115 protein-coding genes and 1 riboswitch (2 of these 116 cut by a window edge) are annotated in these 115343 nt (G+C 58.4%); of the genes, 72 read left to right on the top strand and 43 right to left on the bottom strand.

Going from position 1 to position 115343, the window contains the following annotated elements; translation table 11 throughout:
• The 18 genes from FDM28_RS16085 to FDM28_RS16170 all read left to right on the top strand — a co-directional run.
• Positions 1–2863: the end of an excinuclease ABC subunit UvrA gene (locus FDM28_RS16085; RefSeq protein WP_138516964.1), read on the top strand. Its footprint begins 3638 nt before the window's first position; 2863 of the gene's 6501 nt are visible here — the last part of the coding sequence; the start codon falls outside the window, past its left edge; the stop codon is at positions 2861–2863.
• Positions 2864–2993: 130 nt separating this feature from the next.
• The gene (locus tag FDM28_RS16090) at positions 2994–3767 is read left to right on the top strand and encodes a MipA/OmpV family protein (protein ID WP_170211817.1); all 774 of its coding nucleotides are present in this window, start codon (positions 2994–2996) and stop codon (positions 3765–3767) included.
• 110 nt (positions 3768–3877) lie between these two features.
• Positions 3878–4363: a Spy/CpxP family protein refolding chaperone gene (locus FDM28_RS16095; protein ID WP_138516968.1), complete on the top strand. Its 486-nt coding sequence runs from the start codon at positions 3878–3880 to the stop codon at positions 4361–4363.
• Between the two features lie 5 nt (positions 4364–4368).
• Positions 4369–4668 (top strand): hypothetical protein, encoded by a 300-nt coding sequence (locus FDM28_RS16100; RefSeq protein WP_138516970.1) that lies wholly within the window; start codon positions 4369–4371, stop codon positions 4666–4668.
• A 5-nt stretch (positions 4669–4673) separates the two neighbouring features.
• Positions 4674–5390, top strand: a complete 717-nt coding sequence (locus tag FDM28_RS16105; protein WP_138516972.1) for a response regulator transcription factor — start codon at positions 4674–4676, stop codon at positions 5388–5390.
• Positions 5387–6793, top strand: a complete 1407-nt coding sequence (locus FDM28_RS16110; RefSeq protein WP_138516974.1) for a sensor histidine kinase — start codon at positions 5387–5389, stop codon at positions 6791–6793. Before FDM28_RS16105 ends, FDM28_RS16110 begins: the two co-directional genes overlap by 4 nt.
• A gap of 100 nt (positions 6794–6893) precedes the next feature.
• A complete protein-coding gene (locus tag FDM28_RS16115) occupies positions 6894–7610 on the top strand; it encodes an alpha/beta fold hydrolase (protein ID WP_138516975.1) in 717 nt (238 codons plus the stop codon).
• 124 nt (positions 7611–7734) lie between these two features.
• A complete protein-coding gene (gene murA / locus FDM28_RS16120; protein WP_138516978.1) occupies positions 7735–9015 on the top strand; it encodes a UDP-N-acetylglucosamine 1-carboxyvinyltransferase in 1281 nt (426 codons plus the stop codon).
• A 118-nt stretch (positions 9016–9133) separates the two neighbouring features.
• Positions 9134–11920, top strand: a complete 2787-nt coding sequence (locus FDM28_RS16125) for a type I restriction endonuclease subunit R (protein ID WP_206021995.1) — start codon at positions 9134–9136, stop codon at positions 11918–11920.
• Positions 11917–13218, top strand: coding sequence for a restriction endonuclease subunit S (locus FDM28_RS16130; RefSeq protein WP_138516982.1), 1302 nt, complete (start codon positions 11917–11919; stop codon positions 13216–13218). Before FDM28_RS16125 ends, FDM28_RS16130 begins: the two co-directional genes overlap by 4 nt.
• A 12-nt stretch (positions 13219–13230) precedes the next feature.
• Positions 13231–15114 carry an AAA family ATPase gene (locus tag FDM28_RS16135; protein ID WP_138516984.1) on the top strand — a complete coding sequence of 628 codons (1884 nt, stop codon included), beginning with the start codon at positions 13231–13233 and terminating at the stop codon, positions 15112–15114.
• A gap of 8 nt (positions 15115–15122) precedes the next feature.
• Positions 15123–15389, top strand: coding sequence for a hypothetical protein (locus FDM28_RS16140; protein WP_206021996.1), 267 nt, complete (start codon positions 15123–15125; stop codon positions 15387–15389).
• Positions 15390–15404: 15 nt separating this feature from the next.
• The gene (locus FDM28_RS16145) at positions 15405–15824 is read left to right on the top strand and encodes a PPC domain-containing DNA-binding protein (RefSeq protein ID WP_138516986.1); all 420 of its coding nucleotides are present in this window, start codon (positions 15405–15407) and stop codon (positions 15822–15824) included.
• 65 nt (positions 15825–15889) lie between these two features.
• Positions 15890–16483, top strand: coding sequence for a transcriptional regulator (locus FDM28_RS16150; RefSeq protein WP_240792052.1), 594 nt, complete (start codon positions 15890–15892; stop codon positions 16481–16483).
• A complete protein-coding gene (locus tag FDM28_RS16155) occupies positions 16467–16895 on the top strand; it encodes a hypothetical protein (RefSeq protein ID WP_138516990.1) in 429 nt (142 codons plus the stop codon). Before FDM28_RS16150 ends, FDM28_RS16155 begins: the two co-directional genes overlap by 17 nt.
• Positions 16892–18388 carry a type I restriction-modification system subunit M gene (locus tag FDM28_RS16160; protein WP_138516992.1) on the top strand — a complete coding sequence of 499 codons (1497 nt, stop codon included), beginning with the start codon at positions 16892–16894 and terminating at the stop codon, positions 18386–18388. The genes FDM28_RS16155 and FDM28_RS16160 overlap by 4 nt, the downstream gene beginning before the upstream one ends.
• Positions 18385–19425, top strand: coding sequence for a histone deacetylase family protein (locus FDM28_RS16165; RefSeq protein ID WP_138516994.1), 1041 nt, complete (start codon positions 18385–18387; stop codon positions 19423–19425). Before FDM28_RS16160 ends, FDM28_RS16165 begins: the two co-directional genes overlap by 4 nt.
• Positions 19426–19472: 47 nt before the next feature.
• Positions 19473–20177: a hypothetical protein gene (locus tag FDM28_RS16170; RefSeq protein ID WP_138516996.1), complete on the top strand. Its 705-nt coding sequence runs from the start codon at positions 19473–19475 to the stop codon at positions 20175–20177.
• 33 nt (positions 20178–20210) lie between these two features.
• Here FDM28_RS16170 and FDM28_RS16175 read toward each other — a convergent pair whose 3' ends face one another.
• The 3 genes from FDM28_RS16175 to FDM28_RS16185 are packed head-to-tail and all read right to left on the bottom strand — an operon-like array spanning position 20211 to position 23907.
• Complete coding sequence (locus FDM28_RS16175) at positions 20211–21407, bottom strand: MFS transporter (protein WP_138516998.1); 1197 nt, start codon at positions 21405–21407, stop codon at positions 20211–20213.
• On the bottom strand, positions 21400–22260 hold the full coding sequence (locus FDM28_RS16180) for an HAD family hydrolase (RefSeq protein WP_138517000.1): 861 nt from the start codon (positions 22258–22260) through the stop codon (positions 21400–21402). Before FDM28_RS16180 ends, FDM28_RS16175 begins: the two co-directional genes overlap by 8 nt.
• Before the next feature lie 15 nt (positions 22261–22275).
• Positions 22276–23907 carry a peptide chain release factor 3 gene (locus FDM28_RS16185; RefSeq protein WP_138517002.1) on the bottom strand — a complete coding sequence of 544 codons (1632 nt, stop codon included), beginning with the start codon at positions 23905–23907 and terminating at the stop codon, positions 22276–22278.
• Between the two features lie 145 nt (positions 23908–24052).
• Between FDM28_RS16185 and FDM28_RS16190 the strand changes: the two genes are divergently transcribed.
• From FDM28_RS16190 to metF, 4 genes are all read left to right on the top strand, one after another.
• The gene (locus FDM28_RS16190) at positions 24053–25066 is read left to right on the top strand and encodes a substrate-binding domain-containing protein (protein ID WP_138517004.1); all 1014 of its coding nucleotides are present in this window, start codon (positions 24053–24055) and stop codon (positions 25064–25066) included.
• A gap of 71 nt (positions 25067–25137) precedes the next feature.
• Positions 25138–25245, top strand: a riboswitch (S-adenosyl-L-homocysteine riboswitch).
• Between the two features lie 77 nt (positions 25246–25322).
• The gene (gene ahcY, locus FDM28_RS16195; protein WP_138517006.1) at positions 25323–26843 is read left to right on the top strand and encodes an adenosylhomocysteinase; all 1521 of its coding nucleotides are present in this window, start codon (positions 25323–25325) and stop codon (positions 26841–26843) included.
• 111 nt (positions 26844–26954) lie between these two features.
• A complete protein-coding gene (locus FDM28_RS16200; protein WP_138517008.1) occupies positions 26955–27878 on the top strand; it encodes a TlyA family RNA methyltransferase in 924 nt (307 codons plus the stop codon).
• A gap of 52 nt (positions 27879–27930) precedes the next feature.
• The gene (gene metF, locus FDM28_RS16205) at positions 27931–28776 is read left to right on the top strand and encodes a methylenetetrahydrofolate reductase [NAD(P)H] (protein ID WP_420853033.1); all 846 of its coding nucleotides are present in this window, start codon (positions 27931–27933) and stop codon (positions 28774–28776) included.
• 24 nt (positions 28777–28800) lie between these two features.
• Here the strand turns inward: metF and FDM28_RS16210 are convergent, their stop codons facing one another.
• Complete coding sequence (locus FDM28_RS16210; RefSeq protein ID WP_138517012.1) at positions 28801–29691, bottom strand: 23S rRNA (adenine(2030)-N(6))-methyltransferase RlmJ; 891 nt, start codon at positions 29689–29691, stop codon at positions 28801–28803.
• A gap of 105 nt (positions 29692–29796) precedes the next feature.
• Between FDM28_RS16210 and FDM28_RS16215 the strand changes: the two genes are divergently transcribed.
• The 6 genes from FDM28_RS16215 to erpA all read left to right on the top strand — a co-directional run bounded on the left by FDM28_RS16215 (position 29797) and on the right by erpA (position 34122).
• Positions 29797–31461, top strand: coding sequence for a serine/threonine protein kinase (locus tag FDM28_RS16215; protein ID WP_138517014.1), 1665 nt, complete (start codon positions 29797–29799; stop codon positions 31459–31461).
• A 171-nt stretch (positions 31462–31632) separates the two neighbouring features.
• Positions 31633–32061: a 50S ribosomal protein L13 gene (gene rplM / locus FDM28_RS16220; RefSeq protein ID WP_087495115.1), complete on the top strand. Its 429-nt coding sequence runs from the start codon at positions 31633–31635 to the stop codon at positions 32059–32061.
• Positions 32062–32070: 9 nt separating this feature from the next.
• Entirely contained in the window at positions 32071–32463 is a 393-nt protein-coding gene (gene rpsI, locus FDM28_RS16225; RefSeq protein WP_138517015.1) for a 30S ribosomal protein S9, read from the top strand.
• A gap of 138 nt (positions 32464–32601) precedes the next feature.
• The gene (locus FDM28_RS16230; protein ID WP_338110199.1) at positions 32602–33282 is read left to right on the top strand and encodes a DUF6776 family protein; all 681 of its coding nucleotides are present in this window, start codon (positions 32602–32604) and stop codon (positions 33280–33282) included.
• Positions 33283–33300: 18 nt separating this feature from the next.
• Complete coding sequence (locus FDM28_RS16235) at positions 33301–33696, top strand: bactofilin family protein (protein WP_138517019.1); 396 nt, start codon at positions 33301–33303, stop codon at positions 33694–33696.
• Between the two features lie 60 nt (positions 33697–33756).
• Complete coding sequence (gene erpA, locus FDM28_RS16240; protein WP_138517021.1) at positions 33757–34122, top strand: iron-sulfur cluster insertion protein ErpA; 366 nt, start codon at positions 33757–33759, stop codon at positions 34120–34122.
• 27 nt (positions 34123–34149) lie between these two features.
• Here erpA and FDM28_RS16245 read toward each other — a convergent pair whose 3' ends face one another.
• Positions 34150–35277, bottom strand: a complete 1128-nt coding sequence (locus tag FDM28_RS16245) for an anhydro-N-acetylmuramic acid kinase (RefSeq protein WP_138517024.1) — start codon at positions 35275–35277, stop codon at positions 34150–34152.
• Positions 35278–35289: 12 nt separating this feature from the next.
• Positions 35290–36648 (bottom strand): M23 family metallopeptidase, encoded by a 1359-nt coding sequence (locus FDM28_RS16250; RefSeq protein WP_138517026.1) that lies wholly within the window; start codon positions 36646–36648, stop codon positions 35290–35292.
• Between the two features lie 122 nt (positions 36649–36770).
• On the opposite strand from FDM28_RS16250, the gene tyrS reads away from it, so the two are divergent.
• Positions 36771–38015: a tyrosine--tRNA ligase gene (tyrS, locus tag FDM28_RS16255; protein WP_138517028.1), complete on the top strand. Its 1245-nt coding sequence runs from the start codon at positions 36771–36773 to the stop codon at positions 38013–38015.
• A gap of 60 nt (positions 38016–38075) precedes the next feature.
• Positions 38076–38540, top strand: coding sequence for a D-aminoacyl-tRNA deacylase (gene dtd, locus FDM28_RS16260; RefSeq protein WP_138517030.1), 465 nt, complete (start codon positions 38076–38078; stop codon positions 38538–38540).
• Positions 38541–38942: 402 nt separating this feature from the next.
• On the opposite strand, the gene ybeY is transcribed toward dtd, so the two are convergent.
• Together ybeY and FDM28_RS16270 are read right to left on the bottom strand one after the other, a co-directional pair.
• A complete protein-coding gene (ybeY, locus tag FDM28_RS16265) occupies positions 38943–39386 on the bottom strand; it encodes an rRNA maturation RNase YbeY (protein WP_138517031.1) in 444 nt (147 codons plus the stop codon).
• A gap of 24 nt (positions 39387–39410) precedes the next feature.
• Positions 39411–40421 (bottom strand): PhoH family protein, encoded by a 1011-nt coding sequence (locus FDM28_RS16270; protein WP_138517033.1) that lies wholly within the window; start codon positions 40419–40421, stop codon positions 39411–39413.
• A gap of 142 nt (positions 40422–40563) precedes the next feature.
• Between FDM28_RS16270 and ruvA the strand changes: the two genes are divergently transcribed.
• Positions 40564–41136, top strand: a complete 573-nt coding sequence (gene ruvA, locus FDM28_RS16275) for a Holliday junction branch migration protein RuvA (protein ID WP_138517035.1) — start codon at positions 40564–40566, stop codon at positions 41134–41136.
• A 169-nt stretch (positions 41137–41305) separates the two neighbouring features.
• Positions 41306–41536: a DUF1161 domain-containing protein gene (locus FDM28_RS16280; protein ID WP_138517037.1), complete on the top strand. Its 231-nt coding sequence runs from the start codon at positions 41306–41308 to the stop codon at positions 41534–41536.
• 22 nt (positions 41537–41558) lie between these two features.
• On the opposite strand, the gene FDM28_RS16285 is transcribed toward FDM28_RS16280, so the two are convergent.
• Positions 41559–42692, bottom strand: coding sequence for a carbonic anhydrase (locus FDM28_RS16285; protein ID WP_138517038.1), 1134 nt, complete (start codon positions 42690–42692; stop codon positions 41559–41561).
• 180 nt (positions 42693–42872) lie between these two features.
• Between FDM28_RS16285 and ruvB the strand changes: the two genes are divergently transcribed.
• The gene (ruvB, locus tag FDM28_RS16290) at positions 42873–43940 is read left to right on the top strand and encodes a Holliday junction branch migration DNA helicase RuvB (protein ID WP_138517040.1); all 1068 of its coding nucleotides are present in this window, start codon (positions 42873–42875) and stop codon (positions 43938–43940) included.
• Between the two features lie 8 nt (positions 43941–43948).
• On the opposite strand, the gene FDM28_RS16295 is transcribed toward ruvB, so the two are convergent.
• The 5 genes from FDM28_RS16295 to ttcA all read right to left on the bottom strand — a co-directional run bounded on the left by FDM28_RS16295 (position 43949) and on the right by ttcA (position 48488).
• The gene (locus FDM28_RS16295) at positions 43949–45703 is read right to left on the bottom strand and encodes a lysoplasmalogenase family protein (protein ID WP_138517042.1); all 1755 of its coding nucleotides are present in this window, start codon (positions 45701–45703) and stop codon (positions 43949–43951) included.
• Between the two features lie 69 nt (positions 45704–45772).
• Entirely contained in the window at positions 45773–46234 is a 462-nt protein-coding gene (locus FDM28_RS16300) for a hypothetical protein (protein ID WP_138517044.1), read from the bottom strand.
• Positions 46235–46253: 19 nt separating this feature from the next.
• Positions 46254–46904, bottom strand: coding sequence for a histidine phosphatase family protein (locus tag FDM28_RS16305; protein ID WP_138517046.1), 651 nt, complete (start codon positions 46902–46904; stop codon positions 46254–46256).
• Complete coding sequence (locus tag FDM28_RS16310) at positions 46905–47501, bottom strand: DUF4136 domain-containing protein (protein WP_138517048.1); 597 nt, start codon at positions 47499–47501, stop codon at positions 46905–46907.
• A gap of 18 nt (positions 47502–47519) precedes the next feature.
• Positions 47520–48488, bottom strand: coding sequence for a tRNA 2-thiocytidine(32) synthetase TtcA (gene ttcA, locus FDM28_RS16315; RefSeq protein ID WP_138517050.1), 969 nt, complete (start codon positions 48486–48488; stop codon positions 47520–47522).
• A 560-nt stretch (positions 48489–49048) separates the two neighbouring features.
• On the opposite strand from ttcA, the gene istA reads away from it, so the two are divergent.
• Positions 49049–50572 carry an IS21 family transposase gene (istA, locus tag FDM28_RS16320; protein WP_138517052.1) on the top strand — a complete coding sequence of 508 codons (1524 nt, stop codon included), beginning with the start codon at positions 49049–49051 and terminating at the stop codon, positions 50570–50572.
• A complete protein-coding gene (gene istB, locus FDM28_RS16325; RefSeq protein ID WP_138517054.1) occupies positions 50565–51380 on the top strand; it encodes an IS21-like element helper ATPase IstB in 816 nt (271 codons plus the stop codon). Before istA ends, istB begins: the two co-directional genes overlap by 8 nt.
• Positions 51381–51894: 514 nt before the next feature.
• Here the strand turns inward: istB and FDM28_RS16330 are convergent.
• Positions 51895–52728 carry a MobA/MobL family protein gene (locus tag FDM28_RS16330; RefSeq protein WP_138517056.1) on the bottom strand — a complete coding sequence of 278 codons (834 nt, stop codon included), beginning with the start codon at positions 52726–52728 and terminating at the stop codon, positions 51895–51897.
• 546 nt (positions 52729–53274) lie between these two features.
• Between FDM28_RS16330 and FDM28_RS16335 the strand changes: the two genes are divergently transcribed.
• Entirely contained in the window at positions 53275–53493 is a 219-nt protein-coding gene (locus FDM28_RS16335; RefSeq protein WP_138517058.1) for a hypothetical protein, read from the top strand.
• Between the two features lie 423 nt (positions 53494–53916).
• Complete coding sequence (locus FDM28_RS16340; protein WP_170211819.1) at positions 53917–54570, top strand: hypothetical protein; 654 nt, start codon at positions 53917–53919, stop codon at positions 54568–54570.
• Here FDM28_RS16340 and FDM28_RS16345 read toward each other — a convergent pair.
• The 3 genes from FDM28_RS16345 to FDM28_RS16355 form a co-directional block, all read right to left on the bottom strand.
• Complete coding sequence (locus tag FDM28_RS16345; protein ID WP_206021997.1) at positions 54567–55265, bottom strand: DUF6710 family protein; 699 nt, start codon at positions 55263–55265, stop codon at positions 54567–54569. The genes FDM28_RS16340 and FDM28_RS16345 overlap by 4 nt on opposite strands.
• 231 nt (positions 55266–55496) lie before the next feature.
• Entirely contained in the window at positions 55497–55973 is a 477-nt protein-coding gene (locus FDM28_RS16350; RefSeq protein ID WP_138517064.1) for a transcriptional regulator, read from the bottom strand.
• Positions 55974–55996: 23 nt separating this feature from the next.
• The gene (locus FDM28_RS16355; RefSeq protein WP_138517066.1) at positions 55997–56314 is read right to left on the bottom strand and encodes a DUF4258 domain-containing protein; all 318 of its coding nucleotides are present in this window, start codon (positions 56312–56314) and stop codon (positions 55997–55999) included.
• Positions 56315–56630: 316 nt separating this feature from the next.
• Between FDM28_RS16355 and FDM28_RS16360 the strand changes: the two genes are divergently transcribed.
• From FDM28_RS16360 to FDM28_RS16370, 3 genes are all read left to right on the top strand, one after another.
• Entirely contained in the window at positions 56631–56981 is a 351-nt protein-coding gene (locus tag FDM28_RS16360) for a helix-turn-helix domain-containing protein (RefSeq protein ID WP_138517068.1), read from the top strand.
• A 13-nt stretch (positions 56982–56994) separates the two neighbouring features.
• On the top strand, positions 56995–58320 hold the full coding sequence (locus FDM28_RS16365; RefSeq protein ID WP_206021998.1) for a HipA domain-containing protein: 1326 nt from the start codon (positions 56995–56997) through the stop codon (positions 58318–58320).
• A 165-nt stretch (positions 58321–58485) separates the two neighbouring features.
• Positions 58486–58950 carry a hypothetical protein gene (locus FDM28_RS16370; protein WP_138517072.1) on the top strand — a complete coding sequence of 155 codons (465 nt, stop codon included), beginning with the start codon at positions 58486–58488 and terminating at the stop codon, positions 58948–58950.
• Between the two features lie 635 nt (positions 58951–59585).
• Here the strand turns inward: FDM28_RS16370 and FDM28_RS16380 are convergent.
• The 3 genes from FDM28_RS16380 to FDM28_RS16390 form a co-directional block, all read right to left on the bottom strand.
• On the bottom strand, positions 59586–60083 hold the full coding sequence (locus FDM28_RS16380; protein WP_138517074.1) for an HAD family hydrolase: 498 nt from the start codon (positions 60081–60083) through the stop codon (positions 59586–59588).
• Positions 60084–60274: 191 nt separating this feature from the next.
• Positions 60275–60955: a hypothetical protein gene (locus FDM28_RS16385; RefSeq protein ID WP_138517076.1), complete on the bottom strand. Its 681-nt coding sequence runs from the start codon at positions 60953–60955 to the stop codon at positions 60275–60277.
• A gap of 17 nt (positions 60956–60972) precedes the next feature.
• The gene (locus tag FDM28_RS16390; protein ID WP_138517078.1) at positions 60973–61503 is read right to left on the bottom strand and encodes a hypothetical protein; all 531 of its coding nucleotides are present in this window, start codon (positions 61501–61503) and stop codon (positions 60973–60975) included.
• On the opposite strand from FDM28_RS16390, the gene FDM28_RS16395 reads away from it, so the two are divergent.
• Entirely contained in the window at positions 61487–64054 is a 2568-nt protein-coding gene (locus FDM28_RS16395; RefSeq protein ID WP_170211822.1) for a Tn3 family transposase, read from the top strand. The genes FDM28_RS16390 and FDM28_RS16395 overlap by 17 nt on opposite strands.
• A gap of 656 nt (positions 64055–64710) precedes the next feature.
• Here FDM28_RS16395 and iteS read toward each other — a convergent pair.
• From iteS to cadR (FDM28_RS16415), 4 genes are all read right to left on the bottom strand, one after another.
• Positions 64711–66993, bottom strand: coding sequence for a S8 family anti-phage peptidase IteS (gene iteS / locus FDM28_RS16400; RefSeq protein WP_138517082.1), 2283 nt, complete (start codon positions 66991–66993; stop codon positions 64711–64713).
• Positions 66962–68128 (bottom strand): anti-phage ATPase IteA, encoded by a 1167-nt coding sequence (iteA, locus tag FDM28_RS16405; protein WP_338110200.1) that lies wholly within the window; start codon positions 68126–68128, stop codon positions 66962–66964. The genes iteS and iteA overlap by 32 nt, the downstream gene beginning before the upstream one ends.
• Before the next feature lie 145 nt (positions 68129–68273).
• Entirely contained in the window at positions 68274–69320 is a 1047-nt protein-coding gene (locus FDM28_RS16410) for a DNA-binding protein (protein WP_138517084.1), read from the bottom strand.
• A 227-nt stretch (positions 69321–69547) separates the two neighbouring features.
• On the bottom strand, positions 69548–69964 hold the full coding sequence (gene cadR, locus FDM28_RS16415) for a Cd(II)/Pb(II)-responsive transcriptional regulator (RefSeq protein WP_138517086.1): 417 nt from the start codon (positions 69962–69964) through the stop codon (positions 69548–69550).
• Between the two features lie 92 nt (positions 69965–70056).
• On the opposite strand from cadR (FDM28_RS16415), the gene FDM28_RS16420 reads away from it, so the two are divergent.
• The 6 genes from FDM28_RS16420 (at position 70057) to FDM28_RS18145 (ending at position 76294) form a co-directional block, all read left to right on the top strand.
• On the top strand, positions 70057–72972 hold the full coding sequence (locus tag FDM28_RS16420) for a heavy metal translocating P-type ATPase (protein ID WP_138517088.1): 2916 nt from the start codon (positions 70057–70059) through the stop codon (positions 72970–72972).
• A 6-nt stretch (positions 72973–72978) separates the two neighbouring features.
• Entirely contained in the window at positions 72979–73590 is a 612-nt protein-coding gene (locus tag FDM28_RS16425) for a phosphatase PAP2 family protein (RefSeq protein WP_138517090.1), read from the top strand.
• Positions 73587–74159 (top strand): TRAP transporter small permease subunit, encoded by a 573-nt coding sequence (locus FDM28_RS16430; RefSeq protein WP_206021999.1) that lies wholly within the window; start codon positions 73587–73589, stop codon positions 74157–74159. Before FDM28_RS16425 ends, FDM28_RS16430 begins: the two co-directional genes overlap by 4 nt.
• The gene (locus tag FDM28_RS16435; RefSeq protein ID WP_138517095.1) at positions 74156–75574 is read left to right on the top strand and encodes a TRAP transporter large permease; all 1419 of its coding nucleotides are present in this window, start codon (positions 74156–74158) and stop codon (positions 75572–75574) included. The genes FDM28_RS16430 and FDM28_RS16435 overlap by 4 nt, the downstream gene beginning before the upstream one ends.
• A complete protein-coding gene (gene lspA / locus FDM28_RS16440; RefSeq protein WP_138517097.1) occupies positions 75571–76047 on the top strand; it encodes a signal peptidase II in 477 nt (158 codons plus the stop codon). Before FDM28_RS16435 ends, lspA (FDM28_RS16440) begins: the two co-directional genes overlap by 4 nt.
• 121 nt (positions 76048–76168) lie before the next feature.
• Positions 76169–76294: a GDCCVxC domain-containing (seleno)protein gene (locus tag FDM28_RS18145; protein WP_276612006.1), complete on the top strand. Its 126-nt coding sequence runs from the start codon at positions 76169–76171 to the stop codon at positions 76292–76294.
• A gap of 50 nt (positions 76295–76344) precedes the next feature.
• Here the strand turns inward: FDM28_RS18145 and FDM28_RS16450 are convergent, their stop codons facing one another.
• The gene (locus FDM28_RS16450; RefSeq protein WP_138517099.1) at positions 76345–77397 is read right to left on the bottom strand and encodes an EamA family transporter; all 1053 of its coding nucleotides are present in this window, start codon (positions 77395–77397) and stop codon (positions 76345–76347) included.
• A 46-nt stretch (positions 77398–77443) separates the two neighbouring features.
• The gene (gene cadR / locus FDM28_RS16455; protein WP_138517101.1) at positions 77444–77875 is read right to left on the bottom strand and encodes a Cd(II)/Pb(II)-responsive transcriptional regulator; all 432 of its coding nucleotides are present in this window, start codon (positions 77873–77875) and stop codon (positions 77444–77446) included.
• Positions 77876–77951: 76 nt separating this feature from the next.
• Here cadR (FDM28_RS16455) and FDM28_RS16460 point away from each other — a divergent pair, with 76 nt between their 5' ends.
• On the top strand, positions 77952–80270 hold the full coding sequence (locus tag FDM28_RS16460) for a heavy metal translocating P-type ATPase (RefSeq protein WP_138517103.1): 2319 nt from the start codon (positions 77952–77954) through the stop codon (positions 80268–80270).
• Between the two features lie 71 nt (positions 80271–80341).
• On the opposite strand, the gene FDM28_RS18030 is transcribed toward FDM28_RS16460, so the two are convergent.
• Positions 80342–80551, bottom strand: a complete 210-nt coding sequence (locus FDM28_RS18030; RefSeq protein ID WP_240792060.1) for a hypothetical protein — start codon at positions 80549–80551, stop codon at positions 80342–80344.
• Here FDM28_RS18030 and FDM28_RS18035 point away from each other — a divergent pair.
• Positions 80492–80623: a double zinc ribbon domain-containing protein gene (locus tag FDM28_RS18035; protein ID WP_240792056.1), complete on the top strand. Its 132-nt coding sequence runs from the start codon at positions 80492–80494 to the stop codon at positions 80621–80623. The genes FDM28_RS18030 and FDM28_RS18035 overlap by 60 nt on opposite strands.
• 141 nt (positions 80624–80764) lie before the next feature.
• Complete coding sequence (locus tag FDM28_RS16470) at positions 80765–81559, top strand: tetratricopeptide repeat protein (RefSeq protein WP_206022000.1); 795 nt, start codon at positions 80765–80767, stop codon at positions 81557–81559.
• A 91-nt stretch (positions 81560–81650) separates the two neighbouring features.
• Here FDM28_RS16470 and FDM28_RS16475 read toward each other — a convergent pair whose 3' ends face one another.
• Positions 81651–81905: a hypothetical protein gene (locus FDM28_RS16475; protein ID WP_138517109.1), complete on the bottom strand. Its 255-nt coding sequence runs from the start codon at positions 81903–81905 to the stop codon at positions 81651–81653.
• 277 nt (positions 81906–82182) lie between these two features.
• Here FDM28_RS16475 and motA point away from each other — a divergent pair, with 277 nt between their 5' ends.
• Entirely contained in the window at positions 82183–83040 is an 858-nt protein-coding gene (gene motA, locus FDM28_RS16480; RefSeq protein WP_138517111.1) for a flagellar motor stator protein MotA, read from the top strand.
• A gap of 263 nt (positions 83041–83303) precedes the next feature.
• Here the strand turns inward: motA and FDM28_RS16485 are convergent, their stop codons facing one another.
• The 11 genes from FDM28_RS16485 to FDM28_RS16535 all read right to left on the bottom strand — a co-directional run bounded on the left by FDM28_RS16485 (position 83304) and on the right by FDM28_RS16535 (position 91053).
• Positions 83304–83744 (bottom strand): copper chaperone PCu(A)C, encoded by a 441-nt coding sequence (locus FDM28_RS16485; protein WP_170211824.1) that lies wholly within the window; start codon positions 83742–83744, stop codon positions 83304–83306.
• 40 nt (positions 83745–83784) lie between these two features.
• Positions 83785–84165 carry a DUF3703 domain-containing protein gene (locus FDM28_RS16490; RefSeq protein WP_138517115.1) on the bottom strand — a complete coding sequence of 127 codons (381 nt, stop codon included), beginning with the start codon at positions 84163–84165 and terminating at the stop codon, positions 83785–83787.
• Between the two features lie 84 nt (positions 84166–84249).
• A complete protein-coding gene (locus FDM28_RS16495; RefSeq protein ID WP_170211826.1) occupies positions 84250–85530 on the bottom strand; it encodes a L,D-transpeptidase family protein in 1281 nt (426 codons plus the stop codon).
• A gap of 14 nt (positions 85531–85544) precedes the next feature.
• On the bottom strand, positions 85545–86177 hold the full coding sequence (locus FDM28_RS16500; RefSeq protein WP_138517118.1) for an SCO family protein: 633 nt from the start codon (positions 86175–86177) through the stop codon (positions 85545–85547).
• A gap of 15 nt (positions 86178–86192) precedes the next feature.
• Entirely contained in the window at positions 86193–86849 is a 657-nt protein-coding gene (locus FDM28_RS16505; RefSeq protein WP_138517120.1) for a DsbA family protein, read from the bottom strand.
• A complete protein-coding gene (locus tag FDM28_RS16510) occupies positions 86846–87262 on the bottom strand; it encodes a disulfide bond formation protein B (protein ID WP_138517122.1) in 417 nt (138 codons plus the stop codon). Before FDM28_RS16510 ends, FDM28_RS16505 begins: the two co-directional genes overlap by 4 nt.
• Positions 87259–87783 carry a signal peptidase II gene (lspA, locus tag FDM28_RS16515; protein WP_138517124.1) on the bottom strand — a complete coding sequence of 175 codons (525 nt, stop codon included), beginning with the start codon at positions 87781–87783 and terminating at the stop codon, positions 87259–87261. The genes FDM28_RS16510 and lspA (FDM28_RS16515) overlap by 4 nt, the downstream gene beginning before the upstream one ends.
• A 193-nt stretch (positions 87784–87976) precedes the next feature.
• Positions 87977–88339: a hypothetical protein gene (locus FDM28_RS16520; RefSeq protein ID WP_240792053.1), complete on the bottom strand. Its 363-nt coding sequence runs from the start codon at positions 88337–88339 to the stop codon at positions 87977–87979.
• A gap of 160 nt (positions 88340–88499) precedes the next feature.
• Positions 88500–88787: a CopK family periplasmic copper-binding protein gene (locus FDM28_RS16525; RefSeq protein WP_138517126.1), complete on the bottom strand. Its 288-nt coding sequence runs from the start codon at positions 88785–88787 to the stop codon at positions 88500–88502.
• A gap of 170 nt (positions 88788–88957) precedes the next feature.
• Positions 88958–90370, bottom strand: a complete 1413-nt coding sequence (locus FDM28_RS16530; RefSeq protein WP_138517128.1) for a heavy metal sensor histidine kinase — start codon at positions 90368–90370, stop codon at positions 88958–88960.
• Positions 90367–91053, bottom strand: a complete 687-nt coding sequence (locus FDM28_RS16535) for a heavy metal response regulator transcription factor (protein ID WP_138517129.1) — start codon at positions 91051–91053, stop codon at positions 90367–90369. The genes FDM28_RS16530 and FDM28_RS16535 overlap by 4 nt, the downstream gene beginning before the upstream one ends.
• 140 nt (positions 91054–91193) lie before the next feature.
• Here FDM28_RS16535 and FDM28_RS16540 point away from each other — a divergent pair, with 140 nt between their 5' ends.
• The 5 genes from FDM28_RS16540 to FDM28_RS16560 all read left to right on the top strand — a co-directional run bounded on the left by FDM28_RS16540 (position 91194) and on the right by FDM28_RS16560 (position 95241).
• Entirely contained in the window at positions 91194–92300 is a 1107-nt protein-coding gene (locus tag FDM28_RS16540) for a TolC family protein (RefSeq protein WP_138517131.1), read from the top strand.
• A 12-nt stretch (positions 92301–92312) separates the two neighbouring features.
• A complete protein-coding gene (locus FDM28_RS16545; RefSeq protein ID WP_138517134.1) occupies positions 92313–93725 on the top strand; it encodes a multicopper oxidase family protein in 1413 nt (470 codons plus the stop codon).
• A gap of 38 nt (positions 93726–93763) precedes the next feature.
• The gene (locus tag FDM28_RS16550; protein ID WP_138517136.1) at positions 93764–94249 is read left to right on the top strand and encodes a cupredoxin domain-containing protein; all 486 of its coding nucleotides are present in this window, start codon (positions 93764–93766) and stop codon (positions 94247–94249) included.
• Between the two features lie 53 nt (positions 94250–94302).
• Positions 94303–94644, top strand: a complete 342-nt coding sequence (locus FDM28_RS16555) for a copper-binding protein (RefSeq protein ID WP_138517138.1) — start codon at positions 94303–94305, stop codon at positions 94642–94644.
• A 123-nt stretch (positions 94645–94767) separates the two neighbouring features.
• Positions 94768–95241 carry a DUF411 domain-containing protein gene (locus FDM28_RS16560; protein WP_138517140.1) on the top strand — a complete coding sequence of 158 codons (474 nt, stop codon included), beginning with the start codon at positions 94768–94770 and terminating at the stop codon, positions 95239–95241.
• A gap of 27 nt (positions 95242–95268) precedes the next feature.
• Here the strand turns inward: FDM28_RS16560 and FDM28_RS16565 are convergent, their stop codons facing one another.
• Positions 95269–95751 carry a hypothetical protein gene (locus tag FDM28_RS16565; protein WP_138517142.1) on the bottom strand — a complete coding sequence of 161 codons (483 nt, stop codon included), beginning with the start codon at positions 95749–95751 and terminating at the stop codon, positions 95269–95271.
• Positions 95752–95819: 68 nt separating this feature from the next.
• On the opposite strand from FDM28_RS16565, the gene FDM28_RS16570 reads away from it, so the two are divergent.
• The 15 genes from FDM28_RS16570 (at position 95820) to FDM28_RS16640 (ending at position 112332) form a co-directional block, all read left to right on the top strand.
• Positions 95820–96227, top strand: coding sequence for a hypothetical protein (locus FDM28_RS16570; RefSeq protein WP_138517144.1), 408 nt, complete (start codon positions 95820–95822; stop codon positions 96225–96227).
• A 134-nt stretch (positions 96228–96361) separates the two neighbouring features.
• Positions 96362–96859 carry a hypothetical protein gene (locus tag FDM28_RS16575; RefSeq protein WP_138517146.1) on the top strand — a complete coding sequence of 166 codons (498 nt, stop codon included), beginning with the start codon at positions 96362–96364 and terminating at the stop codon, positions 96857–96859.
• A 69-nt stretch (positions 96860–96928) separates the two neighbouring features.
• Positions 96929–98521: a multicopper oxidase family protein gene (locus FDM28_RS16580; protein WP_138517148.1), complete on the top strand. Its 1593-nt coding sequence runs from the start codon at positions 96929–96931 to the stop codon at positions 98519–98521.
• A 35-nt stretch (positions 98522–98556) separates the two neighbouring features.
• Positions 98557–98850 (top strand): DUF2933 domain-containing protein, encoded by a 294-nt coding sequence (locus FDM28_RS16585; protein WP_206022001.1) that lies wholly within the window; start codon positions 98557–98559, stop codon positions 98848–98850.
• Entirely contained in the window at positions 98847–99497 is a 651-nt protein-coding gene (locus tag FDM28_RS16590; protein ID WP_138517149.1) for a methyltransferase family protein, read from the top strand. The genes FDM28_RS16585 and FDM28_RS16590 overlap by 4 nt, the downstream gene beginning before the upstream one ends.
• A 57-nt stretch (positions 99498–99554) precedes the next feature.
• Positions 99555–99845 carry a heavy-metal-associated domain-containing protein gene (locus FDM28_RS16595; protein WP_138517151.1) on the top strand — a complete coding sequence of 97 codons (291 nt, stop codon included), beginning with the start codon at positions 99555–99557 and terminating at the stop codon, positions 99843–99845.
• Between the two features lie 25 nt (positions 99846–99870).
• Positions 99871–102246, top strand: coding sequence for a heavy metal translocating P-type ATPase (locus FDM28_RS16600; protein WP_138517154.1), 2376 nt, complete (start codon positions 99871–99873; stop codon positions 102244–102246).
• 48 nt (positions 102247–102294) lie between these two features.
• A complete protein-coding gene (locus tag FDM28_RS16605) occupies positions 102295–102663 on the top strand; it encodes a hypothetical protein (protein ID WP_170211827.1) in 369 nt (122 codons plus the stop codon).
• Between the two features lie 82 nt (positions 102664–102745).
• On the top strand, positions 102746–104026 hold the full coding sequence (locus tag FDM28_RS16610; RefSeq protein ID WP_138517157.1) for a TolC family protein: 1281 nt from the start codon (positions 102746–102748) through the stop codon (positions 104024–104026).
• A complete protein-coding gene (locus tag FDM28_RS16615) occupies positions 104023–105519 on the top strand; it encodes an efflux RND transporter periplasmic adaptor subunit (protein WP_138517159.1) in 1497 nt (498 codons plus the stop codon). Before FDM28_RS16610 ends, FDM28_RS16615 begins: the two co-directional genes overlap by 4 nt.
• Positions 105516–108650, top strand: coding sequence for an efflux RND transporter permease subunit (locus FDM28_RS16620; RefSeq protein ID WP_138517161.1), 3135 nt, complete (start codon positions 105516–105518; stop codon positions 108648–108650). The genes FDM28_RS16615 and FDM28_RS16620 overlap by 4 nt, the downstream gene beginning before the upstream one ends.
• 209 nt (positions 108651–108859) lie before the next feature.
• A complete protein-coding gene (locus FDM28_RS16625) occupies positions 108860–109354 on the top strand; it encodes an HAD domain-containing protein (protein ID WP_138517163.1) in 495 nt (164 codons plus the stop codon).
• Positions 109355–109408: 54 nt separating this feature from the next.
• The gene (locus FDM28_RS16630; RefSeq protein WP_138517165.1) at positions 109409–110365 is read left to right on the top strand and encodes a site-specific integrase; all 957 of its coding nucleotides are present in this window, start codon (positions 109409–109411) and stop codon (positions 110363–110365) included.
• Positions 110358–111557 (top strand): hypothetical protein, encoded by a 1200-nt coding sequence (locus tag FDM28_RS16635; RefSeq protein ID WP_138517167.1) that lies wholly within the window; start codon positions 110358–110360, stop codon positions 111555–111557. The genes FDM28_RS16630 and FDM28_RS16635 overlap by 8 nt, the downstream gene beginning before the upstream one ends.
• Positions 111558–111567: 10 nt before the next feature.
• Entirely contained in the window at positions 111568–112332 is a 765-nt protein-coding gene (locus FDM28_RS16640) for a hypothetical protein (protein ID WP_138517170.1), read from the top strand.
• Positions 112333–112528: 196 nt separating this feature from the next.
• Here the strand turns inward: FDM28_RS16640 and FDM28_RS17705 are convergent, their stop codons facing one another.
• The gene (locus FDM28_RS17705) at positions 112529–112687 is read right to left on the bottom strand and encodes a hypothetical protein (RefSeq protein ID WP_170211829.1); all 159 of its coding nucleotides are present in this window, start codon (positions 112685–112687) and stop codon (positions 112529–112531) included.
• 412 nt (positions 112688–113099) lie between these two features.
• On the opposite strand from FDM28_RS17705, the gene FDM28_RS16645 reads away from it, so the two are divergent.
• Positions 113100–115220 carry a phage integrase family protein gene (locus FDM28_RS16645; protein WP_138517171.1) on the top strand — a complete coding sequence of 707 codons (2121 nt, stop codon included), beginning with the start codon at positions 113100–113102 and terminating at the stop codon, positions 115218–115220.
• Positions 115221–115277: 57 nt separating this feature from the next.
• Here the strand turns inward: FDM28_RS16645 and FDM28_RS16650 are convergent, their stop codons facing one another.
• Positions 115278–115343, bottom strand: the 3' portion of a protein-coding gene (locus FDM28_RS16650) for a ParB/RepB/Spo0J family partition protein (protein ID WP_138517173.1). 948 nt of this gene lie beyond the right edge of the window; 66 of the gene's 1014 nt are visible here — the last part of the coding sequence; its start codon lies off the right edge, out of view; it ends in the stop codon at positions 115278–115280.

A 115343-nucleotide genomic window follows, 5' to 3' on the forward strand; every position in this document is an offset into this window, starting at 1 on the left:
GGTGTATGGCATTCCGCCCACGGTGGCCATCGAGCAGCGCCTCTCGCGCGGGGGGCGCAAGTCCACGGTGGGCACCACCACTGAGGTGTGGCACTTTCTGCGCTTGTTGTACGTGAAGCTGGGCACCCAGCATTGTTTTAAGGACGGCGCGGCGGTGGAGCCGCAGTCGGCAGACAGCATTGCGGCCCAGTTGCTTAAGAACTACCGTGGTCAGCACATTGGATTGCTGGCGCCGCTGGTCCAGGGGCGCAAGGGCGTGTACACCGAGCTGGCCGACTGGGCGCGGCCCAAGGGTTTCACGCACCTGCGGGTGGACGGCAACTTCCTGCCCACCAGTGGCTTCCCGCGGATTGATCGTTTCAAGGAGCACAACATCGAGCTGCCCGTGGCCAGCCTCGATGTAACGCCTGCCAACGAGTCCGCGCTGCGCACTGCGCTGGCTGACGCGCTCACCCACGGCAAGGGTGTGGTCTATGTGCTCAGCGATATTGGCAGTTTGCGTGAGGTGATGGCCGCAGGCGAGTCTGCGGCTGGTGTGGGCAAGGTGCAGGTGTTTTCTACCAAGCGCGCTTGCCCGGTGTGCGCGACTTCGTATGCCGAGTTGGACCCGCGTTTGTTCTCGTACAACAGCAAACACGGCTGGTGCCCGGACTGCGTGGGCACGGGCGTGGCGCTCACCAAAGAGCAGCGCAAGGTGTTTGATGACTCGGTCAAGGACGACGACAACAAGGGCCGCGAGCAGACCTTTGCCGAAGCCGACATCGAAGACCTCCACGACAAAGCCTGCCCCACCTGCAGTGGCACGCGCTTGAATGCCACGGCGCGCAACGTGAAGTTTGCGGGTGTGGGCATTACCGACATTGCACGCCTCTCCGTGACCGATGTGCGCCAGTGGGTGCAGACCCTGCAAGTGGCCGGCGGCATGACGACCCGCGAGGCCGACATCGCCCGCGATCTGGTGCCCGAGATCCGTAGCCGCCTCGAGTTCTTGGAGGAGGTGGGCTTGGGCTACCTCACGTTGGACCGTGGCGCGCCCACGCTGAGTGGCGGCGAGGCGCAACGCATCCGTTTGGCTGCGCAGCTGGGTAGCAACCTGCAAGGTGTGTGCTACGTTCTGGACGAGCCGACCATTGGCTTGCACGCACGCGACAACAAAATCCTGTTGGGTGCCTTGCAAAGCCTGAGCGACAAGGGCAATACGCTGGTGGTGGTGGAGCACGACGAAGACACCATCCGCCATGCGGACCACATCATCGACATCGGGCCGAGTGCGGGCAAGCGCGGCGGGCGGCTGGTGGCGCAGGGGTCGATTGCCGATGTGCAGAATGCTGCGGAATCGCAGACCGGGCGGTATCTGTTGCATGCGATGAAGCATCCCTTGGCGCTGCGGCGGGGGATGGTTTCGTTTGCGGAGACATTGGTGCTGGACGCGGCGGAGGCGCTTACGCCGGGCGCCTCATACGCTCGCGCTGCGAGCTCCAAATCGGCTTCCGGCGCAAGCACCTCCACCGCGGGTGCGGGTAAACCTGCGAAGAAACTCAGTGCCAAAGCGCAGAAAGCCGCTGTGGAGGCGGCACGCATTCTGGACAGCGCAGCCGCCAACACGGAGCTAGCAGAACGCACCAAAGTAGCCGCCGAGTACGCCGCGCTGGCAGACCGCCGCACCGCCCAAATGTCCATCGCAGCCACGGGCAGCCCGGCAGGGGGCGACGATTTGGAGCTCGCAAAGCGAGCGTATGAGGAGCCCACTGTCGGGCTGCCTGTGGCGGGCTCAGAAGAAGCGAAGGCATTCAAACCGAAAATCGACTGGCTCACAGTAAGCAACGCCACCATGCACAACCTGCAAAGCGTTACCGCCCATGTGCCGCTCAAGCGCCTGGTCGCCATCACCGGCGTTAGTGGCTCCGGCAAGTCCACCCTGGCGCGCGACGTATTGCTGGCCAACGTGCAAACCGCCGTGCAAAAGCGCAGCACCAAAGCGGGCCGCGATGCCTTGGAGGCCGGTGAAAAAATCGACTGGCTGGGCTGCGAAGGTGTGACGGGTTACGAGTCCATCGACCGCGTGCTCGAAGTGGACCAAACGCCCATCGGCAAAACACCGCGCTCTTGCCCGGCGACCTATATTGGCTTCTGGGACACCATCCGCAAACTGTTTGCCGACACGCTGGAAGCCAAGGCGCGCGGCTATGCGTCCAACCGCTTCAGCTTCAACACCGGCGAAGGCCGCTGCCCCAGCTGCGAAGGGCAGGGCATGCGCACCATCGGCATGAGCTTCCTGCCGGATGTGAAAGTGGTGTGCGAAACCTGCAAGGGCGCCCGCTTCAACCCCGAAACGCTGGCCGTCACCTGGCGGGGCAAAAACATCGGCGATGTGCTGCAAATGGAAGTGGACGAAGCGGTCGACTTCTTCGCGGCCATGCCCGTCATCGCCCATCCATTGCAGTTGCTGAAAGACGTGGGCTTGGGCTACCTCACTTTAGGCCAGCCTTCTCCAACGCTTAGCGGCGGCGAGGCCCAGCGCATCAAGTTGGTCACCGAACTCAGCAAGGTGCGCGACGACGTGGGCAAGCGCGGCAACAAGGTGCCGCACACGCTCTACGTACTGGACGAACCTACCGTGGGCCTGCATATGGCCGATGTGGAAAAGCTCATCCATGTGCTGCACCGCCTGGTGAACGGCGGCCACAGTGTGGTGGTGATTGAGCACGACCTCGATGTGATTGCCGAAGCCGACTGGGTGCTCGACCTTGGGCCTGAGGGCGGCAACGGCGGTGGCCGCGTGGTAGCGGCCACCACGCCGGAAGATGTGGTCAAGTTGGGTACCCACACCGGCAAGGCGCTAGAGGCGGTGCTGGCGCGGTAAGGACGAGAGCCAGGATGCGACGGACTGGCACTAGGCCTGAAATAAAGCGAAACAAAGCGATACGGTCATGACACCTTGGGTTGCGTGCCATCCCGCACCATTGACATTTATTTTTTTGAAAGTTCTTGTGATGTATCTCCGTGTATCTGCTGCGTCTCTTTCTGTGCTGGCTGTTGCCGGCGCCGCATTCATGGGTTCCGCCCACGCCCAACAGGCTTCCAAAGACGGTGGCCGCGTCGGTCTGGTGGCTTTGGGTGGCTATGAATACCAAGGCTCCGATGAAGCCCGCACCCAGGTGCTGCCAGCGCTGGACTACACCTGGGCCAATGGCTGGTTCGCCGGAGTCAGTGGTGTGGGGCGCCAGTGGTCCTCCGGCGAAGGCCTGCAGTACGGCGTCAGACTCGGCGTGGACATGGGGCGGGAAGAGAGCCGCAGCAGTGCATTGCGCGGTTTGGGGAATGTGGATGCCAGTGCGGAAGTCGGAGGCTTTGCCCGGTATGTGCTGGGCAACGGCTTTGCCGCCAAGACCAGCCTGCGGGCAGGCTCCGGCGTGGACAGCAAGGGCGCGCTCTGGGACCTGGGCCTGGAGTACGGCCACGCCCTGGGAGCTAGCTGGCGCCTGGGTAGCGAACTTACGGCGACCTATGCCAATGCCGACTACCTGCAGTCCTACTTTGGCGTAACGGCCAAGCAGGCGCAGGCCAGTGGCTACGCGGTGTACACCCCCTCTGCCGGAATGCGTGATGTGAGCGCACGGGTGTCGCTCACCTATCTGATCAGCCCGCAGTGGTCGTTGACGGGTGGGCTGCGCCATACCCAGTTACTGGGCGATGCCAAGGATGCTCCCATGGTGCGCAAGACCAGCGCCAACACGGCACTGCTGGCGCTCAACTACGCCTTCTGATCGACATAAACCGAAACAAAGCGAAACCGCCCTGACACCCTGTGTCAGGGGCACTTCGGCACCATCACGGTCATCTTCCAACTACCCGCAAAGGGTTCAGAAAGGCCGTGATGACCAACTTCTTCCTTCGCAGCCATGCCAAACGTACGCTCATCGGTGCCGTGACCGCCCTGGTGCTGGTCGGTGGCCTCGCCGCCTGCGGCCACCGCCCGCATGACTTTGGCTCCAGCATGAGCGCCGAGCAATATGCGTCCAAGCGCGATAAGGTGGTGGACAAAGTGGCGGACAAACTCGATCTGAACGCCGACCAGAAGAAGCTGCTGGCCGTTGTGGGTGACAAGATGTTCGAGCAGCGTGCGGCCCTGATAGGCCAGACCCAAGACCCGCGTGCTGAAGTGAAGGCACTGGTGGCAGGCGACAAATTTGACGCCGCCCGCGCCCAGAACCTGATCAACGACAAAACCGCCACCATCCAGACCAAGAGCCCCGAAGTCATTGCTGCCATGGCCAACTTCTACAACAGCCTGAACCCCGCCCAGCAACAGAAGGTGCGCGAGTACCTGGATGGGCGCGGTCGCTGGTTCAGCCGGGGTTGATCGTCATGGCGTCCGCAACCCTGAGCGCCATTACGGCACCCCTGCGCGCCTACGGGGCCGTGGTGCTGGAGGGCTATGAAGAGCCTCACGCCGAAGTCATGGCCCTGGTGTGGGGCCCGCGCTTTGACCGGGAGCACGCCCTGCGCCTGCTGGAACGCCGCCCGGGCTACGTGCCGCAGGTGCTGCACGATGTGCAAAAAGCCGCTGACATGTTTGACCGGCTGGCCGATGCGGAGCGCGACCGCCTGCGGGCTCTGATTCAACGCCACCGCAGCCGGTGGGACAATGTGCCCGCAACCCACTGACGCCCATGCACCGCATTCTGCTCATCGACGACGACACCCAGCTCGGCGGCCCCCTGGCTGCCTACTTTGCGCGCTTCGACATGGCGCTGGAGCACTGCCTGCGCCCCAGCGACGGGCTGGCGCGGCTGGCGCAGGGCGGCATTGATGCGGCCATTCTGGATGTGATGCTGCCCGAGATGGATGGCTTTGCCCTGTGCCGCGCCATTCGCAAAGACAGCGACCTGCCCATCGTCATGCTCACCGCGCGCGGCGAGGTGATGGACCGCGTGGTGGGCCTGGAGCTGGGGGCTGACGACTATGTGCCCAAACCCTTCGAGCCGCGGGAGCTGGTAGCCCGTGTACAGACCGTGCTGCGCCGCCGCGCACCCGCTGCGCCCAAAGCGGCGGCTGCCGACCCCAACCAGCTGCACTTTCAGGGCCTGCGCATCGACGTGGCGACTCGCACCGTGCAGCGCAGTGGCGAGGCGGTGGACCTCACCGGGACCGAGTTCGATTTGCTGCTACTGCTGGCCCGAGCGCCGGGCAAGGTGTTCAGCCGCGACGACATCCTTAACCAGCTGCGCGGCCATGAGGCCGAACTCTACACCCGCGCGGTAGACATTGTGGTCAGCCGCCTGCGCAAGAAGCTGGAGCCGCTGGATTGCATCAAAACCCTGCGCAATGCCGGATACACGTTGGCACTTGCGCCCTTGGTGGCCCCTGCGGCAGGCAGCGCCCCATGAGCGCGGGCACCCAGTGGTTGCGAGCCTGCCAGGGCTGGCCCGCGTTCAAGGCCTGCATTCGCGTGCAGCGCCAGGCCAAGCACGCGCTGGCGCACTCGCTGCGGGTGCGCCTGATGTGCATGTTCGTGTTGCTGGCGTTGGCCATGACCACCACCTTCATGTTCGGCATGCAAGCGGCCCTGGGCATCGGCTGGCGCGATGCAGCCAAGCCGCTGGTAGCGGACTACATCGACAAACTGGCCGCAGAGATCGGCGACCCGCCCGACATTGAGCGCGCCCGCGCCATCACCCAGCGCCTGCCGTTGAGCGTGCGTATCAGTGGCCCGCAGATCAACTGGCGCAGCAACCCCGACCAGCCCGACAACCCCCATGGCTGGATGGACGACAGGCCGGCTGACACCGAGAGCCCCCGTTTTTATGTGCGCACCACGGCGGATGGCCACCGCATCCAGTTCGGGGTGAGCGTGCAGGCCTGGCACGACCGGCCCCGCTTCATCGGCTGGGTCACCTTGTTCAGCTTGCTGGTGCTCACCACGCTGGCGTATGTGCGCGTGCGCCTGCTGCTGCGCCCGTTGGACGATATCCGCGCCGGTGCCCTGCGTTTTGGCGCGGGCGACTTTGCGCAGGCTATTCCCGTGCGCCGCTCGCACCACCCGGACGAGCTGGGTGAGCTGGCCGCCACCATCAACACCATGGGCGCCGACATTCACCAGATGCTGGAGGCCAAACGCACGCTGCTGCTGGCCATCAGCCACGAGCTGCGCAGCCCGCTCACCCGCGCCCGCCTGAACACCGAGCTGCTGCCCGAGACAGCGGATGTGCAGCCCGGCCGTGATGCCCTTTTGCGTGACTTGGCCCTCATGCGCGACCTGGTCACCGATCTGCTGGAAAGCGAGCGCCTCGCCAGCCCGCACGCCGCATTGCACCGCGAGGCGGTGGATGTGCGCGCGCTGGTGGAAGACGTGGTGTGCGAACTGCAAACCGCGCATGCCACGGCAGAGTCTGAGTTTGGCCCCGCTATCGACATGCAGTTGCCCCCGGCCTTGCCCCGCCTGCAACTGGATCCGATCCGCATCCGCCTGCTGGTGCGCAACCTGCTCGACAACGCCTTGCGCCACAGCGCAGGTGCGGCTGCGGCACCGCAAATCACGGTGCAGTGGGACCAAAGGCAGTTGCTGATCGCCGTGCGCGACTTCGGCCGCGGTGTCGAAGAAAACCAGCTGCCGAACTTGGGCCAGTCTTTCTTCCGGCCCGATGCCGCCCGCACCCGCGAGGGCGGCGGCGTAGGGCTGGGCCTGTACCTGTGCCGCCTGGTGGCGCAGGCGCATGGCGGCAGCTTTGCTGTACGCAATGCCCAGCCGGGCTTGGCGATTGAAATCCACCTGCCAGCCGCTACAGTGTGAGCTGCATCGCCGGGCAGGCAAGTTTTGCTCCGGCGCTCTCATGAATTCACTATATTTTTGATAGCTGCTCGCGCATATTCTGCGAGCGCTGGAGCCTGATTTGACCACCAAAAACCTCGTTTTGCTTCCCGGCCTGATGTGCGACGCCGCTGTCTGGGCGCCGCAGGTGCAGGCCTTGTCCGCCACCCACCACTGCATGGTGATGGACTGGGGCCTGACCGACTCGCTCACCGCCATGGCGCAGCAGGTGCTGGCCGCGGCCCCCGCCACTTTTGCCCTGGCCGGCCACAGCATGGGCGGGCGCGTGGCCCTGGAGGTGATGCGCCTCGCCCCCGAGCGGGTGGAGCGCCTGGCCTTGCTGGACACCGGCGTGCACCCCTTGGCAGAGGGCGAAGCCGGCGCCAAAGAAAAAGCCGGCCGCATGGCCCTGCTGTCGCACGCACAGCGCGCCGGCATGCGGGCCATGGGCGCCATGTGGGCGCGCCCCATGGTGCACCCCGCCGTGGTGGGCGGCCCGGTGTTCGAACAAGTACTGGCCATGCTGGAGCGCAGCAGCCCCGCCCAGTTTGCGGCGCAAATCAACGCGCTGCTCACCCGGCCCGACGCCGCGCCGGTGCTGGCCGGCATCACCTGCCCGACGCTGGTGCTCACCGGCCGGCAAGACGCCTGGAGCCCGCCCGAGCAGCACCAGGCCATGGTGGACGCCATGCACGCAGTGCGCGCCGAGCTGGTGGTGCTGGAGGACTGCGGCCACATGGCCACCCTGGAGCAGCCCGACGCCGTCAACACCGCCTTCGCCCGCTGGCTGGCCGCCTGAAAAGTGCCAACTACGTCGCGGTTCCTGTAACCGTTACAGCACAAAGTTACATGAATGGTGCCCGGAGCGGTAACAATCTCCCCCTCGGCCGGAAAACCCCGGCCTCCCAACACTGAATCTCACCATGTCGACATTTGAAATTGAAGGCGGCGTGCCCCTGCGAGGCACCATTCGCGCTTCCGGCAACAAAAACGCCATCCTGCCCATGATTGCGGCCTGCATCCTGACGGACCAGGAAGTCATCCTCGACAACGTGCCCGACATCATCGACGTGCGCCACATGCTGGACGTGATCGTCGAGATCGGCGGCAAGGTCGAACGCAGCGGCGAGCGCGTCAGCATCCATGTGGCCAGCGTGCGCACCAGCGAAATCGGCCAGGCCCTGTGCAACAAGGTGCGCACCTCCATCCTGTGTGTGGCCGGCCTCTTGCACCGCACCGGCTCTGCGCGCCTGTTCCCGCCGGGGGGCGACGTCATCGGCCGCCGCCGCTTGGACACGCACTTTTACGGCCTGCAAAAGCTGGGCGCCAAGGTGAGCATCAATGGCGTGTACGACTTCACCATGCCCGGCCCGCTGACCGGCGCCGAGCTGTTTTTTGACGAGCCCTCCGTCACCGGCACCGAGCACATCCTGATGGCTGCTGCCGTGAGCCGGGGTCACACCCTGATCCGCAACGCCGCCTGCGAGCCGCACGTACAAGACCTGGCCCACCTGCTCAACGCCATGGGCGCCAAGATCAGTGGCATCGGCACCAACCAGCTCAGCGTGGAAGGCGTGGAGTCGCTGCACGGCACCACTTACACCGTGTGCCACGACCACATCGAGGCCGCGTCCTACCTGGCGCTGGCCGCTGCCACCGGTGGCGAAATCACGGTCGAGGGCACCGACAAGCATGCCTACGGCATGTGCCACCGCGTGTTCGAGACCCTGGGCGTGAAGATTGATTTGCACGACAAGCATATCTTCCTGTCCGGCAACCAGCGCATGCAGGTCACCCGCGACTTTGATGGCGCTATGCCGGTGATTGGCGACGGCCCCTGGCCCCAGTTCGCCACCGACCAGATGAGCTGCATGATTACGCTCGCCACGCAGGTGGAAGGCAATGTGCTGTTCTTCGAGAAGATGTTTGAGTCGCGCTTGTATTTTGTGGACAAGCTCATCGGCATGGGCGCCGCCGCCGTGGTATGCGACCCGCACCGCGTAGTCATCAGCGGCAAGAGCCGCCTGCGCGGCACCACCTTGCCAAGCCCCGACATCCGCGCCGGCATGGCCCTCTTGGGCGCTGCCCTGTGCGCCAGCGGCAAGTCCACGGTGCAGAACGCCAACATGATCCAGCGCGGCTACGAAAAGCTGGACGAAAAGCTGCTCGCCCTGGGCGCACGCATTACCCACAAGCCCAACTGAAGGCAACACGCGAAAGCGTGCTTGCTATCAAATAAAGAGCTGCTCGCGCATATTCCATAAGCGCTGGCGGCTCTTTTTGTTTGTCACCTAGAATGCTGGCAAGGGGAGGAAGATGGGCATGACGCCAGAGCAAAAAGCCAGAGTCAGCATCGACGCGCTACTGCAGCAAGCGGGCTGGCACGTTTGCGACGTCTCAAGCGCCAACATCCATGCCGCTATGGGTGTGGCCATCCGCGAATTCCCCCTCAACTCCGGCTTTGGTTTTGCCGACTACCTGCTCTATGTGAACGGCAAAGCCTGCGGCGTCATCGAAGCCAAGAAAGAAGGGGCGACGCTGACCGGCGTAGAGCTGCAAAGCGGCCGCTACGCCCAAGGCCTGCCCACCGCCTTGCCTGCCTGGCGCCGCCCGCTGCCCTTTGTGTGGGAGAGCACCGGCATAGAAACCCACTTTACCAACGGCCTGGACCCCGAGCCGCGCGCCAGAGCCGTGTTTGCCTTCTTCCGGCCCGAGCTGTTGGTGCAGTGGCTCGCGCTGCTGCCCCCGGCCGCTGCAGGGCAGGGCGTGAGCGAAGCGCCCGGCACCTTTCTGGCCCGCATGCGCAGCATGCCGCAGCTCGTTACCCAGTGGGGCAGCGGTGGCGCCAGCTACCAGCTGTGGCCCGCGCAGATTGGCGCCATCACCAACCTGGAGAAAAGCCTCGCCGCCAACAAGCCCAAGGCCCTCATACAGATGGCCACCGGCAGCGGCAAGACGTTCACCAGCATCGGCTTCATCTACCGCCTCATCAAGTTCGGCGGAGCGCGCCGCGTGCTGTTTTTGGTGGACCGGGGTAACCTGGCCCGCCAGACCAAGAAAGAGTTTGACGCCTACGCATCGCCCTACAACAACTACAAGTTTGGCGAGGAATACATCGTCCAGCATTTGCAAGGCAACCAGCTCGACACCAGCGCCCGCGTGGTCATTTGCACCATCCAGCGCATGTTCAGCATGCTCAAAGGGCGCGAGCTGGCCGAGGAGGCCGACGAAGAATCCACCGAGAAGATTGAGACCCTGTTCAAAGACCCCGAGCCCATTGGCTACAACCCGGCCATCCCCATTGAGAGCTTTGACATTGTGGTCACCGACGAGGCCCACCGCAGCATCTACAACCTGTGGCGCCAGGTGCTGGAGTACTTTGACGCGTACCTCATTGGCCTGACCGCCACGCCCAACAAACAGACCTTTGGCTTCTTCAACCAAAACCTGGTCATGGAATACGGCCACGCCCAGGCTGTGGCCGATGGCGTGAACGTCAACTACGACGTCTACCGCATCAAAACCGAGGTGAGCGAGCAGGGCGCCAAGGTGGACAAAGGCTTCTGGCTGGAAACGCAAGACAAAGCCACCCGCCGCAAAACCGCCTGGCAGCTGGACGACGACTTTGAATACCAGCCCGAAGAGCTGGACCGCGCCGTGCAAACGCCCGACCAGATCCGCACCGTGGTCCGCACCCTGCGCGACCGCTGGCAGGCGGACATGTTCCCCGCCCGCACCGAGTTGCCCAAGACCCTGATCTTTGCCAAAGACGACAACCACGCTGAAAAGATTGTGGAAATCCTGCGCGAAGAGTTTGGCCGTGGCAACGAGTTTGCGCAGAAGATCACCTACCGCAGCGCCCAGGGCGGCGGCACCAGCCCCGAGCAGCTCATCAAAGACTTCCGCACCGGCTACTACCCCCGCGTGGCGGTGACGGTGGACATGATCGCCACCGGCACCGACATCAAGCCGGTGGAAATCGTCGTCTTCATGCGCAGTGTGAAAAGCCGCAGCTTCTTTGAGCAGATGAAAGGCCGTGGCGTGCGCGTGTGCAACCCCACCGACCTGGCCGCCGTGAACCCCGGCGAACACATCAAGAAAGACCACTTCGTCATCGTCGATTGCGTGGGCGTGTGCGAACGCGACAAAACCGACAGCCGCCCCATGGACGCCAAAAAGAGCGTGCCCCTGGACAAACTGCTGCAAGCCGTGAGCCTGGGCAACGTGGAAGACGAAGTGCTGAGCAGCATCGCCGCTAGGTTGGCCCGGCTGGACAAAGACGCCAGCGACGCCGACCGCGCCAAGGTGGTGGAGCTGAGTGGCGGCAAAACCCTGCGCGACCTGGCGCGCGGCATTGTGGAGGCGCTGAACATAGACGCCACCCAAGACATGCCGCCCGCCGAGGCAGACCAGCGCTTGAGGGACGCAACCAAGCCATTTGCCGCACCCGCCCTGCGCGAGCAGCTATTAAAAATGAAGCAAAAGGCAGACTTGGTCATCGACACGGTCACCCAAGACAGCCTGCTGCACGCCGGCTTTAGCGAAGGCAGCGACCGTGCCACCGCGCTGGTGCAAAGCTTTGAAGATTTCATCGCCCAGCACAAAGACGAAATCACCGCCCTGCAAATCTTGTACAGCCGCCCCACACGTGCGCCGCTCAAGTTTGAAGACGTGAAAGCCTTGGCCGACGCACTGCACGCCCCGCCGCTCAACATTGACGAGGGCGCCCTGTGGCAGGCCTATGCCACCCTGCGCAAAGACAAGGTCAAAGGCGCCACGCAGCGCCGCCTGCTCACCGATCTGGTCAGCCTGGTGCGCTTTGCCATGCAGCAGACCAACGAGCTAGTGCCCTACCCCGAGCGCGTGCAGGCCAACTTCAAAGCCTGGCTGGCCCAGCACCAACAGACAGACAACAAACCGTTCACCACTGAACAACAACACTGGCTAGAAATGATCCGCGACCACATCGCCGCCAACCTCGGCATTGAGATAGACGACTTTGAATACGCCCCCTTCAACGCCCAAGGCGGCCTGGGCAAGGTGCACCAGCTCTTTGGCGCGGAACTGCCCAAGGTGATTGAGGAGCTGAATCGGGAGTTGGCGGCGTGAGTGAAGTGACAACTGAAAACCGCATTCGCGGAACACTTGGCGAGTTGCTGCCGCTGAAGTACGGGAAGAGCTTGCCAGCCGCTGCACGGGATGCGACTGGCTCCGTTCCCGTTTTCGGCTCAAGCGGCGTCGTGGGTCAACACTCTGCCGCATTGACCAGCGGTCCCACGATCATTGTTGGCCGAAAAGGAAATGTCGGTGCAGTCCATTTCTCACCTGTTCCTTGCTGGCCCATTGATACGACCTACTTTGTTGAGCCGCCAAATGGACACTCAGCTAACTACTACCGCTATTTGCTCACATCGCTCAACCTCGTCAGGTTGGACAAGTCCACAGCTATTCCTGGATTGAGCCGTGATGATTACAACGCTGTCGAAGTAGCAGTTCACGCGCCGGCGCAGCAACTCGAGATCGTCGCCGAACTCGAAAAACAGTTCTCCGGCCTCGACGAAGCCGTCTCCAACCTCCAACGCGTCAAAGCCAACCTCAAGCGCTACAAAGCCTCCGTCCTCAAAGCCGCCGTCGAAGGCCGCCTCGCAGAAACCGAAGCCTCCCTGGCCCACCGCGAGGGCCGCACCTACGAAACCGGCGAACAGCTTTTGCAGCGGATTCTTGAGGAGCGGCGGGTGAAGTGGGCCGGGCGTGGAAAGTACAAGCTAACAGCCGCGCCATTGAAAGATGGGCTGCCCTCATTGCCGGTGGGGTGGACTTGGGCAAATGCGGATCAATTGACGCACCTCATCACAAGCGGTTCACGCGGCTGGGGCGATTTTTATTCAAACACCGGTGTCCTGTTCATTCGTGCCCAAGACATCAAAACGGATGCGCTGAACTTGCCTGATGCCGCGCGAGTGGACGTACCTGTCGATGCTGAAGGCACGCGGAGTAGTGTGTCGGGAGGAGACATCCTCGTCACCATCACTGGCGCAAACGTAACCAAGTCCGCTTTGGTGCCCGCGTTGGGTGAACTGGCATTTGTGAGTCAGCACGTTGCGCTTATGAAGCTCTCCATGCCTGAGACAGCATCGTTTGTTTTCAATTGGATTGTTTCGCCTGCGAATGGCCGCAAGACATTGGAGTCTTGGGCTTACGGAGCAGGGAAACCCGGATTGAGTCTTGAGCAAGTGCGGGCATTGCCAATTGCCCTGCCGCCGCTCGCAGAGCAAGCCCGAATCGTCGCCGAAGTCGACCGCCACCTATCCATCATCCGCGAAGTCGAAGCCGAGGTCGACGCCAACCTCCAGCGCGCGCAGGTGCTGAGGCAGGCAACACTTCAGCGTGCATTCGTGAATGGCTAGAGGGGAATCTATATGTATTTGAGATCTATTCAGTTGAAGAACACTGGGCCCATTCGAGACCTGAATCTTGTGCTTCCCTTTGAAGGAGAGAATCCGAAGCCATTGCTTTTGGTGGGACGGAATGGCAGTGGCAAGTCAACTGTGATTTCCTTCGTCGTCAATGCGCTCGTCGCGTTGAAGCAGCAAATCTATGAAGACGTTGAAGTTGACAAAGGTAAGGTGTACCGAATTCGGTCGCCACTGGGCATTCATGGCGATGCGCAGTTTTACTTCGCAAAAATCGAATTTGAAAAAGGTGTTTCATTGATTGAGTGGCAACTCAACAATGCTCGCGAAACCATTACAGATTTGACGGAGCTTCAGACCCTAGATACCAGTTGCCACGAGATACCTGTCACTGAAACTAGCCACTTCAAATTGCCACTTGGAGAGCTCGCTGCTCCCCATTTACTTGAAGCAACCTTGCAGAAAACAAGCCTATTGTTTTTCCCTGCTGATCGTTTCGAACCTCCAGACTGGCTCAACACTGAGAGTTTATCGACCGATTTGCAATTGCCAGAGCAAGTCCGGATGAAAGGGAGAACGGCTAGGCGAATTCTTTCAAGGAACAGGCTGAAGCCGACGCTGGAATGGTTGCATGCAGTGATATTTGACATGATGGTTTCTGAGTATCAGCCGGTCGCTGTGCCCTTGGCTGCAGGTGCGCCTCCTGTCAATGCGCGAATTGCAATGCCAGGTAAGGCGCATGCTGTTTTTTTGGCAGTGCAAGCGGTTTTACAAAAAGTACTTTGTCGTGGGCCTGATGAACAATTGCAATTGGGGATAGGGCACAGGAATCAACGAATCATTACGGCAACGATCAGAAAAAATGGCGAAATCGTTCGTGTCGTGAAGGATATGTTGAGTTTGTCCGCAGGCGAAAGTGCATTGTTTTGCCTGTTTGCATCCATCATTCGCGATGCTGATATGTCGGCAATGGATTTTCAAGCAACAGGAGATATTGCTGGGATAGTGCTCATCGATGAGGCGGACTTGCATCTCCACATGGGACTTCAGTTTGAGGTGCTTCCGCAGTTGATGCAGCTTTTCCCTAAGGTGCAGTTCATAGTTAGCGTACATGCCCCTCTTGTTGCGCTAGGTATGGACCGGGTTTTCGGCACTAGCGGTTTCGAACTGCGTGAAATGCCGACTGGCGCAGTAATCACCCCAGAGAGTTACTCTGAGTTTCAAACGGCGCTAAACACTTTCGCTGAGACACGAGCTTTTCAGAATGCTGTTCTGAATCAAGTGAATGCAGGCACTTTGCCAGCTTTGCTTGTTGAGGGAAAGACTGATGCAACCCTAATTTCAGTTGCATGGGGAAAACTGAACCCAGGTATTCCAATGCCTTTTGAAATTATTCCTTGCGGGATTGATCCTGAGCCGGAAAAGCGCGACGGTGGCGCTGAAATGCTGAGGCGCTGTACCGAATTCTTATCCATAGTTTCTGATCGGAAAATCACAGCGATTTTTGATAACGATGCGGCTGGCTGCAATGCGTTTAATTCGTTGCAAGCAAAGGCTGGATTCAACGTCAGTGCAGACCAAGCTCACAAAAAGCATGTCTCTAAGCCCATACAGGCGATTGTTCTTCCAGTTCCGATGCATCGCGCAGATTTCGCTTCATCTGTAAGAGCAGATCGACGGCACTTTTCGATTGAGCACTATTTCTCCGATGCGCTTTTGGCCACTCATGGCCTAAAGGGGGAGCCAGTTGCTGTCGGTTCTATGGTTTTTGACATTGATGCAACAGCAAAACAAAAAGTAGCATTTACAGAAGCGTCAACTGGTTTTGATGGTCTGGAATTTGTGGACTTCAAGACGCTGTTTGAGCGCATTGCTGCATTGCCTTTGTGAGCGGCGTTATGAATCAAACCCCTTTCTCCCTCCGCATCATCGTCGCCGACGGCGACCCCGACGGCCTGCGCATCGTCGACAAGTCCAACTGGATCGGCAAGCCGCTGGTATTCCCGCGTGCGCTGCTGCCGAAGGTGAAGGCCCGGCCCGAGCTGGCGCAAACCGGGGTGTACCTGCTGCTGGGGCCGCGCATCGGCTTCACCACCATGGCTAGGCAAAGATTTGCTTCTGTTTTGATAGCTGCTCGCGCTGTATCCATGGGCGCAAGAACCTGATTTGGCATAGAGACTATGAAGACGCTTCCCATCCGTCTGCCCCCCGGCCAAGACCTGCGCGCAGCGCTGGAAGCCGCTGTCCAGGCCCAGAACTGCCGCGCAGCGTTTGTGTTGTCCGGCATCGGCAGCCTGTCCACGGCGGGCATCCGGCTGGCGGGGGCCGCGCAGCCTACGCGGTTGACCGAGAGCATGGAGATCCTCACCCTCTCGGGTACCGTGGCCGCCGGTGGCGACAAAACGGCTTCGCACATGCACATGGCCATTTCCACCGCCACGGGGCAGGTGCTGGGCGGGCATGTGGCGCCGGGCTGCATCGTGCTCACCACGGCCGAGGTGCTGCTGGCCCTGCTGCCCGACTGGCAGTTCACCCGTGAGCCGGATGCAGCCACCGGCTATGACGAGCTGGTGATACGGGCGCGGAGTGGACTGGAATAGCATAAATACCCATTTTGGGTATTAAAATGCCCAAAATGGGTACTCAGCCTTCCGCCAACACCACCATGCCACGCACCAGCCTTGCCGCCGCCTTGTTTTCTGGCACGCAGCAGCGCGTGCTGGGCTTGCTGTTCGGCCAGCCGGAGCGGAGCTTTTACGCCACCGAGCTGATCAGTCTGGCCGGGGTGGGCTCTGGGGCGGTACAACGCGAATTGGCGCGGCTGGCCCAAAGTGGTTTGGTCACGGTCAAGCCGGTAGGCAACCAAAAGCATTACCAAGCCAACCCGGCTTCGCCCATCTATGCTGAGCTGTGCGGCGTGGTGCGCAAGACGGTGGGCTTGGCGGAGCCTTTGCGCTCAGCGCTGGCTCCGCTGGCAACGCAGATCAAAGCGGCTTTTGTCTATGGCTCGATTGCCAAAAAAGAAGACACGGCCAGCAGTGACATTGACTTGATGCTGCTCAGCGACACATTGACGTTTGCCGACGTTATCCTGGCGCTGCAAGCAGCGACCGAAGAGTTGGGTCGCGAGGTCAACCCCAACATCTACACGCCACAAGACTTTGCCAAAAGGCTGAGCGAAGGTGGATCTTTTGTGTCGCGTGTGATGGCGCAGCCCAAGATCTGGCTGATAGGAGGACCTGATGACCTCGCCCTTTGAAAACCTGGCTGGCCCGGGCAAGGCACTGCGTGCCGAACCGCCGGATGCCAACGAATTTGCCGGCCTGCAGCGCATGGGTTTGGCGCGCTTGCACGATGCGCAGAAGCCGGGCTTGGCGCTGGAAAGCCAGTTTGACCTGGCCTACAACGCCGCCCATGCGCTGTGTCTGGCGGCATTGCGCTGGCACGGCTACCGCTCGGGTAACCGCTTTATCGTTTTCCAACTGTTGCCACACACACTGGGCCTGGGGCCGGAGGTGTGGCGTGTATTGTCCAAATGCCACGACGCGCGCAACCTGGGCGAGTACGAGGGCATGCTCGAGGTGGACTCCCGCCTTGTGGCAGACCTCATTACCGCTTGCGGCCAAGTGGCAGCCAAATTGGGCGCCTTGCCTCCCATCCAAAAACCATGAACACCACGACCAATTCCCTCGTCCAGAAGCTCTGGAACTACTGCAACGTGCTGCGCGACGATGGCATGAGCTATGGCGACTATGTGGAGCAGCTCACCTACCTGCTGTTCCTCAAAATGGCCGACGAGCGCAGCGCGCCGCCTTACAACCAAGCCAGCATCGTGCCCGCCGCCTACGCCTGGCCCACGCTGCTGGCTAAGGACGGCGACGAGCTGTTTGACCACTACCGCCACCTGTTGGAGAAGCTGGGACAAGAGAAAGGCACGCTGGGCCTGATTTTCGGCAAGGCGCAAAACAAGTTCCAGGACCCGGCCAAGCTGCGCCGCGTGATCGTCGATTTGATTGGTGCTGAGACCTGGACGGTGCTGGGCGCAGACGTGAAGGGCGATGCTTATGAGGGCTTGCTGGAAAAGAACGCGCAAGACACCAAGAGTGGCGCAGGCCAGTACTTCACGCCCCGCGCGTTGATTCAGGCCATGGTGGACTGCATGGCCCCGCAACCGGGAGAGCGCATTACCGACCCGGCTTGCGGCACCGGTGGCTTTTTGTTTACAGCGCACAACTACATCACCAGCCACAACAAGAGCCTCACGCGCGAGCAGCTCAAGCACCTGAAGGAAAAAGCCTTCACCGGCTACGAGCTGGTGCAGGGCACGGCCCGTGTGTGCGCCATGAACATGATGCTGCACGGCATTGGTTCTGAGAAGCAGGTGCCCGTGGTGGTGGGTGACGCGCTGGCCGCCGACCCCGGCGAACGCTTTGAGGTGGTGCTGGCCAACCCGCCGTTTGGCAAGAAGAGCAGCACCGTCATCGTGGGCGAAGACGGCCGCACCAGCACCGAAAAAGACACCATCGAGCGCGACGACTTTTGGGCGACCACCAGCAATAAGCAGCTCAACTTTGTGCAGCACATCAAAACCCTGCTTGCCACCCATGGTCGCGCAGCGGTGGTGTTGCCCGACAACGTGCTGTTTGAAGGCGGCGCAGGCGAGACCATTCGCAAAAAGCTGCTGCACGAATGCGATGTGCACACGCTGCTGCGCCTGCCTACCGGCCTGTTCTACGCTCAGGGGGTCAAGGCGAATGTGCTCTTCTTTGAGAAGAAGGGCGCGAGTGAAACGCCGTGGACCAAGCAGCTCTGGATCTACGACCTGCGCACCAACAAACACTTCACCCTCAAGACCAACCCGCTGACTCGTGCGGACCTGGACGAGTTTGTAGACCTGTATCAGGTGGGCAACCGCCACCAACGCGCCGCCACGTGGTCGCCCGAGAACCCGGACGGCCGCTGGCGCGCCTACAGCTATGACGAGCTGGTGGCCCGTGACAAGACCAGCTTGGACATCTTCTGGCTCAAAGATGATTCATTGGCCGACAGCGACAACCTGCCGGCACCCGGCGTGATTGCGCTGGAAATTGTGGAAGATCTACAAGCCGCTCTAGAACAGTTCAAGCTGATTGCGGCAGACATGACAGAGGACGCTATCGAATGAAAACCTTTTACAACCACCTCCACGCCCAACACCAGGGCAAAGTCGAAATGTTCCGCGGCGCGCTGGTGCCGTGCTTTGAGGTGCCGGCCCGTGCCGACCATGTGCTGGCAGAGCTGCAGCGCCGCCAGTTGGGCGCCGTGCTGGAGCCGCAGGCCTTTGACGAGGCGGCGCTCACCGCCATCCACAGCCCGCGCTACCTGAACTTTTTGGCCACCGCCTGGGACCAGTGGGTGGCGCTGGACGCAGCCAATGCGGACAAGGACATCCTGCCCTCCGTCTGGCCCACGCGCACCTTCCGCACCGACATTGAGCCTGACAACTTCGCGGCCAAAGTGGGTCTGTATTCGTACGACGCAGGCACGCCCTTCACCAGCGGCACTTGGGTGGCCGCCCGCGCCGGTGCGAACTGCGCTCTGAGCGCCGCTCAAGTGGTGGTGGCCGGCGACCGCGCCGCCTTCGCCCTGAGCCGCCCGCCCGGGCACCATGCAGGTGCGGACTTTTTTGGTGGCTACTGCTTCCTGAACAACGCAGCGCTGGCCGCCCAGCACCTGCGCCATGCAGGCATGAAAAAGGTGGCGGTGCTGGATGTGGACTACCACCACGGCAACGGCACGCAGGCCATCTTTTTCGACCGGCCCGATGTGTACTTCGCCAGCATTCACGGCGACCCGCGCACCGAGTACCCGTTCTATCTGGGCCATGCGGATGAAACTGGCTCCGGCGCTGGATTGGGTGCCAACCTCAACCTGCCGCTGCCTCGCGGTACCGACTACGCCACCTGGGCCCAGGCCCTGGAGACTGCCTTGGCGGGCATTGCACGCTTTGGTGCGGACGCGCTGGTGGTGTCGCTGGGCATGGATACCTTTGAGGGCGACCCGATTTCCGGCTTCAAGCTCAAGACGGACGACTACCTGCGCATCGGCGAGCGCCTGGCGAAAGCCGGCTTGCCCACCGTGTTCATCTTTGAAGGCGGTTACGCCGTGCAAGAGGTGGGGGTGAATGCGGTGAATGTGTTGCAGGGCTTTACCAATCCGTAACACGCACCGGGGCGGGTAGCCCGCCCGGAGCAGCTAAGCTTGCGTTTATGACTTCGATTTTTCAAATCTGCAGCCCCGTGTGGCTGCGGCGCGGTGTGCGTGCCACCGTTGTGGCCATGGCTTGTGCCGTGGCTACCCCCGCACTGGTGCTGGCCCAGGGCGTGACAGCCACCCTCGACAACGCAGCTTCCACAGAGCGGCTTATCTCCGAGTTCGGCGGCTGGATCGGCAACCGCCACGATGCGGATCAACTGGTCACCACCTTGCGCAGCGGCCGCCCGACGGCTACCGAAGGTGCGGCCAGCAAAGAACCAGCGACAGGACCTTTGGGTTACGGCGAAGTACGCCTGGCGCTCAAGCTCGCGCAAGGCGCACTGGCGCAGCAGGGCGTGGCCTACCCCAATCCGGATCAGCTGCAGGCGGCGTTGCATGGCGGTGTGTTGCGCACTCCGCAGGGCGAACAGGTGATGGATGGGGTCTTGCCCCAAAAGGCAAGGGGCACCGGCTGGGCCAACATGGCCGAGCGCTATGGCCTGACCACTGAAGATTTGCTGCCCCCGCCGGGCAAGGCCGTGACGGTAAAGAGCGTCAAGCAGTCGGCCGCCAAGGGCAAAGCCAAAGCGGGTGCCAAGAGCAAAGCATCTGCAAAAGCATCGGCTAAGGGTAAGGCCAAGGCTTCGGCGAAAAAACCGGTATCCAAGTCTGCCAGGCCAGCGGCCAAAGTCGTCAAAAAATCGACCTCGGGCAAATAAGCGTTTCGGGCCGCAAGGCCGCGTGGCGGTGGATCAGGCCGGGTTACGGCGGGCGCGCAGCAGGGCGGCCAGACCCACGGCCGCCACCAGGATCAACACCGCCGGAAAAGCCACCGTGGCCGACCAGTCAATCAGCGCGCCGCTGATGCCGGAGGCCACCAGCCCGCCCAAGGTGTAGTTCAGCACCAGCACCGCGGTGCAGTTGACCAGGGCAATCCCTTTTTCGCGTGCGCCTATGTCGGTCATGCACAGGGTGTAGAGGCTGCTGCCGGCGGCGCCGAGCAAAAACACCACCGGCCACGCGACCCAGATGGCGTGCTCCACCAAAGGCAGGGCTGCAGCACACGCTAAGGCGACGGCGGCCACGGCCACCATCAGGCTGCGGCGGCCACGCACCGGGTCTGCAAACCGGTCTGCCGCCATGCCCACCGGAATGGCTGCCAGCGTGCTGCCCAGGCCGCTCACAGAAATCAACAACGCAGCTGCACTGGCGCCCAGACCCATGCTCAGGCCGTAGAGCGGCAGGATGGAGGCCAGGCCCAGCTCAAAGAAGCCGCCGATAAATCCGGCCAGCATCAGGATAGGGTGCTGCTGCACCGCCTGCCACAGGCCGCGCGGTCCGACGCTGGTGTTGCCGGCCTCTGCAGGAGTGGGGATGGGCGGTATGAACATGGTCCATACCAGGCCCAGGGTCAGCAGTGCGATCACCAGACCCAGCGCCACATGCCCTGTGCTGCCGGCCCAGGCCAAGAGGCTGGGGCCGATGATGAAGGTCGCGCCCACCATGGTGGCGTACATGCCCATGGTGCGCCCTAGGCGCTCGGGCGGCGAGAACTCGGCAATCAAGGCCTCGGCCAGCACCCAGCGCATGCCGCCTGCAATGCCTGCCAGAAGCTCCAACACAAACCACACCGCTATGGAGTCGGTACTCAAGAAGCCTACTGCCGCTGCCAGCGGCACGCCGGAGGCAAACCACATGGCGCTCCGGCGGCCCCATCGCCGCGTGAGCGCTGATGCAAAGGGCGTCACGATAAATATGCCCAACCAGGTGGTCGCCGCAAACAGGCCGGCGATGGTGGTGGACACCTCCCGCTCTGTGAGCAGCACCAGCATCAGCGGCGACAACATAAAGACGCCCGAGAGCTGAAACAGCGTGGAGCCGAACACGGCCAGCAAGCCTGTGCGGGAGCCGGGGTGCGCAGTGGCGCCGGTGGTGGGGTCGTTATGCAAAAGAACGTGCTTCCAGAATGGCGCGGGCGACCTCGGCAAAACCTGCGCCTCGCGCAGAAGGCGTGAGGTAGGTCGGCAGGTGGCTGAGCTGTGGCACAAAGCGCGCAATGTTGGCCACGCCCGCGCTGTGGGTGAAGTGCTGGAACATGGCCTGGTCATTGCCCGAGTCGCCCACAAACACCCACTGGTCCAACTCGGTGCTCAGGTCACGATCCAACAACTCGCGGACGATCCAACAGGCGCCGGTCCATTTGTTGAAGTCCCCGAAGCAGCCGTGGATGTGGATGCTGCTCACCGTGGTTTGCATGCCGTGGTTTTGCAGCAGGGCCAGCACGCGTTGCACCGTTTCGGCGGAGTGATGGGCGAATTCTGCGTAGTCGAACGCGAGGTCAGTTTCGCGGCCCGCGCTGTCGCGGCTGAGCTCCACGCCCGGCACTTCGGCGCAGACTTGGGCGGCAATGGCGTCCATGCGCAGCCGGTTGGCGGTGCGCACTTCAGCACTTTGTTGATATCGTTTTGATAGCGCCCCGCGCATATCCGACGGGCGCTGGAGGTCAATTTGGCTCGTAATCGCGTAGGCAGGGCCGGGTACAAAAGCCACGGCCCCGTTCTCCGCCACCATGGCATCCACCGGCCAGGCCGGGCCGTTGGTGCCCGCCATGAAGGGCTCGCACCAGCCGATGGGCCGCCCGGTGATGGGAATAACCGTGAGCCCCGCAGCCTTCAAATCGCCCAGCGCTTGCAGCGCCTCAGGGGCGATGTGGCCGTCGTGGGTGAGGGTGTCGTCGATATCGGTGAACACCCCGCGGATGGCACGGCGGCTGTCCACCGGCCATTGCGCCAGGGGTTTCACGTGGGGGCCTTTTGTTTAGCCTGCTGTTTGCAGTGCCAAACCCGCATGTTCGCGCAGCGGGTGGAAGTGGATCTTCGGAAAGCGCTCTTGCGCCAGGCGCACGTCGTAGGGGCTGGTACACAGGTAGGCCAGGGTGTCTGCCGCGTCCTTGGCCATGCGCATGGGGTAGGCGTTCACAAACTCCTGCAGTTCCTTCGGGCTATCGGCCGTAATCCAGCGCGCACCGGTGTATTGGCTGCTTTCCAGGCGGATGTCGGCGTCGTACTCGCCCTTGAGGCGGTGCTGCACCACTTCAAACTGCAGTTGACCCACAGCGCCCAGCAGCATGTTGCCGCCCATTTCGGGCTTGAACACCTGGATGGCGCCTTCCTCGCCCAACTGGGCCAGGCCCTGCTGCAGCTGCTTGGTGCGCAAGGGGTTTTTGAGCACTACGGTCATGAACATTTCGGGTGCGAAGAAGGGCAGGCCGGTGTACATGAGGTTGACGCTGCCATCGGTGATGGTGTCGCCCAGCTGGACGCCGCCGTGGGTGGTAAAGCCCACGATGTCGCCGGCGTAAGCTTCTTCGACCGCTTCACGGCGCTGGCTCATGAAGGTCACCACCGAGGTGGGGCGCAGCTCTTTGGCGGTGCGCATGACTTTGAGCTTCATGCCCGGCGTGTACTTGCCGCTGGCCATGCGCACGAAGGCGATGCGGTCGCGGTGGTTGGCGTCCATATTGGCCTGCACCTTGAAGACCACGCCGCTGAAGGCTTCGTCTTCGGGCTGAATCTCTTTAACCACCGGCTGGCGGTTCACCAGCGTGGTGCTGATGCGCTTCTGGGGTGCGGGGGCCAGGTCCACCAGCGCGTCCAGCACTTCCATCACACCGAAGTTGTTCACCCCGGAGCCGAAGAACACGGGCGTTTGCTTGCCGGCCAAAAAGGCTTCGTGGTCCCAGGCGGGGGAGGCTCCGGTGGCGAGCTCCATGCTCTCCACCGCTGTGTCCCACTCGTGGCCGAAGCGGGCTTGCAACGCCGCCGGGTCGCTCAGGGGCATGGCATCAAAGTCTTGCGGGCGGCGCTCGCTGCCGGACTCAAACACGGTCATGGCCTGGGTGCGCAAATTGATGATGCCGCCGAACAGCTTGCCCTGGCCCACGGGCCATGTCATGGGCACGCAGGGCATGCCCAGCTCGCGCTCGATTTCGTCCAGGATGTCCAGGGGCTCGCGCACTTCGCGGTCCATCTTGTTGACAAACGTGATGATGGGCGTATCGCGCTGGCGGCACACTTCGATCAGGCGGCGGGTCTGGGCTTCCACACCGTTGGCCGCGTCAATCACCATCAGCGCCGAGTCCACGGCGGTCAGCACGCGGTAGGTGTCTTCCGAGAAGTCTTTGTGGCCGGGGGTGTCGAGCAGGTTGACCACATGGTCGCGGTACGACATCTGCATGACCGAGGAGGCCACCGAGATGCCGCGCTGCTTTTCGATTTCCATCCAGTCGGAGGTGGCGTGGCGGCTGGCTTTGCGGGCCTTCACCGAGCCGGCGATCTGGATTGCGCCCGAGAACAGCAAGAGCTTTTCGGTGAGCGTGGTTTTACCGGCGTCCGGGTGGGAAATGATCGCAAAAGTGCGGCGGCGCTTGGTCTCGGGTGCGTAGGTCACAGGGGGGGTCCAGGGTCGGGTGGGCCGCGCATCACAGGCGGGCCGCACGAGAAGAGGGCGTATTTTACAGAGCTGCCCCGACAGCCGCGCGCGGGGCAAGGCTTAAACTTGCCGCCACAACTAACGAGCATTCCCGGAGACACGCGTGAGCATCAAGCAGTTGGCCCAGGCATTGGGTCTGTCCACTTCCACGGTCAGCAGGGCCTTGAACGGGTACACCGACGTCAACGCCCTGACCCGCACCCGTGTGCAAGAAATGGCAGACGCCATGGGCTACCGCCCTGACGCGGGCGCGCGCCGGCTGGTGCGCGGCAATACCGATGCGATCGGCATTGTGTATTCCGCAGCGGTCGAAAACCTGGGGAACCCGCAGTTTCTGGACATGGCCGATGGCCTAGGCGAGCGCCTGGAGCGTGAGCACCAGGACTTGCTGCTGGCGGTGGCCAAGAACGAAACCGAGCTCGAAATTTACGAGCGCCTGTTCCGGGGCGGCCGGGTGGATGCGGTCATCGTGCCCAACACCCGCGTGCAGGACCCGCGCGTGGATTTCTTGCTGGAGAACAACTACCCCTTTGTGGGCTACGGTCGCACCGCAGAGTGCGCGCACTACTCGTGGCTGGACTTTGACAATGACTTGGGCAGCAAACTGGCCGTGGAGCATTTGCTGGTCTTGGGCCACACCCGCATTGCGTATGTGCATGCGCCGCTGGAGTTGAACTTTGCTTTTCAGCGGCACCGTGGCTATGTCAGCACCCTGCAGGCTGCCGGTGTGGAGTGCCCGCCCGGCTATTGCATCGGGGGTGTGAACGACCGGCGTAGCGGGTTGAATGCGGTAGCGCAGGTCTTGGCCTTGTCCCCGCGCCCGACGGCGGTGCTGGTGGATAACAACCTGGGCGGCGTCGGCTTGATCCGGGGGCTGATGGATGCGGGGCTGCGGGTGGGGCAGGACATTTCGGTGGTGGTGCATGGCGATATTCCGCAGGACACTTTGCTTACCGGTTTGGATGTGACTACCGTGACCCAGCCCACGCCGCAAACCACCGGTTTCGCCTTGGCAGAGATGGTGATGAAGGTGCTGCGTGACCCCGAGGGAGGCCCTTACCAGCTGCTGCGCCAGCCGGCATTGCAGGTGGGCACCAGCACCGGCCCGGTAGCCTGAAGTCTGGACTCAGTCGGGTGACTTTGACCTAGTGACTTGATGCGGCAATCGACACGAGGTTAAAATCCGCAGCTTCCGAGGAGCGTTGCAGCCCGCCAAGTGCCCATACCGGCACCGCGAGTGAGGCTCGGAACCCACGATGCGCCCTGCATCGTGTCCCCCAACGGCGCTCACCCACTGGAAATGTGTGCGGTGAGTGGCCTCAAAATCCCCCGTGTGCGCCAGTGGCAATGCAAATCAACGTTTGGAGCACACCATGAGCGCTGTATTGAAACTGGTTAAGAACGCCAAGACCCCTAAAGCTGTGAAGGCCACTAAAGCGGTATCCGCTGCCAAGGCCGTCGTGGCCCAATTTGAAGACTACAAAGTCGCCGACCTGAGCCTGGCCGATTGGGGCCGCAAAGAACTGACCATCGCCGAAACCGAAATGCCCGGCCTGATGGCCATCCGTGAAGAGTTCGCCAAGAGCCAGCCTCTGAAGGGCGCACGCATCACCGGTTCATTGCACATGACCATTCAGACCGGCGTGCTGGTCGAAACTCTGCAAGCCTTGGGCGCAGATGTGCGTTGGGCTTCTTGCAACATCTTCTCCACCCAGGATCACGCAGCCGCTGCTCTGGTGGCCAAGGGCACTCCCGTGTTCGCTCACAAGGGTGAGTCGCTGGAAGAGTACTGGGACTTCACCCACCGCATTTTTGAATTCGGTGGCAAGAAGGGCACTGCGGCCGAAGGCCCCAACATGATTCTGGACGACGGCGGCGATGCCACCTTGCTGATGCACTTGGGCGCTCGCGCTGAGAAAGACATCAAGGTGCTGGCCAAGCCTGGCAGCGAAGAAGAAGTGTGCCTGTTCAATGCCATCAAGGCCAAGCTGAAGGTGGACCCCACCTGGTACAGCCGTCGCTTGAAGAACATCATCGGCGTGACCGAAGAAACCACCACCGGTGTGATGCGTCTGGAAGAAATGTCCGCCAAGGGCACTCTGGCTCTGCGCGCCATCAACGTGAACGACTCGGTGACCAAGAGCAAGTTCGACAACCTGTACGGTTGCCGCGAATCCTTGGTCGACGGTATCAAGCGCGCGACCGACGTGATGATCGCCGGCAAGGTGGCTGTGGTGGCGGGTTACGGTGACGTGGGCAAGGGTTCTGCCCAAGCGCTGCGTGCTTTGTCCGCCCAAGTGTGGGTGACCGAAATCGACCCGATCAACGCCCTGCAAGCCGCCATGGAAGGCTACAAGGTCGTGACCATGGAATACGCTGCTGACAAGGCCGACATTTTCGTGACCACCACCGGCAACAAGAACGTGATCACCTACGCGCACATGGATGCGATGAAGGACCAGGCCATCGTCTGCAACATCGGTCACTTCGACAACGAAATCGATGTGGCTTCCCTGTCCAAGTGCAAGTGGGAAGAGATCAAGCCCCAGGTGGACCACGTGATCTTCCCCGCCAAGGGCAAGAAGGCTTCCAAGCGCATCATCCTGTTGGCCAAGGGCCGCTTGGTGAACCTGGGTTGTGGTACCGGTCACCCCAGCTTTGTGATGTCTTCCAGCTTTGCGAACCAGACGATCGCTCAGATCGAACTGTTCACCAAGCCCAAGGATTACAAGGCCGGCAAGGTCTATGTGTTGCCCAAGCACCTGGACGAAAAAGTGGCACGTTTGCACCTGAAGAAGGTCGGCGCCATGCTGACCGAACTGACCGACGAGCAGGCTTCGTACATCGGCGTGAGCAAAGCCGGTCCGTACAAGAAAGACACCTACCGCTATTAATAGCACCCCCGAGGCGCCTGTGGCGCCTCCCCCTCAAGGGGGCGACACCTGCGGTCCGGCGAAGCCGGTCCCGCGGTGTCCCTGATGAGGGACAGATAACTTTGGATAACGATGCGAATTGATCAACTTTTGGTGCAGCGCGGGCTGGCCAGCACCCGCTCGCAGGCTCAGCGCCTGATTGCGGATGGCGTGGAGTGGCTGAAGATGGAGCTTTCGGGCGAAGTCTGGAAGCGTGTGGCCAAAAATGGTGACGAAGTGCCCGATGGCGCCAAGATCCGTTTGCTCGATGATTCCGAAGCGCGTTATGTGTCCCGCGGTGGCCTCAAGCTCGAGGCGGCCCTGAAGCACGTCGGCTTGACTGTCACCGGACTGCGTTGTCTGGATGTGGGGCAGAGCACCGGGGGCTTCACGGATTGCCTGCTGCAGGCTGGAGCGCAATCGGTGGTGGGTGTGGATGTGGGCAGTGCCCAGCTGCACCCTTCGCTGCGTGACGATACCCGCGTGCTGTGTGTGGAGAGTGTCAATGCCCGCACCTTTTCTGCTGCAGATTTGATAGCTGCTTACGCAGACAGCACGGGCGCTGGCGGCCAATTCGACGTTGATTCCGATGGCGATGACGGCTGGGATGATGGGGACGACTTCGACGACGAAGACGACGCCCGCCCGCCCGTGGATGCGACGGACGATGTTGAAGAAGACGCCGTGGAGTTGCCTCCGGAGTTCGCGCCGCCGTTTGACCTCTTGGTCGCTGACCTGTCCTTCATTTCGCAGACTTTGGTGTTGCCTGCCGCAGTGCCATTGTTGAAAGAGGGCGGCATCATGCTGACCTTGGTGAAGCCGCAGTTTGAGTTGCAGCCGGGTCAGGTGGGCAAGGGCGGTATCGTGAAAGACGTTGCCATGTACCCCATCGTGGAGCAGCGCCTGCGCGATACCTGCGCCGATCTGGGGCTGACCGTGACGCATTGGTTCGACTCCGCCATTGAAGGCGGTGACGGAAACCGCGAATTCTTTATTTGTGCCCGCAAGGCGGGCTGAACCCGGTGCCTGCTCTGCAGGCAAGGGAAGCGGAGAGCATTAGGAGATGACCATGTCTACCAACCCACGGATTCCACTGAGCCTGGAGTTCTTTCCGCCCAAAACGCCGGAAGGCGCCGAAAAGCTGCGCACCGTGCGCCAGCAACTCTATGGACTGAAGCCTGAGTTTTGCTCGGTCACCTTCGGTGCTGGCGGCTCTACCCAGGAAGGCACGTTCAACACTGTGCGTGACATTCTGTCGGAAGGCGTGAGCGCGGCATCCCACTTTTCGTGTGTGGGTGCGACCAAGTCCACCGTGCGCGAGCAGTTGGCGACCTTGAAGGCCATGGGCGTAAAGCGCTTGGTAGCCTTGCGGGGCGACTTGCCCAGCGGCTATGGCATCGGCGGTGAGTTCCATTACGCCAGTGACCTGGTGGCATTTATCCGTGCCGAGACGGGCGATGACTTTCACATTGAGGTGGCGGCGTACCCGGAAGTGCACCCGCAGGCCAAGTCGCCGGCAAGCGATTTGCAGGCGTTTGCCACCAAGGTGAAGGCGGGTGCCAATTCGGCCATCACCCAGTATTTCTACAACTCCGACGCCTACTTTCGCTTCCAGGAAGAGGTGGATGCGCTCGGCATCACCGTGCCCGTGGTGCCCGGCATCATGCCGATCACCAGCTCTACCCAGTTGATGCGCTTCTCGGATGCGTGTGGTGCAGAGATTCCGCGTTGGATCCGTTTGCGTCTGCAGAGCTACGGGGATGATGTGGCCTCCATCAAGGCCTTCGGGCTGGAGGTGGTGACGGACTTGTGCGAACAGCTGCGTGCCGGTGGCGCGCCCGCGCTGCACTTCTACACCATGAACCAGAGTGCTCCCACACTGGCTTTGTGCGAAAACTTGGGCTTGGGCGTCTAAAGCGCCCTAGTCCTTTTCGTTGCTTTAACCGCCGGAATCGAGGGTGGACGTCGCGTTGGTGTCCTGACCCAGCAGTTCCACCATCTGGGGCAGCGCATCTTTGAGCGCAGCCTTGAGGGTGTGGGGTGGGTTGATCAGAAACATGCCGCTGGCGGGCAAGCCTGGGCGAACGACCTCACCCTCGGCATCTTGCGTGAGCTTGCTGGACTTGACGGTCAGCGTAGCATGCAGCCAAGATTTGCCGGCCTTGTTCGCCATAGTCTTGAGCTTTTTAGGGACGTCGTGGGCTTCCGGGCGAGGGATGATGGGGTACCACACCGCATACGTGCCGGTTGCAAAGCGTTGCATGGCATCTGCCACCATGCCGACCACGCGGGCGTAGTCGTTTTTGACTTCGTAGCTCGGGTCGCACAGTACCAGCGCACGGCGTGACGGTGGGGGCAAAAACTTCTTGAGCCCTTCAAACCCGTCTTCCCGCAAAACAGTCACTTGACGACCAGCTTCCAGCTGGGCCACGTTGGCGATCAGTGTTTTGGTGTCGGTGGGGTGCAGCTCGAAAAGCTTGAGCTTGTCGCGACCGCTCAGCAGGCTTTGGATGATGAAGGGCGAGCCGGGGTACACCGACCAGTGGTTGCCGGCGTTAAAGCCCGCCACCATGTCGATGTAATCCTGCAGGGCCGGAGCAAAAGGCTTTTCAGGCTTGGTGGCGACCAGTTTCAAAAAGCCCTCTGCGGCTTCCTCGCTGGTCTTGGCAAAGTCGCCATCCAGTCGGTACAAGCCCGCTCCGGCATGGGTGTCAAAGACGTTGAGGGCGGTTTCTTTTTGCGTCATATGACGCAACACAGCCAGCAAAGTGGTGTGTTTCAAGACGTCGGCATGGTTGCCGGCGTGGAAGGCGTGGCGATAACTAAACATCCCCTATGATACCTAGCGACCCGGGATGCCACGATGCATCCAGATTGGAACAGCGCTTAACGGCAGCGCTTTCGGGCATAAAAAAGATAGATTCCACCTCACACCATGGCTGACACCACGACACCGACCAATGCGCCCCGGCCTGTGGCTGCCGGGCACTTGGACGCCCTGGCGCCGGGAACGCGCTTGGCTGAGTTTGAGGTTGAAGGCTTGTTGGGCGTGGGTGGGTTCGGCATGGTGTACCGCGGATACGACCACTCCCTGCACCGCGCGGTGGCCATCAAGGAGTACATGCCGACCAGCCTGGTCGGGCGGGACAACACGCTGGCAGTCACCGTCAAGTCTGCCGCCGATGTGGGGTCGTTTGAGTCCGGCCTGCGTTCCTTTATGGCAGAAGCGCGCTTGCTGGCACGTTTTGACCATCCTTCCTTGGTGAAGGTGTATCGCTTTTGGGAAGCGAACAATACCGCGTACATGGCCATGCCTTTGTACGAGGGCATTACCCTCAAGGAAGCGCGTCGCCGCATGAGCGGGCCGCCTCCCCAAGCGTGGCTGCAAACGGTGTTGTGGTCGGTCTTGGCCGGCTTGAAGGTGCTGCACGACAACAATACCTTGCACCGGGATGTGTCGCCCGACAACATCTTTTTGCAAAACATCGGGCCGCCCGTGTTGCTGGATCTGGGCGCTGCACGCCGCGCGATTTTGGACACCAGCCACAAGCACACAGCGGTTCTGAAGGTGAATTACGCACCGATCGAGCAATACGCCGACGCCAAAGACATGCAGGAAGGGCCGTGGACGGACTTGTACGCAGTGGCCGCAGTGGTGCATGGCTGTGTTTGCAATGAACCGCCATTGCCCGCCACGTTCCGGGCGGTGCGCGACCGGATGCCGCCCTTTGCGCAAGTGGCCCAAACAGCACGTAACCATTTCAACCAAACCTATACCGATGGCTTCGTCAGGGCGGTGGAGCATGGCTTGACCATCGAACCCACCGCGCGCACGGCCAGTGTGGACGCATTCGCCCAGGAGATGGGGCTGAAAGCGCCGCCTGACCTGGTGCGCTTTGATTGGCGCAAAGCTCTGGGCGATGCGGTCACGCTAACCGAAACGGGCGATGACCCGGAGCCCATCCGCACCAAACTCTTGACCACGCAGTCGCCGCCGGATTTTGCCGATACGGTTTTCCAGCCGACAACCTACGACCAATCCAAAACCGTCAAGGTGGCATCCAAGCCCCACAAAGCTGAAAAAATCCGTGTCGCACAGCCGCCGCGCGCTGCCAAAACACGAGCCCCTGCGTGGGTGTGGTTGTTACCGGTTGCTGCCCTATTGGGCCTGGCCGTCTGGTTTTTGAAGCCGTCGCCAGCGGTGCTGCCAGTGGTTCCTGTTTCCGTTGCACTTCCTGCGGAGGCCTTGATCACGGAGCCTGCTGCGTCCGCATCCGCCGCGGAGGGGACCGTCAGCAAGCCTGTGAGCGTAGATGCGTCGGTGATGCCTCGGGCACCGTCTACTACAAGGGTGGCCCCAGTGCCGGTGCCAGCTGACAAAAATGCAGCGGCCAAACCAGCCCACCGCGGTGAGGGCAAGCCTGTCGAGGAAAAACCGGCAGCCCCAGCCAAAGACCCGACCAGCATCTGCGCGGAAGCATCGGTGTGGACGCGCACCATGTGCGTATTCCGCGAATGCCAGAAGCCGGAGTTTTACAGCCTGCCGGTGTGTGTGGCGGATCGCAAACACTGGGAAGAGCAAAACAAGAGCCGCAACTGACGGTTGCTGCCATCTATTTGGCGAATTCGCCCGCTCTTTGTATAATCGAAGGCTTCGCAGCGCTTTTGTGGCTCCGCGGCGAAGAATTCAACCTACCTAAGAGATTCCCATCAGAGGAACGCCGACCGTGGAAAAGAGCCCTCCCAAACCTTCTTTGTAAAGAGAAATCTCATGTCTACATTCAGCGCAAAACCCGCTGAGGTCGTGCACGAGTGGTTTGTGGTTGACGCGACCGACAAGGTCCTCGGACGAGTAGCCAGCGAAGTTGCTCTCCGTTTGCGCGGCAAACACAAGGCCATTTACACGCCTCACGTCGATACCGGTGACTTCATCGTCGTCATCAACGCAGCCCAACTCAAAGTGACTGGCACCAAGTCCCTGGACAAGGTGTACTACCGCCACTCCGGTTACCCCGGCGGTATCACAGCCACTAACTTCCGAGACATGCAATCCAAGCATCCCGGCCGCGCTTTGGAAAAAGCCGTCAAGGGCATGCTGCCCAAGGGTCCCCTGGGCTACGCCATGATCAAGAAGCTCAAGGTGTACGGTGGTGCTGAGCACCCCCACACTGCCCAGCAACCCAAAGTGTTGGAACTGTAAGGAGCTCTCATGATTGGTGAATGGAACAATGGAACCGGCCGTCGCAAATCCAGCGTCGCCCGCGTTTTCCTGAAAAAAGGCACTGGCAAGATCACCGTGAACGGTAAAGACATCGAAAACTTTTTCGGTCGTCAAACCTCCATCATGATCTGCAAGCAACCCCTGATGCTGACAAACCACGCAGAATCGTTCGACATCATGGTCAACGTTGCTGGCGGCGGTGAGTCTGGCCAAGCGGGTGCTACCCGTCACGGCATCACACGTGCATTGATCGATTACGACGCGAGCCTCAAGCCCGCCCTGAGCCAAGCCGGCTTCGTAACTCGTGACGCACGTGAAGTGGAACGTAAGAAGGTCGGCTTCCACGGCGCACGTCGTCGTAAGCAGTTCTCCAAGCGTTAATCACGCTGCAACATTACGTTGCAAACAAAAAGCCGCCCAAGTGCAAACTCAGGCGGCTTTTTTTATTCTGGCTGCTAGACTCCGCCCTCCATGAGATTCCGACTATTACGCCGCCGCCTCACCATCAGCGCGCCCCGCATGGCGGTGCGCAGTGCATTGCCTTGGCCGTTCCGCTGGGCCATGCTTGCCATCGTGCTGGGGTTTTGTGCCGCCATCGGTCTGTGGGCCTTTGAATTCGGCAAAGACATCGCCGGTCTGGAGAAGGGTTCCAAAGATGAGCTGATGCAGTTGCGTGCCAATGCAGCAGCACTGCAGGCCGAAATGGCAACGCTGAAGGCGGAGCGGGACAAGGCGCAGTCGATTGCGAATACGGCCGATACGCTGGTAACCGCCGAAAAAGCATCACAAGAAAAACTCATCGCACAGGTGAAGCAGCTGGAGGCGGACAACCGCACGCTACGCGATGATCTGGGCTTTTTTGAGAAGCTGATTCCCTCCGGCGGAACTGAAGGCGTGGCGATCCGCGGGCTCCAGGCGGAGTTGATTTCTCCGACCACACTAAAATGGCAGGCGCTGGTCATGCAGGCCGGCCGGAACACCCAAGAGTTTGCAGGTCGTTTGGAAATAACTCTGGTAGGAACGGCCAACGGTAAAGCCTGGACTGCTTCGTTGCCTGATGGGGCTATGTCCATCAAGCTCAAGCAATACGGGCGTTTGGAAGGAGAGTTTCAACTCCCCCCACAAACCGTGGTGAAAAGTGTGTCAGCGCGTGTACTTGAGGGAGCTACGGTCCGTGCGACCCAAACCCTCAAGCTCTAGGTCATCACGAGGTACGCCATGTTTAACAAGAATAAGCAGCCCCCCATCAAGAGCCTGATCGCCGACGGCACCGAAATCCAGGGCAATCTGTCTTTCTCCGACGGCTTGCGTGTGGATGGAAGCATTGTCGGCAACGTGTTGGCGGCAGATGCGGTGGCCAGTATTTTGGTGATTTCCGACTCCGCGAGCATCACCGGTGCCATCACGGCGGATCACATCATCATCAACGGGACGGTCAAGGGGCCTATCCATGCCCGCCGCATGCTGGAGCTGCAGCCCAAGGCGCGTATTGAAGGGGATGTGGAGTACGCCGCTTTGGAGATGCACCAAGGGGCGTTGATCGCGGGCCAACTCCGCCCCATGCTGGCTGGCGAAGAAAAACCCACACTGAAACTAGCGGCAAATAACCAGTAAGAGAATTCCCGAGCGAATTCCTGTAGTATTTGCCTATTCCTGAATTTGAATGGAGTCGCCATGAGCGCCGTCGCCGAAAACATCCAAACTGATATGCCCGCCCCCATCCTGTTTACCGACAGTGCTGCGGCCAAGGTGGCAGACCTGATTGCCGAAGAGGGGAACCCTGATCTGAAACTGCGCGTTTTTGTGCAGGGCGGTGGTTGCTCCGGCTTCCAATATGGTTTCACGTTTGACGAGATCACCAACGAAGACGACACGACCATGACCAAGAACGGTGTGTCTTTGCTGATCGATGCTATGAGCTACCAATACCTGGTGGGTGCAGAAATCGACTACAAAGAAGACTTGCAAGGCGCCCAGTTCGTCATCAAGAACCCCAATGCCACCACGACTTGTGGCTGCGGTTCGTCTTTCTCGACCTGACGTATTAGCCCTGCCGCCCGCACAGGGTCAAGCAGGGTAAATTGCTCCCAGTACGCGGGCGCCTCGGGCGCCCGTTACTTTTGGCAGGTTCCCAGTTTGCCGGAGTACGGTTTGGCGGGCCAGCCATGCAAATGCTGCTGCCTCCACTTGCAGTGGTGGCAAGCCCAGTGCGTCCGAGCTGGTGACCTTGCAGCCCGGTAAAAGTGCTTGCAAGCGTTGCATCAAGTGCTGGTTGTAGGCGCCGCCACCGCAGACTACCAAACGCTCGCAATCCGGCATGTTTTGCAGAAGTGCCTCCGCGCAGGCGCGCGCGGTGAGTTCGGTGAGTGTGGTTTGCACATCTGCAGCATGGGGTGTGCCGTGCGCGCTTTCGTAGGCCTGCAGATACTGGGCAAGCCAAGGGGTATTGAACAGGTCGCGCCCGGTGCTTTTCGGGGGCGTTTTCTGCAAGAAAGGCTCGGCAAGCATCCGGTCAAGCAACGCAGGCAAGACCGTGCCTGTGGCGGCCCAAGCGCCGTCTTCGTCGTAATGTTGGCCGGTGTGTGTGTGGCACCAGGCGTCCATCAAGGCATTGCCGGGACCGCAGTCAAAGCCCAGCACGGGCGTATCGGGGCTGGCATGCAACAGGGTGAGGTTCGAGATGCCGCCGATGTTGAGTACAGCCAGCCGATCCCCCTTCGGGCTGAAAAACGCTTGGTGAAAAGGCGGCACCAATGGGGCACCTTGGCCCCCAGCGGCCACATCGCGACTGCGGAAGTCGGCCACGACATCGATGCCGGTGAGCTCCGCCAGCAATGCGGGTTGGTTCAGCTGGGTGGTGTAGCCTGTGCCATCGAATTCACCTGGCCGGTGGCGCACGGTTTGGCCATGTGCCCCGATGGCGCGGATGGACGCTGCAGCGTTCCCCGTGTCGTGGAGCAGGCGCTCGACCACCTCGGCATACAGGCGCGCCAAACCGTTGGCGGCCAAGGCTCCACGGTGAATTTCATCGGGGCCAGACGTGTTGAGTGCCAAAAACTCGGCGCGCAGCGACTCCGAAAAGCCTGTGGCCCGGTGGGCCACGACGTGCATGGCGCCGTCGGCGAAGTCGGCCAGTACGCCGTCCACGCCATCCAGCGAGGTGCCGGACATTAGCCCGATATAGAGTTCAGACACGCGTTGCGCAGCTTATTCGGCGCTACCGGGGGTGAGTTGGGCTGCGGTGGCCAGCTGTGCCCGCATGGCCTGGGCCGCCTTGTCGAACACTGGTTTGGCGGCCAGGGACACGGGCACGGCCTCGCTCTGCCGCGCGATGGTTGCGGGGTCTTTGTGTGCGCCGTTGACCCGGAACTCAAAATGCAGGTGCGGGCCGGTGGCCCAACCAGTGGCGCCCACGGCGCCAATGTTCTGGCCCTGCGACACGCTTTGGCCTTTTTTCACATTGATGCGGCTCAGGTGGGCGTACACCGTGGTCTGGTTGCTCCGGTGCTTGACGATTACCACGTTGCCGAAGCCGTTTTGCACACCTGCAAAGTCCACGGTGCCATCTCCCACCGAGCGCACGGGGGTGCCGGTAGCGGCGGCATAGTCCAAGCCGAGGTGGGCGCGCCAGGTTTGCAAAATGGGGTGGAAGCGCATTTTGAAACCGCTGGTCACGCGGGAAAACTCCAGCGGAGAAGCCAGAAATGCCCGGCGCAGGCTCTCTCCGGCCAAGGTGTAGTAGCCGCCTTTGCCTGCAGCCACCGGGTCTTTGAACCACATGGCCTGGAATGGCTTGCCCGCATTCACAAACTCGGCGCTCAGTACCCGCCCGGCGCGCAAAGGCTCGCCATCGCCCTCCAAGGTTTCGTAGACCACCGAGAAGCGGTCGCCCTTGCGCAGTGCGCGATGGAAGTCGATATCTCCCGAAAAAATCTCGGCTACCTGGGTCGCGATCGAATCCGGCAGGCGCGCATCGTCCGTGGCAGCAAACAGGGAGCTGTTGATCACGCCGCTGGCCAAGCGGGTGTTGGCGACCAGGGGCAATGTTTCCACGGTGGAGCGGAATCCGCTGACTGTTTTTTCTACGGTCAGGCGCTTGAAGGTGCCGTCGTCATTCGGGCTCCAGCGGGCAACCAGCTTGTCCAGACCCTGGCGCTCATTGACTTCGGCAGTCACATTGCGGCCCGCCCGGCCCAGCAGGGCGGTTTGCACGGAGTTGTCTGCTCGCAAAAATGCGGCGGCTTGAGGGTCTATAACCCCTAAGCGCTTGAGCAGGGTGTCTGCGGTGTCGCTGGAGCGCGTAGCGTCGGATCGGTACAAGCGCATGGCTTGCGCGGCCACATCGTCGCTGCGTGCGGCAAGCAAGTCGCTTTGTACGGTTTCTACGACCGTGCGCACGGGCAAATCCGAGGCGTCGGGTGCCAGATTGGCCACGGCGAAGGTGGCGCCCGTGCCGCCCACCAAGAGGGCAGCAATCGCGGCGGTAATCTGTTTGGGATAGAGCTGAATGAATGCCGTGGCACGCGCCACGCACAACTCAACAGCCTGGTTCAGTCCATGCTTCAAATCAAAGACTCCGGTGTGGGGGATGCGGCCCGACTAAAATCCTGCCGCAGGCAACGAAAGCGTTGCAGAAAGGAGCCGGCAGTATAGCCGTCGCTCCATTCCCGGCCACAAGAAAAACCCTTATGAATCAAGCCTCAAGCCCCCAGTTAGTTGTAAGCGATCGTGTGCGCGAGGCCCTTGCGGTCACCCTGCGCGGTGTGGAAGAGCTTTTGCCCCAGGACGAGTGGATCAAGAAGCTCGTGAAATCCGAAGTCACCGGCAAGCCGCTGCGTATCAAGCTGGGGCTGGACCCGACAGCGCCGGACATCCACATTGGCCACACCGTGGTGCTCAACAAGATGCGGCAGCTGCAAGATTTGGGCCATACGGTGATCTTTTTGATCGGTGACTTCACCAGCATGATTGGCGACCCTTCTGGCCGCAACAGCACCCGTCCGCCGCTGACTGCCGAGCAAATCAAGGTGAACGCCGAGACCTACTACCGCCAGGCCAGCCTGGTGCTGGACCCTGCCAAAACCGAGATCCGCTACAACAGCGAGTGGAGCGACCCGCTGGGCGCGCGCGGCATGATTCAGCTTGCCAGCCGCTACACCGTCGCCCGCATGATGGAGCGCAACGATTTCCATGACCGCTTTAAGGCCGGCACCCCGATTGCGGTGCACGAATTCCTCTACCCGCTGATGCAGGGCTACGACTCTGTGGCGCTGGAATGCGACCTGGAGCTGGGCGGCACCGATCAGAAGTTCAATCTGCTCATGGGCCGCACCCTGCAGGCCGAATACGGCCAGGAGCCCCAGTGCATCTTGACCATGCCGTTGCTCGAAGGGTTGGACGGCGTGGAGAAGATGTCCAAGAGCAAGAACAACTATATCGGCATCTCTGAAGAGCCCAACACCATGTTCGCCAAGGTGCTGTCCATCTCCGACGTGCTGATGTGGAAGTGGTACACCCTGCTCAGCTTCAAGAGCGAGGCAGAGATTGCTGCGCTGAAGGCCGAAGTCGAGGGCGGGCGCAACCCCAAAGATGCCAAGGTGGCGCTTGCCAAAGAAATCACAGCGCGCTTTCACAGCGCTGCTGCGGCCGATGCGGCAGAGCAGGACTTCATCAACCGCAGCAAGGGCGGTATTCCGGACCAGATCGACGAAATCACCTTGCCGCTGGGTGAGGGCGGTGCGGCGGTGGGTATTGCTGCGCTGCTGAAGTCTGCGAACCTGGCCGCCTCCAGTGGTGAAGGCAACCGCCTGATTGACGGTGGCGGTGTGCGGGTGGACAGTAATGTGGTGAGCGACAAGGGCTTGAAGCTCGGCGCGGGCACCTACGTGCTGCAAGTGGGCAAGCGCAAGTTTGCCCGCGTGACGCTGGCGTAATTGCTCCTGTTTTTAAAGCTGCTTGCGCATGTTCCACAAGGGCTAGAGGCCGAAAACACCATGATTTCAGTCGTGCAACGTGTGCGTCAGGCCCGTGTCCGCGTGGCGGGGCAGACGGTTGGGGAGATCGGTCAGGGCCTGCTGGTGCTGGTCTGTGCCGAGCAGGGCGATACCGAAGCGCAGGGCGACAAGCTGCTGGCCAAACTGCTCAAGTTGCGCATCTTTAGCGACGCGGACGGCAAGATGAATCGCAGCGTGCAAGACCTGGATGGTGCGGGGCTGCACGGCGGCTTGCTGATCGTGAGCCAGTTCACGCTGGCGGCGGACACGTCTGGTGGCAACCGGCCCAGCTTCAAAGCGGCTGCTGCGCCCGACGAGGGGCGGCGTTTGTACGACTACTTTGTGGCCCAGGCCCGCACAGTGCACCCCATCGTGCAGACCGGAATCTTTGCGGCAGACATGCAGGTGGAGCTGGTCAATGACGGGCCGGTGACGATTCCGATGCGGGTGGCGCCTGGCGTCTGATTGCTACTGTTTTTGTAGCTGGTAGCGCTTGTTGCATGGGCGCTGGGGCTGAAAAGGCTTGGGGTTTGGTTTGTCCTTGCACGCGAGGGGAAGGGGTGTACGTTTTGCTTCGTGTCCCCCGCCCGCTATGCGGGCTCCTCCTTGACCTACGCAAAACGCACACCCCTTCCCCTCGCTGGACGCATCGGAATACCAACATCGCTGTATTCAGCGTCGCCTTTCAACTTCCGCTTAGGCGCACATCGAAAAATTACCCGCAGGAGTAGCTGCCTAGGGCGTTTTGCGCAGGTCAAGGAGGAGCGCGAAGCGCGGGGGACACGGAGCAAAGCGCCCTAGGCAGCTGCTCCGGAGCGAAAGCAAAAGCGTTGAAGTAATGAGTACCCAGAACGCGAAACACCCAGCTCAATACGGGTTCTTAAACCCCAACCGCGCCATGATCTCACTCTCACGCAGCTCCATCACTTCGGCGTCTTCGTCCAACTCATGGTCCCAGCCCTGGGCGTGCAGGGTGCCGTGGACGATCATGTGGGCGTAATGGGCTTCCAGCGTTTTCTTTTGCTCTTTGGCTTCTTTGGCAATCACCGGCGCGCACAGCACCAAATCGGCGGTCACCGGCTCCTGGGTGTAGTCAAACGTCAGCACGTTGGTGGCGTAGTCTTTCTGGCGGTACTCGCGGTTGAGCGTTTGGCCTTCTTCGGCGTCCACGATACGCACGGTGATTTCGCCATCCACCTCCAGGGTGTTGCGGATCCAGCGGATGACTTTGTGGCGCTTGAGTGCGTCGCGGTGTTTGTCTGCGTCTTGGATCTTGCCGAATTGCAGGGAGAGGCTGAGTTCTTGGAGCATGGGTTTCGTCATCGAAAAAAGGGTTTAGCCGCGACGTGGGCTGCGGGTCTTGGGCAGGCCTACGCGGGGGAGTTCGGGCTCCGGCTCAGGAATGGCGATCTGCGGCAGGTCTTCCAGCCGCGCGGCCTCGTAGGCATCCACGATGCGGGCGACCAGTGGGTGGCGCACGATGTCGGCGCTGGTGAGGCGGGTGATGGCAATGCCCGGCGTACGGCGCAGCACGCGTTCGGCTTCCACCAAGCCGCTCATCTGCGCCTTGGGCAAATCGATCTGGGTCAGGTCGCCGGTGATCACCGTCTTGGTGCCGAAGCCCACGCGCGTCAAAAACATCTTCATCTGTTCGGGCGTGGTGTTCTGGGCCTCGTCCAGGATCACAAACGCGTTGTTCAGCGTGCGCCCGCGCATGAAGGCCAGGGGCGCAATTTCCAGCTGCTGGCGCTCAAAGGCCTTGTGCACTTGGTCGTAGCCCATCAGGTCATACAGCGCGTCGTACAGAGGGCGCAGATAGGGGTCCACCTTCTGATTCAGGTCGCCGGGCAGAAAGCCCAAGCGCTCGCCGGCTTCCACAGCGGGGCGGGTCAGCACAATACGCTGCACCGAGCTGCGTTGCAGCGCGTCCACCGCCGCAGCCACGGCGAGATAGGTCTTGCCCGTGCCAGCGGGGCCGATGCCAAAGGTAATGTCGAACTCGGCAATGTTGTCCAGGTACAGCGCCTGGTTCTGGCTGCGGGGTTTGAGGTCCGCACGGCGGGTGGAGAGGCTGGGGCCATCGGCGCCCAATTCGCCATCGCCGCTGAGCATGAGCTGCACGGTGGAGGCGGCAATCGGCCGGCCGGCAATCTCATATAGCGCTTGGATCATTTCCATCGCACGCTGGGCTTTGGCCTTGGCGCCCTCTACCTTGAACTGCTCATGCCGGTGGGCAATTTTGACTTCCAGCTCGCGCTCAATGGTGCGCAGGTGTTCGTCGGTCGGCCCGCACAGGTGCGAGAGACGCGTGTTGTTCAGCGGGGTGAAGATGTGTTTGAGAATCAAGCTGATAATCCGGCAAAGCAGGGGACTGCGAGGGGGCGCTACAGAGGCACCCGTAGCGTGTAATACCCTGCATTGTCCCCAATTTGATCCGAACCGTGGCCTTGCTGGCCATCCACCACTCCAGAACCCCGGACTCCGCACCATGATCGGCAAACTCACAGGTATCGTCAGCGACAAAAATCCACCGCAAGTCATCATCGATTGCGGCGGCGTGGGCTACGAGGTGCAGGTGCCCATGAGCACCTTTTACAACCTGCCGGCTGACGGCCACAAGGTCACGCTGCTCACGCACTTTGTGGTGCGCGAAGACGCGCAAATCCTCTACGGTTTTGCCACCAGCACCGAGCGCGAGGCCTTCCGGGAATTGATCAAGATCTCCGGCGTGGGGCCGCGCACTGCTTTGTCGGTGCTGTCGGGCATGGACGTGGGTGACTTGGCACAGGCGGTGACCTTGCAAGAGGCCGGCCGCCTGATCAAGGTACCGGGCATCGGCAAAAAGACTGCCGAGCGCTTGCTGCTGGAGCTCAAGGGCAAGTTGGGGGCAGACCTCGGGGCACCTCTGGGCGCCGTGGGCGATGCGCAGAGCGACATCCTGCAGGCGCTGCTGGCCCTGGGCTACAGCGACAAGGAGGCGGCAGCCGCACTCAAGGCCCTGCCCAAGGATGTGGGTGTCAGCGATGGTATCAAGCTGGCCTTGAAGTCTTTAGCGAAATAAGCCTCTGGCGCCCGCCGTGCCTGCGCAGGCAGCTCTTTTTTTAGTAGCAAGCAGATGCCGTGAGCCTGCGGGTTTGCGATAGGTCTGGCCTCCCGCCGCTTGGCTACGATGCAGGCAGGCCCGCAGAGGCCGTGTCTGTTGACGTATCCACATAGAGAGGACCCGCCCCATGAAAATCGTATTGACCTTGAGCGCTGTTGCACTCGCCTTGTTCACCGGCAGCGCCTGGGCTGCCAAAGACTGCGAGCAACTCAAAACGGAAGTGGCTGCCAAAGCCGAATCGCACGGGGCCAAGAACTTCACCCTGGACGTGGTGGACCGCGATGCGGACTCCGGCAAAAAGCGGGTCGTCGGCACCTGCGAGGCCGGTAAAAAGAAGATCGTTTACACCCGCAACTGAGACAGCGTCGCCCGGTGATTAATCACTGGGCTTCGCGTACCGGCCGGCCGTTGATGGGCTGCACCGGCCGGGCATTGGCCGGGTACAACTGGGTGAACAAGCGCAGTTGGTTGCGGGCGATAGGCACTGGTTGTTTCAGCACCATCCACAGCACGCCCTCCGTGCAAGGGGGCGTGGTCAGCGAGCCGATGAACTGGTAGTAGCGCTGGTCGGCAGGCAACAGCTCATTCATGTTTAACAGCTCGCGCGGCATGCGCACCCGGTCGCCGGCGTCCAACGGCATATAGGTCCACACCTTGTCGATCAGCGGGTTGGGCGCGGCACCCGGGTCGAGCAGCACCGCCACCACGGCCAACTGGCCCTCGTCGTTTTTGTGCACCAAGTGGGCCACCATGGCAAAGCGCTTGTAGTTCACCGATTCTTCCGACGGTGTGTGGAAGTGGAACTGCAGCAGCCGGTAGCGTGAGCCGCGCACGCTGATGCTGTTTTCGCCTTGCACATCCACCTGGATGGTGTGGCCGTTGTTCACCACCGTGCCGTTGCTGGGCGTGTAGTTGAACTGCACCGGCTCGGCCGGGCCTTGCAAGGTGTTGCCGTCTTCGATGTTGATGGGCGACTGGCGCTTGCCGATGGCGCAGAGGTTGAACTCGGGCTTGAGCTTGCCCCAGGCCTGCGGGCCGGTTTCCCCCTCGTAGGCCCAGTGCACCTCGCCACCATGGGCATCTGCGCCCGCCGCAGCGTGTGCGGCTGGTGCGTCACCTTGTCCGGCCAGCGCAGCGGCGCGGGCCTGGATGTACTGGCGGCTGTTCAGCCCTGATGTCGCCGGGGCAGCTACGCGGCCGTTGCCAGCAGCAGCGGGTGCGGCGCCGCCATGCCCGCCCGAGACGGTGATGGTGAGTTTCTTTTTGGGGACGACTTCTTTGCCCAGTGCGTCCCGCAATTGGTCGCCGACATCTTTGGGGTTGGAGGCGCTGGTGGCGGTGATTTCGCCCACGGCCTCTTTTTTGGTGGTCTTGGCCGGAGCTTTTTCCAGCGGCTTCTTGGCGGGCTCTGCGTCGTTGGCCCAAGCGGCAGCGCAGCACAGCGTGGCGGCCAGCAAGGCGACGAGCGCTTTGGCAGGGCGGGGCTGCGGGGAGAACAGGGGGCGAATGGCCATGGCGGGCGCTGCCTTTCAAGCAAACACAGGTGCAAACGTCGGGCACGCCACGCGGCACGCCAGAGGGGGATAAGGTGCTTATCGGCAGTCTGCCGCCTTCTCTTGAGCGCGGCAAGCTGCGCGCTATAGTGGGCACCCCGCTGGAGTTTCTTGTTTTTTCTGCTTGGATAGGCCGCTGCTGTGAGCATTCAGACCGACGATTTTGCTGTTCCCCCACCGCCCGCACCCCGCGTGGTGTCGGCCGCGCCCGTGTCCAACAGCGAAGAGGCCATCGAACGCGCCCTGCGCCCCAAGTTGCTCGACGAATATGTGGGCCAGGCCAAGGTGCGCGAGCAGCTGGAAATCTTTATCGGTGCCGCCAAAAAACGCGATGAGGCGCTGGACCACGTGCTGCTGTTCGGCCCGCCCGGCTTGGGCAAGACGACGCTCTCCCACATCATTGCCCACGAGCTGGGTGTGAACCTGCGCCAGACCTCGGGCCCGGTGCTGGAAAAGCCCAAGGACCTGGCCGCGCTGTTGACCAATCTTGAAAAGAACGACGTTCTGTTCATCGATGAAATCCACCGCCTCTCTGCGGTGGTGGAAGAAATCTTGTACCCGGCGCTGGAGGACTACAAGATCGACATCATGATTGGCGAAGGCCCGGCGGCCCGCTCCATCAAGCTCGATTTGCAGCCCTTCACGCTGGTGGGCGCTACCACGCGCGCCGGCATGCTGACCAACCCGCTGCGCGACCGCTTCGGCATCGTGGCGCGGCTGGAGTTTTATACGAATGAAGAGCTGGCCCGTATCGTCAAGCGCAGTGCGGGCCTCTTGGGTGTGCCTATGGATGAGGACGGCGGTTTCGAGATCGCCCGCCGCTCACGCGGCACACCGCGGATTGCCAACCGCCTGCTGCGCCGCGTGCGCGACTTTGCCGAGGTCAAAGGCGACGGCAAGATCACTCTGGACATTGCCAACCGCGCACTGGCTATGCTGGATGTGGACCCGCAAGGCTTCGACCTGATGGACCGCAAGCTGTTGGAGGCCGTGATTCACCGCTTCGACGGTGGCCCTGTGGGGCTGGACAACATTGCCGCTAGCATCGGCGAAGAGCGCGAAACCATTGAAGACGTGATCGAGCCCTATCTCATCCAGCAGGGCTACCTGCAGCGCACCCCGCGTGGCCGCATTGCCACGCTGGCGGCCTACCGTCACCTCGGGGTGACGGCACCGGCGGGGCCGGTGGTGGATTTGTTGGGCGATTAAACGGCCGACTAAGACGCCGTTTTTTCGGCCGGCGTGTCGGCAACGCGTGCGAAGTGCACGATCAACAACTGCGCAGCAAAGTAAGTCACCAAAATCCAGAAAGAAGCCAGCGGCACCGGCGTGAGGAATTTGTTGATCGCGATCAGCGCATCACTCGCCATGAAGATGCAGGCACCCAAAGCCACGCGCACTGCAGCCGCATCGCCCAATGTGCTGGCCCGGCCCAGGGCTTGGGACGTCATCAAGCAAATTACCGCGATGTAGGCTGCTACGGCGATTTGCAGGCCCATGTCGGGCAAGTGGCTCCACAGCACGGCATAGACCGTAGCGCCGAAGGCGAGCACCACGTGTAAAGCGCGGCGGTTGGCAAACCACGGGGCATCCTGCCGGAACAGGGCGATGTAGAACGCGTGCGCCACCAGAAACGCTGCCAGCCCGGGGATGAAGAAGTCGCCCGGCAGCATCAAGAACACATCACCCGCTAACGAAAACACCAGCGAGGCCAACAGCAGGACTGTAGGTTTTGAGTGTTTTTGGCCAGTAGCGCTCGTGGAATATGCGCGAGCAGCTATGAAAAGAATAGCAATCGTCATGACCAGCGGTTTGGCCAGCAGGTGGCCGGGCAGCAGGTCTACCGCACTTAGGCTGGCCCAGGCGGCAGCCTCCACCGCCAACACCTCCAGCATTCCCAGGCCATGCTGCATAAAGCGGCCCACCGCCCATACCGAAGCAAACAGCCCTGCCGCATACAGCGCTGCATCGGCAAAGCTCAGGCTGTCCGCGACCCACAAAAAAGCAGCCACGGCGCCCAGCAGCCCCAAAAACTGCAGGCCTGCGAACCACTGTTGGGCGGTGGTCAGGGGCGGGTTGAAGGTCTGCACCTGTTCAAGCCGGAAGGCGGGTTTGGGGTGGGCGGCGGCCAGGTCTGCCGGTTGCCAGCCGGGCGGCATGACCCAGACACGCAGCTTGTCCATCCAGCGGCGGGTGGCCCAGCTGTCTTGGACCAGGCCCCAGTACACCTCGGCATTGGCCCAGACCGGGTCCCAGCTGTTGAGCGCGCCGCGGGTGCCGTACACGCAGGGCTCCTCTTCCTCGCGGAAGGTGCCAAACATGCGGTCCCACACCATCAGGATACCGCCGTAGTTTTTGTCGATGTACGGGTCGTTCACCGCATGGTGCACCCGGTGGTTGCTGGGTGAGCAAAACACGCGGTCAAACCAGCCCAGCTTGCCGACCTGCTCGGTGTGCACCCAAAACTGATAAAGCAGGTCGATGAGCGCCACGATGCCGAAAATCAGCGGTGGCACCCCGGCTATGGCCATAGGGATGTAGAAGATCCAGCCGAAAAACGCTCCGCTGCTGGTTTGGCGCAGGGCGGTCGAGAGGTTGTAGTGCTGGCTCTGGTGGTGCACCACATGGGCCGCCCAGAACAGCGCTACCACGTGGCCTGCACGGTGCAGCCAGTAGTAGCAGAAATCGTAAAACACCAAAGCCAGCACTACGCCGTACCAGGTGCTCCAGAAAGCGAGGTCGGGGTACCAGGCCACTGCGTTGAACACGGCGGCATAGATGCCCACGGTGAGCACTTTGGTCAGCACGCCTGCTACCTGGCTCAGGATGCCGAGGCTGATGCTGTTGATGGCGTCGTTCAGCCGGTAGGCCCGGCTGCCGGGTACGCGGGCATTGGCGCGCCGGCTCCAGGCGAACTCCAAGGCGATGAGGAGAAAGAAAACCGGGGTAGCGAAAACGATGATTTTGCTCATGCGGCATTTTTGCCGAGCAAGCGCTTGGTGCCGATCGGGGGAACCCTAGGCCGGGCTGGAGGGGGGCGTCTATTTCCGCCCGCGGAAGTCCCGCCACTGCACGCGCGTGAACCAGCCGGTGACGCCGCCAAGTACCGTGTAAAAAGCCAGCAGACTCCAATCCACGACGGGGAAATCCCATGCAAACCCGATAACGGCAGATACGCTGATCAAACAAAGCAGCCCGGAGAGCAGCGACCAGATCAGCGCGAGGAAGCGCTCCACGCCGGTCTTGACGTTCTCCATGGTGTGCCGGGTTTCCTGCCAGGCATCAGCCGCATCGGCCAGCGGGCTTTGGGCTTGGGCTTCCAGCGCTTCAGCCACGTTGCCTTGTTGGACCAGCGCTGCAAAGTCACCTTGTTGCGGGCGACTGGCCCGTTTGCGCCACCACAGGCCGAAGAACACTGCGGCGATGACCGCGACGATGAGGCCGGCATACAGCAGTTGGTCTTGCCAAGGGACGGAGCCGGCGTGCAGCACGTAATGGAGCATGGCAGGTTCCGGTCGGGCTTCAGGCGGTGGTTTCGTCCAGCGCGTCGTCTTCCAGATGGCGCGCATCGCCCCAGCCGACCAGGCTCAGGCCGTCCGGTGTCCACAGTAGCCGGTTGATCGCCGCGTTGCCCAGGTGCCAGGTGCGCGGGGCATGCAGCTCCTGCCGGGTGGCCAGGCGGTAGAGCATGTCCATCACGCCACCATGGGCCACCAGCACGATGTGCTCGCCCGGGTGGCGCGCCGCAATGTCGTCCACGGTGGCTTGCACGCGGGCCAGCAGCTGGGTGGGCGTTTCGCCACCGGGCGGGGCGAAGTGGGGGTCGCGCTGCTTCCAGCGGCGGGACTCGTCGGGCCACTTTTCGGCAATGTCGGCCCAGGTCTCGCCTTCAAAGGTGCCGAAGCCTCGTTCACGCAAGCCGGTGTGCAATTGCACCTCGCGCGCGCTCGCTTGGGCGGCGTAGCGGGCAATGGCCTGGGCGGTGGTGTGGGCGCGTTGCAGGTCGCTGCTGTAAATGCGGTCTATGGATTCGTCGGCCAGTGCCTGGCCCACGCGCTCGGCTTGCCAGAGACCGCGGTCGTTCAGGCCGATGTCGAGTTGACCCTGAATGCGGGTGTCCACATTCCAGGCGGTTTCGCCGTGGCGCACGGCAATGATGCGGGTGACGGACATTCAGCGGGCCTCTTGTCCGGGGGCGGGCAGCTCTACCACCACGCGGCGGGTGCCGGGGTTGGGGTAGTCCTTGAGTGCGGCTTCCAGCATGGGCGGCACGAGGTTTAGGGTGTCGCGCCAAGGGCCGTCGAACACGGCGGTGGTCTCGTAGGCGACCTGGCTGGTGCTGCTGTCGCGCAGGGTCAGGTGTACGCGGTGGCGGTACCAGGGCACTTCGATGTCCGGGGTCATGGGCCACTCCTCGTACCAGCGTCCGTCAGCACCCTTCACCAAGCGGGGGCGGGGCGGGCGGTAGTGCGGGTTGCGGATGTTGTCTACACCCAGGCCGACCTGGGCCAGGTAGCGGCCCGATGTGTCATTGCGGGTGAGGCCGATGCGCTCCAGGGCCTCCTGCGCCATGCTCTCCAGGGTGTCTTGCAAACCCAGGTTTTGCTGCTGCGAGGGCAGGCGCTCGAAGCGGAAGTCTGCTGTGCTGGCGGGCAGTACGTTGCCCGCAAAACTTTGCACATCGCTGTCGATCATGCGGGGCAGGGAACACGCGCCCAGCAAAGCGACCGATATCAAGGCAAAAAACCGTTGTAGCGCCCGCAGAATCATCGCAATATGCTCCTGAATTTATAGCGATACCACTTGCACGCCCGGCAAGCCGGAAAGGCTGGGCAGTGCGGGCGCGGGCAGGTCTTCCGCGTCGAAGGCTTTGTCGCCGTTCTCGTCAGCGATGCCGGTGGGGCGGATGTTCTTGAAGTCGTGCTTGGTGTGGTCCATGAGGTGCGAGGGCACCACGTTTTGCAGCGCAGTGAACATGGTCTCGGCGCGACCGGGGTATTGCTTCTCCCAGTCGCGCAGCATGTTGCCAATCTGCACGCGCTGCAGGTTGGTCTGGCTGCCGCAGAGTGAGCAGGGAATGATGGGGAACTCGCGGTGCGCGGCCCAGCGGATCAGGTCTTTCTCGGCCACATAGGCTAGCGGGCGGATCACGACGAATTCGCCGTTGTCGCTGGTGAGTTTGGGCGGCATGCCTTTGAGCTTGCCGCCGAAAAACATGTTCAGGAAGAAGGTTTGCAACATGTCGTCGCGGTGGTGACCCAGTGCGAGTTTGTTGCACTTGAGCTTGCGCGCCACGTTGTACAAAATGCCCCGGCGCAGGCGGCTGCACAGGCTGCACATGGTCTTGCCTTCGGGGATGTTGCGCTTGACGATGGAGTAGGTGTCTTGCGTTTCGATGTGGAATTCCACCCCCAAATTGGCCAGGTACTCAGGCAGGATGTGGTCGGGGAAGCCGGGTTGCTTCTGGTCGAGGTTGACCGCCACGATTTCGAAGTTGATGGGCGCGCGCTGCTGCATCTTGAGCAGGATGTCGAGCATGCCGTAGCTGTCTTTGCCGCCGGACATGCAGACCATGACGCGGTCGCCTTCTTCAATCATGTTGAAGTCCACAATGGCTTGGCCCATCTGGCGGCACAGTCGCTTTTCCAGCTTGTGGGTTTCGCGCTCGATCTTGAGTTCTTTGTTGCGGTTTGCAGCAGCTTCCGCCGCTTCCGCCGCTTCGGTGGTGGTGTCTTCTTCAACCCATGTAGCGTTCATGCTTCTCTCCTTGTTGCGTTGGTGCAATGGCGGGGTGGATCACTGTCCTTGTCAATTGAATATGCAAATTAGTCCCAAAGAAATCAATCATTTGGGTGATCTTGGGACTATTTGATTTGATGTCTGAGTATGCAAATTGGATTGCAATCCAATTGTCCAGAAGCAATTTCGACAATTGAAGGGCACTGAAGGAGCACCGCTACCGATGTCCAATGATATTTCAAAGTAAAAAAACGGTGAAATCTTGGGCAAAACGGGCCAATATTCCGAATCCAAGTCCTGAAGAATGACCGATTCCTGCGGTTGTGATTTGTGCAGGAGCGGCGGTAGCATTCCTGCATTTATCCCCTGCTGTATCCCATGATCCGCTTTGCACCGCTCTGATTTAGCCTCATGGTCATCATCTGAGGGCTGATATTGAACTCGTTTGCAGCGGCATGTGGATGTGTTGCCGCCGACCGAAAGTTGACAGTGTGAGATCGAGAGTGCCGATCCAAAATTGACAGGGGTGTTCCACTGCCCTGCTGAAACTTTCAGCAGGGATGTAAAAGGTGATCACCATGGACATGATTGGCAAGGTGCGGCGCATGAAGTTGCGCGACCAACTCTCTGACGGAGAGATTTGCAGACGAACGGGACTGGCCAGAAACACGGTCAAGAAGTGGCTCAAGGCTCCCGGCGACATAACCCCGAAGTACGAACGCAAGAAGCTTGAGGGCAAGCTCACGCCATTTGAGCCTGTGCTGGAGCAAGCGCTGCGCACGGACGCACACCGGGCTAAGCATGCACGGCGCACTGGCAAGGCGCTATTTGCGCAGATACAGGCCCAGGGATACCGGGGTGGCTACAGCGCAGTGACTGACTTCATTCGATCATGGCGTGAAGAAAGAGCCAAGGACCCCACCAAGGCCTTTGTGCCACTGAGCTTCGAGCTCGGTGAGGCCTTCCAGTTCGACTGGAGTGAGGAGGGGCTGCTGGTTGGCGGTGTGTTTTACAAGATGCAGGTGGCCCATTTGAAGCTATGCGCCAGTCGTGCCTTCTGGCTTGTGGCCTACCCTGGGCAGGGCCACGAGATGCTGTTCGATGCGCACACCCGGTCATTCCATGCGCTGGGTGGTGTTGCCAGGCGTGGCATCTACGACAACATGAAGACTGCAGTGGACAAGGTCAAGAAGGGCAAGGGGCGCATTGTTAACGCGCGCTTCTCGGCGATGTGCAGCCACTACCTGTTTGATCCCGACTTCTGCAATGTGGCATCGGGCTGGGAGAAAGGGGTAGTGGAGAAGAACGTGCAGGACAGTCGCAGGCGCATCTGGATTGAGGCTGGTACGCGACGCTTTGGATCGTTCGCTGAACTCAACACCTGGCTCGGGGAGCGGTGCCACTCGATCTGGGCTGACACGGCGCATCCCATTCACAAGCAGTTCACCGTAGCGGAGATGCTGGAGTTGGAGCGTCCCCATCTCATGTCCATGCCTGTTCTGTTTGATGGCTACGTGGAGAAGCCTGCACGGGTCAGCAGCACTTGTCTGGTTGCTGTGGCGCGCAACCGTTACTCCGTGCCATGTGAGTGGGCTGGGCATCTGGTGAGCACACGGTTGTATCCCAACCGCGTGGATGTTGCATGTGCGGAAACCATCATCGCCAGTCACGCCCGAACTCCGGGCAGCGGCCAAACGACATACGACTGGCAACACTACATTGAACTAATACAGCGCAAGCCTGGTGCGTTGCGAAACGGGGCGCCGTTCCTGGATCTGCCCGCGCCTTTGCAGCGCTTGCGCAAATCCCTACTGCGACACGCAGGAGGAGATCGCACGATGGCACAGGTGTTGGCCACTGTACCGCAGGCTGGATTGGACGCCGTGTTGGTGGCGGTTGATCTGGTGCTTGAAGGGGCCACGCCCAATGGCAGCGTCAGTGCTGAGCATGTGCGCAATGTGCTGGCACGGCTGAATGCACCGCCCAGGCCCGAGCATGCACAGACCGCTTTGCAACTAACCCACCTTCCCATAGCTGATACCGCACGCTACGACCGCCTGCGGCCCACCCATAACGATGACCAGGGAGTCTTCCATGCATGATGCAGAACGCAACGTTCAAAGCGAGCTCAAGGCCTTGCGACTCAATGGCATGGCCAATGCCTGGGGCGACCTGATGGAGCAAGACGGCGGCGCAACAATCCAGAGCTCACGCTGGCTGATTGAACACTTGCTCCAGGCCGAGGATGTGGACAGGCACATGCGCTCCATTGCCCATCAGATGAAGGCAGCACGCTTCCCGATTCATCGGGACCTGGCAGGCTTCGACTTCGAAGTCTCACCAGTGGACAAAGCGCTCATCAAAAAGTTGGCGGACCTCACGTTCACGGAGGATGCACAGAACGTTGTTCTGATTGGTGGTCCTGGCACCGGTAAGACCCATCTGGCGACTGCGCTGGGAATCTCTGGTCTGACACACCATTCAAAGCGTGTGCGCTTCTATTCCACGGTTGACCTAGTCAATGCGTTGGAGCAGGAGAAGGCCAAGGGAAATCCAGGTCGAATCGCCCTGAGCTTGATGCGCATGGACTTGGTCATTCTGGACGAACTGGGCTACTTGCCATTCAGCCAGGCCGGGGGAGCATTGCTGTTCCATCTGCTGTCCAAGCTCTATGAACACACCAGCGTTCTGATCACTACCAACCTGACGTTTGCAGAGTGGTCAGCCGTGTTCGGGGATGCCAAGATGACCACGGCATTACTGGATCGACTCACCCATCACTGCCACATCGTTGAGACTGGCAATGAGTCCTACCGGTTCCGGCACAGCTCAAAGGAGGCCAAGGGAAAGATCAAATCAAGGGAGCAATACCGCCGGGCCGAAGCCAGTCAGGAGGTGACAAACCCCTAAAGGACTATAGTTATCCACAGTCAGCAGCCTAACTGCTGGCTACAAGCCCCCTATCAAAATTGAATCGGCACGCACTGTCAAGATTCAATCGGCGCCAACAGCTGAACTTCTAAATAGGCACTTCGCATCACCTAAACGCGCCATATTCACTTCCCCGAAGCAGTCATTCACCGATGGCAGCAGCTGGCCCACAGTTGACGACGACCCGAAGTGGTCTTCCAATTCTCAAATGTCACAGCCACGAACTCAGACATTCGTGGGTAGCCCTGATCTGCGAGATCTGCAGACCGGATAAGGCCAGTTGCAGTCAATGGCGGTAGCCGATAACTAGAAGCCGATATTGGCGTAAGTCGCCAGCTTAGTAAGTTATTTTGAATTTCTGTTTGGTCTGAAAGTTCTGAGGCAAATGCTACTGAAACTGGAGGGAGGGGGGGGGGAGTCGACATTGCTTCAATCAAACCGCAACCCTCATGTTGATTTCTATAATAAACTTATACCTACAAATCCATATATTTTAAAATCCAGATCGATTCCGCAACGAACTTAAATATTTATATTCAATTTCGAACGGCGGCTCACTGACATACATTTCCTCCATAATCCGCTCATCCATATGAGATTTGTCTTGCAATTGGCTTAAATTAAGATCGCGCAATTTCGAATTAATAATTCGACATTCTTCATTCTTCTTCTTTTTTAAAAAAGCACTTGGACCTCGACCTTCCTTGATTGTAGGTATGTCGAATATCCCCCTTTCGAAATGAGAACGATGATCCACTCGTAACTCTATGAACTGGCGACTTAATGCTTCGTTTACAAGCACCGCCCATTTTTGTCGCCAAGCACGAATTTCTAAAGGTCCTTCAGTTTGACTGTCGAGCTCTCTGGATTTTTCTGCGACCCCATTGGGTGAGAGACGACGACCTGAGAATAGAAAATGGACATGAATATTTCGGTTATCACTTTCTGAAACTGGCCTGTGCATGGCCCAGTCGACCGCTACACGGTGTCGGCCCGAAATCCACTGACCCATTTCATCCGCTAAATGCATTTGCTCTGACAACGAACACTCAAAAGGAAGTGCAGCTACGCAATCCCGGGCGGGACAGGAATTCACCCGTTTCTCAGCAGCCTCTATCTGATTCCACAACTCAAATCGATTCCAGTCTGGTGCGCCCTCAGGCAGAATTAAATTCGAGAAAAGAACTCCTCTTTTTTTTCGAAAGTCATGGGTCAGTCCGGTTCTCTCATCTAACAGCACTGTGCCTGTCCTGTAGGCGGAGGCTGCGACACTTGATTGCCCGCGAGCGCGTGAAACACGACGAATAGATAGATGAAAGATTGCCATTTTTTATCCAAGAAAAGTAGCACTTTGCGTAAGTGCGCTATTGGTAAAGTAATTTCCTTCTGAAATTTTTACAACTTCCATAAGCAAATGCAAATGCATCACTTTTAAAGCCAATCTGCATAGCCCACGCACGTTCAGCCAACCGTTGCCTCAGGTAGAAGTTGATCAGCCACAGCTCCCCGAATAAATGTGACGCATGCTCGACATAGCGCTGTTTAGATACTTCACAGTTCTGAAGCGGCTGGGATGGGCGGTGTGCACGTTGAGACCTCCATCGAGGACATTGGACCGTGCTGTGGCAAGACAGATTGGGTATCCAAGCGCTCAATCACCAACGATCCACTAGGTAATTTAGACCTTATCCTGAGTCCAAGCACTGCGTTAGGCATCACGCTAATCATTGGGCCGATTTTGTCCAAGAACTCTGTCTGCGAACTCGAGCGACTGTGCTTTATTCAGGACATCCCCGCACCCCAAGCGGCAGTGGAGTCAATTCCATAAGCTTAGCGATTTGCAATTCGTAGTTTGCATCAGCAAAATATGGGGATGAATACAAAACTGAATCAAATTGATGCTCGGATTGAGAAACTTAAGGCCCAAAGAGCGGCTGCCTTAGCACGCGAAACGCAAAAGGAGCAAAAAAAGTTTTTCCGCGAAGCTATTGCCATTGGTACTTGGTTAAAAAACCAACATCCCGACCAGTGGGAACGTATACTCTTGACCATAAAAAAACAAGAGTCGAGTAAAAAACCACCACCCATCTAAATATGAACAAATCTTGGCTTACCCAACGTAATTTTGTCCAATATTGAGAATGTAGTCCTTCTGTCGCGTCATTGGCATCACCCATGCTTTGTGTGATTACCAATTCTGGAGTCCAATCACATTGACTGCTGATTGGACGAATAAATACAGCTTACCGAATGAAAGATCATTAAACGGTATATCGATGAAGCATTTCAACTTGGTCTATACGCGGCCGCAGACATTAGCCTTCATTGCAATGCAATGATTGATTTCGACACATTCTCGAGGTTACCTTTCATCAGGAGTGAATCAACTAGTTGATATTTTTGCTGGAAATCAGGCTGAAGGACAATGATGTTATGCCCGTACTCGGGACGATTCAATTTATGTAATAAAGCTACAGTATCGCCAAGCACCGTGAACCACTACCAAGGAGCATAAGTGATCACTCGGGAAGATCTGTACGAACTGATTTGGACTACACCGATGACCAAGGTCGCGGCACAGTTCGAGGTGTCTGGAAGCTTCTTGGCACGTATCTGCTCAATTCTTCGGGTACCGCGTCCAGAGAGGGGATACTGGGCTAAATTGGCGGTCGGCAAAGCTCCGGGGCGCCCCCCACTGCCGGAGGCACAACCCGGCGATCAAGTTAGTTGGTCGAAGGACGGCGACTTCCACTTTGCAAAGAAACCTCGCCGTACAGCACTGCCCGAGTCCAAAGCCAATAAACCACGGCTACCGGTTACTGGCATGCACAGTTTGGTGCGAGGAGCGAACGCTCATTTCCAAGCTAGTCGCAAAGTTGAAGAGGGTCAACATCTCAAACCTTACAAGAATCTCCTGCTGGACGTCACCACATCGATGGCCGGCCTGGATAAAGCGCTTGCTTTTGCCAACGATTTTTTCAATGCATTGGAATCTGCAGGGCATCGAGTCGTGCTCTCGCCCCAGGATGAGCCTGTTGATTTCGCTCACAATGGGGTTCAACATTGGGGCAATTTGGCTCGCTCATACGAAAGGTGCAAGCTGCTTGTCCATATTCACTCAAGCAGGACACTCTTCAGGCGCAAACCACGTTTTCATGACGCCCTTTAGAGCCGACGTAACGGTGTAATTTGATGCTGTTCCAACAGTCGGCCGATCTCAAAAACGGCGCCCATCTTCGGATCGTGCATTTTGCAGATCGGTTTCCCAGTTTCGATTTCAACATAGTGAATTCCGTCACAGCGGACCTTGGCCAGCAAGCCGCTCATATCCCATGCTTCACATGGAGTGACTACGCCTTCACCGGCGAGGATCCCAGCAGCAATCGAGTGGTTTCCACCGAACACACAAGCGATTCCCCACGGAAGAATTGCAGCAACCGAATGATTCCCGTCTTGTTCCCAAGCACCGGACTTCTTTCCACTGCCTACCTCTGAGAGTGCCTTGGCATATCGCTCCCGATACCAGGGGCCTGGCAAGATGGGATCCTTGGCCAAATCAACTTCGAATTGAGTCTCATCCAGTTGCGGATAGTGCGAGTGGCTTGTAAGCACCAGACGTGCACTAGGCATAAATAACTGATGAGGGGCTATTTCAGCCTTGCCCTCATGAGGTGGTCTCTTGGCGCAAGACAGAAGAAGCTCTGTCTGGATAGGCCTTGTGTAGAGCCGCACAAGATCCAGCAAACCGCGGGGATCGCGGGCTGCAACATCCTGCGCGAGTTCCATTAAATTGGTGAACTCTGCTTGCCGCTCAAGGCTTGCTTTTGATGGTTTATTGCTGAATGGCCAGATGCTTTTGATCATCTGTTTCAAACGGTCGATCTGACACCTCCGTTGACGCTTTGGTCAGATTCCGCCTTCAGGAGGAAAACGCTGAAGGCAAATGGGAGGGTAGAGCAATGCGGCAAACATGTCGCCACAGGTGACTTTCAGTCGCGCAAAGAAAAAGCCCGCTTGCGCGGGCTTCCTCATTCATATATCCCTAAGGGGGCTTACACCCGGTCCCTAGCGGCTCTGAACGCATTTTACCAATGGCTAAGCAGCCAAGGCAAAGCGCTCATCATTTTCGATATTGTTCACAGTGGATGAGGTCCACTTGTGCTTCTTCTCGCGAGCCACGATTTGCTGGTTGCAAATACGTTCAACCGTATTGATGCGATCGATGACTTCGGAGACTTTGCTGTTCCCATTGAGATTTTCAGACAAGATCAATCGCATGAGACTGTCTGCGTACTGTGGAACTTTGCCAGTACGCTCCCAAAGGCTGACTGACTGTTCAGATGCGCCAACGCATTTTCCTAGTCCTTCTTGGGACATGCCAAGTACGGTACGCATGAAACGCAGCTCTTTGCCAGTAATTCTGCCCTTTTTCTGCGCAAGTTCCATCGCAAGAACTTTGTGCAAGCTGATTGCGTCATCAACAGACGTCGCTTTCCCATAGGCCGTCTTTTTGACGATGTACCCGTTCTCCAGCCAAACATTGTCCAATCCACACTCTTTGTAGTGATACATGATGTGCCCCTACTTTCAAACACTCAAGAAATCTCAAACACAGTCACAACGACTACATCAGGATCTTCGTCGCAAAGTGCAACGATGACACCGAGATGGCGGCCCGAAACATAGCGTTCCATACGGCACTCCAAGCTCTCTTTTTCCTGATTTTCTTCCGGCTCTCGAACTATCGAACCAAGCTGCAGGCACTCGTACACCTCTTGGGAAGTGACTTTGCGTTTCTTCATCCTGCTTTTCGCGTGGTCGGTAATAAATACCGAAACCGTGTTCTTTGCGATTGCTCGGATGTGCTTCGCTAGCTGCGCATGACTTTTACGCCGAAAGGTCTCGTAACCCATAAAAATTATGGCCTCACTGTACACGAAATTCTATTTTTTGAGCAACTTTAGAACATTGCCCCTTCATGTTGAAACTATAAACTTGATCGAGACGCTAGAAAGGAACAAGCTGCATGTTCACATGCCAGCATAGAGTCGAGTGACTATTTCAGTAGTCACTTTCTCCAGTGCGAACATCAAAATGGTCCTTGTGACCACTGCAGCAGTCACTTTTTGACTGCTTGGCTCTAGTTTTGGCGTAATGACTACTACGACAGTCACTTGCACGATATCTTGATGGCTGATATGCTTTAGTGACTACTATGGCAGTCACTTTATGAAGCGCATCATTCATTCAGCGGAAGACCTTGGGTTCGCGCTACGGGCCGTTCGCAAGAGCGCCAAGGTGCGCCTTGACGACCTGGCACTAACCGCACGTGTGAGTAAGCAGACCGCTGTAAACCTCGAAAAAGGGATGCCTACCGTCCAATTGGGTAAGGTTCTTCAGCTTTTGAAGGAGGTAGGCCTTACTCTTAGCGTCGATTTGCCGGAATCAGCCGTGCCGGCCTTGCATCGTGTTCAAAGAGAAGCTCTTGAGCGAGCGATGGGTGCGACTGAGGCTAACCCCGTCAAGCGAAGCTCTGTGGACTCAGCAAACATTGTTGATGCTGGGGAGGGTCATGCGTAGCCTAAACGTTTTCGTGGACGTTGCGCTTGTTGGCACGCTTAGCGAAGGGAACAACCTTTGGGTTTTTGAGTACGACCCGGTGTGGGCCACAAGTGAGGGTAGTTTTGATTTGTCGCCAGCGCTTGCGCGCAGTACCCTGCGACATGAAGACGGAGGCACGCTGCGTCCGGTGCAGTGGTATTTCGACAACCTGCTGCCTGAAGAGTTACTTAGAAAAGCAGTCGCCAAAGAAGCTGGCATCAAAGACCATGAAGACGCTTTTGCATTGTTGACCTACCTGGGCGCAGAGTCTGCCGGGTCGTTGACATTGCTTGCGCCAGGGGTCTCGCTGCCTGTTGAATTTACATTGAGCGAGCTTACTAACCAGTCATTAAGCTTGCGTATCCGGGACCTTCCAAAGCAAACGCTTTCAAAGGGGGCGCCCAAGCGTATGTCACTGGCTGGTGCGCAGCATAAGATGCTTGTTGTCATCAAAAAGTCTGCGCTCTTTGAGCCTGTCGGCGCCACTCCCTCCACGTACATCCTTAAGCCCGACCATCCAGACAGTTCGACATATCCGGCCTCTGTTTTCAACGAATTCGTAACAATGCGGCTTGCGAAAGCGGCTCGCTTAAATGTTCCGTTTGTTGATATGCGATATGTGCCTGAGCCGGTTTACCTCATCGAACGGTTTGACCGGGTCGTCGAGAAAACAGCACTAAGCGCTGCGGACCCCTTGACGGCTCCAAGTGTCAAACGATTGCACATAATCGATGCTTGCCAGCTGCTGAATAAGGACCGTACGTTCAAGCACTCTGGCGCAAGCCTAGAGGCGCTCTCGCAAGTCATTGACCGGACAACCAACAAGCTGGCAACTCGCAACGGTGTTTTTCGATGGCTGGTTTTCAACATCTTGGTGGGCAACGATGACTGCCACCTAAAAAACCTCTCCTTCCATGTGGGCCCTGACGGCATTTCGTTGGCACCGCACTACGACCTGCTTTGTACAGGAAGCTACCACACCAAAACATTTGCAGACGAACATGCCACTTGGAATCAAGTGCCAATGGCCTTCCCGCTACCCGGTGCGCATACCTTTGGGGACGTGACATTGGGTGCTGTATTGGCCGCGGCGCAGCAGCTAGGGATGCCGGAACTTGCCGCCAGACGTATCGTGCAAGAAGTTACTTCCCGCGTGGAAAAGGCTTTGGCAATCATCGTGGCAGAACACGAAGCCAGCACAAAAAACACGCCGCCTGAACGTGCTGTTTACACGGCTGTGGAAGCTCGCTTGCTCCGAGTGGTCCAGCACATCACGCTCAAGGATATGTTGCAGCGTTTGAGGGACATACCGACCTAGTGCGGGTGGTCTGCGTTAGAGGGTTGGGATTTTCGGAACCGCCTGAGGTCTAAGACGGGCTTGCTTGCAGGCGGGGTTTTAACAGTCGGTAAGTGACAATGTCGCCAATCACAGTCATAAGCACATGCCGGCGACTTGGGTATTTCAACAAGTACCGTCATTTGCATGCTTTTAAAACAGACCACATACAGTACGTCGGCAGTGTTGCTGCAATATGCCGAGAGCGACTCGTTGACGACGGGCATGCCCTTGCCAGTCAATACTTCCGACCCTGATCAGTTGATCAAATTCATGTCACGTGCAGGCGGCATTCTGTTCTTGCATGGGGATCCGAATCTTGACAACCAGAAACGCAATATTGCCATTCAGGTATTCGTGTCCTTTCAGCCCAACCAGATTTTTGATTTTTGTCGATCTTGGCTAAGAAAATGGAGCCAGAACAAGGGTGCCCTCTGGTACCAGGAGTGGCAGTCAATTACCGATCGAGCTGATCCAACAGAACTGGCCGACATTCTCCTATCGCACGATGAACATCGAGTGCGCCAACGCTTGTCCAGCCCGGTTGGAGAAATGCTCGACTTCGAAACCATTCTAAAAATCAAGAGAGCAACGCAGGATGAAGCAGCCTGAAGTTTGTGTTTGAGGATGCAGTATGTCTATGTGACGTTCATTGGCAGCCGGATCCAATTGCGGCGATCAAGTTTCGTATGGATCAGTCAGGGATGACGTCCTCATCACGTTCAAGCAGAATGTTTAATATTCTGAACAATATGCACTATATTTGTCCAGAATATTAAACACGCCGAGCAAATCACCAATCATCTTTCCTCGCGAGCAACGCGAACTTATTGCATTGGGCCAGCGGATTAATCTTGCCAGGCTGCGACGAAAAATGACAACGATCACCGTCGCTAAGCGGTCCGCGATCTCCAGAACAACTCTCTACAAAGTAGAAGCCGGTGATCCAGGGGTGACGCTGGGGACTTACTTTCGCGTGCTTGCGGCTCTATCTCTCGATGCAGATTTTGGAAAGTTGGCCCAAGACGATGAACTAGGTCGGAAACTACAAGATTTGGCTATACCTCCAGGGCCAAAGCCAAGAAAGAAACGAGTTCTAGGCAAAGCTGAAGCAGCAAAGTAGCACCTATATGCCTAGTAGCTACTTTGCACCATCGCCAACACCTTCTAGCGATCTCTACGATGGAGTCTGGATCAGCAGGAGCTGGGGATAGGTTTGAGCCAGGCTGGAAAACCAACCCGATTGGCTAATTGCCGACGGTACTTTTCTTCATCACCTCAGCGGCGTGCACAAGCCTCGCAGGAAGCTCAAGCAAAGCGTCGTCATCCTCCGCGCCCGTGAATGCAGATATCAGAACATGGTTTCGCGGTTGGCGAACGATCTTTTCCGGCGAATCATCGACTATGAGAATGCCCTCCACGGCATAACCCTGGCCTTGAACTTTTCGCAAATCCTTGATGTAAACGTACCCATTCGAGTTAGGTTCAACACGCTGCACGCATCGGTCGATTGACCAAGCAAACTTCAACTCGGCGACATCGCCAAACAGTTGCTTTACTGCGGATTCCACGTAGATCTTCGTTGCCGAAGACCAGACAGCGATATCAAACCTCGGGGCAATCGCTTCGAGCATAAATCTCAGGTGCGGTCGAATGAACACACCATAGTCCTCGAATCGAAAATCAGGTTTGCGATCGAGCCTTTCTTTCGTTGCATGAACGAGCGTCTCGTCGAGATCAAAGATGACTACCCCTGTTGATCATTGAAGAAGGCAGAACATCCGGGATCCTGGAGCCCGGTGGGCTCCAAACAGCCTGGGCGTCGAAGAGGGGGTCATGGCATGCGCTGCGCTGACCTGGCTGCCGCCAGACCGCATATCAAACATCCAAGAGCAACTTTTCGTTAGAAATCTCTTTAGCAAATTGTGCTTTGATCTCACTCTTCCAATGCCTTCTCTTTCAGCATCGAGGCAGTCTCCAGAATCTTAATGATTTCCGCCACCTGCCGCGCATTTTTTGGGTTCTCTGACTGAATCCAATCCGCCAAATCGACGTTTGTTTCTCTCGCAACCCATGCGGACATCAGCACTTTTGTCCAAAAATCATCGTACGCAGCATCTCTTCTTTTGAGATTTTGCTGAACATGTTTGATTGTGCTCATGAGGTCGTGGGGCCTTTGCGTCTTTGGCACCCACTCATGAAACAGTCGAACATCTTCAAGGCGCAGTATCAATTCCATTCTCTCCATACGCCCTTCTTGTGAGTCTCTGTTCTGCACAATCTGTTGAGCCGCATTAGTCTCCTGCTTTCGCATTTTGGCGATCCTCACCTGACCCACAACTTCTTCGGTTCCTTTGTTGGACTCCAAGCGAGATCTCAGGCGTGGATAAAGCAATACCAGGGCGTTCTCGTACCGGCGTGTGCGCGTATAGGTGTGCTCTGCATTGCCGATGGATTCCTTCACGATTTGTCGCAAATCGGCTAACTGCAAGAGTTCATCATCAGTCATTGGGGGTTCGTATTCCACGATTGCAGCGCCCAATGCAATGACATATTTCTGGAGATTGATCCTGCCGGCGCCGTTTACAGCTCTTTCAAAAAGCAGGGCTGGGTTCACATGTGGGTCTCGCTGGACTATCTTCTCCAATGCCCATAGGAGACCATCCGGACTGACGATGACTTCTGCTCCCATGCCTTTGAAACCGCGTTTTTCAAGCAGAGGCAGCAACCTGTCTGGCGGACACGCACGGTGATGATCTTGGCTTCCTGCTCATCGATCCATTCCCTTGCCGCTACCTCCATGGTCAGACCATCGCAGTGTGACGTTCCGGTGTAAATCTGACCGCTTGCACCTACAACTGGGAAACTGACCGTCTGGGGGGGAAGGTAAATCGCTTTCTCTTGCAAGAGCAATTGCAAGGCGACGATCTGCGACATTTTGATAAGGCAGCTCTCGTATTGCTGGCCCACGTCATGCCGGAAGTGGGGGCGTTTGGTTTTGCCAGCTGGCACGGTGGGGATCGGGTTTCCCGCATTGATCGCCTGCAACCGACCGCCACAGGCCGGGCACACGCAGTCGCACTTCAAGCCTGTTTTCTCACGCTGAAGGCTCCCGATGTAGGTAGCCCTGCGCTCCTGGCTCGTGGCCTTGGTCGAGTTGACCAAGACGGCCGCTTCTGTGGATGACTTGGTTCAGGCAGCTGAGCGGTGGCTGTTTGATCGCCGCTATCTCCTCCCTGCAGACCGGATTTTGCGGGATGTCGCCCGCGAGGCATTCGCTTCGACGGAGGCTTTGGCCATGGAGGGGATCAAGAAGGAGATCCCAGCTTCAGTGCGCAAGCGCATGATTTCTGGAGCGTTCTCACCGCGCCGTGGGCGTGCTGGCGGGACGATGCTGGAGTGGCTGAAGACCCCGCCAGGCAAGCACAGCCCCACAACGCTGACTGAAGTCTCAGAAAAGATCACCTATCTCAAGACGCTTGAAGTAGACAAGTGGCCGTTGAGTCACATTTCTACCGCGCGCATGCGCGCCTATGCCCAAGCTGTAGCAAACCGTTCTCCGTTTGACTCTAGGCGGTTGAGTGAGGATACACAGATGCTGGAGGTCATTTGCTTCTTGCGGGTCACCTTGTTGGATCTCACCGATGCCTTGATGTATTTGACTGGGCGTCGGGTCAACGACCTTTATCGGCATGCCTCGGGGCGCGTCCTCTCCAAGCAAGCACGAACTGCTGTTGAGTATCGGAAGCAGCATGATGAGATGCGCTTGATCATCCATGCCGAGGACACGACTGCTGACGAGAAGATCGAGGCCCTCAAGAAGCTCATCCCCAATGATGAACCCATCGCTGCAATAGGTCATGCAGCACTGGTGCGGCAGTCCCTGACCGAGGACGCCACCAAAGTGACATCCCTGCTCAATGTGTTCTCTGATTTGGAGATCAAGGGCGATGCTACACAGCGGCCATTGAGACAGGTCGTTGCACTTCGGGAGCTTGATGCCAAGGGCATCAAGGAGCTTCCCGTGGACTTTGACGTGAGCATTGTCGATCCGATTTGGCACGAAATGCTCAATGACAAGGACCGGGGCAAAGCGCTCGATGCATTGAAGGCGGCCACCATGATGTCGGTGCGTCATGGTTTTCGGAGTTCTCGGCTTTGGATCGACCACAGCTGGGACTACCGCAACCGCGAAGACTTGCTCATCCCTCCGGCGCAATGGAAGAAAAACCGGCTGCGCTTGATCAGCGCATTGAGCCTGAATGCCGACCCGGAGAAATTCCTGACCCGGCTGAATGCTCACCTGGAAGCGGGTCTGCAAGCCCTGTCAGAGGCAGTAGAGGCCGGTGAAATCAGTATTGACGAGAGTGGCTTGGTGCACTTGCCCCAGATAGAGGCCCTGGCACAGGACAAGGCCATTGACGCCAGCCGAAACATGATGTTTTCCAGCATTGGGGAGGTACAGATCGGTGACATCATTGTCGAAACGGATGCCGCGGCTGGATTTAGCGAAGTTCTGCTGGGACGGCGAGCGAAGTCCACCCAGGAATTGGTCTCATGCTATGCGGCACTACTGGCCCATGGAACCGAAAACGACGCCAAAGGGGTGGCCGCGATGATTCCTGGCGTCGAGGTCGCCCATATTTCTGCTGCAATGCGTTCCTTGGAAGCCCACGGGCGCCTACGCCGCGCCAACGACCGCGTGGTGGAGTTTCAGCGCCAACACTCCATCACGGCAAATTGGGGCTCCGGTACCAAGGCGTCTTCAGACATGATGGCGCTCGATGCGTCCCGGCACCTCTATAACTCCCGAACCGACCCCAGGCGCAGGACCAGGGCGATTGGCCTATACACGCACGTCCTGGATGTCTACGGAGTTGCCCACGACGAACCCATCGTCCACAACGAGCGGCAGGGGTCGGTGGCGGTCAGCGGGGTTGAGGAGTACAACGCAGCACAGTCCGACGAAAATATGCGGCTGTCCATGCTGGCGGTAGATACCCATGGGTATACCTTTGTCGCGATGACCATGAGCAAGCTGCTGGGGTTTGACCTGTGCCCCCAAATGCGAGATCTCGCGGAACGCCGGCTGTACCTCCCTCGATCTGTGAAGCTGCCCGAGAACCTGGAACGCATCGCGCTTACCAATGTGTCGGAACGGGCAATTCATAAAGGGTGGGATGAGTTGCTGCGTCTGATTGCTTCCATTCGCAGCGGTCGGCTGACGCCCAAGGAAGCGCTGGAGAAGATGGGGACGTCAGCCCAGGGTGATCCCTTGCACAAGGCGGCTGACCAGTTGGGGCGCTCGTTGCGGACCTTGTTTTTGTGTGACTACTTCAGCAATCCTGAGTTTCGCCGCGAAATGCACACCCTACTGAACCGCGGGGAGTCAGTCCACCAACTGCAGCGGGCCATCTATTTCGGCCGGTTGGCCGCAGAGCGCGGACGCCGGCGAGACGAGATCCGGGCGATTTCTGGTTCACACGCGCTCTTGACCAATCTGGTCATAGCCTGGAACACCATGAAGATGCAGCATGTCGTGGATCGCTGGCGCAAAGAAAAACACCCGATTGAGGATGCCTGGCTGCGCCGCATGGGGCCGGTGCATTTTGGGCACATCAATTTCCGAGGTTTGATGGCCTTTGGTGTGGAGCGGTATGCGGATGCTTTGCTGGATCAGCCGCCCCAAAAACGCAGGGCTGGTGGTGGTGCTTAATTTTTAGGCGTTTCTGATTTGCGTGCTATTTGTAGCGGTTTGAAAAATAAAATTCATATAAATCAATAACTTACGAAATCAATGGATTTTGGGTGTTTCTGATTTGCGTGCTATTTGTAGCGGTTAGCTTTTTTCGACCGCCTTTTGCGGATCTGGATTTTTTGGCTAATTCGAGCTTTTCTGGCCCAGATGCAAGAGGGCATGTACAAGCCCGCTCCGGAAGTATTTGTCTATTTTTTAGCATATGAACTTTGGACTCAACATCCTTCATAGGGACTATTTCTTGCAACAGTGAGCTGTATGTGCGCGTTAAATTTAATGCGCACATAAAGTTTGGCCGCCGGTGCAGCACCAACGACAGCACACGGACCGCTTGGTTGCAACAGCAGCGTTGCTATTCCTTTGTAGTTCCGTCCAGAAACGGAAAAGCCGCCAAGGTTGCGCATTGTGAAGAGGCGTGGCGGCTATGTTGAGCCAGATTTTACTTTACGCGGGGCAATGCGCCCACCATGCTCTGTCTGATAAGAGCTTTAATTCGATCCTTTAACAACCAAAACAATGATTAACGGTTGTATTTGCACCCGTTACAGGAATCCAGTTTTTTAGTTTGAGAGGCTTCATCTGGAGCCACCCCGAATGTGCTTTTTTGATAGCCCTCAGACAATGACGGGGACGCGCACCGGCAAGGAATGTTGAACCCAGTTGCTGGCCTGCAGTGCTTGAAGGCCCTGGGTGTGCACCCTGGTATCACCATCGGTGGCACGCAAGGTCACCACAATGTAGGCGCGCAACGCCTGCTGCAAAGGTGGCTCAAAGGCGCGTAGCATCAATTTCGCGTTCAGTGCCCATGCGTCACCTGATATTCCGTTCGGAAATGTGCGCCGGTGCACCTTGACCGGCGCCCATTTGCCGCCATATTCCACCTGCTCGGCTTCGTATCCCGCCGTACCTTCCTCGCCCAGGAGCGGTACCTTCCCTGTGAAGCCGTCTTCATCTTCCACACCAAAGCCCAGTTCCAGGTTGGCCCGGACATACTCCGCACCATAGGCGGCGTTGAGTGGTGGTGCATAGGCCGCGGTAATGATGACTTCCGCGCGTAGCTTTCCGTTGTGCCGAAGTGCTGCGGGGATGGGGTAGTCCGACTTTCTCCAGCGCCATGCCCCGGGAATAAGGCTGGCCTCAAATACCAAGGTGAAGCTATCGTCACGGTCAAACAGCACGCTCAGAGCATCTTGGGGAAGACCGGCCCCAAAGTATCTGCGTTCCCATCCGGCATAGGCAGGGCTCGACAGCTGGCTCGCATGGACCATCAATGCTTTCACCAATGCTGGATTGGCTTGCAAGTTTGGGTGACCGTTCAACGACTGCCAAACATGGGCAGTCACGGCCGATGCCAACGGAGCCGCGAAGCTGGTACCGAAACTTGCGTAAGTAGCCCCATTTGGCGCGAGCACGTTAGTAGAGGTGGTGCCACCGCTCCATGGTGCATGCACGTTGCCGCCATGGTGAACGATGTCTGGTTTGGGAGTGAACACCGGTCCAGGTCCACGACGGGAATATGGTGCAGGCTCTCCGGCTCGGCTCAGGGTATCGGGTGCTTCGGCGTGGCTGATGGAGCCCACGGTCAACGCTCGCACCGCATCGCCTGGTGTTGAAAGTCGGTCTTGCGTCATGGCCGCATCCGGTGGCCATGTGCGGCGCGGAGCGTCCAAATAGTTCCCTGCGGCCACCACAAAAAGCACGTCATGTTGGTCAGACAACATGTCCAGAACCTGTGCCAATTCGCCAAACTGATCGGGATCACAGGGTGCATTCACTCCGAGCGAGAGGTTCCAGACTTTGATGTCGGGGCGCTTGGTGACAGCGTCTCTCAATCGCTCAACGATGTCAGACAGTCGGCTGCCACCGGTCTCCAAGGCTGCAACGTCATGGACGACGCAAGGCGGGCAGGAAAAAACGGGATTCAGTGCCGTCCCACCCGCGACCAGAGATGCCACAGCATTGCCGTGCGCGTGATCGGTATCCGGCGGCAAAACATAAATATCGCGACTGGCGATCCAGGGGGTCAAAGCCGCATTGCCTGCGCCCGTACCGGAGTCGAAGACGGCAACTGTAGGCAGCGGGCCTTGTGGGAGGCCAAGCACAGGGGCCACCGGCATGGGAATGCCAGGCACACCGGTCGCCACGGGTTCGACCAAGGGTTCGGCATACACAGAGCGTATTCCGGGATGATCCAGAATCATCTCTAACACAGGCTCGGGGAGCGCATCCAAGTCTTCCAGTTTCAACACAACGTCCGGCCCGGTTGCGCTCAAAGCGCTGAATCGCACATCCAGCAGTTGAAGCAACGCTCTTAAATCGGTCTGTGCCGCATTGGTTGCTTGATCATCCCAAAAGCGGACCAATCGGACCAGTGCTTGGCCACTCTGGCGCAACACCAAAGTCCCCTCCGGGTTGCGCCGTTGGCGTGACCAGGGCTCTATCCGGAGGATGGCACTGATATTCGCTTTGAGGACTTTGGTATTGCCTTGGCTGATCAACTGTTCCAGCTGCTGAAAACCTGCTGCCGAACACCCCACCAGCATTTCGTCCAGATGTGCATGACCGGCGGAACCGAGGCCTGCTCGCTCCATGAGATGGATGGGGCGGTGTGATTTGGCGATGCCTTTTTCCCGCAGCCGGAACACCAAGGTGCTGTTCAGATTGGGATAGCGTTGCAGATGGTCCGCGAGTTCCGCGCGGGTGTTGTGCAACGTTTGAATCAATTCCTGGCGCAGGGCTGGAGTGACGGGGACAAGCTCTTTGGCACCACCACCACTGGCCTCGTAATTCTGCAGGTCCGCTGCAGCGTGCGGAATCAGTACAAATGGATTCGATTCATTGGACCTGGGTATTGCGGCCGCGACTTCACCTGCGGCGAGCCCCTTTCTTGTTGCCATTGTTCTCTCCCTTTTCCGCTTGGATGATACTGGTGATCTTGCGGGTCGAGTGGCTGTACATGGCGCCAAGTACTCGCAGTGAGAAACGGTCTGGTGCCCATTGGCGCAGCCACGCGATCTCTTGCTCCGACGTGCTCAGGCGCTCCCCCAAGGCCAGGGCCTGAGCCAGGCCCAGGCGCCGATACAAGTCACTTTCTTCAATGAGGGGTTGGCCAGCCAATATCGCTGTGCGTTTGGCATCCATGCAGACATGTTCAATGACAGCCCCCGTCGTTCCTGCCGACAGATGACTCAGCTCGTCCCAATCAAGACCGTCGGGGGCAAACGAATTCAGCCATCGTTGCCATAGGGCCGTCCGCAGCCCCGCGTCTGGTAAAGGCATTGGCAGATGAAACGCGAACCGTCTGCCGATGGCCGCGTCCAGGAGCTGATCATGGTTAGTGGCCGCCACAAGAATGGTGCTGTCGGGCAAGGCATCGATGTTTTGCAGCAACGCGATCACTACGCGTTGGAGTTCCCCAACGTCGCGCTCGTTACCACGCGCGCCCGCCAAGGCGTCAAACTCATCCAAAAACAGAATGCTGGGATTCTGCTCTGCGAAATCAAAAACCCTGCGTAGATTACGGCTGGTTTGCCCCAGCAAGCTGCTGACCAGAGTGTCACAGCGCACGGTCAGTAGCGGCAACTCTAATTGAGCGGCTAGCCAGCGAGCCGTCTGCGTTTTGCCAGTACCTGGTGGACCATAGATCAATAGCCGGCTGGGTACGGCGGCGCCAGCCCTGGCCAATTCGTCGAAATGGCGGACGCATTGCAAGAACTCGTTCAGGCGTCCCTGTATGGCGCTGGGCAAAACCAGTTCAATATCCAGACTGCGCGGTCGACTCACATCGACGGTATTCAAGCGGCTCTCGTTGTCGGTAGGAAGTTGTCCCAGACTGACACCGTGGCCCGCGTCTTGGGCGGAGACCAACGCCACTGGGGCTCGTGCCAAGCGCTCACGCAATTGGCGGGCTTGCTGGCGCTCGCCGTCTTGCTCAAGCTTGTCGGCCAGCAAGCCTGCGTAGCTGCTGGCCATGCTGGCGTTGGCTTTGAGCGCGCCGTCTAGAATTTTGAGAACTTCGGAGAGGTGTTGCACTGCTTGAAACGGAAATTTGTATTTCTGTTTCAGTTTATCGTATTTCTGTTTCAGTTTATCGTATATCTGTTGCGCAAAATAGCATTTCTGTTTCGCGTTCTATGCATTTTGTTTCGGCTGAAATTTATCCGCATTGGCTTGGTGGCTACACAGCTCCGTCAGGTATGGCGCCCTCTGAAGGAGGTGTTGTGGCACTCAAGCGCTGCAGCATGCTCGCCACCACTCCCTCTTGAGCCAATGCGGCGGCTTTGGCTGCAGCCAGTTCCAACCCCAGAGTTTGATTCGCCCCTTGCAAGACCAGGAGTTTGGTCTGCATCTCGCCGGCGTTGTCCATCAGGGTTTGATTGGCCGCTGTCTCCGTCACCAGTTTTTGCCCCAATTCCTCGGTTCGCCGTTGTTCGAATGCCAAGGCGTCTTTCAGTGGCCTGAGCTTTCGCACCTCTTCCTGGACCTGATGCAGTTCAGCCTGGACGCGAGACAGATCTCCCACCAGTCGGACGCCGTCCTGCTGGGTCCGCATGAGTTCTTGCTGCTTGCCCGTCAGGTTGTCATTGACCTTGCGAAGTTCGGCTTGCAGGTACTGGACTTGCTGTTCATGTTGGCGTTGCTCCTGCTCTCGCTGTTCTTTGGCCGCGACACGGAAGTGCTCCAAAGCCTCCCGGGCATGTTGGTGCTTTTCCTCCAGCGACTGGCGGTGCTGCTCTTCGGCTCCCAGGCGCTCCTGCAGGTCCGCAACGCGCTGGTTGAGTTGCGCGACCTCATGAGTCTTGTTTGACAGAGCCTCTTGGGTCTTGGCGTGATCAGCTTTTTCTGTACTCAGGCTACGCTGGGTCTGTTCCAACTGAGCTCGAACTGCCTGCCCCTCTGACTTCAGCGCGGCATTTTCTTTGTTGGCCCAGGCAAGACTCGCTGCACTCACGGCTAAGGCATCGGCTGAACGTGCATCTGCTTCTTCGTTCAAGCGGGCAGCAAGGCGACCGACCAAGTCTTGGATGGCTTCACTGACCGCTACTTTGGTGCCCGTGGTGCCACCTTCTTCCTCTTCAATCTCCTTCAAATACCGGTGAATGGTGGTCTTGGAGCCGGTACCCAATTCCGCACGTATGGCGTCAATGGACGGGTTGAGCCCCTTGGTCAGCAGCTTGTCGCGCGCCCGCAGCACCTCAGACTTGTATATTCCTGATCTGGCCATACTCCACCTTTATTTGATACTAATTACATACCACGATATTACATACCAAACATAAAGGAATTAAGGTTTAAAATTCTTTAAATTTGAGATTTGATAATGGTGGATTATCAAATGTGATTGTCAAAAAACTATTTCCAGTCTCAATTGTGGATGTGGCCTATCGAGCGGGATTTTTTTGACACAGATGTGCCCCGAATCGCCATACGCGGCGGTGAATGTCCAAGTCTCTATAAAGCAGAAACAGCCTCTCCGGTGTGCGACAAGGTATTGAGAATTCCGCACTCCTTCGATGTTCGGGCACTGCTGCACGATCTGCGCAATTCCATCAACTCTCGTTCCAATTCACGCAGTTCTTTGACTTTGGCCTGGACTTGGGCGATATGTGAGTCGACCAAGGCATTGACGTCGCTGCAGTCGAGGTTTGGGTGGTCGCGAAAGCTCAACAGCTTCCGGATTTCGTCCAGCGTCATATCTTTGGTCCGACAGCGCCGAATGAATAGCAAGCGCTGCAGGTGCGTATCGCTATACAACCTGAAATTGCCATCGCTGCGCACGGGCTCTGGGAGCAACCCTTCCGACTCATAGAACCGCACGGTTTGCACCAAACAGTCAGCCTTCTTAGCCAATTTACCTATCCGCAGCATGATCTCCGCCTCACAAAAGACTTGACTCTATACCTACTAGAGAGTTTTCAATAGGGGCATCCGGAATAACCCTCCCAATCGAGAGCGAACCTATGAACAAAGAATCCTCAAACACATGCGGCTGTTCCAGCGGGCAACAGACTGGCTGCACGAAGGCACAGGCTGATACCGAATCCACTGTTTTCCATGTGAGTAACATGGACTGCCGCAACGAGGAAGCACTGGTGCGGCGCACGCTTGATGGCATGCCCGGTGTCGAAAGGCTGGACTTTGATCTTCCGCAACGCAAGCTGACGGTTCTGCACAGCGTGGTTTCGTCCGATGCCTTGGCGCAGGCGCTGAATGCGGTCGGTATGAAGGCACAGGCAGTGCTGGACACCTCCGTGCTAACCACCTACCGCATCGAAAACATGGACTGCACGAGCGAGGAAAAACTAATCCGTTCGCACCTGGGCGCGGTCGAAGGGATTCAGAGCCTGGACTTTGACTTGGCCGCGCACACGTTGTCGGTGAAACACCGTGCTGAGACACGCGCGCAAGTGGAGCAGATTTTGGCCTCAATCGGAATGCATGCCAAGGAGCAAGGCGCAAGCACTGGGGAGGCGGCCGAAACTGCTGCACTGGCCAAATCCCCGACGGTCCAACCCCAGCACACCCAGCCGTCCGAATCGGCTTCTCCGAAATCGGCCGGAGAGCGCGTGACGTACCGGATCGACAACATGGATTGCCCAACCGAAGAAGCGTTGATCCGTGATCGTCTGGGCAAGGTACCGGGCGTTGCCGCGCTCGACTTCAATTTGATGCAGCGCATGCTAGGTGTCCAGCACACCTTGCCGACCACAGAGTCCATCGAGAAGGCGCTGGCATCCATTGGGATGCGGGCAGAACGGCAAGGCGATCCGGTAGATACCACCGTCCTGCGTATTGCCAAGATGGATTGCCCAACCGAAGAAAGCCTCATCCGCAGCAAGCTGCAAGGCATGCCGGGCGTGCAGGGTCTGGACTTCAACCTCATGCAACGTACCTTGACGGTGCGCCACACAACAGATGCCCTCAAGCCCGTAGTGGACGCGATCGAATCGCTTGGCATGGAAACCGAGGTACAGAAAACCGACGACCCACGTGATACCCAGCCTCCTGCGCACAAAACCAACTGGTGGCCGATGGCAGTCTCCGGCATCACGGCGGTGCTCGCTGAGGGTGTGTACTGGGTCAACGACGGATTGCATTGGGCGGTCGTCGCGCTTGCCCTGGTATCGATCTTCACTGGCGGACTCAGCACCTACAAAAAGGGCTGGATTGCATTGAAGAACCTCAACCTGAACATGAATGCCCTGATGTCCATTGCCGTGACTGGCGGTATGGCAATCGGTCACTGGCCTGAGGCCGCCATGGTCATGTTCCTCTTTGCACTGGCCGAAGTTATCGAGGCGAAGTCTCTGGACCGGGCTCGCAATGCCATTCGTGGCCTGATGGACCTGACGCCTGAGACTGCGACCGTGCGGCAGGTTGACGGTTCTTGGAAAGAAGTCCCGTCCAAGGAGGCAGCTAAAGGCGTAATAGTCCGGGTAAGACCCGGAGAGCGCATTGCGCTGGATGGTCTGATAACCGCCGGTCGCTCGACCATCAACCAAGCGCCCATCACAGGCGAAAGTCTACCGGTCGAAAAAACCGAAGGTGATCAGGTGTTCGCCGGTACTATTAATGAGACTGGTTCCTTCGAGTACCAGGTGACTGCTGGTGCCAATGACTCGACGCTCTCGCGCATCATCCACGCGGTGGAATCAGCTCAAGGCAGCCGAGCGCCCACGCAGCGCTTCGTGGATCAGTTTGCCCGTATCTATACCCCAGCTGTGTTTGTTGTGGCGGTGCTGGTGGCAATTGTTCCGCCCCTCGCTTTCGGCGGCATTTGGTTCGACTGGATTTACAAGGCTATGGTGCTGTTGGTGATCGCTTGCCCGTGCGCGCTGGTCATCTCTACGCCTGTCACTATCGTCAGTGGCTTGGCTGCCGCCGCCAGACGCGGCATCCTGATCAAAGGCGGTGTTTACTTGGAAGGTGGGCGCAAGCTCAAGGTGCTGGCCCTGGACAAGACAGGGACGCTGACCCACGGTAAGCCAGAGCAAACCGACTTTGTGCCCTTGTTGGGCGACGCGCGAGACGTTGCCAGTTGGGCCTCCAGCTTGGCCGCTCGCTCAGATCACCCGGTGTCCCAGGCTATCGCCCGCAAGGCGAACCGGGATGGCATCACCTTGCACGAAGTAGATGATTTCGCCGCTTTGCCCGGACGCGGCGTGCGTGGTCGTATCGCCGGCCGCATTCTGCACATGGGAAATCACCGACTCGCGCAGGAGCTTGGCTTGAGTGAAGCGTCCCTTCAGTCGCGACTGGAAGCTCTGGAGCGCCAGGGCAAGACAGCAATCTTGCTGATGGACGATGGCACCGTACTTGGCATCTTCGCCGTTGCTGACACGGTGAAGGAAACCAGCCGCGAAGCCGTGGCGGACCTGCAGGCGCTGGGTGTGCGCACGCTGATGCTGACCGGCGATAACCAACACACGGCAACTGCGATAGCCGGCCAGGTCGGAATATCCGAAGCCCGAGGAGATCAACTGCCTGAGGACAAGCTCAAAACCATTGAGAGTCTGATTGGCGGCGACGGTCAGGTGGGCATGGTGGGCGACGGCATCAACGATTCTCCCGCGCTGGCGCGTGCAGATATTGGTTTTGCCATGGGGGCGGCTGGCACCGATACCGCCATCGAAACGGCCGACGTGGCCCTGATGGACGATGACTTGCGCAAGATTCCCGCTTTCATTCGGTTATCACGCACCACGGCGGCGATTCTGACGCAGAACATCGTTCTGGCCCTTGGCATCAAAGCGGTTTTTCTCGCACTGACGTTCACGGGGCATGCCACGATGTGGATGGCCGTGTTCGCGGACATGGGGGCGAGCCTGCTGGTCGTCTTCAACGGTCTGCGGCTACTAAAGCTCAAGTCAGTTTGAAAAAGCATGCTGACATCCGAGACCGCAAGACGCTGGTTGTATGACTGGGGCGGCGCCAATGTAGAAATCTTTCTGGCCATCCAGCGCAGCTTGCCGGAGGGCTGGAATTGGCTGCCCGAGCTCCTAAGCGCGATCGGTAGCTACTGGGGCGCACCGGCAGTCGTGGTGCTGTTACTGGTTTGGCAACGGCTGAAAATTCGACAGAAAGCAACTCCGCTGAGTGTGCCCATGTGGAGGTTTGTACTGGCGTTCCCGCTTGCGATGGCCACTGGCGCTCTCGCCAAAGCATTTTTCGCCCTGCCGCGCCCGTTTGTCCTGCTTGGCGACTCGGTCTACCGCGCCGCATCTGCTCCCGACAGTCGCTACACCTTGCCCAGTGGCCATTCAGTCTACGTCGGCGTCCTGGTGGCGGCCCTGTGGCCAGAATTGGGCCGGACCGGCAGGACAAGCCTGTTGCTTTTTGCAGCAGCGGTGGGCTGGTCGCGCATCGTGCTGGGTGCACATTATCCGGCGGACGTTATCGCCGGCTTTGCGCTGGGTTGGTCGTGTGTCGCTGCGGTGGGTCCATGGGCCCAGCGCTTCGTGCGGGGTCAGTTATTCACGGGAGCTAACCGGTGAAGGGAGCCTTCCAAGCTGCGCTGTGCGCAGCCGACGCTATCGATTGGGCTAACCGGCGGATGGCCTTCATCGTTCGTTGGGGCTTGCTGGCCAACGCCGTTCTGATCGCCGGTAATGCGATCAGCCGCAAATTCCTTGGTGTCGCGTCTTCCACCATGTACGACGTGCAACCGCACCTGTTCGCTGCGGCGGTGCTACTGATGGCCGCCTACACCTTCAAGCGCGATGAGCATGTACGTATCGACATCTTTTCGGGCTTCCTCGGGCCGCGCGGCATGGCATGGCTCGATCTGGTCGGGATCTTGGTGGTGGTGGTGCCGCTGTGCTTGGTTGCTGTGTGGGTGACTTGGCCGGACTTCGTCACCTCGTTCATTACCGGCGAGAGCCGCGCTAGCCGCGAAAGCCTGAGTAATTTTCCGGCCTGGATCATGAAAGGCATGATCCCGCTCGGTTTCCTGAGTCTGGCTGCCCAGGGCGCAGCCGAGGCGGTGCGCTGCCTCAGTTTCTTGACCGGCGCCGCGCCGCGTCCGCGCCCAGCCGAACATCTGGACCGGCAAGGATTGACATGAGCCCGGACCTTCTCGCTCCGTTGATGTTCGCTACGTTGGTCATCGTGCTGCTGGCCGGATTCCCGGTGGCCTTCTCACTGGCCGCCGTGGCGATGACTTTTGGCGCGCTTGGCGTGGCGCTTGGGCACTTCCACGCGTCCTTCCTGCTTGTCATGCCACTACGTGTACAGGGCGTCTTCAACAGCGACAACTTCTTGGCGGTGCCTCTATTCGTACTCATGGGGCTGATCTTGGAGCGAACGGGCGTTGCCGAAAACACTCTGGTAGCACTCGGCCGGTTGTTCGGGAGTACCCCGGGCGGACTGCTCTACGCCACCATCATCGTTGGTGCAGCGCTATCCGCAATCACGGGCTTCGTATCGGCGTCGGTAATCGCCATGGGTTTGATCGCACTGCCGGCAATGCTCAAGGCAGGCTACGACGCGCGCATGGCAACCGGTGCGATCGCCGCCGCAGGCACTCTGGCCCAGATGCTCCCCCCCAGTCTGGTGCTGATCGTGTTGGCCGAGCAGGTGGAAGTGCCGCTGATCGACATCTTTCACGCCACGCTGCTGCCCAGCGCGATCCTGGTTGGGCTGTACCTTCTTTTCGTACTGATCGCGACAAAACTGCGACCGTCACTGGCACCACCGATCGCCACTTTGGAGGTCACCTCTCGCAAGCGGATGTGGCTCGATGCGGGAGTTGCCGCCGGCGTGCCGCTTGGCCTGATTTGCACCATCCTCGTTTCGGTCTACTTTGGGATAGCCACGCCAACCGAGGGCGGAGCGATCGGCGTCTGTGGAGCGCTTTTGATAGGCGCCGCGCGTAGGCGACTTGCGGGTGGGCGACTCAGCCAGGCCCTGACAAATACGGGTGTCCTATGCTCCAGCGTGATTTTTTTGCTGCTCGGGGCCTCGTTTTTCACACTCGTCTTCCGGGGATTTGACGGCCAGGTGTGGATCGAGGGCCTCTTCCAACACCTGCCGGAGGGGCAAACGCCATTTCTTCTCGCAGTCATCCTGGGAATTTTCCTGCTCGGCTTCTTCCTTGACTTCTTCGAGATCGCATTTATTGCTATCCCGCTTATCACGCCAGTAGCACGCAAACTCGGGGTCGATATGGTGTGGCTGACCGTGATGATCGCGGTCGTCCTGCAGACTTCCTTCATGCATCCGCCGTTCGGCATTGCGCTGTACAACCTGCGCAGCATTGCCCCTGCCACTGTCCGTACAGCCCAGATCTACATGGGTGCAATCCCATTCTTGGCAATACAGCTGTTGATGGTGGGAATCCTGGTGGCCTTTCCCGGTCTAGCGACCATCGAGCAAGTGCAGGTTCAGGCAACTGAGCAGGAAATTGAAGACGCCTTACACCCTGCTTCCACCGATACAGTGGCCGAGCCGGATACTCTTGAATTGGAAAAAAGTAGATGAACCATCCCCCAAGCAGAATGCAGTGGTATTCACTTGCCGTGGGTATATTCGCCGCCGACCAAGCCACCAAGACCTATGTCGATATGACAACCCCTTTGGGATGGTCGCATTATGTGACGTCTTTTTTCAATCTAGTCCATGTTCTTAATCCAGGTGCGGCATTCAGCTTCCTTGCCAGCGCTGGTGGATGGCAGCGTTGGTTTTTCCTTGCGCTCGCACTTGCCGCGGCGACATGGCTTGTTTGGACTTTGTGGCGCCCACTACGCGGGCTGGAGGGTATCTCATACAGCCTTATCTTGGGTGGTGCCCTTGGTAACGGATTGGACCGTGCCGTCCGCGGGCAAGTCGTCGACTACCTCGATTTCCACGTGCGCGGCATGCACTGGCCCGCATTCAATTTGGCTGACACAGCCATTGTCGGAGGTGTAATGGTGATGGTCGTTCGGTTGCTGATGGGTGAGAAGAAGTCATAAACACCGGATGAAAACGGCCAAAATTACACCAACGTATCCACTTGGATTCCCTATCAAAATGGACGCTACCATCCTCAAATCCGTACTCGCTTGCCCGCACTGCCGCTTGTGAGCGACAGTCATACCCACCGATGCGTGCCAGTTTTTTTACGAATGTTCAAAGCGCAAATCAACGCTACACCCGAAACCAGGATGTTGCTGCGTGTACTGGGCAACACTGAGGAATAACGCTCACGCTCCATGGTGACCGATCCCAATGCTGCGTAACCTCATCAATATCTGCTTTGAGTTCCATGCTCAGGAATGCCCGTGACGATGGTGGATATCAGGAAAATGCCTGTGATGATGGTGCAGGAAGCCATGCGTGTGGAGGTGCACATGGGCCTTATCACCCGTCCACTCAAAGTCATGTGTGTGCTGGTGGTGGGCATCGTGTGAATGCGAGTGCGTATGCGCCATGGGCTCATGGTCATGCATATGGTCATGGACTTCCGTCAAATGCAGCCATACACCTACGCCCATAAGTGCAGCTGCCACCCAGAATGCAAGCCCCGTGGGTTCTCCCAACATTAGCAGTGCCACGGCGGCTCCAATGAATGGAGCGGTCGAGAAATAGGCGCCTGTGCGCGCAGTCCCCAGCCCACGCAGGGCTAGGACAAACATGACCAAACTGAAACCGTAGCCTAGTAGGCCCACGGTCATCGTCCCGGCAATGGTTGCGAAGCCAGGCAGCGGAACATCCAAAACCACAGCCATCGAAGTGTTCACCAAGCCTGCCACCACTCCTTTGCTGCAGGCAATGAATAGCGCGTCCGACGCGGAGACCTTACGGGTCAGGTTGTTGTCGATAGCCCAACACAGGCAGGCGATCCCGACCAACACCGGCCCGGCCCAGTCTGAGAAGTTGGAGCTCTGACTGGGCCACGACAGCACGACACCGCCCGCCACGATGGCCACCATGCCCCATACCAAACGCTTATCAGCGCTTTCCTTGAAAACCAGCCAGGCAATGGTGGCAGTCAAAACAGCTTCGAGATTCAGCAAGAGAGAGGCGCTTGATCCACTGGTGCTGGTGAGACCAAACATCAAGGCCAAGGGCCCCAGTACCCCACCAAACAGAATGGCTCCGAGCAGCCAAGGCCATTCCCCAGGCGGCAACTGAGATGCTCGCCACCCACGATCCCGAATCAAGCGGACCAGGCCCAAACCGACACCACTGCCCAAGTACAGCAATCCCGCAAGCAAGAGGGGCGACATGTCGCCAACCAGTAATTTGGCAAACGGGGTACTGGCGCCAAACAATATGGCGGCGCCCAAAGCAAAAAGCGCAGCTCGGTTTGAAAAGATCATTTGAAGATGCTCTATGGATGTGATCGGGGCAGCTGGAACTGAGAGTTCAGCCCAGATGGGTGTGACGTTCGATCTTGGCCTCTATCTCCATGGACGCAACACCTTGCAAAATTCCACAGGAATCGACGGCCTGTTCTGACGCGCAGCGTTCGCGTAGCTCCCGAAGCTGCTTTTTGAGATGTGTGAGCTCCTGAATTCGCTCATTCACATGGGAGATGTGCTGGTCAAAGACATCGTTGATGGCGCCGCAACCGTCTGCAGGCTGATCCGCCAGATCCAACAAAGTGTGGATTTCCTCTTGGCTCATATCCAGTGCCCGGCAATTGCGGATAAACCGCAGGCGCTCAAGGTGTTCAGGACCGTAAATCCGGAAATTTCCCTGTGTACGCGCCGGCTCAGGAAGCAGGCCCGCCTTTTCGTAGTACCGAACCGTCTCCACGGTGCACTGCGCCACTTGGGCCAATTCGCCGATTTTCATGAAGGTCTCCATAAATGTCTTGACTCTATAGTAACTACAGGTTGTGTAATTTGGACATATTCAATGAAAAGCCCCTATGTCCACCTCCCCCAATCACGATTCACACGGTAACGATCACAAAGACGATCATGGCCACGGGCATGCCCATTCCCATGACGGTGACGCTTGCTGCGCCGCCCCATCCGCCAAGCCGGAACAACCGAGCAAGGCCAGTTCTTGCGCGACTGATTGCTGCAGCAGTGAGGCGTCGGCTACTCAACCATTAGTGCCACTGGCAAAGCCTGTCCGCAGTGATGGGGGCATTCAGACGCCGATTCGCATCATGCAGATGGACTGTCCCACCGAGGAGGGATTGCTGCGCAAAAAGCTGGGCGGCATGGCCGGCGTAAGCGGTATGGAGTTCAACCTAATGCAGCGGGTCTTGACGGTCACCCACGCGCCTAAAGAACTGGAACCCATTTTGGCGGCCGTGCGCTCCCTGGGCTTTACCCCAGAAATCGCCACAGAAAACGCTGCATTGGAAGAGCCAACACCGGAACCTGCCAAGCCTTGGTGGCCCTTGGCGTTGGCCGGCGTTGCAGCGATCGCCTCGGAAGCGGTTGAGTGGGCCAGTTTGCCCACCTGGATGGCTGCTGTGCTGGCGTTGGTCGCTGTATTCGCATGCGGCATCACGACCTATAAAAAAGGTTGGATTGCGATCCGCAATGGAAATCTCAACATCAATGCACTGATGAGCATTGCGGTCACGGGAGCGCTCTTCCTAGGACAGTGGCCAGAGGCAGCCATGGTGATGGTGCTGTTCACGATTGCAGAACTGATAGAAGCCAAGTCACTCGACCGGGCCCGCAATGCCATCCGCGGCTTGATGCAACTGACGCCGGAAACGGCAACGGTGTTGCAAGCCGATGGCTCTTGGAAAGACATGGCGGCCAAATCGGTTGCTGTGGACGCTCACGTCCGTATCAAGCCGGGCGAGCGCATCGCCTTGGACGGAAAAATCGTCAGCGGCCGTTCGACCATCAACCAGGCACCCATCACCGGGGAAAGCCTCCCTGTGGAAAAAACCGAAGGCGACCAGGTGTTTGCCGGCACGATCAACGAGTCAGGTTCGTTTGAGTACGTGGTGACCGCTGCCGCCAATGACAGCACCCTGGCGCGCATCATCCACGCAGTGGAAGAAGCACAAGGCGCGCGTGCACCTACCCAACGCTTCGTGGACCAATTTGCCCGCGTCTATACCCCCGTGGTGTTCGCCATTGCCCTGGCGGTCGCCATCTTGCCGCCGCTTCTTTTGGGTGGGCTCTGGTTTGCTTGGATTTACAAGGCACTGGTGTTGCTGGTGATTGCCTGCCCCTGCGCTTTGGTGATTTCTACACCAGTCACCATCGTCAGCGGCCTGGCCGCCGCAGCTCGGCAGGGCATTCTGGTCAAAGGTGGCGTCTATCTGGAAGATGGCCGCAAGCTCAAAAGCATTGCCTTGGACAAAACCGGCACCATTACCCACGGCAAGCCTGCGCAAACTGACTTTGTGACGCTCAGCGCAATGAATGAAACCGAGTTGCGCAGTCTTGCTGCCAGCCTTGCCGGCCGCTCAGACCATCCTGTATCCAAAGCCATCACCGAGGCGGCCAAGCGTGACAACGTTGTGCTGCGCAACGTGGACGGGTTCGAAGCTTTGCCCGGACGCGGAACCAAGGGCTCCATAGACGGCAAGCTCTTCTACTTGGGCAATCACCGCCTCATTCACGAACAAGGACGCTGCTCTGACGCGCTGGAAGCCCGTTTGTCTGCGTTGGAAAAGCAAGGCAAGACGGTTATTCTGCTGGCCGACGAACAGGAAGTACATGGCATGTTTGCAGTGGCCGACACGGTCAAGGACAGCAGTCGCCAAGCCATCGCTGAACTGCATGAATTGGGTATCAAGACGATCATGCTGACCGGCGACAACGCCCATACCGCCAAAGCCATTGCCGACCAAGTCGGTATCGATGAAGCCAGGGGCGATCTGTTGCCCGAAGACAAGCTCAAGGTGATCGAAAGCAAGATCGGCGAAGGCGGCGCTGTCGGCATGGTGGGTGATGGCATCAACGATGCTCCCGCCCTGGCACGGGCAGACATCGGGTTTGCCATGGGCGCCGCTGGTACGGGCACCGCGATTGAGACTGCTGACGTGGCCTTGATGGACGATGACCTGCGCAAACTGCCCCGTTTTGTTCGCCTCTCCCGTAGCACCCACGCGCTGCTGGTGCAGAACATTGTTCTGGCCCTTGGCATCAAGGCCGTGTTTCTGGTCTTGACCCTCACTGGGGCGGGCACGATGTGGATGGCTGTTTTTGCGGATGTGGGAGCGAGCTTGCTAGTGGTTGGCAACGGGCTACGTCTACTTCGCAAGTGAGATTTGAACAACCTGACTCAGTGATTACCTAAGCAATAACAGGAACTAGTGCGATGAGCTTTTTTGACAGACTATTTGGCGGTCATGGCGGAGGCCATAGAGGTGGCCACCACGGTCACCATCGGGAGGAGCACCACGCGCCACGTCACGATGGCCATGGTGACAGCTATGGAAATAGGCCGCCGAGCCTTGGTGCAGTGGCCTGCACGGCCTGCAATACCTTGAATGCAGCAGATGCCAAGTTCTGCCAATCCTGCGGGAAGGCTACGCAGCCAGCGCATTGCACCCAGTGTGCTGCCACGCTCGTTGGGGGTACGCGGTACTGCGGCCAGTGTGGCAAACAGGCAGTTTAGTTATAGACACGACATACCGACCCCGCACAAGACATCTCCCTAAAAATTCCGATGCATTCACTCTTCAAGTCTCTCGCAGCATTTGTTATGGTGCTGCTCTTCGTATCTACTAGTTTTGCTTTGAACCAGTCAGGGCCTACCATGAGCGAAATTTATTCCACTGCCCAAGCGGGAAAGCTGGAAGAGGCGCAAGTAATGGTTCAGCAGGTTCTGATCTCTCATCCCAAGAGTGCAAAAGCTTTTTTTGTGCAAGCGGAGTTGCATGCTCAGCAAGGTAATTTGGAGCGTGCCCGTGGATCACTCTCTACGGCAGAAAAATATGCTCCCGGATTGCCCTTTGCAAAGCCTGAAGCTGTGCAGACACTGAGAGCGCAGCTTGCGTATAAGGGTTCGTCGAAACCGACTGCAGATGCCCCCGTTGGTTATGCCGTTTCAAAGCCAGCAAGCTCTTCATCCTCCACGTGGATACTTCCGCTTCTACTCGCAGGAGGTGTGACGGCCGCCGCATATTTCTTTTTCCGACGGCGAAAGGTGGAGTCATGCCAAGTGCCATCTACACATGCAATGCAGAATGGCTTGAGTGGCCCCCAAACGTTTGGATCAAACGTAGGAGCGATGCAATCTGGCTACCCTCAATCGGGTAATTCGGGCTACCAACAACCGCATGCAGAGCCTGGGTTGGGCAGTCGTATCGCCGGAGGGGTCGCTACCGGGCTGGCTGTCGGCGCTGGCGTTATGGCCGCCGAGGCGATCGGGCGCAATCTGATGGGTTCTTCAAATCGTCCATCAAACCAAACAGATATGTTCAACAACAGTAATAAGCAGGAGCAGATTCCAGCCAATACTGATATGGGTGGGCAAACCTTTGGAATCAATGAAACCGCGTGGGACGGCGGCGGCCCTGATATCGGAGTTGGCAACGACTGGGATGACTGATAGATCCGATGATTGAGGAGTTGAAGCTAGAATTCCCTAAATGTCTGGGAAATACCGCGCTCTTTTCCTATTGGCTGTCATTTTTTGGCAGTCACTGGCGGTCCTTAGCTCCTTGAGTTTGGTGCAGCACGCGCGGGAAGACTCCCATCAGACACCAGGTGAGCCACATGCGTTTTATCAGCACCACCTTGATCAAACGGCTCACAAAACAGGTGAGGCGGATACCCCTTCTCATGCCCATGTCGGCGCTGTTGCCGATATCGCCGCGGTCATCGGCGATGAACCCGTAAAACTGTCCGAGTTTCGCCTTCAGCACGCAGTAGGTGCGCTTGCGGTCGCGAGGCAAACGCCGGTTTTGGCTGTGCTTCTCCGACCTCCACGAGCCATCTCCTGACATCAAGCTCCATCGCCACCTGAGTGGCCTTGGACCTTGATTCATCCCCTTAGACACAGCGCAGGTCGCCTGTTTCCGTGTCTCCCTATTGTCACAGATGAATTGCCCTGCAACGAGGGTCACTGTGCATTCCTGCATTGCCCAAGCGGCGCGTTTCGCGCCTTTCTCCACGGACAGAGTCCGCACTCCGGCCCCGCTGCCACCACTTGCTCCAGACTAGGAATTTGAAATGTTTGTAATCGTCGGATGGCTTATCTGCATCGCCTGCGTGTTTGGCGTGTTCATTATTCACGGTGGCAACATCAGCGTTGTGCTCAAGGCATTGCCGTTTGAGCTGATAACGATTGGCGGGGCCACGGTGGGCGCGTTTGTGGCCAACAACCAGATGAAGGTCATCAAAGCCACGCTCAGAGGTTTGGGCTCTTGCTTCAAAGGTAGCAAGTACACCAAGGACCGCTACATGGAGCTGATGGCACTCCTGTTTGACCTTCTCCAGAAGGCCCGAAAGGAAGGCTTGATGGCAATCGAAAAGGACGTTGAAGAACCCGAGCAGTCAGAGATTTTCAAGAAACATCCCAATGTGGGCTCCGACCACCACGTCGTGGAGTTCGTTACCGACTACTTGCGCATGATGGTGTCGGGCAACCTGAATGCCCACGAGATCGAAAACATCATGGATGGCGCCATTGAAGCGCACCACGTGGAAGCCCACGCGGCCGTCGCTGCCATCCAGCGCATTGCGGGCGGACTGCCTGCATTCGGGATTGTGGCTGCGGTGTTGGGGGTTGTGAACACCATGGGCTCAGTGGGCCAGCCGCCCGCGGTGCTGGGAGGCATGATTGGTTCTGCCCTGGTCGGTACATTCCTCGGGATTTTGCTGGCGTATGCCTTCGCTGAGCCCTTGGCAGGCCTGCTGGAGCAGAAGGTTGAGGAAGGCGGCAAAGAGCTGCAATGCATCAAGACCATTCTGCTGGCCAGCATGCAAGGCTACAACCCATCGACCGCAGTCGAGTTTGGTCGCCAAATCTTGTTCTCCACCGAACGTCCCACATTTTCGGAGCTGGAGGCACATGTCAAGAAGAAGTAAGGCGGTTGGCGCGCACGTGCCATCAGCGGATAAATCCACGTTTCGGGAGGCAGCCATTCAAATGGGTGGTCGTCTCCTGTTGGTGCTGATCGGGGTTCTGCAATTGGTGGCCATCGTTCAATCTGAATCCACCGCAGACACTGCGCTTCACGGTGGCTTTCTGCTGGTGCTCATCGTGGTGGGAACACGAAAGGCAAAGAGCCAGAAGGATCTGCCTGGAAGACATTGAAGCAGACGGCGTGCGTTTGCCACCCCAGCGCGCACTACTTCGGTTTGGTCAATGACACGGGGGCGTGAACGTACACGACCTCGCGCGTGCCATCTGCACTCTGAAAAATAAGAGTGATCTGCACCTCAAAACCTGCACGGATCGGTTTCTTGATGTCCGTGAGGGCCAAATGGTATCCATCCGGCTTGAACTCCAGAGGTTTGCCGGCAAGCAGTTTCAGATCGACCACCGGGTGTATCGTCTTGCCTCCCTTGTCCTGGGCCACTCCATGCACTTCTACAACCTCTGCAACCGTTGAACGCGCAGAGATAAGCCGGGTGTCTTTGGAGGACACCAAGCTCATGTAGACCGGCGTCGAACTTTCATTGGAAATGCCGGGACGAACCCACGCGTCGGTAGCGACGACTTGAGCCCGGGCCGTCACAAAGCAGGCCTCGACCAACACCAGCAAAGTAACTTTGCGAATCAGCTTCATCGATTTGGACCTGCCTGTGAAGTACGACATACCAAGCCCGTTATCGAGAAAGATTGACGGATTTAGCCGCCGCAATGACTTGGAGGATCTCAGTAGAAGGGGCCATTGCCTTGAAAGCACTGATATCTGCGCGACCAGAGTTTCCAATGGGCAGGCGTTTCAGTAGATAGCCCAAAGGAACCAAGGCAAGCCTGAAGAGCTGTCCCAGTACTTCCTTGGGCATGCGCTTCTCCCAGGCCAGTAAGAGCATCAAAGTATGGACTTTCAGATGCGGTAAGAAGCGTGTTTGCCCCACAACGTGTGCAGCCTCCAAGATCAGCCATCGTTGGCGATCCTGCGCAGAATCTGTCCCACGATAACGCTGTACCAAGTGCGAGTAAATGTCTGGACTGTAGAAATTGCTATTGGCTGGTATCGGCATAAATGAAGAGTTCCGTGTCGTGTTGAAGTCAACTTTTCAGATTGTTAAGCCTGTAGCAACTACAGAGTCAATCACCTGATTTCCCTATCCGATCACCCCCTCGTAGATGATCTTCCAGGCGTTGCTTCTCCATTGCCAATACTGGCGAACCGTGCGCCCGGTCTTTTCTCCTGCAGGCAGTTCATCAAAGGTGGCGATCATGGTGTCCGCATCGTCTGTCCAGCGGATCAATGAAACGTCTTTGAGCTCTACGGAGCGGGCTCCCAGTTGCACGATCTCCGAGCGGAGTGAGGCACTGAAGCGAGCCAAGTCCTTCCCCTCGGAATTGAAGTCATTGGCGTAAAACCGCATCAAATCGGCCTCACGCCCTGGTCTTTTGGCCTGAGCCCAGGACTGGAGCGTGTCTGTAAATGACTTTCGCTCTGCGCCCAAATTGGAGGGTTGGACCCAGCGAAAGTTGCTGCCGATCAACACGGGTGTGGTGCGAATCTCGACGGTGTTGATGATCCGCAGCAGATCGGGATTGGCCACCGCCACACAACCATCCGTCGCCTGTGGGGCGCGGGTGAACTGGGTAGATGGGGTTCCATGCAGCCAGATTCCTCCTCCAGTCTTCCCACGGCGCAGATCCAGCACATTGGGGTAGTTCACCGGAAGTGCACCGGACCCATACAAATCCTTCAGGCTTGTGGGGTCCAGATTGCTGGTGATGAAGTACGCCCCCAGTGGGGTGCGCTGATCGCCTTCCACGTTCTTCCCAACGCCCGCTTTACCCACGGATATGTAGTAATTGGCCAGCAATCGAGGTCCGGCCTCATTGTTCTCGAACAGATATAGCCGTGCTTTGGCGGTGTCCACAGCGATCGCATGCTTGTTGCGTTTGGCCAGTGCGACGAACTGCGCTGGAATGCGATCTTCGGGAGGCGGCTCCTTGATGGCCGCGATGCGCAGCTGGGATTCCGCGCGGAGTGCCTGCAGATTCTGTGCACCGGCCTGAGCAAGCTCTGGGGGGACGTCGCCTACGCCCTGAATGGGGCGAGCCCGTGCAGAGAGCAAATCACCCAGCACCAGCTGTGCCAACTGGAAATGCGGATAGTCAGCCACCAGCGCGGATGCCAATCTCAGTGCCTCTTGCGTATTGGCACTCCCGATCTGGCGATATACCTCAATCAAGCGGGCCTCAGCCAGGCCATCACGCGGCAGTACAGCCCGTGCAGCTGCTCTCGGCTTGGTCTTGGGTTTCACCTTCTTGTCAGTCGCGCCGACAGCGCCTGTGCAGAAGCCCAGTGCCAGACAAAACGCTGCGAACCAATGGAGCAGCCGAGTCCGGTCCAGGCCGGCCACGGATCGTTCTTTCGGATTCATCCTCATCTCTGGCATCACTGGTACGTGAGAAGCTTCTTGATATCACTGGCGATAACCTTGGCCTCTGTGCCGTAGCTGGAAAAGAGGCGAACCTTGCCCGTGGCATCGAATATGTACTTCCCGGCCGAATGGTCCATGGTGTACGAGGTAGGCGTTTTGCCAGGAACCTTGCGGTAGTACACCTTGAAGGAGTCAGCCACCCCCTGAAGTTGGGCTGGTTCTGGCCGCAGTGCCAGGAAGGTTGGATCAAAATTGCGCATGTACTCGCTGAGCAGACGCGGCGTATCCCGTTCAGGGTCTACGGTGATGAACAGAACCTGCAACTTGTTGCCCAGATCTCCCAGAAGCTCTTTGACACCAGACATCGTGCTCATGGAGGTCGGACAAACATCCGGGCATTGGGTGAAGCCAAAGAAGATCACGACGATCTTTCCACTGAAGTCAGCCAGGCTTCTCACGTTCCCGCCGTGATCCATCAGGCGAAAGTCATTGGCATAGTCCGCACCGGTGATGTCGGCGCTCTGAAATTTTGGTGCAGGGGGGGAGCAGCCGTTCAGGGTTACTCCGGCCACGAGGCCGAGCCCCGCAGTAGCGCAGAACTTCCGGCGCGTGGGGCTGCTGTCTGGAATTGACGATTGCTTGTTCATGGTGTCTGGGGCCGCTTACTTCTTGGTTTTGGCGACTTCTTCTGCCACCAAAGACTCCAACTGAGCAGCACCAAAACTGGGCAAGCTCCTGCCATTCACAAAAAACGTGGGCGTCTTAGTCACCTCCAGCGCGGTCAAGTCTTCAACATCCTGTGTGAGCGCTGCGACCACCGCAGAGGATTGGGCATCAAACAGGGCTTTATTGAGGTCTACGCCTACCCGGACAGCAGACTGATATGCAACGTACAAATTGGGTTCCCCATGGGATGCCCACAGAGGTTGGTCAGCCAAAACAGCATCCAGGACTTCCCAGTACTTACCTTGGGCCTTGGATGCCTCCAGCATCTTGACCACGAGGTCTGAATTCCTATGAAACGGCGCATAGCGCAACACCAAACGCACGTCGTTGGGGTACTTTTTTAACAGCCCTTTGACGATGGGATAAAACTCCCGACAGGTTTCGCAGGCCGGGTCAAAGAACTCGACGATCGTGACTGGCGCATTGACCGGCCCCGTGACTGGGGAATGCACGCGGACCAAACGCTGCGCCGCCTGGTTGACTTTGTCTTGCTGTGAGTTGTTAACCCGCTGCTGGTAGGAGTACATACCGAAGGCGAAGAAGCTCAGTACGACGGCCACCAAGACGGCGACAGTGATTTTTTTGGAATTCATTTGGATGTTTTCTTGAGATAGTGAGTGAGCAAGACCAAGATGGTCAGAAAGGCTGCGAGGGAAAGCCATGGGATCGGCAGTCCCCCGAGGATGGACAGTTCCTGGTTGGCACACGAGACGCCAGCACTGCAAGGAACCCAATGCCTGGGCACCAAGTCGGCAACGAGCAGGCAGTGGTAGGCAGCAAAGACGCTTCCGGCGGCGGCGAATGGCATCGCATAAACCGCACTACGACGGTCATCAATGAAGCAACCCATGCCGAGGATGATGGCCATGGGGAACATCAGAATCCGTTGGTACCAACATAGGGTGCATGGCGTCATCAACATGACCTCTCCAATGAAGAGCGCCCCCAGCGTCGCTATGACAGATACCATCCAGGCCAGAACAAGTACACGCCATGGCGCCTTCATGCCCCAGTCTCCGGCAACTGGTTCTTGGATGTCGCTTGAAGCTGCAACTTGAGACTCAAAAGCAACCAGGCCAATACCGCAGCCACGACAAAGATGTCAGCGAGGTTGAAGGCCGGCCAATGCAGCGCCCTCCAATGCAAATCCAGGTAGTCCACCACCGCACCCGACTGGATGCGATCGATGAGATTTCCACCCCCGCCGGCAACGACAAGCGCCCCTACCTTGCGTTCAAAGGGATCAGTTCTGCGCATCAGCGAGGCAAATGTGACACCGATGACTACGACGACCCCAATGGCAATGAAGACGTACCGCGGCCAGCCACCGGCATCCGCCAGGATGGAGAAGGCAGCCCCGGTGTTGAGGACGTGGACGAGGTTGAACCAGCTGGTGACTTCGATCCCAGATCCGAGGGCAATGGTGTTGGCAAAGTAGGTTTTGGCAAATTGATCTGCCGCTACCAATAACGCGACAAACAAGAGCCAAACCAGGCGCGGGTATCGGAATAGCCCGATTGAAGACATAGCAACGATTCCATGAATGTTGGTATTCCCAGCCTTGTGAGCTGGGCCAATGCATTCGGCGTGCCTGGATGGAAGTACGCCAACCAGCAGTGCAAGGAAGCACTGTGGGGGGGTATTGAATGCGCTTTGCGACGATCGCTAGCCGGTGCCAACAGGCGATCGACTAAGCACCGGAACGAAAGCTAACCCCCGGTTAAGACCGGGAGAGCCACTGAGGGCGATCAGGAACTTTAAGCGGAGGAGAAACCAAAACAGCATCAGGGCTTGGTTCAATGCCCCCCATGCCGGGAAGCACGGTGTGGCCCAGTGCAGATGCCACGGCCAAGGAGCAACCCGCATGGCAGTTACCGCAGTCCAAATCAAAACCACTGGACTTGGTTTTGTCTGGCTGAGAGAGGTCTCCTAGCTGCGCTTGATGCTTGTGGCCATGGTGCCCAAGATGCTTGGTAGCTACACCTGTTTCGTGCTGACAATAACCAGCCGTTGCAGCCAAAGCGAACTGCATCGGAATCACTACCAGCAAAAAAATAACAAGCCATTTGCGCACGGTCAACATTGTAGTAGCTTCAAGTTTTGCGTGAACCACAAGGAATAGCGATCAGCAGCGGCGAGTACTTGGCCTGAATAAAAAAAGAGCCCCGAGGGGCTCTGAACTTGATTGCCAAAAACTGCTGTCAACATTTCGGCAGCATTTATTTTAGACTCTTGACGGCAACTCACTTGACCGGACGACCATAGTGGTCGCGAATCACGGAAGCAAGCAGCGCCACTTCGTCACTGTTCATCGTGATCGTTGTCCCGTCGGCCGCAGTCATGGTTTCACCCACATTCATCCGGGTGGGACGACCGTACTTGTCCTCCATGGCCATCTTGCCGTTCTTGAACTGATGAACGACCGAACCGTCCTTCAACGGGATCGATTTGTCGATGGCAATATCCATGGAGAAGGCGGAGGCAAAGGGAACGGCCAAGGCCAGAGCGATGACAGACTTGCGGATAGACATGATTGAAACTCCTTCAATGTGAGTAAACCCCACGAGGTATTTCGTGGGCACGATGCAATCGCTGCACCGTTGACTCCAATGTAGAAATTTGCCCCCAACACAAGCATGACCTACGCATTACAAGTACGTCATGTTTTGGTCAAGCAATGCCGTGGTCTTGTCGGTCCGAATCAGACCGGCACGTTTGTATTTGCTGTCAGGCCGCTGGCTTTGGGAAACCGTAATGTGAAGCGCGTCATGCCAGCCTCTGACGAGACCGTAATCCCACCACCATGTGCATCCATGATGGCGCGTGTGATGGCCAGGCCCAACCCCGCGCCATCACTCTCGGGATGGGTTCGAGATTTGTCCACCCGGAAAAAGCGGTCAAACAGACGCGGTTGCATGTCCGGGCTGATGGTGTTCCCCGGATTGGTGATGCTTACCTCCGTCCAGTCATGCGTAGATTCAATGTGGATGGTGACCGTGGAGTCCGGCGAAGCGTGGCGTATCGCATTGGAAAGCAGATTGCTCAGTGCGCGCCTCAGCATTAAACGGTCACCATTGATGGCACCATTGCCGTCCAGCTCCAGGCGAATGCCCTTGTCTGTGGCCAGTGCCTCATAGAAGTCGAACAAGGCTTGCGCCTCGACCTCCACCTCAACAGTCTCTTGGCTTGGCAGCGCCAATCCGTGCTCCGTTTTAGCGAGGAAGAGCATGTCCGACACCATTCGGGCCAGACGTTGCAGCTCCTCTGAATTGGAGGCCAGTACGTCCTGATAGTCCTCGTTGCTTCTCTTTGTCGAAAGCGTGACTTGGGTTTCCGTCAGCAGATTGCTGATCGGCGTTCTGAGCTCATGTGCCAGATCTGACGAAAACTCGGAAAGACGACGAAAGTCCTCTTGCAGGCGGTCCAGCATGTCGTTCAAGGTGCTGGCCAGGTCCGCCATTTCTACCGGGACGGCCTCTACCGGCATGCGCTCTTCGAACTTGTTCGAGGTCACGGCTTGGGCACGCGTTCGCATGATCCGCAGTGGCGCCAACCCACGGTTTGCGGCAAGCCACCCCAGCAATCCGCTGAACAGTGTGGCGAGAGTCACATAAAACACCAACGTCGTCTGAAAATGGGCCTGGAAATGGTCGTGGGACTTGGTGTCCAAGGCTACCCACACGGCCAAAGGCTCATCCCGTTGGAAATCTGAGGCGATCAGCGTGCCTAAAGCGCGGTACTGATGCCCTGTGTCTTGCCAGTTCGATACGCTTTGCGTGCGCAAATCCCGCCCGATTTGGCTTGCGTACCTGTCAGGTATCTTGAGCGGGGCCGTCTCATACAAAATCTTCCCACTGGCCTGGACCGCAACGATGAGTCCTTCATGGCTGTGTAGTACGTCGTTCAGGCGATCCTCAAAATCCTTGCGCGACGTTGCCTTCGATGCGACTTCCTGGACGAGGTGGATTTTGTCCTCCAGAAGGCTGCGGTCCAGGTCCTCGAAGTGCTGATTCATCGCCAGCGAAGTCACCCCTCCCAGGCCCAGCAGAACGGTAGCTGATGCCAGTGTGTAGAACAGGGTTAGACGGGTGGTGAGTGAGAAGCGCTGCGTCATGGCGTGGTCAGCGGATTTTCCAGAACATAGCCCATGCCGCGTACGGTTTGGAGCAGCTTGGGCTCGAACGCGTCGTCAATCTTGCTACGCAAACGCCGTACCGCCACTTCGATCACATTGGTATCACTGTCAAAGTTCATGTCCCAGACCTGCGAGGCGATGAGGGAGCGTGGCAAAACCTCACCTTGCCGACGCATCAATAGCTCCAGCAAACCGAACTCCTTGGAGGTCAAATCGATGCGTTTTCCCGCACGTGTCACACGACGACGCAGCAAGTCCAGCTCCAGATCAGCCACTTTCAGTGAGGTGGCTTCGACACCGGACTTGCCGCGCCGCAAGATGGTGCGAACACGGGCGAGTAGCTCTGCAAAGGAAAACGGCTTGACCAGGTAGTCGTCAGCGCCCAACTCCAGACCTTTGATCCGGTCCTCCACCTGGTCTCTGGCTGTCAAAAACAGCACCGGAACTTCATTACCTTTGCGACGCAGATTGCGCATCACCTCCCAGCCATCCATGCCGGGGAGCATCACGTCAAGAATGATGAGATCGTGCTCACCTTCGAGGGCAGCGTGCAATCCGTCGTTTCCGTTGTGGAGCAAGTCCACGATAAAGCTGGCCTCCTTGAGGCCTTGGCGCAAGTATTCGCCCGTCTTGGGCTCATCTTCAATGATCAGTATCTTCACAGTCGGTGTCCTTTTCCCGAGTGTGCACCGACGGGCCTAGTCACTGCCAAAGATTACAAATTTGTAATCTGAACGACAGGTTGGCGTTGGGACTGCCTCGATAGAGTTCAGCCAGTTTCACACAACCCCAAAGGACTCTCATGCACCGTGTTCCGAACCAGCGACGCAAACCGCTACGGTTGGCAACGCTCGCTTTGTGCGCACTGGCTGGTGTTGCATCCGCCCAGCCAACCACCCAGGAGCCTGTGGAGCAAGGCTCCACGGATTGGCGTAAAGCCAACGAAGCGGTCTCCCAATTCAAGCGGGGGCATGCCGATGTCCTCAAGTGGGAGCAAGCCAACGACACCGCATCCAAGGACGCTCCCGCGGTAGCGCCTGACTTTTGGCTCAAGACGGCCGATGCCGCTGTTCGACAAGCATGGCGTGCACGCCCTGAACTTGGATCTTCCCTGTCCCAACTGGGCGCTGCCAACCAAGAGCATATTGCCCAAGGGCGCTGGTTGGAGGTCGATCCTGCCGTACGCCGCCACGTGGACGAATTTGACGCGATTCTCGACACCGCAGTGGACGCGCGCAAAGCCTGGTGGGGGGCCGTGGCCGCCCAAGCCAGCTTGAAGTCGCAGCGCGACATGCAAGAAGCGTCTGGCGCTGCTGCTGAACTGGCCCGTCGTATGGCGCGCGTCGGCAATTGGAGCCGCATGGAACAGGCCCAGTCGCAGTCGAGGCTGGGTGGCGTCAAGCTGCAAACCCTGAAGGCAGAGGCTGAAGCCAAGCAGGCCCACATTGCCTTGCTCAAAGCCCTCCGACTGCAGGGAACGGCATCGAGCGTGGGCTTGCCGGATGGTTTGCCAGACGTAAGCGCGCCAATGATCACCGCAGACGCCATTCAAAAAGGGCTGAAGGCCCTGCGTCCCGTGCTCCCGCGTGCCGAGGGCATGCGCGTTCAAGCAACCGCAAAGCAGGCTTTTGACATCTATGAGGCCAGCTACGCAGCTGCCCGTCTGTCGCAAGAAGAGCAGACATTGCGCCAGTTCGTCTACGACGAAACCGTGCTTCGGTACAACGGAATGTTGCTCAGTGTCTGGGATCTCCTGGCAGAGACCGGTGCCCAGCTGCAGGCCAATGTGTCCGCGATCAATGCCAAGCGCGACCTCCTGATTGCCGAAGCTGATTTGCAACTGGTTTTGCAAGGCGGAGCCCCGGCCAGCTTCGTGGGCGTGGGCTCTGGCGCCACGGCTGAGAAATAACTAGGAAACACCATGGATCAAACCAATTCCCGTCGCCGATTTTTTGCAGGTGCTGCTACTGCTGTAGCGGGTATGGCGGTGGCTCGCTCTGCGCTGGCCACCTTGCCGGAACCGGTCATTCAGACTTCCGTGAATACAGCGCCACCGCTCATTCCTACGACCGGGCGTCCCTACAACCCTGTTGTGACTCTGAATGGCTGGACGCTGCCATGGCGTATGAACAACGGCGTCAAGGAGTTTCACTTGGTCGCCGAGCCCGTTGAACGGGAAGTCTCACCCGGCTTCAAAGTCAATATGTGGGGCTACAACGGCCAAAGCCCAGGTCCCACCATCGAGGTGGTGGAAGGCGACCGGGTACGAATCTTCGTCACCAACAAGCTTCCTGAGCACACAACCATCCACTGGCACGGTCAGCGACTGCCCAGCGGCATGGACGGTGTGGGTGGCCTCAACCAAAAGGCTATTCCCGTTGGCAAGACCTATATGTACGAGTTTGTCGCGCGCCGGCCGGGGACATTCATGTACCACCCGCACGCCGACGAAATGGTGCAAATGGCCATGGGCATGATGGGCTTCTGGGTCACGCATCCCAAGGAAAAACACCCCCATATCAGTGATGTGGATCGGGACTTCTGCTTCCTGCTGAACGCCTTTGACGTGGAAGCTGGGACCAAGACGCCCAAGATCAACACGATGACCGACTTCAACATCTGGTCTTGGAACAGCCGCGTATTCCCGGGCATCGACACCCTCAATGTGCGCCACAACGACCGGGTCCGCATCCGCGTGGGAAACCTGACGATGACCAACCACCCCATCCACGTCCATGGACACGAGTTCCTGGTGACCGGTACCGATGGCGGGCCCACACCGCCGTCCTCTCGCTGGTACGAAGTCACCACCGATGTGGCGGTGGGGCAAATGCGCCAGATTGAGTTTGTTGCGGACGAGGAAGGCGACTGGGCCATGCATTGCCACAAGAGCCACCACACCATGAACGCCATGGGGCATACCGTGCCCACCATGGTGGGGGTGGACCACCGGGGATTGATCAAGAAGATCCAGAAAGTCACGCCCGATTACATGCTCATGGGCGAGCGCGGTATGGCCGACATGGGCGAAATGGAAATGCCTATTCCAGAAAACACTGCCCCCATGATGACCGGGCAAGCCCAGTTTGGTCCCGTCGAAATGGGTGGCATGTTCACTGTGCTCAAGGTGCGCAAGGACCAAAAGCCGGGGGACTACAGCGACCCGGGCCCGTACCAATTCCCTGCGGGCACTGTGGCCCAGGAATTTACGGGTGTGCTCCCTGAACCTGCGCGGCTGCGCTCAGAAATCGCCTCGGGCAAGCCCGCGAACGACAAACCAACCCCCACCACCGTACTGAATGCGCGCAAACCGTCGTCGCACTCCGGTCACTGATCTTGTACACCACTGTTTTTTAACCCAAGGAACCCACCATGAAGTTTGCAAAATTCGTCTCTTCCATCATCGCTGTCGCCAGCATTGCGGCTATTTCCACTGGAGCCCTGGCCAGCGGCAATCACGCCGGCGGCCATGATGAAGAGTCCGCCATCGGAAAAGCTGGCGTTGCCGCCAAGGCCACTCGCACAGTGACCGTGGAGATGGCTGACAACATGCGCTACACCCCCTCTGAGATCCAGGTCAAGAAGGGTGAGACGATCCGCTTTGTGGTGAAGAACGTGGGCAAGGTCCGGCACGAGCTGAGCCTGGGCACCGAGAAAGAGCTGCTGGAACACTTGGAACAAATGAAGAAGTTCCCCGGCATGGAACACGATGAGCCCAGCAAGATCACGCTGGACTCCGGCAAACAAGGTGAAATCGTCTGGCAATTCACCAAAGCAGGAACCGTCAACTTCGCCTGTTTGATGCCCGGTCACTATGAGGCCGGCATGAAAGGTCAAGTGAAGGTCGGTGCCAAGTAAGCCGTACAGCTACTTCTAAAAATTTCGTTCTCTTAAGTACAGGATTTTTCAATATGAAACCCATCAAACGCGCTCTTACAGCTATCGCCGTCGTCGCGGCGACCATGGTCGGCGTGCCTAGCATTGCCAACGCACAGATGGACCATTCCAAAATGGATGCAACGCAGATGGCATCCATGACGGACGGTGAAGTCCGCAAAGTTGACAAGGAAGCTGGCAAGGTCACCATCAAGCATGGAGACATCAAAAACCTGGACATGCCCGGTATGACCATGATTTTTACGGCAAAGGACAAAGCAATGTTGGACAAGGTGCAAGCCGGTGACAAGGTGAAGTTTGCCGTGATCAACGACGGCGGCAAGCTGGTGGTCACCGAGATCCAACCCGTCAAGTAAGACTACCTGTACGCAAGTGAGGCTTGCAGGCAGTTTCCGGAAATAACAAGGCGCCGTTATGGCGCCTTGTTATTTGTCAAAGCGGAAATGGTGTTTTGTCGTCAAACTACAAAGGAGCAAACCATGGGCACTCAATTCAAGACCAGACTACAACGCCGAATGCTGCTCGGATCTGTGCTGATACTGGCACTGCCTTGTGTACATGCCGCCAGCCATGGCGCCTCTATTGAGGTGTGGAAAGACCCCAACTGTGGATGCTGCAAGGACTGGGTGACGCACCTGGAGAAATCCGGCTTCACAGTGAAGGTCAACCAAAACGGCAACGATGTGGTCCGCGAGCGCTTGGGCATGCCACGGCAATTGGGATCCTGCCATACTGCTGTGGTCGGTGGATATGTCATTGAAGGACATGTGCCGGCGAATGACATCAAGCGGCTGCTTAAGGAGAAGCCCGCAGCCCTCGGTTTGTCGGTACCGGGTATGCCGGTGGGCTCGCCCGGTATGGACGGGGCGTTCTACGGCGGACGCAAAGATGCCTATGACGTCCTGCTGGTAGCCAAGGATGGCAGCTCGCGCATCTTTCAGGGTTATCGCTGACTTGGAAAGTTCGTCTATACGGTGCTCCTAAGTTTGGTCCCCCAATCGCCGCTTGGACAGTGTCCAAAATACCGACATAGGGATCAATAACCATTGCAATATGGGAGACAGTCCGACTCCCCAAAGCGTTGGCATCCATGACGAATAGGCCCAGGCACGGGTCACGACGGTGTTATTCCATTCGCTAAATACCGTATAGCAAACCCCGAAAAAGACAGCCAGTAGAGCAATCCGCCAGTAGCGCTCCAGGGGCCAAGTCTTTCCGTTGGACAAAGCCAACGCGGCAAAAAAAGATAGCGACGCGATAAGAATGTCCCCGAGCGTGCAATGCACCACCGCAAACGCAATTTCTGTGGGTGGACTTTCGTACCAGAGTGTGTACAGGGGGAGTTGAAGTATTTCCCATGCGAAATTCAACATTCCAACCCAGGCGATATAGCGAAAAAACAGTTTTCGCTTAAGGAGATGTGTTGGCGGTAGAGTTTGATTGCTCATGTTGATGTGGGTCAATATCCAAATCCTAGAGGGACCTACAGTACAGACATTGCAATAGCAATTTTGTAACTCGCATTAAGCCCATGAAGTCATTCTTCAGTCATCGGAACACACGATACACCGCTGTCGTGATGTTGATGGTGTGGCTGATGACTTTGGGTGTTGGAATTGCCAATGCATGCTTGGTAAGTGAAGCACACGGCCACTTAGGGTCTGTGGAGCACGCTCAGGCGGCACACCATTCTGAGGCAGACGAGCACACACCGGAGCCAGACAAAGCGCTTTGCCTTACTGTGTGCGCTGCAGAACAAACAGCCGCGATCAAAGTAAAGCACCTGGACAGCCAAGCCGAATTACTGTGGGCACCTGTTGCGTGGGCAGCAGCACTCACGATTGCAGTTGACGATCTCAATGATCGATCAGAATCTCTAGCCGTTGCGAACTGGCGCGAGCCGCCAGTGTCAATCCGCTTCCTGCGGCTGACCATTTAAAACATTTTCCACGGGTGAGGTGTTTCGACGCACAGACGTCGGGATTCTTGTCTGTTTCATTGGTTCTGACGCCTTGCTGGGCTCTTTCAGAACGTCTCCCCATCCAGCCTTGTTTTGTAATTTTGGAGTTCACTATGACCACGCTTCGCCACACTGTTTTAACCCTTGCCATCGCCACAGCATCCCTGGGCGCCATTGCCCAGACCGATGCCGAACACACGCAACACCACGCAGCCGAACCAGCCAAGAAGACCCTGAAGGCGCCTGCTTCCAAATCATCCTCCAAGCCCTCAGAAGCTTTGGTCGCCATGGACGTAAAGATCAAAGCCATGCGCGAGATGCACGAAAAAATGATGACTGCAAAGACGCCCGAAGAACGCAAGGCATTGATGGTCGATCACATGAAAACCATGCAAGACAGCATGTCCATGATGGAAAAAATGGATTCCATGGGCGGCATGTCGATGATGGGTGACATGAAAGGCATGAGCAGTAAAGGAGCAGATGGCAAGCAAGGTGGCATGTCGATGGACATGGTGACGCACCACGAGGCCATGCAAAAGCGCATGGAAATGATGACCACCATGATGCAAATGATGATGGATCGAATGCCAGCATCACCCGCTCAATAGTCCCAACTTCCACCTAACCCTGAACACCAAAGTACCACTTTTAAGAGCTTGATAGCAAGGAAAATGACTATGTTGAAGAGAAGAGAGTTGTTTCATTTTGTGGGTGCCGCAACCCTGATGGCATCAGGCGTGGGAAACGCCATAGCGGCCGCGACCAAAAGATTCCAGCACTATCCGTTTGATCCCATAGCTGCCGAGAATTTTCAGCAAAATTTGTTCATTCCAGTAGACAGTGGGCCGTTTGGCATCTTGGACGTTACAGGACCACTCACCATGCGTGCTACACCGGGCAGTTTGTCGCTTCTGCCTGGCAAACCATCTCCCTTTCTGCTGTACCAAACGGAACAGTCTGGCAAGAGCTACCAGAACCCCATATTGCGCATGAACAGTGGTGACAAGCTCAAGCTCACGCTTCGCAATGAGCTTACAGAACCAACCATCATCCATTGGCATGGCTTGCAGACACCATCCAAGATGGACGGACATCCTGCCAGCACGATCGATGCGGGAAAAACCTTTGACTATGAGTTCAAAGTGTTGAGCCGGGGTGGTACCTATTGGTATCACACCCACGCCCACAACCTGACCGCCAAGCAGGCCTACAACGGCTTGGCCAGCTTCTTCCTGGTCGATGACGAAGATCAGCGTAAGCTGAACCAAACGCTTGATCTCAAACTGGGCGAGACGGATCTCCCGCTGGTGATCCAGGATAAGCAATTCAATGCGCAAGGGCAGTTGCGCTACCAGCCCAATGGACAGGAAGCCATGATGGGCTGGCTGGGCGATGTGATCCTGGCCAACCTGACACCCAATGCAGCCCTCAAGGTGCTTCCTCGCACCTACCGACTGCGCATTCTCAACGGCTCAAACGCCCGGATCTACCGGCTGGCATTTGTAAAAGACAAGGAACGCTTGGGATTTACCGTCATCGGTACCGATGGCGGCTTGATAGAAAGTCCTCAGTCTGCAACCGAAGCTTTTGTTGCACCTGGTGAGCGCTTGGACATTCTGTTTGACGCAGGGCAAGCCCAAGCGGGCGAAGAGGTATTCCTCAAGAGCCTGTCCTTTGATCCCATGGAGAACGAGGGGGACGCAGGCAGCATGCCCGGCATGGGCAGCAGCACGTCCCGGCTGGAGATTGGTGCTGATTTCAACATCCTGAAACTGACGGTCGGTGCCGGTGAGCGTGTCATTAATAAGCTGCCAAGTGCGCTTTCACGCATCGCCACCATTCCTCTGAAGGGCGCCAACCAGCGCAGTATCAAGCTGTCTCTGAGAGGCATGGACTTCTTGATCAATGGGCGCAAGTTCAACATGGACGAAAACGCCTTTGATGTGAAGCGCGGCACCAGAGAGGTTTGGACCATCAGCAATCCCAAGGTGGGAATGCCACACCCCATCCATCTTCATGGTTTTTCGTTTCAAGTGCTGGAGCGCATGAACAGTCCCCGACAGATCAGAGCCTTGGCAAAGTTTGGAAAGGGACTCACCGTCAGCGATTTGGGCTGGAAAGACACCGTATTGATTTGGCCCGGCGAGTCTGTACGTATCGTGATTGACTTCAGCCATGACTTCCCAGGAGATCAGGTGTTCATGGTCCATTGTCACAACCTGGAGCATGAGGATGCCGGGATGATGATCAACTACCGAGTCACAGGCTGAGCGATTGGCCTTCACTTTCTACAAAGGAGTTTCAAATGAACGATACGCATGGGATTGAGCAGCGGCATGAGCACTCGCCATCCCCAAAGTCATTCTGGCGAACCCGCTACGGCATCGGATTCTTGGTGTTGGGTGCTATCGCCACGTACTTTTTGCTGACCGAACATCTGGCACATGTGGTGGGAGCGCTCCCGCTACTGCTGTTACTTGCCTGTCCGTTTATGCATATCTTCATGCATCACGGCCATGGACACCACCACCATGGAGATGATCCGTCTCGTTCTGATGCCAGCAAGTCAACGTCATCCCGAAATGGAGATACGCCATGAACCATGATCAACCTGCCTACGGGCTGTGGACGCTGGTGATATTCAATTCAGCGATTTTCATCATGTTTGCCTACAGCTTCTTCAAGCCAGCCACAGCCCGGGACTGGCGAACTTTCGGTGCATTTTCGGCTTTCATCGTCGCCTTATTTGTGGAGATGTATGGCTTTCCGCTCACCATCTATTTGCTGTCCGGATGGTTGCAATCGAAGTATCCGGGCTTGGACATCTTGACCCATGATGCAGGTCACCTGTGGAGTACGCTGTTGGGTGAGAAAGGCGATCCCCACTTCGGCGCCTTGCATATTGCAAGCTACATCTTCTTGGGTTTGGGTTTCTATCTGCTCTCCAATGCATGGAATGTGCTTTACCACGCACAACGCCGCCATACCTTGGCAACTGCCGGGCCGTATGCTCGAATCCGGCATCCACAGTACGTGGCGTTTGTCTTGATCCTTTTGGGCTTTCTATTTCAATGGCCCACCTTGCTGACTTTGTTGATGTTTCCAATTCTGTTGGTGATGTACGGGCGCCTGGCGGTGACGGAAGAGGCAGAAATGCGCTATCAATTCGGGGCGGAATTCGAGGAATATGCGAAACATACGCCGCGTTTCTTTCCACGTTTCGGTCAGCAACCTTTGTCTACTTGAGTGGCGTTCTGCATTAGCAGCTAACAAGGGTTTTGAATCTACATCAAGGAGCTTTCAATGGAAATCTTAGAACTTAACGTCCAAGGCATGCGCTGTGGCGCTTGCGTGAAACATGTCACCAAAGCCCTGATGTCCGTTCCCGGAGTAGCCCACGTGGATGTGGACTTGGAGAACGGGCGTGCCAAGGTTAGAGCTGATCTACAAGCGGGGTCTGAATCGTTGATTGCTGCGTTGGCCAGTGAAGACTATCCTGCAACAGTCGTATCTATTGATGACGCGGCCGCACCACCGAAAGCGGGAGGCTGCGACTCTGGATCTGGCTCCAACAGCGGCTGCTGCTGCCGTTAGTCGTATCTCACATGAAAAGTTGACCATGAATTCCAGCCCTCAGCCAAGCCATTCGCACACGCATGCCCATGGGAATGGGCATCCCCCCGCAGATTCAACTCGCCACCATGTAGCTGCAGATGTCGAGTTGAAGGATCCTGTTTGCGGTATGGCAGTCACCCCCCAGTCAGTTCACCACTCGGAACACATGGGGAAAGAGTTCTTTTTTTGTGGCCCCAAGTGCAAAACGAAGTTTGATGCCAGCCCGATGCAGTACATGGGGGCGCCAAATGACGGGCCTCCCGTAAAACCTGTGTTGGCGGGTACTGTGTACACATGCCCCATGCATCCGGAGATACGGCAAGATCACCCTGGCAACTGCCCCAAGTGCGGGATGACGCTGGAGCCTGTGATGCCGTCGTTGGAGGACGAGCAGAACCCGGAGCTGGCTGATTTTGAACGCCGTTTTTGGTGGACTTTGCCCCTCACCGGAGTTGTTTTTGTACTGGCGATGTTTGGCCATCGATTGCAGTGGATGGACATGGCGGTGCAGAGCTGGGTTGAGTTCGCATTGGCCACTCCCATCGTGGTCTGGGCTGGATGGCCGTTTTTTGTTCGCGGCGCACAATCCATCGCTCATCGCAGTCCCAATATGTGGACGCTGATAGGTCTAGGTACAGGCGCCGCCTACGTCTATAGCGTGGTGGCAACCGTTGCTCCGGGGGTGTTTCCCGACTCCTTTGTGTCCATGGGCCGGGTGGCGGTCTACTTTGAAGCGGCGGCCGTCATCATTTCATTGACCCTGTTGGGGCAGATGTTGGAACTCAAGGCGCGTTCCCAAACTTCGGCCGCCATCAAATCCTTGCTGGGTCTGGCCCCCAAGACCGCTCGACGCATCAGGCCCGACGGGACAGAAGAGGACATTGAACTTAGCCACGTTCATCTTGGCGATCTGCTACGTGTACGTCCTGGCGAGAAGGTACCCGTGGATGGGGTGGTCACGGAAGGCAGTAGCGCGGTTGACGAGTCCATGCTGACCGGTGAGCCCCTGCCAGTCACCAAACGGGTGGGCGACAAGGTCATCGGTGCAACCCTCAACACCAGCGGTTCCCTGGTCATGCAGTCCGAAAAAGTCGGTTCCGACACAGTGCTGTCTCAAATCGTGCAAATGGTCGCCCAGGCGCAACGCTCCAGAGCCCCCATGCAACGCATGGCCGATGTGGTGGCGGGCTACTTCGTGGTTGCCGTGGTGGGCATTGCCGTTCTGACGCTTCTGGGTTGGGGGCTGTTCGGGCCCCAACCTAGCTGGGTGTATGGCCTGATCAATGCGGTCGCCGTGCTGATCATCGCCTGCCCGTGCGCGCTCGGCCTTGCGACGCCCGTGTCCATCATGGTCGCTACGGGCAAAGGCGCAGTCAACGGGGTGTTGTTCCGTGACGCGGCCGCCATTGAGAACCTGCGCAAGGTGGACACCCTCATCATTGACAAAACCGGGACCTTGACGGAAGGACGCCCCACGTTTGAGAAAGCGATCCCCTGTGACGGGCTGGATGCCGACGAGGTTCTGCGCTTGGCGGCCAGCCTGGACCAAGGTAGTGAGCATCCGTTGGCTGCGGCCATTGTGGCGGCGGCGCGCGAACGGAAATTGGTATTGGAGAAACCCGAGAACTTCGAATCTGGGTCTGGTATTGGTGTGCAGGGCCATGTGGCCGGCCGCCACCTGGTGCTGGGCAATACAGCGCTAATGCAACAAATCAACGTCTCTGTGGACGCCCTGACAACCCAGGCCGAAACCTTGCGTGCTGAGGGTGCCAGCGTGATGCACCTTGCCATTGACGGAAAACTGGCCGGTCTGCTGGCCGTGTCAGACCCGATCAAGGCCAGCACGATGGAGGCCTTGGCTTCCCTCAAAGCCTCTGGCATGCGTATCGTGATGGCCACCGGTGATGGCGTCACCACCGCCAAAGCCGTGGGTGCCAAGCTTGGGATCGAGGACGTGCATGGCGAAGTCAAGCCTCAAGACAAACTGGCGCTGGTAGACCTGCTGCAAAAGCAAGGCCGCATCGTGGCCATGGCGGGTGATGGGATCAACGACGCGCCAGCCCTGGCCAAGGCCAACGTGGGGATTGCCATGGGAACAGGCACGGACGTGGCCATGAACAGCGCACAAGTTACTTTGGTCAAAGGTGACTTGCGTGGGATTTCCCTAGCACTGGCGTTGTCCAATGCCACAGTGGGCAATATGAAGCAAAACCTGATGTTTGCATTCCTGTACAACGCCCTGGGGATCCCTCTGGCTGCGGGGCTGCTCTTCCCCTTCACCGGTTGGTTATTGTCCCCTATGGTTGCGGCCCTGGCGATGAGCTTCAGTTCGGCATCCGTTATTGGGAATGCCTTGCGCTTGCGCGGCAAAGCGCTGTAGCCGACTGCGTGTTTGGCATAGGAGGTCCACTTCGGGTTTAATTACAGCGTGCGCACCGTCCGCTTTTTACTTCTGATGCTGCTGAGCCTGGCAATCCCTCTGGCGGGATATGCGGGCTTGGGCGTGCCCAAGATGCCTTGCCCCATGGAAATGGCCGCAATGGCAGAGCAGCAGCTCAGTGGCGAAATGAAAGAAGCATCAGCCACCCCAATGGGCGAGTGCTGCAATGACATGGAAACCTTGCTCAAAACGGGCAAGACCTGCAAAGTAGGCCAGGACTGCAAGATCGGCAGTTTGGGACTGTCTGTCCATCTCCCCAGCATCCCGGAAGTCTTCAGCAAAGACACTTTCCTGGCCCGTCTGAACGACCGGGCCATAGAGCCTCAACCCATCCCAATCTGGCGACCGCCAGCCTGACCCCAACCCCTTGAATCCGTGCCTTGCCGTCCTTAAACGGCCAGGTCGTCGCGCGCAAGCGCAGTTTTTCAGGAGTTGGGACATGCCTTGTTCCGTTCAACCCATTGGGCATCGCTTCAGCCGCAAGCTGATTGCTTTTGCCTTCCCGCTCGCAGTGGCTGTGCCGCTGGGAGCCACGCCTTTGTCTTTTGAGCAGGCACTGTCCCTATCCACCCAGGGTGCACCGACCCTGGCAAGTGCTCAGGCCAAAGTGGATGCTGCCCGCGCCGCCACCGCACCGGCTGGCGAACTCCCAGATCCCAAGCTGGCACTCGGTGTGGAGAACCTGCCCATAGGTGGACCGGATCGGTACAGCCTGACCGGTGACTTCATGACGATGCAACGCATCGCATACATGCAGGACGTCCCCAACCGCGGCAAGCGGGACGCCCGCGTTGCCGTGGCCCAGGCCAAGGTCAAGCAGGCCGAATCCGCGCAGCAGCTCTCCATGGTGTCCGTGCGCAGAGAAACTGCCATGGCCTGGATACGCCGCTACGCCTTGGAACAGCAAATCGCACTGTTTGACGGTCTTTTCAGGCAAAACAAGCTCCTGGAATCAGCCGTTCAGGCACAGTTGGCCAGCGGGCGCGGCTCCATCACAGACGTATTGATGCCCAGGCAGGAGGCCGCCATGCTGAGCGAGCGCCTGGATGAACTGCAGGCTCAACGTGCACAGGCCATTGCCACATTGCAGCGCTGGATTGGAACTGCCGCCGGTGAAGCACTGGACGGAGCGCCACCCAGTTGGTCTCTGGACCGCGAGGCTCTGACCCACCGTGTCCAAGGCCATCCCGATGTCAACCTGCTCAGTAGCATGGGCCTTGTGCTGGATGCCGAGCTGCGGGAGGCGCAGGCCGCTAAAAAGCCAGACTGGGGGGTGGAACTCGCTTACCAGCGCCGCGGAGAGCAGTTTGGCGACATGGTCTCGGTCAAAGTTACTTTTGATCTACCTACGGCACCCACGAAACGCCAGGATCCGCTTATCGCCGCCAAGCAGTTGGAGCGCTTGGGCCTGGATGCAGAGCTGGAACTTTTGCGACGCGAACACCTGCAGGAACTCAACACCCAATGGGCGGAGTTGGAACGCCTGAACCTGGCCGTAGAGCGCAACCAGACTGTTCTGCAGCCCCTCATGCGCGACAAAGTTGCCTTGACACTCTCCGCCTACCAGGCCGGCAAAGGCAGCTTGGTAGAGCACCTGGCAGCACGCCGGGAATTCCTGGAAACCCAGCTGCGATTCCTTTCCTTGCAGGGAGAACGCCAGGCCATCAGCGCAAGCCTGTTCTTCATCAACGATGCCCCACTGACCGGAGGTGCGCAATGAACTCTTCATCCATAAAAAAGAATGTCACTCTTACCGCGATCGGCGTGCTGATCCTGGCTCTGGGCGCTGCCGGTGGTGCTTGGTGGACCAAGCGCAACTCCGTCATGCCACCAGCCTCCGCTGAATCTTCCAAGTCTGAGCGCAAAGTGCTGTACTGGTACGACCCCATGAAACCCGATGCCAAGTTCGACAAACCTGGCCCATCGCCGTTCATGGACATGCAACTGGTGCCGCGCTATGCCGACGAAGGCGGAGCGGACACGGGGGCACTGGCCGTCTCCACACGCGCCAGCCAAAGTTTGGGAATGCGCCTGGCCACCGTGGTGCAACAGGCCCTGTCCAACACGGTCGAAGTCACCGGAACCCTGCAACTCAGCGAGCGGGATGTCAGCATCGTCCAGGCCCGCACGGGTGGGTTCGTGGAGCGGGTCTACTCCCGCGCGCCAGGCGATGTCATTGCCGCAGGCAGCCCTCTGGTCGATGTCACCAATCCGGAATGGGTGGGCGCCCAGCAGGAATTTCTGGCCGTCAAAGCCATGGGGGATGCCGCATTGACCCAGGCAGCCCGCCAGCGACTGGCACTGCTGGGCATGTCTTCCGCCTTGATCCAGCGCGTGGACAGCAGCAATCGCACCGCCTCGGTGACCACCATCACGGCGCCAGGTTCAGGTGTGATTTCGGAATTGGCAGTGCGCCAAGGCATGAGCCTGAGTCCGGGCATGACCCTGGCGCGCATCACCGGATTGGGTACGGTTTGGCTGGAGTTGGCCGTGCCACAGGCCCAGGCATCCACGCTGGAAGTCGGGCAAGCGGTGCAGGCCCGCCTCACTGCCGCACCAGAGACCGTCCTCAAGGGCAAAGTGACATCGGTGTTGGCAGAAACCAACCCGGACACGCGAACCGTGCGCGTCAGGGTCGAACTTCCTAATCCGGGCCAGAGACTGCGTGCCGGCATGCTGGCCACAGCGACCTTGCAAGGACCCACGGAATCTGTCCTGCTGGTCCCTTCCGATGCCGTGATCCGCACCGGCAAGCGCGCCTTGGTCTATCTGGCCGAGGACGGGGGCCAATACCGACCGGTTGATGTACAGCTTGGCGCGGAGCGCGATGGGCAGTTGGTCATCCGCCAAGGCCTCAACGTTGGCCAAAAAGTGGTGGCATCGGGTCAGTTCCTGTTGGACTCGGAAGCCAGCATGCGAGGGGTCGTTCCCTCATCGAGCCCGCCTTCCACCCCGATGAGTCCTGTTGCCCTCAGCATGGAGAAGGTTTCCGCCTTTGAAACGCAGGGGGTGATCGAGGAACTGGACGCCTCCAACATCAAGCTGCGCCACCAACCCGTGCCGGCCCTCAAATGGCCGGCCATGACCATGGGCTTCAAGCGCGCCAAGGAGTTGCAGTCGTCTGGCTTCAAAGTTGGGGACACCGTGCAGTTCCAGTTCAGGGCTGTCGGTGACGAATACGAAGTGGTGGCACTCAAAGGGGTGAAACCATGATCGCTCGCATCATCCGCTGGTCGGTGTCCAATCGCTTTCTGGTACTGTTGGCCACGGTGTTTCTGGCGGGTGCCGGCCTGTGGGCGGTGCGTTCCACTCCCATTGATGCGCTGCCGGACCTGTCCGATGTACAGGTCATCATCCGCACCAGCTACCCCGGCCAAGCGCCGCAGATTGTGGAAAACCAGGTGACCTATCCCTTGGCCACCACCATGCTGTCCGTGCCGGGTGCCAAGACGGTGCGGGGTTTCTCCTTCTTTGGGGACTCCTTCGTCTACATCCTGTTCGATGACGCCACCGACCTCTACTGGGCCCGCTCCCGTGTCCTGGAATACCTCAACCAGGTACAGGGGCGCTTGCCCGTCGGTGCCAAATCGGCACTGGGGCCCGATGCCACTGGTGTGGGCTGGATTTACCAGTACGCCCTGGTGGACCGCACGGGCGGGCATGACCTGTCGCAACTGCGTGCCTTGCAGGACTGGTTCCTGAAGTTCGAGCTCAAGACCCTGCCCAATGTCGCCGAGGTGGCCAGCGTGGGCGGCATGGTCAAGCAGTACCAGGTCGTGCTGGACCCGCTCAAGCTCAATGGCTATGGCATCACGTACGAGCAAGTGCGTCAGGCGTTGACCAATGGCAACCAGGAAACGGGTGGCTCGGTGCTGGAACTGGCCGAGGCCGAGTACATGGTGCGGGTCAATGGTTACCTGCGAACCCTGGAGGACTTCCGGGCCATTCCGCTCTCCAGCCGGGGCGGTACTGCCGTTCGACTGGGAGATGTGGCGACGGTGCAAGTCGGGCCAGAAATGCGCCGCGGCGTGGCCGAACTCGATGGTCAGGGCGAAGTAGCCGGTGGCGTCGTGTTGCTGCGCTCAGGCAAAAATGCCCAGGAAACCATACGTGCCGTCAAAACCAAGCTGGCCGAACTGCAAAAAAGCCTGCCACCGGGGGTGGAGGTGGTCACCACGTACGACCGCAGTGCACTGATTGCGCGGGCCATCGACAACCTGTCCGCCAAGCTGCTGGAAGAGTTCGTTGTGGTGGCGCTGGTGTGCGTGCTGTTTCTGGGGCACCTGCGCTCCGCACTGGTGGCCATCATCTCGTTGCCTTTGGGCATCGTGGCGGCCTTTGTGGTGATGCATGTCCAGGGGATCAATGCCAACATCATGTCCCTGGGCGGTATCGCCATTGCCATCGGTGCCATGGTGGATGCGGCCGTGGTGATGATCGAGAACGCCCACAAGAAGCTGGAGGCCTGGCAGCATGCCCATCCTGAACAGGTGTTGGAAGGCCAGGAACGGTGGAGCGTGATCACTGAAGCTGCCGTCGAGGTGGGGCCGGCACTGTTCTTCTCCTTGCTGATCATCACCTTGTCCTTCATCCCGGTGTTTACGCTGGAAGCCCAGGAAGGTCGCCTGTTTGGCCCTCTGGCCTTCACCAAGACCTACGCCATGGCCGCCGCTGCAGGGCTCTCGATCACCTTGATCCCCATCCTGATGGGGTACTGGATCCGGGGTCGCATCCCCGATGAGCAGCGCAACCCCATCACACGCGCCTTGATCGCGGTGTACCGCCCCGCGCTGGAATGGGTACTGCTGCGCCCCAAATCGACATTGGCCATCGCGGTCCTTGCCTTTGCCACCACGCTGTGGCCCGTGAGCCAGTTGGGTGGGGAGTTCCTGCCGCCCCTGGACGAAGGGGATTTGCTGTACATGCCGTCGGCCCTGCCAGGGCTGTCCGCGCAGAAAGCATCGGAGCTGCTGCAGATCACCAACCGGATGATCAGGACCGTGCCCGAGGTGGAGCGTGTCTTTGGCAAGGCGGGTCGTGCAGAGACCGCCACCGACCCAGCACCCATGGAAATGTTCGAGACCACGGTGCAGCTCAAACCACGGGAGCAGTGGCGCGTCGGCATGACGCCGGAGAAGCTGATCGAGACGCTGGACCAGGCCGTCAAGGTGCCGGGACTGTCCAACATCTGGATTCCACCCATCCGCAATCGCATCGACATGCTCGCCACCGGCGTCAAAAGCCTCATAGGCGTCAAAGTCAACGGCACCGACTTGGCCACCATCGACCGCATCGCCAGCCAAATCGAACAAGTGGCCAAAAGCGTTCCCGGTGTGTCCAGCGCCTTGGCAGAGCGCTTGACCGGGGGACGCTACGTCGATGTCCAGATTGATCGGGTGGCAGCCGGGCGCTATGGGCTGAACATCAATGACGTGCAGGCGCTGGTGTCAGGGGCCATTGGCGGCGAGAACGTGGCGGAGACGATCGAAGGCCTGGCGCGCTTCCCCATCAATCTGCGCTACCCCCGGGAATGGCGTGACACCCCAGAAAAGTTGGCCCAGCTTCCCATCCTGACACCCATGGGGCAACAGATCACCCTGGGAACGGTCGCCAAAGTTCGCATCACCGATGGCCCGCCCATGCTCAAAACCGAGAATGCACGCCCCTCCAACTGGGTCTATGTGGACGTACGTGGGCGTGATCTGGCCTCAGTCGCCAACGATTTGCGCCAGGCGGTAAGCCAGCAGGTCAAGCTCGAACCGGGGGTCAGCATCACCTATTCGGGCCAGTTCGAGTTCCTGGAACGGGCCAATGCCCGGCTCAAGGTGGTGGTACCGGCGACCTTGCTGATCATCTTCGTCTTGCTGTACCTGACATTCAGCCGTCTGGACGAAGCAGCCTTGATCATGGCCACGTTGCCATTTGCACTTACAGGCGGAGTCTGGTTTTTGTACCTGATGGGCTACCACCTGTCGGTGGCCACCGGCATCGGGTTTATCGCGCTGGCAGGAGTAGCGGCAGAGTTCGGAGTCGTGATGCTGCTCTACCTCAAGCAGGCCCTGGCGGATCGCGAGAGTCAAGGGGCTGCGCCGGGCGTGGCCATGGTTCTGGATGCCATCCGCGAGGGGGCCGTACTGCGGGTGCGCCCCAAGGCCATGACTGTAGCCGTGATCCTGGCCGGCTTGTTTCCCATTGTGTGGGGCAGTGGTACCGGCTCGGAAGTGATGAGCCGGATTGCAGCCCCCATGCTGGGAGGCATGATCACGGCGCCATTGCTGTCGCTCTTCATCATCCCGGCTGCCTATCGGATGATGCGTGTGCGAACCTCACGCAGACTCAACTAGTTCAGGGGAATCACCAGCGCCTTGTCAAAGAGAGGGTTTTCAAACTGAAAATCCTATCTTGAGAATGCGGAGGCTCGGTTTCTGACGTACCCCGCTGGGGTGGTCACCACGCGGCACCAGCCCATCTGGGTCTGCACATGGCCATGCAGGTATAGGTCCACGGAACCAGTCTGTATAGACTTACGGGGTCGCCAAACAGAACCACCGCCATGTTCTATTCAAGCCCGAGCCACAGGGCAACTTCAGTCGTACAAGTTCTTTTTCTGGATTTCGACGGTGTGATGCATCCTGAGTTTTGCCACGAGTCCAAGCACTTCATGCACCTGGAGACTTTTGAGACGGTGATGCGGGCAGTTCCCCATGTCGATCTGGTGATTTCCAGCACATGGCGCTACAAACGCTCCTTGGAACAACTCAAAGCCTTGTTTTCGGGCGATGTAGCGGCGCGCATAGTTGGCGTTACACGACCATACGGACAGCTAGAGGATGTTCCCGATGTACTTGTCGACTATGAACGCGAGGCCGAGTGCAGGAGTTGGTTGGGACAACATGGACGCACTACGCAAGAGTGGCTGGCCGTGGACGACCGGTCCTGGAACTTCCGTCCCTTCAATCCCCATGTTTTCCTGGTGAACGGAGAGGTGGGGTTGAATGCGAACGCTGCGACGAAACTTGCAGCCCGCATCCAAGGCGTATTGGCCTGATCATTGCTGTTATGGTCACTGTAATGTCTGCCACAAGCGCTACCAGCTGATGCCATGAGCAACGTTGACGACTATCTCAAAGCCGCCGAGCGCCAGAACACGCTGTCGAGCTACGCCTCAGCGATCCGACACTTTGAGGAGGAATGGAAAGGCTTGCTGCCAGCCAGCAGCGATGCCATTGCCCGCTACCTGGCGGACTATGCGTCCTCGCTGTCAGGCAACACACTGCGCCACAGACTGGCCGCGCTGTCACGGTGGCATCTGGACCAAGGCTTTGCCGATCCGACCAAAACCACCACCATCCGACAGCTGCTCAAGGGCATCCGCACCGTACACAACACCCCTGAAAACCGCGCAAAGCCCCTGGATCTGGATGTCTTGGAGCAGGTGGACCTCTGGCTGGCAGAGGGTATTGACCGGTCTCTGCGTCAGGGTGACGACGCATCGGCGCTGAGATTTACCCGTGACCGCAGTCTGATCCTGTTGGGATTCTGGCGCGGCTTTCGGTCAGAAGAACTGGCTCGTCTCTCAGTTGAGAACGTCCAAATCGTGTCCACTGAGGGAATGACCTGCTACCTGGACCGCAGCAAGGGAGACCGTCAGACACTGGGCAAAACCTACAAATGCCCATCCTTGTCCAGACTGTGCCCGGTAGCGGCATTTGCCCAATGGACCGCGCTGGCCAAGCTGCATGATGGTCCGGTGTACAGAGGCATAGATCGTTGGGGGAACGTATCGCGCAAAGCCATGCATCCCAACAGCATGATTCCATTGCTGCGCAATATGTTGTCCCTGGCGGGAGTACCAGACGTGAAGGAGTACAGCAGTCACTCTTTGCGGCGTGGCTTTGCCGGCTGGGCCCGTGCCAGTGGCTGGGATATCAAGGAGTTGATGGAGTACGTGGGTTGGCAGGACATCAAGTCAGCCATGCGCTATCTGGATACCCCAGACGCCGAACTGCAAAACAGGTTTGAGCAAAGCCTGCAGAAGGGACGCACCAGGAATGAATAAAAAAATTCCCTCCAAGCTGCTTCAGCAACTCTATCAAGCGCTCAATGGAAAAAATCGACACTTTGGCGGTTTCGCCCATTACACGCCCGTTGATGACACCATCATCGCACGCGGATGGATCTACAGCATTGAGTTGGAGGAACTGCTTCTTTCGACAGATTCACGGCTTGCGTATCTGGACTTGGACCGGTTGACGGAATACCTTGAGATCCCTTGGCGCGCGGTTTACAAACGCCCAAGGTACCTGTCCGCTGGCGCGATGGCTACCAACGCACTCACTCTGGCCGATGCAGCATGCCTGCTTGTTCGCATGGAGGAGATGGGTTTTGACAGCCATCCCGAACGCTTGGTAGAGCATGGGCTCCGTGCCCAAAAGGATCTGACTCATGTCACGGGTAGCGAATGGACCTTGCTGTCCTACCCAAAGCGGCGCCTGAAGGAAGAGTTTTCTGCCTATTCTGATGAGCAGAACGATGATGGGGAGTGGACACCCCACAACTGGAAAGACGCCCAGGGACGCCGCATCAAATTCACGCTGGTAGGGAAGCTGCCTCACATATTGACGGTCAGAGGGCCCAAGTACAGAAGGCCTGCAGCACAGGGAATGGTCACTTGTCCTGACTGTGGGTGGCGGTATACCAAGGGAGACCCGGAAAGTGCGATGTCCCATCGGTCAGAACACGCCCGGGTGATGCGGTTCATGAATCCGCGCCCGATTGCGGCGTTCAACGCCAGACTGGAAAAGCATGCCGATCCAGAGCTGGTAATTGGCGATTCACCCATATGGATGCACCGGGAAGTCCATCAACGTGCGCTCCAGTTCAAGTGTGAATTTCAGTACGACTTCCTTCAATGGGAAGGTTCGCTAAGGAAAAAGAACCTGCGCGCCGAAAGCCATGGCTACTTGTTTGCGGATCACACCGACACACATGGACCTGGCGCGGCTATCGGTGCCTGTGCCTTTTGGCAGGACGGTGAGAAATGGCGGTTGCGTTGGATATGGGTGTGTCTATCCATGCGTCGCTCTGGAGTCCTGGCCCGGCGGTGGGCGGAGTTTCTGCGGCGGTACGGGGATTTTGAAATTGACACACCGCTGTCAGAAGCCATGGTGGCATTTGTGAACAGGCGTGGGACTGCGAAGCAAAAGCAGTGTTTGCAGGCCCAGCCATCAGCCGAATCCCCAGATTTGTAGCCATTCCAATATGCAACTGCCACTCGCCCCCAGTCACGAGGAAATCGTCACCAAGTTCAATTTGGAGATTCTGAAAACTCCTGGTGATCTAGTGCTGAAAAACGGCGATATCGCGTTGACCAAGAGTGGCGATCTGATGCTGAACAACGAGCACTACAGCGCCATGCGTCGATTTGTCAGCGCGTGGCGTTTCAACGCGCCCATGCTCAAGTCACTTTTGGACCTGGCCATGGCCGTCAGTTCGCGGTCCGAGGACTTGAAAAGAAGCCTGGACCAGGTTGCTGACCATCACCTGGATTCAAACCCAAAACCGTTCCTACCCGGCCCGACAGCTTTCGAGCGCCGATTTGCATTGAACGAAGAAATCGCGGCAAATATGTTGGGTTCCGAGTCCTGTTCCGGCGCAATTCTGCTGAATTTGACGAGTCTCCTTCAGGCTTTGAGGGATGACATGAATGCAGCTCGCCTCGATTGGGAGGGCACAGCGCCGTTGATCCACGGACATTCAGTGGGAGTCATTTTGGTAGCGACCTCAAATTACTTTCGGCATTGGGACGAGTGGAGAAAAACCTCGCCGCCGACAACCAGACAGGCAACGTCGATGGATGTTCTGAACGCCGTTTTAGACAGTGCCGGGTTGAAGCAGCGCAACCATCGACTCATGGGGGTCGAGGGGATATGCACAAAGATACTGGATGTTCTGAGCGATGGTGATTTCGAAATACTCTCCGAGCGGGTCTTCGCATTCGCCAATGGGTTGAAGCCCGGCCCATAGGCGGTGGCTTAGAGCGATCTGCAGAATCAGGGTTTACCCTTGACTTAAACCGCTACAAATAGCACCTAAACCGAGATCACCCCATTAGGGTGTGGTTACGTTCGATCCTTCCTGCGGCTTTTTCTTGGTGTGCTTGCATTTGCCCATTGACGACGACTGTCGTCACTCCCTAATCAACCTCAGGAGATTGTGACGCTCAACCGCTGCGCGCCCAAAATGCATGCGCTTCCTTGATGAGCCGCATCAATCGCTCGTCGAGCTGGTGCACTGGCACACCACGGGCCGACTCGCTGGCGCGGAAGATCACAACGCTTGCATCGTCCGTATCCAGATTGGTGATTCCATCACCCGCCACCACCAGCACTTTGTAGCCACTGGTGTGGATCAGGTGGCCAGACAGATATATAAGGCTCCCGCCCGTTCGAGGGGTGGTAAGCGCGTGTTTCTTACATTGAAGAGGTGTAGCCGGCCTGCTGTGCCCAGTCCTTGCCGGTTGTCCTTGGGCTTCTTAAATACTTTCCACCGGATATGCGCAAATTACAGCGTATCCGGTGGAAAGCTCCAAGTAAATGCGTCCGTATCCACATTCCACATTAAGCCACCGCCTAGCCCTTGTGGAGGCTTTTCGCTTTCTGAGGCGTCCCAACGCCCTCCCCACTGCCCTCCTCCATTTATTGCGATCTGACTACGTCATGATTATCCTTATAATCACGACGCTGAATTAATTGTTCTAAGTCGGCATTCTTTAAAAGTACGAGGTCGCTTGCATGGCCGATTTGCCCGGTTTTCCCTCGGTAGACCCGCTGTTTCACCGCCCGGCGCCCAAGCGCCGCGGCCGCCCGCCCGGCTCCAAGTCCCAGGTGGTCAAAGATCCCCGCTCCCTGGGGCTGCACCACTTCGCCTTTGTGCGCTCCGCACTGCTGGGTTTGGACCTGCGCCAGTCCTTTGACCGCTACCTGGCCTGGGCGGAGAGCACCACCGATCTGCGCTACGTCCAGAACCGCAAGGATGCCTTGTTGCAGCAGATCATCGAGGCCGGACGCAACCTGGACCCCGGACTGCCCAAACACGCAGGCCTGCATGCCTCCCTGGACCTGCTGCGCAGCCAGGCCAAACCGGTGGCGGCCGTACAGCTTCCCACCCTGGAGGAATGGGTGGAGCAAGAAGGCCTGGACCCCGACATGTACTCGGAAGCCGAGCTGTTGGACGAATACAAGGCGGCCTTCGGACTGGACAATGCCGATGCCCTGGAAGCCGGCGCCCACCTCAAAGACCCCTCGGCCGAACGTGTCCGTGCCCTCAACCATCTGGAATCCTTGCTGGCCATTCAACCCACGGCCGAGGACAAGCTGGAACTCTGGTTCGCCCGCCCGGTGGTCAAACGCCTGCGCAATGTAGGACTGCTGTTCCTCAAAGACCTGGTGAACTTCATCAATGTCTATGGCTACCGCTGGCATGGTCGGATCCAGGGATTCGGGGCTTTGCGGGCGGGGCAGGTGGTTTTCTGGCTGCAGCTGCAACAAGAGCAGCTGCGCATGGCTATCCAGTCCACGGCGCTTCAACCCAAGGCCCTGAGCGCCCTGCATACACCCCGCGTCATCCCCGCCGGTGCGCCCTCCCCTGCCCTCCCCTACCCTTTTGGCAGCGTTTCCGGCTTTCCTTCTGGTGGTGCCGCCGGCACCCTCACCCTGATCGACCGCGAACTCCAGCGCATCGCCCTCACCCCGACCCTTACGGGAGAAAACGGGGTGTTTCGCAGCCACATGCCCAACACCCTGGGTGCTGGCAACGATAGCGAAGCGATTGCTGCCTGGCTCAGCCGCTACAACGAAAAGCCTTCTACCCAGCGCAGCTACCGCAAAGAGATTGAGCGCTTCGTTCTCTGGTGCGCCCAGGAACTACGCAAGCCGCTGAGCTCCGTTACTGCTCCCGATTGCCAGCGTTACCGGGAGTTTCTGAAAGCGGTCCCGGCGAGCTGGATCCACTCCCTGCCCGTGCCGCGATCCGATCCCCAGTGGCGCGCATTCCGAGGACAGCCCTCCCCTGCTTCCCAGAAACAAGCCCTGGTCATTTTGCAGACGCTGTTCACCGGACTGATGGATGCCGGCTACCTGGTGGCCAACCCTTTTCGAGCTTTGATGAAGTCCTTCGACTTGCCGGTATCCAAGGTCGACATTCGTCGCAGCTTCACGGCGGCGGAATGGGAGTTTGTGCTGCACGGTGTGGCCGCCCTCCCCTCCTCTCCTGAAGCCCATCGGCTGCGCTGCATCCTGGAATTGCTGGTGACCAGCGGCGTGCGCCTGGACGAACTGGCCCGCGCACGCTACAAGAACCTGCGGGTGGAAACACTGCCCGACCATCCCCCCACCTGGATCCTGAGTGTCACTGGCAAGCGCAACAAAACCCGTGACATCCCGCTGCAGGACTCCATCGTTGCGCTCATAACCCAACACGCTAAGGAATTCTTGGCTGACGACAAGCAATTGTTAGAAGCGGATGAACTGCCCCTGATCCGCACTTTGCACGCATCGGTACCCCAGTGGCGTCAAACCAGCACAGGTGCCACCGAAGTCAGCCCTGTCTCAGAGAAGCCTGGCTTGCCCCTGTCGGCCTCCGGGATCTACGCAGTTCTCAAACGCTTCTTTACCAAGATCTCGTTCGGCTGCAACGAGGCCGGATTAGACCAAGCCAGGTTCCTGAAAGCCTCCACACATTGGATGCGCCACACCTTTGTTCGACAGGCTTTGGTGGATGGCTTGCCGATCGAAGTGGTGAGCGAACTGGCTGGGCACGCGTCTATCGACACCACCTCCATTTACTCGACGCAGGAATTGGCGCGGAAGATCGATGCGATAAAAAGGATGAAGCGGCGGAGTGTTGAGGCGTAAAAAAAAGGGGGTTGTTTCAAACAACCCCCCTTTTTGGGTTTGATTGACTTGCTAGACCTACTTGGTCAAAAACTCTTTAATGACCGCTTCTAGTTCTGCTGCTCGGGACTTATCAACGCCAGA

Source organism: Rhodoferax bucti (genome assembly GCF_005876985.1).
Taxonomy (GTDB): Bacteria; Pseudomonadota; Gammaproteobacteria; order Burkholderiales; family Burkholderiaceae_C; genus Allorhodoferax; species Allorhodoferax bucti.

Coding starts and splice junctions, on each gene's coding strand:
- FDM28_RS16090 (WP_170211817.1), top strand. CDS start 2,994: ATGTATCTCCGTGTATCTGCTGCGTCTCTTTCTGTGCTGGCTGTTGCC.
- FDM28_RS16095 (WP_138516968.1), top strand. CDS start 3,878: ATGACCAACTTCTTCCTTCGCAGCCATGCCAAACGTACGCTCATCGGT.
- FDM28_RS16100 (WP_138516970.1), top strand. CDS start 4,369: ATGGCGTCCGCAACCCTGAGCGCCATTACGGCACCCCTGCGCGCCTAC.
- FDM28_RS16105 (WP_138516972.1), top strand. CDS start 4,674: ATGCACCGCATTCTGCTCATCGACGACGACACCCAGCTCGGCGGCCCC.
- FDM28_RS16110 (WP_138516974.1), top strand. CDS start 5,387: ATGAGCGCGGGCACCCAGTGGTTGCGAGCCTGCCAGGGCTGGCCCGCG.
- murA (WP_138516978.1), top strand. CDS start 7,735: ATGTCGACATTTGAAATTGAAGGCGGCGTGCCCCTGCGAGGCACCATT.
- FDM28_RS16125 (WP_206021995.1), top strand. CDS start 9,134: ATGACGCCAGAGCAAAAAGCCAGAGTCAGCATCGACGCGCTACTGCAG.
- FDM28_RS16135 (WP_138516984.1), top strand. CDS start 13,231: ATGTATTTGAGATCTATTCAGTTGAAGAACACTGGGCCCATTCGAGAC.
- FDM28_RS16140 (WP_206021996.1), top strand. CDS start 15,123: ATGAATCAAACCCCTTTCTCCCTCCGCATCATCGTCGCCGACGGCGAC.
- FDM28_RS16145 (WP_138516986.1), top strand. CDS start 15,405: ATGAAGACGCTTCCCATCCGTCTGCCCCCCGGCCAAGACCTGCGCGCA.
- FDM28_RS16150 (WP_240792052.1), top strand. CDS start 15,890: ATGCCACGCACCAGCCTTGCCGCCGCCTTGTTTTCTGGCACGCAGCAG.
- FDM28_RS16155 (WP_138516990.1), top strand. CDS start 16,467: ATGACCTCGCCCTTTGAAAACCTGGCTGGCCCGGGCAAGGCACTGCGT.
- FDM28_RS16160 (WP_138516992.1), top strand. CDS start 16,892: ATGAACACCACGACCAATTCCCTCGTCCAGAAGCTCTGGAACTACTGC.
- FDM28_RS16165 (WP_138516994.1), top strand. CDS start 18,385: ATGAAAACCTTTTACAACCACCTCCACGCCCAACACCAGGGCAAAGTC.
- FDM28_RS16170 (WP_138516996.1), top strand. CDS start 19,473: ATGACTTCGATTTTTCAAATCTGCAGCCCCGTGTGGCTGCGGCGCGGT.
- ahcY (WP_138517006.1), top strand. CDS start 25,323: ATGAGCGCTGTATTGAAACTGGTTAAGAACGCCAAGACCCCTAAAGCT.
- FDM28_RS16200 (WP_138517008.1), top strand. CDS start 26,955: ATGCGAATTGATCAACTTTTGGTGCAGCGCGGGCTGGCCAGCACCCGC.
- metF (WP_420853033.1), top strand. CDS start 27,931: ATGTCTACCAACCCACGGATTCCACTGAGCCTGGAGTTCTTTCCGCCC.
- FDM28_RS16210 (WP_138517012.1), bottom strand. CDS start 29,691: ATGTTTAGTTATCGCCACGCCTTCCACGCCGGCAACCATGCCGACGTC.
- FDM28_RS16215 (WP_138517014.1), top strand. CDS start 29,797: ATGGCTGACACCACGACACCGACCAATGCGCCCCGGCCTGTGGCTGCC.
- rplM (WP_087495115.1), top strand. CDS start 31,633: ATGTCTACATTCAGCGCAAAACCCGCTGAGGTCGTGCACGAGTGGTTT.
- rpsI (WP_138517015.1), top strand. CDS start 32,071: ATGATTGGTGAATGGAACAATGGAACCGGCCGTCGCAAATCCAGCGTC.
- FDM28_RS16230 (WP_338110199.1), top strand. CDS start 32,602: ATGGCGGTGCGCAGTGCATTGCCTTGGCCGTTCCGCTGGGCCATGCTT.
- FDM28_RS16235 (WP_138517019.1), top strand. CDS start 33,301: ATGTTTAACAAGAATAAGCAGCCCCCCATCAAGAGCCTGATCGCCGAC.
- erpA (WP_138517021.1), top strand. CDS start 33,757: ATGAGCGCCGTCGCCGAAAACATCCAAACTGATATGCCCGCCCCCATC.
- tyrS (WP_138517028.1), top strand. CDS start 36,771: ATGAATCAAGCCTCAAGCCCCCAGTTAGTTGTAAGCGATCGTGTGCGC.
- dtd (WP_138517030.1), top strand. CDS start 38,076: ATGATTTCAGTCGTGCAACGTGTGCGTCAGGCCCGTGTCCGCGTGGCG.
- ybeY (WP_138517031.1), bottom strand. CDS start 39,386: ATGCTCCAAGAACTCAGCCTCTCCCTGCAATTCGGCAAGATCCAAGAC.
- ruvA (WP_138517035.1), top strand. CDS start 40,564: ATGATCGGCAAACTCACAGGTATCGTCAGCGACAAAAATCCACCGCAA.
- FDM28_RS16280 (WP_138517037.1), top strand. CDS start 41,306: ATGAAAATCGTATTGACCTTGAGCGCTGTTGCACTCGCCTTGTTCACC.
- FDM28_RS16285 (WP_138517038.1), bottom strand. CDS start 42,692: ATGGCCATTCGCCCCCTGTTCTCCCCGCAGCCCCGCCCTGCCAAAGCG.
- FDM28_RS16295 (WP_138517042.1), bottom strand. CDS start 45,703: ATGAGCAAAATCATCGTTTTCGCTACCCCGGTTTTCTTTCTCCTCATC.
- FDM28_RS16300 (WP_138517044.1), bottom strand. CDS start 46,234: ATGCTCCATTACGTGCTGCACGCCGGCTCCGTCCCTTGGCAAGACCAA.
- FDM28_RS16305 (WP_138517046.1), bottom strand. CDS start 46,904: ATGTCCGTCACCCGCATCATTGCCGTGCGCCACGGCGAAACCGCCTGG.
- FDM28_RS16310 (WP_138517048.1), bottom strand. CDS start 47,501: ATGATTCTGCGGGCGCTACAACGGTTTTTTGCCTTGATATCGGTCGCT.
- ttcA (WP_138517050.1), bottom strand. CDS start 48,488: ATGAACGCTACATGGGTTGAAGAAGACACCACCACCGAAGCGGCGGAA.
- istA (WP_138517052.1), top strand. CDS start 49,049: ATGGACATGATTGGCAAGGTGCGGCGCATGAAGTTGCGCGACCAACTC.
- istB (WP_138517054.1), top strand. CDS start 50,565: ATGCATGATGCAGAACGCAACGTTCAAAGCGAGCTCAAGGCCTTGCGA.
- FDM28_RS16330 (WP_138517056.1), bottom strand. CDS start 52,728: ATGGCAATCTTTCATCTATCTATTCGTCGTGTTTCACGCGCTCGCGGG.
- FDM28_RS16335 (WP_138517058.1), top strand. CDS start 53,275: ATGAATACAAAACTGAATCAAATTGATGCTCGGATTGAGAAACTTAAG.
- FDM28_RS16345 (WP_206021997.1), bottom strand. CDS start 55,265: ATGATCAAAAGCATCTGGCCATTCAGCAATAAACCATCAAAAGCAAGC.
- FDM28_RS16350 (WP_138517064.1), bottom strand. CDS start 55,973: ATGTATCACTACAAAGAGTGTGGATTGGACAATGTTTGGCTGGAGAAC.
- FDM28_RS16355 (WP_138517066.1), bottom strand. CDS start 56,314: ATGGGTTACGAGACCTTTCGGCGTAAAAGTCATGCGCAGCTAGCGAAG.
- FDM28_RS16360 (WP_138517068.1), top strand. CDS start 56,631: ATGAAGCGCATCATTCATTCAGCGGAAGACCTTGGGTTCGCGCTACGG.
- FDM28_RS16370 (WP_138517072.1), top strand. CDS start 58,486: ATGCTTTTAAAACAGACCACATACAGTACGTCGGCAGTGTTGCTGCAA.
- iteS (WP_138517082.1), bottom strand. CDS start 66,993: ATGGCAACAAGAAAGGGGCTCGCCGCAGGTGAAGTCGCGGCCGCAATA.
- FDM28_RS16410 (WP_138517084.1), bottom strand. CDS start 69,320: ATGGCCAGATCAGGAATATACAAGTCTGAGGTGCTGCGGGCGCGCGAC.
- cadR (WP_138517086.1), bottom strand. CDS start 69,964: ATGCTGCGGATAGGTAAATTGGCTAAGAAGGCTGACTGTTTGGTGCAA.
- FDM28_RS16420 (WP_138517088.1), top strand. CDS start 70,057: ATGAACAAAGAATCCTCAAACACATGCGGCTGTTCCAGCGGGCAACAG.
- FDM28_RS16425 (WP_138517090.1), top strand. CDS start 72,979: ATGCTGACATCCGAGACCGCAAGACGCTGGTTGTATGACTGGGGCGGC.
- FDM28_RS16435 (WP_138517095.1), top strand. CDS start 74,156: ATGAGCCCGGACCTTCTCGCTCCGTTGATGTTCGCTACGTTGGTCATC.
- lspA (WP_138517097.1), top strand. CDS start 75,571: ATGAACCATCCCCCAAGCAGAATGCAGTGGTATTCACTTGCCGTGGGT.
- FDM28_RS16450 (WP_138517099.1), bottom strand. CDS start 77,397: ATGATCTTTTCAAACCGAGCTGCGCTTTTTGCTTTGGGCGCCGCCATA.
- cadR (WP_138517101.1), bottom strand. CDS start 77,875: ATGAAAATCGGCGAATTGGCCCAAGTGGCGCAGTGCACCGTGGAGACG.
- FDM28_RS16460 (WP_138517103.1), top strand. CDS start 77,952: ATGTCCACCTCCCCCAATCACGATTCACACGGTAACGATCACAAAGAC.
- FDM28_RS18030 (WP_240792060.1), bottom strand. CDS start 80,551: ATGCGCTGGCTGCGTAGCCTTCCCGCAGGATTGGCAGAACTTGGCATC.
- FDM28_RS16470 (WP_206022000.1), top strand. CDS start 80,765: ATGAGCGAAATTTATTCCACTGCCCAAGCGGGAAAGCTGGAAGAGGCG.
- motA (WP_138517111.1), top strand. CDS start 82,183: ATGTTTGTAATCGTCGGATGGCTTATCTGCATCGCCTGCGTGTTTGGC.
- FDM28_RS16485 (WP_170211824.1), bottom strand. CDS start 83,744: ATGAAGCTGATTCGCAAAGTTACTTTGCTGGTGTTGGTCGAGGCCTGC.
- FDM28_RS16490 (WP_138517115.1), bottom strand. CDS start 84,165: ATGCCGATACCAGCCAATAGCAATTTCTACAGTCCAGACATTTACTCG.
- FDM28_RS16495 (WP_170211826.1), bottom strand. CDS start 85,530: ATGAATCCGAAAGAACGATCCGTGGCCGGCCTGGACCGGACTCGGCTG.
- FDM28_RS16500 (WP_138517118.1), bottom strand. CDS start 86,177: ATGAACAAGCAATCGTCAATTCCAGACAGCAGCCCCACGCGCCGGAAG.
- FDM28_RS16505 (WP_138517120.1), bottom strand. CDS start 86,849: ATGAATTCCAAAAAAATCACTGTCGCCGTCTTGGTGGCCGTCGTACTG.
- FDM28_RS16510 (WP_138517122.1), bottom strand. CDS start 87,262: ATGAAGGCGCCATGGCGTGTACTTGTTCTGGCCTGGATGGTATCTGTC.
- lspA (WP_138517124.1), bottom strand. CDS start 87,783: ATGTCTTCAATCGGGCTATTCCGATACCCGCGCCTGGTTTGGCTCTTG.
- FDM28_RS16520 (WP_240792053.1), bottom strand. CDS start 88,339: ATGTTGACCGTGCGCAAATGGCTTGTTATTTTTTTGCTGGTAGTGATT.
- FDM28_RS16525 (WP_138517126.1), bottom strand. CDS start 88,787: ATGTCTATCCGCAAGTCTGTCATCGCTCTGGCCTTGGCCGTTCCCTTT.
- FDM28_RS16530 (WP_138517128.1), bottom strand. CDS start 90,370: ATGACGCAGCGCTTCTCACTCACCACCCGTCTAACCCTGTTCTACACA.
- FDM28_RS16540 (WP_138517131.1), top strand. CDS start 91,194: ATGCACCGTGTTCCGAACCAGCGACGCAAACCGCTACGGTTGGCAACG.
- FDM28_RS16545 (WP_138517134.1), top strand. CDS start 92,313: ATGGATCAAACCAATTCCCGTCGCCGATTTTTTGCAGGTGCTGCTACT.
- FDM28_RS16550 (WP_138517136.1), top strand. CDS start 93,764: ATGAAGTTTGCAAAATTCGTCTCTTCCATCATCGCTGTCGCCAGCATT.
- FDM28_RS16555 (WP_138517138.1), top strand. CDS start 94,303: ATGAAACCCATCAAACGCGCTCTTACAGCTATCGCCGTCGTCGCGGCG.
- FDM28_RS16560 (WP_138517140.1), top strand. CDS start 94,768: ATGGGCACTCAATTCAAGACCAGACTACAACGCCGAATGCTGCTCGGA.
- FDM28_RS16570 (WP_138517144.1), top strand. CDS start 95,820: ATGAAGTCATTCTTCAGTCATCGGAACACACGATACACCGCTGTCGTG.
- FDM28_RS16575 (WP_138517146.1), top strand. CDS start 96,362: ATGACCACGCTTCGCCACACTGTTTTAACCCTTGCCATCGCCACAGCA.
- FDM28_RS16580 (WP_138517148.1), top strand. CDS start 96,929: ATGTTGAAGAGAAGAGAGTTGTTTCATTTTGTGGGTGCCGCAACCCTG.
- FDM28_RS16585 (WP_206022001.1), top strand. CDS start 98,557: ATGAACGATACGCATGGGATTGAGCAGCGGCATGAGCACTCGCCATCC.
- FDM28_RS16590 (WP_138517149.1), top strand. CDS start 98,847: ATGAACCATGATCAACCTGCCTACGGGCTGTGGACGCTGGTGATATTC.
- FDM28_RS16595 (WP_138517151.1), top strand. CDS start 99,555: ATGGAAATCTTAGAACTTAACGTCCAAGGCATGCGCTGTGGCGCTTGC.
- FDM28_RS16600 (WP_138517154.1), top strand. CDS start 99,871: ATGAATTCCAGCCCTCAGCCAAGCCATTCGCACACGCATGCCCATGGG.
- FDM28_RS16610 (WP_138517157.1), top strand. CDS start 102,746: ATGCCTTGTTCCGTTCAACCCATTGGGCATCGCTTCAGCCGCAAGCTG.
- FDM28_RS16615 (WP_138517159.1), top strand. CDS start 104,023: ATGAACTCTTCATCCATAAAAAAGAATGTCACTCTTACCGCGATCGGC.
- FDM28_RS16620 (WP_138517161.1), top strand. CDS start 105,516: ATGATCGCTCGCATCATCCGCTGGTCGGTGTCCAATCGCTTTCTGGTA.
- FDM28_RS16625 (WP_138517163.1), top strand. CDS start 108,860: ATGTTCTATTCAAGCCCGAGCCACAGGGCAACTTCAGTCGTACAAGTT.
- FDM28_RS16630 (WP_138517165.1), top strand. CDS start 109,409: ATGAGCAACGTTGACGACTATCTCAAAGCCGCCGAGCGCCAGAACACG.
- FDM28_RS16635 (WP_138517167.1), top strand. CDS start 110,358: ATGAATAAAAAAATTCCCTCCAAGCTGCTTCAGCAACTCTATCAAGCG.
- FDM28_RS16640 (WP_138517170.1), top strand. CDS start 111,568: ATGCAACTGCCACTCGCCCCCAGTCACGAGGAAATCGTCACCAAGTTC.
- FDM28_RS16645 (WP_138517171.1), top strand. CDS start 113,100: ATGGCCGATTTGCCCGGTTTTCCCTCGGTAGACCCGCTGTTTCACCGC.